Annotated in this window: 92 protein-coding genes (1 of these 92 running past the window's edge); 60 read left to right on the top strand and 32 right to left on the bottom strand. The window is 39.5% G+C overall.

Annotated features, from left to right (window positions below; genetic code table 11):
* From BM291_RS10905 to BM291_RS10890, 4 genes are all read right to left on the bottom strand, one after another.
* A protein-coding gene (locus BM291_RS10905) for an FAD-dependent oxidoreductase (protein WP_092897281.1) crosses the window boundary here: on the bottom strand, positions 1 to 894 show its 5' portion. The gene continues 45 nt to the left of window position 1, outside the view; 894 of the gene's 939 nt are visible here — the first part of the coding sequence; its start codon is at positions 892 to 894; its stop codon lies beyond the left edge, outside the window.
* A gap of 7 nt (positions 895 to 901) precedes the next feature.
* Positions 902 to 2,692, bottom strand: coding sequence for a serine hydrolase (locus BM291_RS10900; protein WP_092897279.1), 1,791 nt, complete (start codon positions 2,690 to 2,692; stop codon positions 902 to 904).
* Positions 2,693 to 3,068: 376 nt separating this feature from the next.
* Complete coding sequence (locus BM291_RS10895) at positions 3,069 to 3,749, bottom strand: response regulator transcription factor (RefSeq protein ID WP_092897277.1); 681 nt, start codon at positions 3,747 to 3,749, stop codon at positions 3,069 to 3,071.
* Complete coding sequence (locus BM291_RS10890) at positions 3,746 to 5,266, bottom strand: sensor histidine kinase (protein WP_092897275.1); 1,521 nt, start codon at positions 5,264 to 5,266, stop codon at positions 3,746 to 3,748. Before BM291_RS10890 ends, BM291_RS10895 begins: the two co-directional genes overlap by 4 nt.
* Positions 5,267 to 5,380: 114 nt before the next feature.
* Here BM291_RS10890 and BM291_RS10885 point away from each other — a divergent pair, with 114 nt between their 5' ends.
* Both BM291_RS10885 and BM291_RS10880 read left to right on the top strand, forming a co-directional pair.
* Positions 5,381 to 6,211: a GLPGLI family protein gene (locus BM291_RS10885; protein WP_092897273.1), complete on the top strand. Its 831-nt coding sequence runs from the start codon at positions 5,381 to 5,383 to the stop codon at positions 6,209 to 6,211.
* Positions 6,212 to 6,231: 20 nt separating this feature from the next.
* The gene (locus tag BM291_RS10880) at positions 6,232 to 8,913 is read left to right on the top strand and encodes a TonB-dependent receptor (RefSeq protein WP_092897271.1); all 2,682 of its coding nucleotides are present in this window, start codon (positions 6,232 to 6,234) and stop codon (positions 8,911 to 8,913) included.
* Between the two features lie 141 nt (positions 8,914 to 9,054).
* Here BM291_RS10880 and BM291_RS10875 read toward each other — a convergent pair whose 3' ends face one another.
* Both BM291_RS10875 and BM291_RS10870 read right to left on the bottom strand, forming a co-directional pair.
* Positions 9,055 to 9,633 carry a YceI family protein gene (locus BM291_RS10875; protein WP_092897269.1) on the bottom strand — a complete coding sequence of 193 codons (579 nt, stop codon included), beginning with the start codon at positions 9,631 to 9,633 and terminating at the stop codon, positions 9,055 to 9,057.
* A gap of 192 nt (positions 9,634 to 9,825) precedes the next feature.
* The gene (locus tag BM291_RS10870) at positions 9,826 to 10,284 is read right to left on the bottom strand and encodes a GlcG/HbpS family heme-binding protein (RefSeq protein ID WP_092897267.1); all 459 of its coding nucleotides are present in this window, start codon (positions 10,282 to 10,284) and stop codon (positions 9,826 to 9,828) included.
* Between the two features lie 121 nt (positions 10,285 to 10,405).
* On the opposite strand from BM291_RS10870, the gene BM291_RS10865 reads away from it, so the two are divergent.
* Positions 10,406 to 11,506, top strand: a complete 1,101-nt coding sequence (locus BM291_RS10865) for a Gfo/Idh/MocA family protein (protein ID WP_092897265.1) — start codon at positions 10,406 to 10,408, stop codon at positions 11,504 to 11,506.
* A 246-nt stretch (positions 11,507 to 11,752) separates the two neighbouring features.
* A complete protein-coding gene (locus BM291_RS10860) occupies positions 11,753 to 11,932 on the top strand; it encodes a histone H1 (protein ID WP_092897263.1) in 180 nt (59 codons plus the stop codon).
* A gap of 107 nt (positions 11,933 to 12,039) precedes the next feature.
* Here BM291_RS10860 and BM291_RS10855 read toward each other — a convergent pair whose 3' ends face one another.
* The 7 genes from BM291_RS10855 to tamL form a co-directional block, all read right to left on the bottom strand.
* Positions 12,040 to 13,236 (bottom strand): BamA/TamA family outer membrane protein, encoded by a 1,197-nt coding sequence (locus BM291_RS10855; RefSeq protein WP_092897261.1) that lies wholly within the window; start codon positions 13,234 to 13,236, stop codon positions 12,040 to 12,042.
* Positions 13,236 to 14,426, bottom strand: coding sequence for a porin (locus BM291_RS10850; protein ID WP_245786837.1), 1,191 nt, complete (start codon positions 14,424 to 14,426; stop codon positions 13,236 to 13,238). Before BM291_RS10850 ends, BM291_RS10855 begins: the two co-directional genes overlap by 1 nt.
* 279 nt (positions 14,427 to 14,705) lie before the next feature.
* Positions 14,706 to 17,027 carry an OmpA family protein gene (locus BM291_RS10845; protein ID WP_092897257.1) on the bottom strand — a complete coding sequence of 774 codons (2,322 nt, stop codon included), beginning with the start codon at positions 17,025 to 17,027 and terminating at the stop codon, positions 14,706 to 14,708.
* Between the two features lie 4 nt (positions 17,028 to 17,031).
* A complete protein-coding gene (locus BM291_RS10840) occupies positions 17,032 to 18,198 on the bottom strand; it encodes a hypothetical protein (protein ID WP_092897255.1) in 1,167 nt (388 codons plus the stop codon).
* A 448-nt stretch (positions 18,199 to 18,646) separates the two neighbouring features.
* Positions 18,647 to 19,225, bottom strand: a complete 579-nt coding sequence (locus BM291_RS10835; protein ID WP_092897253.1) for a phosphatase PAP2 family protein — start codon at positions 19,223 to 19,225, stop codon at positions 18,647 to 18,649.
* Complete coding sequence (hemF, locus tag BM291_RS10830) at positions 19,222 to 20,133, bottom strand: oxygen-dependent coproporphyrinogen oxidase (protein WP_092897251.1); 912 nt, start codon at positions 20,131 to 20,133, stop codon at positions 19,222 to 19,224. Before hemF ends, BM291_RS10835 begins: the two co-directional genes overlap by 4 nt.
* Before the next feature lie 19 nt (positions 20,134 to 20,152).
* Positions 20,153 to 22,573, bottom strand: coding sequence for a translocation and assembly module lipoprotein TamL (gene tamL, locus BM291_RS10825; protein ID WP_092897524.1), 2,421 nt, complete (start codon positions 22,571 to 22,573; stop codon positions 20,153 to 20,155).
* Between the two features lie 19 nt (positions 22,574 to 22,592).
* Here tamL and BM291_RS10820 point away from each other — a divergent pair, with 19 nt between their 5' ends.
* Positions 22,593 to 23,342 (top strand): TrmH family RNA methyltransferase, encoded by a 750-nt coding sequence (locus BM291_RS10820; protein ID WP_092897249.1) that lies wholly within the window; start codon positions 22,593 to 22,595, stop codon positions 23,340 to 23,342.
* Positions 23,339 to 24,325: a bile acid:sodium symporter family protein gene (locus tag BM291_RS10815; protein ID WP_092897247.1), complete on the top strand. Its 987-nt coding sequence runs from the start codon at positions 23,339 to 23,341 to the stop codon at positions 24,323 to 24,325. The genes BM291_RS10820 and BM291_RS10815 overlap by 4 nt, the downstream gene beginning before the upstream one ends.
* Before the next feature lie 78 nt (positions 24,326 to 24,403).
* On the opposite strand, the gene BM291_RS10810 is transcribed toward BM291_RS10815, so the two are convergent.
* The 10 genes from BM291_RS10810 to BM291_RS10765 all read right to left on the bottom strand — a co-directional run bounded on the left by BM291_RS10810 (position 24,404) and on the right by BM291_RS10765 (position 33,042).
* Complete coding sequence (locus tag BM291_RS10810) at positions 24,404 to 24,664, bottom strand: acyl-CoA-binding protein (RefSeq protein WP_092897245.1); 261 nt, start codon at positions 24,662 to 24,664, stop codon at positions 24,404 to 24,406.
* A 135-nt stretch (positions 24,665 to 24,799) separates the two neighbouring features.
* Positions 24,800 to 26,086 carry a citrate synthase gene (locus BM291_RS10805; RefSeq protein WP_092897243.1) on the bottom strand — a complete coding sequence of 429 codons (1,287 nt, stop codon included), beginning with the start codon at positions 26,084 to 26,086 and terminating at the stop codon, positions 24,800 to 24,802.
* 242 nt (positions 26,087 to 26,328) lie between these two features.
* Positions 26,329 to 26,751, bottom strand: coding sequence for a BrxA/BrxB family bacilliredoxin (locus BM291_RS10800; RefSeq protein ID WP_092897241.1), 423 nt, complete (start codon positions 26,749 to 26,751; stop codon positions 26,329 to 26,331).
* Between the two features lie 25 nt (positions 26,752 to 26,776).
* Positions 26,777 to 27,121 (bottom strand): DUF59 domain-containing protein, encoded by a 345-nt coding sequence (locus BM291_RS10795; protein ID WP_092897239.1) that lies wholly within the window; start codon positions 27,119 to 27,121, stop codon positions 26,777 to 26,779.
* Positions 27,122 to 27,125: 4 nt separating this feature from the next.
* Positions 27,126 to 27,557, bottom strand: a complete 432-nt coding sequence (locus BM291_RS10790; RefSeq protein ID WP_092897237.1) for a SufE family protein — start codon at positions 27,555 to 27,557, stop codon at positions 27,126 to 27,128.
* Positions 27,554 to 28,777 carry a cysteine desulfurase gene (locus BM291_RS10785; RefSeq protein ID WP_092897235.1) on the bottom strand — a complete coding sequence of 408 codons (1,224 nt, stop codon included), beginning with the start codon at positions 28,775 to 28,777 and terminating at the stop codon, positions 27,554 to 27,556. Before BM291_RS10785 ends, BM291_RS10790 begins: the two co-directional genes overlap by 4 nt.
* Before the next feature lie 8 nt (positions 28,778 to 28,785).
* On the bottom strand, positions 28,786 to 30,054 hold the full coding sequence (gene sufD / locus BM291_RS10780; RefSeq protein WP_092897233.1) for a Fe-S cluster assembly protein SufD: 1,269 nt from the start codon (positions 30,052 to 30,054) through the stop codon (positions 28,786 to 28,788).
* Between the two features lie 22 nt (positions 30,055 to 30,076).
* Positions 30,077 to 30,841: a Fe-S cluster assembly ATPase SufC gene (gene sufC / locus BM291_RS10775; RefSeq protein ID WP_092897231.1), complete on the bottom strand. Its 765-nt coding sequence runs from the start codon at positions 30,839 to 30,841 to the stop codon at positions 30,077 to 30,079.
* 49 nt (positions 30,842 to 30,890) lie between these two features.
* Entirely contained in the window at positions 30,891 to 32,336 is a 1,446-nt protein-coding gene (gene sufB, locus BM291_RS10770; protein ID WP_092897229.1) for a Fe-S cluster assembly protein SufB, read from the bottom strand.
* Positions 32,337 to 32,568: 232 nt separating this feature from the next.
* On the bottom strand, positions 32,569 to 33,042 hold the full coding sequence (locus tag BM291_RS10765) for an Lrp/AsnC ligand binding domain-containing protein (protein WP_057935770.1): 474 nt from the start codon (positions 33,040 to 33,042) through the stop codon (positions 32,569 to 32,571).
* Positions 33,043 to 33,420: 378 nt separating this feature from the next.
* Between BM291_RS10765 and BM291_RS10760 the strand changes: the two genes are divergently transcribed.
* Positions 33,421 to 33,945, top strand: coding sequence for a hypothetical protein (locus BM291_RS10760; protein ID WP_092897227.1), 525 nt, complete (start codon positions 33,421 to 33,423; stop codon positions 33,943 to 33,945).
* Positions 33,946 to 34,104: 159 nt separating this feature from the next.
* Positions 34,105 to 36,942, top strand: a complete 2,838-nt coding sequence (locus BM291_RS10755; protein WP_092897225.1) for a S9 family peptidase — start codon at positions 34,105 to 34,107, stop codon at positions 36,940 to 36,942.
* 72 nt (positions 36,943 to 37,014) lie between these two features.
* On the opposite strand, the gene BM291_RS10750 is transcribed toward BM291_RS10755, so the two are convergent.
* The gene (locus tag BM291_RS10750; protein ID WP_092897522.1) at positions 37,015 to 37,809 is read right to left on the bottom strand and encodes a thymidylate synthase; all 795 of its coding nucleotides are present in this window, start codon (positions 37,807 to 37,809) and stop codon (positions 37,015 to 37,017) included.
* 133 nt (positions 37,810 to 37,942) lie between these two features.
* On the opposite strand from BM291_RS10750, the gene BM291_RS10745 reads away from it, so the two are divergent.
* Positions 37,943 to 40,195 (top strand): efflux RND transporter permease subunit, encoded by a 2,253-nt coding sequence (locus tag BM291_RS10745; RefSeq protein WP_092897223.1) that lies wholly within the window; start codon positions 37,943 to 37,945, stop codon positions 40,193 to 40,195.
* 11 nt (positions 40,196 to 40,206) lie between these two features.
* On the opposite strand, the gene BM291_RS10740 is transcribed toward BM291_RS10745, so the two are convergent.
* Positions 40,207 to 41,250, bottom strand: coding sequence for an endonuclease/exonuclease/phosphatase family protein (locus tag BM291_RS10740; RefSeq protein ID WP_092897221.1), 1,044 nt, complete (start codon positions 41,248 to 41,250; stop codon positions 40,207 to 40,209).
* Positions 41,251 to 41,494: 244 nt separating this feature from the next.
* On the opposite strand from BM291_RS10740, the gene BM291_RS10735 reads away from it, so the two are divergent.
* The 39 genes from BM291_RS10735 (at position 41,495) to BM291_RS10545 (ending at position 89,964) form a co-directional block, all read left to right on the top strand.
* Positions 41,495 to 42,070 (top strand): DUF2911 domain-containing protein, encoded by a 576-nt coding sequence (locus BM291_RS10735; RefSeq protein ID WP_092897219.1) that lies wholly within the window; start codon positions 41,495 to 41,497, stop codon positions 42,068 to 42,070.
* A 137-nt stretch (positions 42,071 to 42,207) separates the two neighbouring features.
* The gene (locus tag BM291_RS10730) at positions 42,208 to 44,622 is read left to right on the top strand and encodes a penicillin acylase family protein (RefSeq protein WP_092897217.1); all 2,415 of its coding nucleotides are present in this window, start codon (positions 42,208 to 42,210) and stop codon (positions 44,620 to 44,622) included.
* A 5-nt stretch (positions 44,623 to 44,627) separates the two neighbouring features.
* A complete protein-coding gene (locus BM291_RS10725; protein ID WP_092897215.1) occupies positions 44,628 to 45,002 on the top strand; it encodes a hypothetical protein in 375 nt (124 codons plus the stop codon).
* A gap of 144 nt (positions 45,003 to 45,146) precedes the next feature.
* A complete protein-coding gene (locus tag BM291_RS10720) occupies positions 45,147 to 45,632 on the top strand; it encodes a protein kinase family protein (protein ID WP_317045656.1) in 486 nt (161 codons plus the stop codon).
* Between the two features lie 195 nt (positions 45,633 to 45,827).
* The gene (locus BM291_RS10715) at positions 45,828 to 48,419 is read left to right on the top strand and encodes an SLBB domain-containing protein (protein WP_092897520.1); all 2,592 of its coding nucleotides are present in this window, start codon (positions 45,828 to 45,830) and stop codon (positions 48,417 to 48,419) included.
* 43 nt (positions 48,420 to 48,462) lie between these two features.
* Positions 48,463 to 49,782 carry a UDP-glucose dehydrogenase family protein gene (locus BM291_RS10710; protein ID WP_092897211.1) on the top strand — a complete coding sequence of 440 codons (1,320 nt, stop codon included), beginning with the start codon at positions 48,463 to 48,465 and terminating at the stop codon, positions 49,780 to 49,782.
* A 59-nt stretch (positions 49,783 to 49,841) separates the two neighbouring features.
* Positions 49,842 to 50,459, top strand: coding sequence for a DapH/DapD/GlmU-related protein (locus tag BM291_RS10705; protein WP_092897209.1), 618 nt, complete (start codon positions 49,842 to 49,844; stop codon positions 50,457 to 50,459).
* A 35-nt stretch (positions 50,460 to 50,494) separates the two neighbouring features.
* Positions 50,495 to 51,586 (top strand): GNVR domain-containing protein, encoded by a 1,092-nt coding sequence (locus tag BM291_RS10700; RefSeq protein ID WP_092897207.1) that lies wholly within the window; start codon positions 50,495 to 50,497, stop codon positions 51,584 to 51,586.
* A 7-nt stretch (positions 51,587 to 51,593) separates the two neighbouring features.
* The gene (locus BM291_RS10695) at positions 51,594 to 52,721 is read left to right on the top strand and encodes a DegT/DnrJ/EryC1/StrS family aminotransferase (protein WP_092897205.1); all 1,128 of its coding nucleotides are present in this window, start codon (positions 51,594 to 51,596) and stop codon (positions 52,719 to 52,721) included.
* A 108-nt stretch (positions 52,722 to 52,829) separates the two neighbouring features.
* Positions 52,830 to 53,402 (top strand): acyltransferase, encoded by a 573-nt coding sequence (locus tag BM291_RS10690; protein WP_092897203.1) that lies wholly within the window; start codon positions 52,830 to 52,832, stop codon positions 53,400 to 53,402.
* A gap of 2 nt (positions 53,403 to 53,404) precedes the next feature.
* A complete protein-coding gene (locus BM291_RS10685) occupies positions 53,405 to 54,373 on the top strand; it encodes a Gfo/Idh/MocA family protein (RefSeq protein WP_092897201.1) in 969 nt (322 codons plus the stop codon).
* 93 nt (positions 54,374 to 54,466) lie between these two features.
* Complete coding sequence (gene rffA, locus BM291_RS10680) at positions 54,467 to 55,609, top strand: dTDP-4-amino-4,6-dideoxygalactose transaminase (RefSeq protein WP_092897199.1); 1,143 nt, start codon at positions 54,467 to 54,469, stop codon at positions 55,607 to 55,609.
* Positions 55,606 to 56,742, top strand: a complete 1,137-nt coding sequence (locus tag BM291_RS10675) for a TDP-N-acetylfucosamine:lipid II N-acetylfucosaminyltransferase family protein (protein WP_092897197.1) — start codon at positions 55,606 to 55,608, stop codon at positions 56,740 to 56,742. Before rffA ends, BM291_RS10675 begins: the two co-directional genes overlap by 4 nt.
* Positions 56,739 to 58,202, top strand: coding sequence for a lipopolysaccharide biosynthesis protein (locus BM291_RS10670; RefSeq protein WP_092897195.1), 1,464 nt, complete (start codon positions 56,739 to 56,741; stop codon positions 58,200 to 58,202). The genes BM291_RS10675 and BM291_RS10670 overlap by 4 nt, the downstream gene beginning before the upstream one ends.
* Positions 58,203 to 58,205: 3 nt before the next feature.
* A complete protein-coding gene (locus BM291_RS10665; RefSeq protein WP_092897193.1) occupies positions 58,206 to 59,336 on the top strand; it encodes a glycosyltransferase family protein in 1,131 nt (376 codons plus the stop codon).
* 7 nt (positions 59,337 to 59,343) lie between these two features.
* The gene (asnB, locus tag BM291_RS10660; RefSeq protein WP_092897191.1) at positions 59,344 to 61,218 is read left to right on the top strand and encodes an asparagine synthase (glutamine-hydrolyzing); all 1,875 of its coding nucleotides are present in this window, start codon (positions 59,344 to 59,346) and stop codon (positions 61,216 to 61,218) included.
* 35 nt (positions 61,219 to 61,253) lie between these two features.
* Positions 61,254 to 62,375, top strand: coding sequence for a glycosyltransferase family protein (locus tag BM291_RS10655; protein WP_092897189.1), 1,122 nt, complete (start codon positions 61,254 to 61,256; stop codon positions 62,373 to 62,375).
* Positions 62,376 to 63,659, top strand: coding sequence for a glycosyltransferase family protein (locus BM291_RS10650; RefSeq protein ID WP_092897187.1), 1,284 nt, complete (start codon positions 62,376 to 62,378; stop codon positions 63,657 to 63,659).
* Positions 63,652 to 64,812, top strand: coding sequence for a hypothetical protein (locus BM291_RS10645; RefSeq protein ID WP_139229077.1), 1,161 nt, complete (start codon positions 63,652 to 63,654; stop codon positions 64,810 to 64,812). The genes BM291_RS10650 and BM291_RS10645 overlap by 8 nt, the downstream gene beginning before the upstream one ends.
* Positions 64,775 to 65,842, top strand: coding sequence for a glycosyltransferase family 4 protein (locus tag BM291_RS10640; protein WP_092897183.1), 1,068 nt, complete (start codon positions 64,775 to 64,777; stop codon positions 65,840 to 65,842). Before BM291_RS10645 ends, BM291_RS10640 begins: the two co-directional genes overlap by 38 nt.
* The gene (locus BM291_RS10635) at positions 65,839 to 67,434 is read left to right on the top strand and encodes a glycoside hydrolase domain-containing protein (protein WP_092897181.1); all 1,596 of its coding nucleotides are present in this window, start codon (positions 65,839 to 65,841) and stop codon (positions 67,432 to 67,434) included. The genes BM291_RS10640 and BM291_RS10635 overlap by 4 nt, the downstream gene beginning before the upstream one ends.
* Complete coding sequence (locus tag BM291_RS10630) at positions 67,427 to 68,515, top strand: DUF1972 domain-containing protein (protein WP_092897179.1); 1,089 nt, start codon at positions 67,427 to 67,429, stop codon at positions 68,513 to 68,515. The genes BM291_RS10635 and BM291_RS10630 overlap by 8 nt, the downstream gene beginning before the upstream one ends.
* A gap of 2 nt (positions 68,516 to 68,517) precedes the next feature.
* A complete protein-coding gene (locus BM291_RS10625; protein ID WP_245786836.1) occupies positions 68,518 to 70,203 on the top strand; it encodes a capsule assembly Wzi family protein in 1,686 nt (561 codons plus the stop codon).
* A gap of 252 nt (positions 70,204 to 70,455) precedes the next feature.
* Complete coding sequence (locus BM291_RS10620; RefSeq protein ID WP_092897175.1) at positions 70,456 to 71,760, top strand: nucleotide sugar dehydrogenase; 1,305 nt, start codon at positions 70,456 to 70,458, stop codon at positions 71,758 to 71,760.
* Between the two features lie 146 nt (positions 71,761 to 71,906).
* Complete coding sequence (locus BM291_RS10615; RefSeq protein ID WP_092897518.1) at positions 71,907 to 72,635, top strand: polysaccharide biosynthesis/export family protein; 729 nt, start codon at positions 71,907 to 71,909, stop codon at positions 72,633 to 72,635.
* Between the two features lie 12 nt (positions 72,636 to 72,647).
* On the top strand, positions 72,648 to 75,017 hold the full coding sequence (locus BM291_RS10610; protein WP_092897173.1) for a GumC family protein: 2,370 nt from the start codon (positions 72,648 to 72,650) through the stop codon (positions 75,015 to 75,017).
* Between the two features lie 60 nt (positions 75,018 to 75,077).
* Positions 75,078 to 76,877, top strand: a complete 1,800-nt coding sequence (locus BM291_RS10605; RefSeq protein ID WP_092897171.1) for an ABC transporter ATP-binding protein — start codon at positions 75,078 to 75,080, stop codon at positions 76,875 to 76,877.
* The gene (locus BM291_RS10600; RefSeq protein WP_092897169.1) at positions 76,874 to 77,971 is read left to right on the top strand and encodes a glycosyltransferase family 4 protein; all 1,098 of its coding nucleotides are present in this window, start codon (positions 76,874 to 76,876) and stop codon (positions 77,969 to 77,971) included. The genes BM291_RS10605 and BM291_RS10600 overlap by 4 nt, the downstream gene beginning before the upstream one ends.
* A gap of 7 nt (positions 77,972 to 77,978) precedes the next feature.
* The gene (locus tag BM291_RS10595) at positions 77,979 to 78,986 is read left to right on the top strand and encodes a glycosyltransferase family A protein (RefSeq protein ID WP_092897167.1); all 1,008 of its coding nucleotides are present in this window, start codon (positions 77,979 to 77,981) and stop codon (positions 78,984 to 78,986) included.
* Positions 78,987 to 78,989: 3 nt separating this feature from the next.
* Positions 78,990 to 79,655, top strand: a complete 666-nt coding sequence (locus BM291_RS10590) for a CatB-related O-acetyltransferase (protein ID WP_092897165.1) — start codon at positions 78,990 to 78,992, stop codon at positions 79,653 to 79,655.
* Positions 79,656 to 79,668: 13 nt separating this feature from the next.
* Complete coding sequence (locus BM291_RS10585; RefSeq protein WP_092897163.1) at positions 79,669 to 81,051, top strand: hypothetical protein; 1,383 nt, start codon at positions 79,669 to 79,671, stop codon at positions 81,049 to 81,051.
* A gap of 5 nt (positions 81,052 to 81,056) precedes the next feature.
* Positions 81,057 to 82,199 carry a glycosyltransferase family 4 protein gene (locus tag BM291_RS10580; protein WP_092897161.1) on the top strand — a complete coding sequence of 381 codons (1,143 nt, stop codon included), beginning with the start codon at positions 81,057 to 81,059 and terminating at the stop codon, positions 82,197 to 82,199.
* Entirely contained in the window at positions 82,192 to 83,313 is a 1,122-nt protein-coding gene (locus BM291_RS10575) for a glycosyltransferase family 4 protein (RefSeq protein WP_092897159.1), read from the top strand. Before BM291_RS10580 ends, BM291_RS10575 begins: the two co-directional genes overlap by 8 nt.
* On the top strand, positions 83,310 to 84,374 hold the full coding sequence (locus tag BM291_RS10570; protein ID WP_092897157.1) for a glycosyltransferase: 1,065 nt from the start codon (positions 83,310 to 83,312) through the stop codon (positions 84,372 to 84,374). The genes BM291_RS10575 and BM291_RS10570 overlap by 4 nt, the downstream gene beginning before the upstream one ends.
* 103 nt (positions 84,375 to 84,477) lie before the next feature.
* A complete protein-coding gene (locus BM291_RS10565; protein ID WP_175499683.1) occupies positions 84,478 to 85,857 on the top strand; it encodes an O-antigen ligase family protein in 1,380 nt (459 codons plus the stop codon).
* A 127-nt stretch (positions 85,858 to 85,984) separates the two neighbouring features.
* A complete protein-coding gene (locus BM291_RS10560) occupies positions 85,985 to 87,148 on the top strand; it encodes a glycosyltransferase family 4 protein (protein WP_092897153.1) in 1,164 nt (387 codons plus the stop codon).
* A 3-nt stretch (positions 87,149 to 87,151) separates the two neighbouring features.
* Positions 87,152 to 87,955, top strand: a complete 804-nt coding sequence (locus tag BM291_RS10555) for a glycosyltransferase family 2 protein (RefSeq protein WP_092897151.1) — start codon at positions 87,152 to 87,154, stop codon at positions 87,953 to 87,955.
* Positions 87,956 to 87,958: 3 nt separating this feature from the next.
* Entirely contained in the window at positions 87,959 to 89,038 is a 1,080-nt protein-coding gene (locus BM291_RS10550; RefSeq protein ID WP_092897149.1) for a hypothetical protein, read from the top strand.
* On the top strand, positions 89,038 to 89,964 hold the full coding sequence (locus tag BM291_RS10545) for a glycosyltransferase family 8 protein (RefSeq protein ID WP_175499682.1): 927 nt from the start codon (positions 89,038 to 89,040) through the stop codon (positions 89,962 to 89,964). The genes BM291_RS10550 and BM291_RS10545 overlap by 1 nt, the downstream gene beginning before the upstream one ends.
* Here the strand turns inward: BM291_RS10545 and BM291_RS21910 are convergent.
* Positions 89,950 to 90,714 carry a hypothetical protein gene (locus tag BM291_RS21910; protein WP_139229076.1) on the bottom strand — a complete coding sequence of 255 codons (765 nt, stop codon included), beginning with the start codon at positions 90,712 to 90,714 and terminating at the stop codon, positions 89,950 to 89,952. The genes BM291_RS10545 and BM291_RS21910 overlap by 15 nt on opposite strands.
* A 571-nt stretch (positions 90,715 to 91,285) precedes the next feature.
* Here BM291_RS21910 and BM291_RS10535 point away from each other — a divergent pair.
* From BM291_RS10535 to BM291_RS10500, 8 genes are all read left to right on the top strand, one after another.
* A complete protein-coding gene (locus BM291_RS10535) occupies positions 91,286 to 92,284 on the top strand; it encodes a Gfo/Idh/MocA family protein (protein ID WP_092897143.1) in 999 nt (332 codons plus the stop codon).
* Entirely contained in the window at positions 92,281 to 92,976 is a 696-nt protein-coding gene (locus tag BM291_RS10530) for an acylneuraminate cytidylyltransferase family protein (RefSeq protein ID WP_092897141.1), read from the top strand. The genes BM291_RS10535 and BM291_RS10530 overlap by 4 nt, the downstream gene beginning before the upstream one ends.
* Before the next feature lie 186 nt (positions 92,977 to 93,162).
* Positions 93,163 to 93,957: an SDR family oxidoreductase gene (locus BM291_RS10525; RefSeq protein ID WP_175499681.1), complete on the top strand. Its 795-nt coding sequence runs from the start codon at positions 93,163 to 93,165 to the stop codon at positions 93,955 to 93,957.
* Positions 93,958 to 93,970: 13 nt separating this feature from the next.
* Positions 93,971 to 95,014 carry an N-acetylneuraminate synthase family protein gene (locus BM291_RS10520; RefSeq protein WP_092897137.1) on the top strand — a complete coding sequence of 348 codons (1,044 nt, stop codon included), beginning with the start codon at positions 93,971 to 93,973 and terminating at the stop codon, positions 95,012 to 95,014.
* A 24-nt stretch (positions 95,015 to 95,038) separates the two neighbouring features.
* Positions 95,039 to 96,181 (top strand): UDP-N-acetylglucosamine 2-epimerase, encoded by a 1,143-nt coding sequence (gene neuC, locus BM291_RS10515; RefSeq protein ID WP_092897135.1) that lies wholly within the window; start codon positions 95,039 to 95,041, stop codon positions 96,179 to 96,181.
* Entirely contained in the window at positions 96,144 to 97,013 is an 870-nt protein-coding gene (locus BM291_RS10510) for an NAD-dependent epimerase/dehydratase family protein (protein WP_092897133.1), read from the top strand. Before neuC ends, BM291_RS10510 begins: the two co-directional genes overlap by 38 nt.
* Position 97,014: 1 nt before the next feature.
* Positions 97,015 to 98,088: a nucleotidyltransferase family protein gene (locus BM291_RS10505; RefSeq protein WP_092897131.1), complete on the top strand. Its 1,074-nt coding sequence runs from the start codon at positions 97,015 to 97,017 to the stop codon at positions 98,086 to 98,088.
* Positions 98,085 to 99,077, top strand: a complete 993-nt coding sequence (locus BM291_RS10500; protein ID WP_092897129.1) for a GDP-mannose 4,6-dehydratase — start codon at positions 98,085 to 98,087, stop codon at positions 99,075 to 99,077. The genes BM291_RS10505 and BM291_RS10500 overlap by 4 nt, the downstream gene beginning before the upstream one ends.
* Before the next feature lie 1,376 nt (positions 99,078 to 100,453).
* Here the strand turns inward: BM291_RS10500 and BM291_RS10490 are convergent.
* Genes BM291_RS10490 through BM291_RS10470 form a run of 6 tightly spaced genes read right to left on the bottom strand, consistent with a single transcriptional unit; the run spans position 100,454 to position 105,674 of the window.
* Positions 100,454 to 100,822 carry a hypothetical protein gene (locus BM291_RS10490; protein WP_092897125.1) on the bottom strand — a complete coding sequence of 123 codons (369 nt, stop codon included), beginning with the start codon at positions 100,820 to 100,822 and terminating at the stop codon, positions 100,454 to 100,456.
* Between the two features lie 12 nt (positions 100,823 to 100,834).
* Positions 100,835 to 100,984 carry a DUF5989 family protein gene (locus tag BM291_RS22260; RefSeq protein WP_262481216.1) on the bottom strand — a complete coding sequence of 50 codons (150 nt, stop codon included), beginning with the start codon at positions 100,982 to 100,984 and terminating at the stop codon, positions 100,835 to 100,837.
* Between the two features lies 1 nt (position 100,985).
* Positions 100,986 to 102,143 carry an SGNH/GDSL hydrolase family protein gene (locus tag BM291_RS10485; protein ID WP_092897123.1) on the bottom strand — a complete coding sequence of 386 codons (1,158 nt, stop codon included), beginning with the start codon at positions 102,141 to 102,143 and terminating at the stop codon, positions 100,986 to 100,988.
* Positions 102,144 to 102,145: 2 nt separating this feature from the next.
* Positions 102,146 to 104,023 (bottom strand): carbamoyltransferase family protein, encoded by a 1,878-nt coding sequence (locus BM291_RS10480; RefSeq protein ID WP_245786835.1) that lies wholly within the window; start codon positions 104,021 to 104,023, stop codon positions 102,146 to 102,148.
* A gap of 22 nt (positions 104,024 to 104,045) precedes the next feature.
* Positions 104,046 to 104,720: a nucleotidyltransferase family protein gene (locus BM291_RS10475; RefSeq protein WP_092897121.1), complete on the bottom strand. Its 675-nt coding sequence runs from the start codon at positions 104,718 to 104,720 to the stop codon at positions 104,046 to 104,048.
* A gap of 3 nt (positions 104,721 to 104,723) precedes the next feature.
* Positions 104,724 to 105,674: a polysaccharide biosynthesis protein gene (locus BM291_RS10470; RefSeq protein WP_092897119.1), complete on the bottom strand. Its 951-nt coding sequence runs from the start codon at positions 105,672 to 105,674 to the stop codon at positions 104,724 to 104,726.
* Between the two features lie 119 nt (positions 105,675 to 105,793).
* Here BM291_RS10470 and BM291_RS10465 point away from each other — a divergent pair, with 119 nt between their 5' ends.
* The 4 genes from BM291_RS10465 to BM291_RS10450 all read left to right on the top strand — a co-directional run.
* Positions 105,794 to 106,654, top strand: a complete 861-nt coding sequence (locus tag BM291_RS10465) for a class I SAM-dependent methyltransferase (RefSeq protein ID WP_092897117.1) — start codon at positions 105,794 to 105,796, stop codon at positions 106,652 to 106,654.
* Positions 106,655 to 106,832: 178 nt separating this feature from the next.
* Complete coding sequence (locus BM291_RS22465; RefSeq protein WP_217647303.1) at positions 106,833 to 113,927, top strand: PKD domain-containing protein; 7,095 nt, start codon at positions 106,833 to 106,835, stop codon at positions 113,925 to 113,927.
* A gap of 100 nt (positions 113,928 to 114,027) precedes the next feature.
* Entirely contained in the window at positions 114,028 to 114,930 is a 903-nt protein-coding gene (locus BM291_RS10455) for an MraY family glycosyltransferase (protein WP_175499680.1), read from the top strand.
* 106 nt (positions 114,931 to 115,036) lie between these two features.
* Positions 115,037 to 115,343 (top strand): helix-turn-helix domain-containing protein (locus BM291_RS10450; protein ID WP_092897111.1); only part of this gene is annotated, 307 nt, incomplete at its 3' end.

Genomic DNA, 115,343 nt, shown 5'->3' with positions numbered 1-115,343 from the left:
AGCAACCGTAAATCCTGCTCCTCCATGTCCATAATTATGGAATACATTTGAGTATCTTGAATCAAATTCAAAGCGAACAGCGCTTCTTCTAGGCCTCAATCCTACGATGACTTCTAGCACTTCAGGTTCTTGGGATACTCCAGATGATTTAAGTCTGTTTAGGATTAACTCGGTGTCAGCAGGATCGATGGATTCATTCCAATCATTCTCGTAGTCAGTTCCACCGATTACACAGTCGTTACTTCTGTTGATAATATAGCTCAAACCTCCTTTTTGAGTGGCGTTTGCAAAAGAAGCTACATTCATTTTCTCGCAACGAAGAATTTGCCCTCTCATAGGGTGCAAGTCGTCATCATTACAGAGTGATTTCGCTCCCAGTCCAGTACAGTTGATCACTGTACTATCCAATGCCGCTAGTTCTTCCAGTGTCAAAAGCTCTTGTTGTTGAAATTCCCCTCCAGCTGCTATAAATCGCTCGAAAAGGTGTGGCAGGTACAAAAGAGGTTCCGCCAATGGGACTTCAGATACAAAAGCCATTTGCATCCCTTTTGGAATCTCTTCCGAAGTTGCTTTCCTGACTTTTCCGGCTGGAAGTTGACTCGTCCAATCTATATTACTGTCAGCTGTGTAGGCAGTGATGAAAGGAATGAATTTTACTCCAGTTCCGTCCATGACCTCAGTTTCGTAGCGTCGATAAGCCAAAGTCGCCCAAGTATTGGTTTTAATTTTTGGGTGGATTTCAAAAGGAAACCAAATAGCGCCAACCTTCGATGATAAAGTCTTATCATAAGCAGATCTTGCAATCAGTTTCACATCAAAACCAGACTCCTGAAGAAGTATGGCTGATGTCAGGCCTACTATTCCTGAACCTACGACCGTAACTGAAGAATTCATGAGCGAATTATTTCTTGATTGCGGTAAAGGTCCCGTTTGGCTGAATTAGCAGCATGTTTAAGACACTTTCCTTTTCTTCAAATCGCACTTTGTAGCCTGACAACCCTTTGATGATAAACTCATTTTCCTGCGTAGCGGTAAGCATATATTCAGGCTGTCCTGGGACGAATAGCATCAACGATTCGTTCTTCATGCTAACTTTCAGCTCAGTTCCTGACAAAGTATAAGTACCCACGTAGGACGCTAGCGTTGCGGTAGAAACTTTAGCTTCTTCTGGACTACGTTTGAAAGTGATAGGATCTAATGTTGGTTCCACTTTCAAATTTGCCGACTCTATATCTCCTAGATCATTGGAGCGGAAATTAAAATTGATACCTAATCCTGATAAGGTGTCAACCTTGTTTTCTTTTACCATAAATGGCTCAAATACATCGTAATGTGTATGTTTCAAATACATACGTTCTCTAGGAAACTGAGCCCAGAGTGAGTCATTTGTAGATACAATGTTGAATGTGCCGTAGCCTGGATGGTTGTATTTACCAGTGTATTCTGCTAATCCGTGTGAAGGCGAGGTATTTGGAACGGTGTTGGATTTCTTTTCTGTTTTAGATTCCTTTTGTTGCTCCTTGGCTTTATCCAGTTTTTCGGTGTAGTAGCCCACCCAATCTGTTTTTTCCAAACCCAAAATTTCATCTGAAATCATATTTCTTGCTAGCGTAGGCAAGGAAGAACCATCTTGATTACTTAAGATGACAATACCGATTTTATCTGCTGGGAATAATGATACGTTGGCGGAGAAGCCATCGATATTTCCACCATGCTCCAGTCTATAATGTCCTTTGTAGGATGAAGTAAACCAGGCGTATCCATAACTGTTAAGATGTTGATCAGGGAATTGTTTGTCTGCGATACCACCACCAACGAGCATCAGCGGGTTGATTGCTTTCTCCACATATGCTTTAGGTAGGACTTGAATGTTATTCAGCGCCCCTTCGTTTAGCCAGATCTTCAACCAATTCGTCATTTCTTTTACGCTACTATTTATACTTCCCGCAGGACTGATTGCAGCGATATTGTAGTATGGTGTGATTTTGTTTGTTTCAAACTCTTCCAAAACATACCCCTTTGAGATATTACTATGATTCTGTAGTTCTTCGATAGTTACATTGGAAGTAGCCATATTCAGAGGTATGAAAAATCGCTCTTTAATGTTGTCTTCCCAGCTTTTTCCGGTCAGCTTTTCAGTGATGAGGCCCTGAGCCAAATACATAAAATTATTATAGTACCATTGCTCACGAACCCCCGTGAAAGGTTCCTGATATTTGACTCTACTTAACAAACTGTCTTTATCCTCTGTTGGAAACAAATACCAAGAAATATCATGTCTAGGCAAGCCTGTTCGGTGACTTATCATATCTAAAATAGTCACCTGATTATTCAACTCATCATTATAGAATTTTAGATCAGGTAGGTATTTCTTTGGGCTATCGTTGAATTTCAAGCCCCTTTCCTCTTCCATAATCCCCAAAAGTGCTACTGTAAATGCCTTAGAGGAGGATCCAATTGCGTAGAGTGTATTCTCATCGGCTTTCAACTTATTGTCCAAATCCCGATATCCAAACCCTTTAGCGTATAGAATTTCATCACCCTTCACGATAGCGACCGAAAAACCAACTGTTTTGGTCGCTTCTTGTAAGGCTTGTAGTTTACTATCAAGCTGTTTAGTATCTAGTTTACTTTGAGCAAAAATTAGTGAACAGCTAAATAGAAAAAGGAAAGAGAGGATGGTAGTTCGCATTATGATTTGGGTATGGTGCTTTAGGCCATCAAACTCCCAATTTTTTCTGTTAAATTCTAAGTAAATGCTAGATTTTTGAGGAATTTGAAAATTGGTTCGAGTGAATTAGGTATTCCAATTCATTGCCAAAAAGTAAGCTCTTCCTATTTTCACTGTGGTAGTGCTTTGAATGGGGCGCAGAAAACCTGCGTGGTGCAGAGGTGACTGCTTGGTTTTTTTTCCTTAAAATCCAAGCAGCCTTGCCTCCGACTTCTCTCCACACAAAATCTTGTTAGGGTTAAGATTTTCTTCGCTTTTATAACGTAGCAATCGGAGGGTTAATTTTCCGGGTTTGTATTAAAATGCTTTAAAAGATGTTAAGCCTAAACCCAATTGCCTAGCACACCAACTTGTACCCAAATCCTCTCACATTTAAGATCTGGATTTGAGTATCTTCTTGGAGTTTTTTACGAAGCTTGGTGATAAAGACATCCATACTTCGGGCATTGAAAAAGTCATCAGATCCCCAGATCTGTGTTAGAATTAAACTTCGATCCGTGATTTGATTGGCATTTTCCAAGAGGATTTTTAGTAGCTGGGATTCACGGGCAGTGAGATGGCACTCTTCATTTTCTAGCTTTAAAAGCTGTTTTGTAGCGTGAAACTTATACTTTCCCAAATTCATCCAATCAGACTGATTTTTACGGAGTTGTAATCGGTTAAGTTGAGCTTTGATTCGGACGATAAGTTCCTCCATGCTGAAGGGTTTTCGTACGTAATCATTGGCTCCTAACCCAAAGCCTTTGAGTACATCCTCTGTTTGAGATTTGGAAGTCAGAAAAATGATTGGAGTGTAAGGGTCAGTTTTCCGAATTTGCTCAGCGAGGGTAAAACCATCTTTTTTAGGCATCATCACATCCAAGACCAGCACGTCAGGTTTGGACTTCTGATAGCTGTCCCAAGCTTGTAATCCATCAGCACAAAGCGTCACCTGAAACTCTCGGCTTTCAAGACTTTCTTGAATGATCATACCTAAGGCCATTTCATCTTCAGCTAATAAAATCTTGATTTTGCTCATGCCCAAGTCGTGATAAAAGATGTGCTTTTTGTAGATGATTCCAGTTCTATTTTGCCATTGTGTTTTTCGATGATCTTCTTCACGTAATACAGCCCTATACCAAATCCTTTTACGTCATGGAGATTTCCTTTTGGGATTCTATAGAATTGTTCGAAAACTCTTTCTTCTTGATCGCTACTAATATTTCCCCCATTGTCCCAAATGCGAATTCGAGTATTTGCACCTTGATCAACAGTAATCCGAACCTCATCACCGCCATACTTGAGGGCGTTGTCGAGAAGATTAGATAAGGCATTTTCAAAGTGGAAAGGATCTACGTTGATAGCTGAGATTTTGGAAGGAACGACTAGTTCTATTTCTTGCTCGGGTGATAAGGTTTGGAACTTCTGCACCAAAGACCTAAGCACAGGAATAGGATTAATTTCCTCTTTCTGTAAAATAAACTGCTCTGAATCCAGCGTGGCAGTTTCCAAAAGCTTCTCCACCATCAAGTTCAATTTGAGCATCTGACTTTTGGATATTCCGAGGTACTTCTTAGTCTTTTCCGGATTGTTTTCCGGATTGAATAATTCTATTCCTTCTATGGCCGAAAGAGTCGTGGCTATAGGAGTTTTGAATTCATGAGTAATATTCCCGATCAGATCCTCTTTGATCTCAGCGATTTCCTTTTGGTTTTTGATTGTTTGGTAGAGGTAATAGAACGCCCCTGCAATAATTAGTAGGAAAATGACTGACATAAGGATGTCCAAAATCCCTCGCTTTAGAACGGTCAATGCTGTGTTTTCAAAGTACATTTCCAGCTTTTGACCACGAGGCAAGAAAGTGGACTTTGAAACTGTAGAAAATGGCATTTCTGTCAAAGCCGGATAATTGAACGATCCTGAAATGGTGTCGTGCTCGTAGTGTAGCAGTCCATAGTTTATCGCGATTTCCTTTCTATCCAGTTCATCCTTTACCAGCGTGCTTATTTTCTCGAAATTCAGAGAATCACGTGTAATGGATATGATGATACGATTAGTGAGGAGTTTGAGATTACTTATGCTGTCCGCCGCGTTCAAGCCGCGAAATATATTGATGCTTTGAATTTGGTCAGGATTGATGTTTTTCAGTGTGTCTGAATGGGCTTCAAAGCGAAAGTTTTTTTTGTCGTCCAGATTCCCAAACCAATTAGCATTCGAAGTGTCTCCAGCTTCCATTTTTTCTAGAGTCTTCATTAGTATTTTACTTTCTCCAATATTTTTGAAAAAGTCATTTTCTAAAGAATCTGAATCAGCTGATCTTTCTGACTTGAGCATAAAGCCGGAAGTTCTATTTTCAGTAAGCGTGATCACATCAGTTTTAGCCAAATCAGCGAAGTAAACCTCCAACGCATTATCCAAACTCTGCTGTATATCAGCCACAAGCTGAGCTTCATTTTGCTTGAACTGGGTGTAGTTTCTATAAATCTGCACCCCAATACTTACCAGCAAAGTGAGGGCAATCAGAAGACCTATTCGCTTAAATTGTAGCTTTTTCACGGGGCTAAAGTAGAGGCTTAGAAATATATAAAACTGAATGTTAACACACGTTAACACTGGTTAACTCAGTTGTAGGGGCAGTTTGCATTGGTTTGTAGCAACTAATTTACTGCTATGAACTTACGATTACTATTTCTCGCTTTCGCACTGATGGGCTCTATTATCACTGCCATTGCTCAAGGACTTACGGGCAGAGCCTTTTATAAATCTTCTTCCAAGATTTCATTTTCTATGGATAGCACCAAAATGGCTCCTGATGTCATGGCCGATCTTCAGAAGCAATTGAAGAAGCAGATGGAGCGTGAATATATACTTACTTTTTCTCAGACAGAATCAAACTGGAAGCAGGTAGAAAGTCTAGGAGGTGGTCCAGCTACAGCATCTTCCGGCGGGGCAACTATCATGATCAGTGCGGGAAATCAGGATAAACTACTCTATAAGAATGTTGCTGAGCAAAATTACATAGAGGAAGAGGATCTGATGGGTAAAGGTTTTCTGGTGAAAGATAGCCTGAGGAATTACGATTGGGAATTGACCGGAGAAAGTAAAAAAATAGGAGACTACACTTGCCAAAAAGCCATCTATTCGAGGATTGTTGATAGCAAAGTTTTTTCTATGGGTAAGGAGGAAATGGAAGCTAGCAAGGACACGGTGAATGTCACTGCTTGGTTTACCATGCAAATTCCTGTGAGCCATGGACCCAGTGATTTTTGGGGATTGCCGGGACTGATACTGGAATTGCAAAACAACGGAATGACTTACATCGCCGAGAGAATCGTATTGAATCCAACTGATCCAGTCAAAATAGAAATCCCTAAAAAGGGAGAAATGATCAACAGAGAAGATTATCAGGCCCTTTCTGAAGAGAAGATGAATGAGATGATGAAGCGATATTCGGGCAAGCCAGGAGATGGAAATCGCATGACTATCAAAATCGGGAATTGATCCTTTTGCAAACTATACTCATGTTATTTCTAAAGCGTTTTATTGCAATCGGATTTTTCCTACTGATAGCCCTTCCTTCTTTTTCCCAAAATAAAAACCTGATAGGACAGGTGCTGGATAGCCTAAATCAGCCCATTGCCTATGCTAATGTGGTAGCCGTGAACCAGACTACGCAAAAGATCGGCGGATTTAGCATCAGCGATGGGGAAGGCCGATTTAAGTTAGGGTTGGCTCCAGGGTCTGAATATTTGCTTCGTGTTTCTTTTGTTGGGTACAAGCAGTTTGAAGTGAAAATCGCGGACTGGTCTGACGAGGAGCAGATAAAAGTCATCCTGAGTCAGGACGAAACCATGCTTGATCAGGTGGAGGTAGTTACGGAGCTACCGATTACCATGAAAGGCGATACACTGACTTACAAAACCGATGCATTCACTACGGGCACGGAGCGGAAGCTTAAAGATGTGCTGGAAAAGCTTCCTGGATTCGAAGTAGATGACAATGGTGAAGTGAAAGTGCAGGGCAAAAAAGTGGATAAGGTAATGGTGGATGGCAAGAATTTCTTCGATGGTGACACCAAACTTGCTACTAAAAACCTTCCTGCAAATGCAGTGGATCGGGTACAAGTCTTGAAGAATTTCAATGAAGTAGGTCCTGTACGTGGACTGGATAATGACGAGAGTCTAGCACTAAATATTCAGCTCAAGGACGGTAAGAAGAATCTTGTGTTTGGAGATTTGACGGCAGGTGCTGGACCCAAAGAACGGTATTTGGGGCATGCGAATGCATTTTACTATTCTCCAAAAGTGAATCTCAACCTGATCGCCGATGCCAATAACGTGGGAGAACTGGCTTTTACTCTTCAGGATTATTTCAGGTTCAGCGGGGGGTTGGCTGGTTTGGCAGGTAAGTCCGGTTCTTCGCTGAGTGTAAGTTCAGATGATCTAGGTATTCCCATGGCGCAACGCAATAATGCCCGTGACTTGAGAACGGAGCTAGCGGCAGTGAATTTGAATTATAACCCTAGCTCCAAATGGAGGCATTCAGGTTTTGTGATAGGTTCAGCTTCCAAAAACAAACTGGGTTCAACTTCTCAAAGAACCTATTTGAGATCAGATGAAAACAATCAGGAAACGCTGACTTCAGCCAGTACTGTCGAGAATAAATCTGGCCTGATGAAGTATTCAGTGACCTTTACTCCTAAGGAGGAAACGTACGTGAAGTATAGTGTTTTTGGGAAGTTGGCCGATATCGCTAATCAGAACTTTCAAGATTCAGACTTTGGGCAAACACGTCAACAAATTGCCAGTTATCAAAGTCGACAGCCGTATGCACTTCAGCAGAAGGGGGAGTGGTTTCATGCTCCTTCGGATAAAAGAGTCTTTTCCATGGAAGTGAACTGGGAGAAAAAATACCAGAATCCACTCTATGATTTGACTACAAACCAAAAGCCTTTTGGAGGTATTGTGCCGATTTTGGACAGAGATACCTATCGTTTTTTACAAGCTCAGGATATTAAAACCCGCACGATTGAAGGTGCTTTCAACTATTACCTGATACTTAATCCTACCAATCATATCAATTGGAGTTTGGGTTATACGGATACACGTCAGGAGCTAGTTGGAGATGTGAAACAGGCGGACACTTCTGAGGAGGTAGATTTAGGTGCTTTTACAAATGACTCCCGTTTTAACTTTCAGGATTTGTATCTGGGTATGACTTACAGGACCAAATGGAAGTCAGTGGTGATCAGTCCTTCGCTTTATCTCCACAGATATGCTTGGAATGATGTGCAAATGGAGGATGAGTTGAGGAATGATAAGCTTGTGCTGCTTCCAGGCATGTATGCCAAGTGGAGCATCAAATCCAATCGCTCGCTTACCTATCGCTTCAGCAGTCAGGCGAACTTTATGGATATCCAGAAGCTTGCCCAAGGCCTGGTGGTATCGGATTACAATTCAATTTTCCAGGGAAATAGACAATTGGACAACGGCTTGTTTTACACCCAGTCACTAGGATACAATCATTTTGATTTCTTCTCTGCACTCAATCTTTTTGGAAATCTGACTTGGTCTAGAAAGCATCAAGATCTGGTGAATACGACTAATTTTGAGGGTATCAATCGAATCATGAGTATTCAAAACATTGATCCTATCAATGAGACCCTGACTGCAAGCTTGCAGGCAGATAAGCGATTTCAATCATTCAAATTAAGTGGGGGAGGAAATTGGAATACGTACTCTACCAATAGTCTTGTCGATCAAAATCTGATTAACAACAGTCAGTTTGCGCACTCATACTTCTTCAAGTTCACCAGTACATTTATGAAAAAGGTGGAGGTTGATTTGGGCTATACTTGGGATCAAAACTTCTATAAGTCCACGAATGCTAAGAATACCTTTAGTACCCACAGTCCGAAAATAGAAATTGACTGGGATATCTGGAAGGGGCTGAAGCTAAATGCGGATTATACGTATAATGCCTATTTGAACAAGGCTTCACAAACAAAAAGTGAATTTGATTTCTTCAATGCTTTCATCAGCTATCAGGGTAAGTCTAGTCCTTGGGAATTTAGATTTACGGTTTGGAATATACTTGACACCAGATCCATCCGAAGAGATAGTTTTACAGAGAATTTGATCAGCACCTATTCTTATTTGGTTCAGCCGAGGTATGGCTTGTTTACGGTGAAGTGGGATATTTAGGGAAGCTGGATGTTGAGTGGCCGATGACCGATGTAACAATAGTTCTATTGTAGGCCTTAATTGGTAATCAATAGTTGGCTTGAAAGCCTATAAACAAGAAAGGCCGGGATTTCCCGGCCTTACTGTTGGTTCTACTAGTGATTACTCACTTGCTACTAACTTCACGTCAAGCTCTACGTCGTCATAGATTAGCTTATCAGCTAAGTTTTCGAAGTATGATCCTGAGCGGAACTTGATGTCATAGTGTGTACGATCAAATGTCAACTTCCCTGTTGCGGTTATTTTACCTGCATTTACTGCTACTGTAGCTGGAAAACTAACAGGCTTAGTGATTCCTTTGATTGTAAGATCTCCAGTGAGCACGTAGTCTTTTCCATTACTTGTTTTTGCTTCCGTGATTTTGAAGTTTGATGTGTTATGCTTTTCTACGGAAAAGAAATCATCCGACTTCAGGTGATCTGTCAGCTTTTTGTTCATACCTGCATCTGTAAGATCTTCGACAGTTAAGCTGGTCATGTCCATCTCGAAAGTTCCGCCGAGGATTTTTCCGTTTTGATAATCAAGCGTAGCAGCCGTGATAGGCACTTTTCCATGATGCTGACCGGTTACTTTTTTAGCAGTCCAGGTGATTGTGCTTTCAGCGGTATTCACCGTTGCTATTTCTGGAGCAAATGAGAAAGCTGTAAAAGCTAAGGTGAATAGTAAAGTAAAGATTTTCATACGTGTTGAGTTTGGTTGATTAGGGGATTGAATGAAATTTGGTTTGAGTAAAGTAAGACGGAGTTAAATGGCATAAGGTTCTGTAGCCTAGTGACTTTTAAGTCGAGATTTTAAGATTCTATGGTTTGTCCGGGCATACCTGCGCTATCGATCCTTTTGAGAAAGTGCTTTTCCTGAGCTAAGTGATTGGAGTCAATAAACAGCTAAGGCAGCTACAGCCACTATGCCATCTTGAGCGGAACTAGCACCGGAGATCCCGATGGAACCTACAATGATTCCATCTTTAAAAATAGGTAAACCACCTTCTATCGCTACAGCATTTGGTACTGTGGCTATTCTAGCCCCTCCTTCCACTTTCATCGCATCTTCAAAAACCTTTGTTGGACGCTTGAAATAGACTTCCGTCCTTGCTTTTCCTATGGCTACATCGATACTGCCTATCTGTACTCCATCCATTTTACGAAGAGAAATCATATGTCCTCCAGCATCCATTACTACAATCACCATGTTCCATCCCTCTGCTTTGGATTTGGCCTCTGCGGCATCCGATATTCGGAGTGCGTCTGCCAAGCTTAGATAGGGTTGCATCTGAGTTTGTGCTTGGATCAAAAATGGAGTAATGAACAGAATGAGAATTAAGAACTTTTTCATGTTGATTTAAGGTTGAAGTGAATTTTTTTAAACGTCATTCAATTTAATAATTATTTGGAGGTAAAATTGAAAGCATTATCTTGATAAGTGTATTAGTTTTCAAACCCTTAACCTTAATCCTATGAATTTTATCTCGAGAAGAACTACGTTGAAATCCCTTGCCCTTGGTGCAGGAGTTAGCATGGTTTCACCTCTCAGCGTTATGTCTTCCACCAAGTCCAGAAAGGACAAACTCGGAGTAGCCCTAGTTGGACTGGGATATTATAGCACAGATTTGCTAGCTCCGGCATTAGAAAAAACAGAAAAGTGTTACCTAGCTGGCATTGTCACTGGCACACCGTCCAAAGCCGCGGTGTGGAAGACTAAGTATAAGATTCCTGAGAAAAATATTTATGATTACGAATCCTTCGATTCCATCGCTGATAATCCAGCTATCGATGTGATTTATATTGTATTGCCACCTTCTATGCATATGGAGTATGTAGTGCGTGCAGCAAAAGCCGGTAAGCACGTCTGGTGTGAGAAACCTATGGCTGTGACAGTAGACGAGTGTCAGACTATGATAGATGCCTGTAAGCAAGCCAATGTTTCTTTGTCGATTGGCTATCGATGCCAGCACGAACCTAATACAAAGGCGTTTCAGAAAATTGTAAAGGAACAGAGCTTAGGGAAGGTTTTAGGCTTGGATTGCGCAGCAGGATATAGAGAAAACAGAACAGATCACTGGAAGCAGAAGCGAGAGATGGGTGGAGGAGTTATTTATGATATGGGAGTATATTCCATACAGGGTGCTAGACTAGGAGCTGGAATGGAACCTATAGCTGTAAACTCTGCAAAAGTTTGGACTGAGAGACCTGATATCTATAAGGACGGATTGGGTGAGATTGTAGAAGCGGAGTTGGAATTTCCAGGAGGTGTAATAGGTACAATAAAAACTTCTTTTGGAGACAATATGAATTTTCTAAATATCAACTGTGAAAAGGGTATGATAGAGATGGAGCCGTTTTCAGCCTATGCAGGAATCAAAGGAAAAAGTCCGCTTGGTGAAATTAATTTCCCATTTCAGCAGCCTATGGAACAAGTGTGGCAGATGGATGATGATGCCCAGACAATTATGGATGGAAAACCGCAAGCTGTGCCTGGAGAGGAGGGACTTCGGGATATTCGTATAGTTCAGGCTATCCTTAAATCTGCCGAAACTGGCAAAAAAGTGATGATTTAAGACTCTTCTAAACCCTTTTGGGCATAGAACAAGCCAATGTGGGGAGTAACGAAGCATTTTTGACATAGTTTTAAATTCAATTTTTAGTAGGAAAAATTGCTGAAAATTGAAAAAAATGAAGGTTTTAATGAAAACATCATTTTTATGCACTAAAAATTAAAAATAAACGCCAAAAGACTTCTAATGGCACTATAAATGATGTTTATTGTATCGAAGTATAATTTATAACCAACCAATAAAATAATTATGAGCAGACACCAAGAAGTTAAAGATTTGGTCGATTCTTTAGAAGGAGACTTTGCGAAATTTTACGAAAACGGTAACAAAGCAGCCGGAACTAGAGTAAGAACTGGTATGCAAGCGATCAAAAATCTTGCACAAGAAATCAGAGCTGAAGTTACAGCGAAGAAAAACGAGGCTAAGTAATCTACTTAAGTCACTTATTATAAAAGCCCCGAAAAACTAGTTTTTCGGGGCTTTTTGCGTTAATAAGATTTACTTTTTTATGAAGATCTAACTTCAGTTTTTCAAGGTTAAAAGGACTCGTTGATATTGAGGTAAAAACCTGAATTGCCTTTTTGGCCAAAGCCATAATCGGCAGAAATCGTAGTTCGGTTTTCTTTATTGATCATCACCCTAAGCCCTAAACCATAGCCAGGATTGAGCTTTGTAAAAAGGTTTTCCTGAGTCAGTTTACTTCCAAAGCTCGCTGCATTCACAAATACAGTTCCTCCAAAAGTCTCTTTGCTTTTCTGAAGTGGGAATCTATATTCTGCCTCTGAGTAGACCATGCTTTCCCCTCTGAATCGACCCTGAGAATATCCTCTACCTGAGCGGCCAAACATATCATAACCAATGGATGGTAAAGCCATATAGGGAAGATTTCCTGAAACTAGGAAATTGGCATAACTCCATACTGCTACTAAATGGCGCTTTCGATGTTCACTTAATGGGAAATAATGACGATAGTCAAGTAGAAGAGTAGAGGAGGATTGATTAGATCCTAAAAATTGCGGGTTGATTTTATAAGAGATCAAAGCAAAGTTGGTCTCATAAGGGGATACTGCCATGTCACGATTTTCCATTACAGCATTTAAAGTGATTCCGGAAAGTGTGTTTTTATCTAGGTCAAACCCTTTCGTCTGATTGTAGAAATCATTAGAAAAAGTTAGTTCCTGCGCCATTTCTTCATCTATAAAGTTTTCTATTTTAGAATAGACATCTAGATGATAGCCCACGCCTAGATAAAACTTTGATGTTGAAATTCGCTTAAGTACAGTCTCGTAAAAACGGACCCAATTGTAATCCATTTGTTGTTCACCCTGCCAGACGCCTAATTGGTTTGGGTTTTCTTCCGGCAAATTTGGAGTAGAACTTCCTAATCCGAAAGTGGGCTGTGAAGTGATGAAAAAACGCCAGTCACCTACTAAAATCCAACTATCATCTGCAAGGAAAATATTGCTTCTGGAGCTAATTAACCATTGTTTTTTGGTGGTGTAAAGTAAGTTGCCAACTAAGTTGGATAGGTGAGTGCTTTCTGGATTTCCCATCCTCCAAGTAGCTGATGGTGCGATACCAAATAACCAGCCGTTCGCAGGGTTGGAGGCAATAGCTGGTAAAGGAATTAATTTAAAATCTCGAATCTGATTAGGTTTATATACTACTGAATCCTGTGCTAGTATTGGAAAACTAATCCCAAGAAACAGTAGTAAGATCGAGATACGAGTCATTAAAAGGATATGTCTAGTTGTAGGCGAAAACGCAATTCATTGTCTTGGGGAAGTTCCTTATCTTCAAAGGTAAACCTGGTCAATTCTGTTGTTAGTTTACTTTTATGCTCCGCAAAGAACCAATTGAAAGCTAAAGCTAATTCTCGTTGTTTGTTGCTTTCTATATTTAAATCTGGACTAATGACCGCATATCTGCTGGCTATCTCCAATGGTTTAGGCCAGAAGTTTAATATTTGCGAGGGAAAGTATCCCGCCATCACGTAGAAACCACCCAAGTCAGTGCTGATTTCATCGAAGTTGTCGTAGATATTTTTGCGGTGAAATTCACTTGCCCAAGAAAAACCTTTGTAATTGAATGCAGTCTCTACTTGGTATTGTTTTACAGTGTATTGTGCATCGTTAGTGCCTTCAAATCCAGATAGATTTCCTCCTCCTGAAGTAGAAAAACGTGTATATGGACTGGTGTTCGTTACCGCAGCAATCGCAATAAGGCCTAATGGCTTTTGGGAGATTTTCAAGTCTCCTCCAGAAAAAGGAACTTCTCTGCCAAGGAAATTCCATTGGAATCTTCCAAAATACATCATCTTGGAATCATCATTCTGAGTAGCTCCTCGTCCCATTCCAGTAAGCACAGCTGCCCAATAGTTGAAATTTGCTATTCCACCTCCATCAAGATTTCCGTAAACTTCCACGCCTTGCTGTCTGTCTAAAGTAAATTTTCTGTTCAATAGCGATCGATCGACCATCTGCTGCTCTCCACTGCTGATGAATCGCTCTCTAGTAAACTCTACTTTCCATTGGCCAGCCTTGAATTTCAGCCAAGGCCACTTTTCGATCATTACTCTGTAATCCAGTAATAAGCTTCTGGAAAGTTCATACTCGAAATAGTATTTTATCCAAGGCTGATAAGCATGCCCACCTACTTTTAGCCTAGCTCTATTGATCTTGAAAACGCGCTGATCTTGATTACGGAAATCTGCGAAAGTAAGGGGGTCCTGATCATCTGGTAGTGCAAACCTAAGCTGCAATCGAGCGGCAATCTGCATTTCATATTTACCATCTTCGGTTTTCAGGATAAATCCTTTTGATGTGTGGTTGAGGTAGGATTCCTTGTTTTCTACTTTGCTGACCGTGCTGTCAGCTTCTTGTCCAAATGAAAAAGTAGCTCCTGAAAAAAGAGTAACAAACAAGAAAGAAACGATTAGATTTTTTTTGTAAAGAACTTGTAACAAAGACATTTGGCTGTGTAATTGGAATTTTCGAAGCGCAAATAACGCAAAAGCACCGAGAATCTTTTGACTTTCTCGGTGCTTTTTGATTATTCAACTTTTAGGTTTTGACGGGTTGTCTTAGGTAGTCTACATACCTTTATTCGCTTTAGTCTTACTATATACTCATTGGAATGCTACAAAGACTTGTTTTTTGACCATCAATTTCTAAATCGAAGCTTTCATGACCTGACTTGTAGTTTATTTTTTAAGTAGTCTGATCTCTACTTTTCGATCTGTTTCTACAGACTCTTTTGATCTTCCTCTTACGATTAATCCTCCATTACTTACTGATATTCTTTCGGTAGCAATACTATAATGATCCGCTAGAACTTTGGTCACTGCCGCCACACGCTTCTCGGTGAGTGTGAGGTTGTAAGCGACAGAACCTGTATTGTCTGCAAATCCTACTAATTCTACAATCACTTCTGGATTTTTCTTTAAATATTCAGCAATAGGGGCAAGTTTATCCCGCTCCTGATCAGTCAAGGATGATTCATTTATAGCGAAATAAACTTCCACCTTGCTTTCACTCATCAAAGTCTCAATAGTCTTTTCCACTACTTGTGTTACCCTTACCGTGTCTACCACGTGAGGGATACTCGATAAACTGTCTATAATCAAGGAGTCTTGTATGATTCTAGCTCTCAGAGTAGAATCATTTGCAGCTACAGCATCAGCTTTTTTCTTATCGCCGCTAGTTGAAATTGCTGCGGTAGTAGCGGCTGTTCCACCTACCAGGAGTGCGTCCTTGAGAAGCTCATTGTTCTTCTTATCCAACTTTTCTTCTCTTTTGGCTGATTTAATAGTTGCTTCCTGAGGCGCATAGGTCGCTGCTTCCATGTCTTCCGTTGTTTGTGATCTGCGTGAAAATGCCATCACCAAAGCTGAATCCCTTGTCGCTTGCGCCTTAAGTAGTTCTTTCTTAAACTTATTAAGTTCCTCGTCAAACTGCTCTTGAGTGAATGTATTAGTCGGTTCTGTCATTCTCGTAGACTGACCAGAAGAAACTACAGGTGATTCTTGTTTGACCGCTGAGTCTAAAGTAGCCAGATTTACCTTGTTGGCTGAATATAGAATTTTGCTTACTTGACCTGGGTAAATAATCAATTGATTAATCAAACTTGCAGTATCTAATCCGCTAACTGTTGGTGTATTTATACCTTTTACAGTTTGAATAGAATCCAATTTGAATTGATATACTTTCTTATGTGCATTTAACACACTCAATTTATCCGTAGTCTCAGTTTTCTCACGTTGAAGTTTGCTGATTCTAGCCTCTCTGATATCTGCCGATAAAGTAGAATCTGCCGCCATTAAATCGAATATATGATCAATTTCAACTAATGTTTTTTCCTGTGCGGCTACATTGGCTTGTATATTTACTTTCTCAGTCCAAAGTGAATCAACGAGTACATCAAGTTGTGCTAATTCAGTGGAATCACTAATCCCCCCTTTAATAGTAGATGTCGAAACACCATTTGCAGGAAGTTGTATCACAGTGAAGTAATTATTGGTCACTTGTTTTGGAGCTTCTTCAGCCTTTTCCGCTGATTCATTTTTAGCCATTTGAGCATTGGATAGCTCAGTTGGAACATAGGTGTATCGCTGTGTAATCACAGGAGGATTGAAGGATTTCTTATTGGCGCCTAGGCTAAATTTGATTCCCATCCCATGATAGATATACCAGTCTGGATTACCGTTTTCCATTCCTCTATAGGGATCGTCACTTGTCACTTGGTTTGTACCTGGCTTAGCTGCGTATTCCTGAAATGCATTATCATAGCTGTTTCTATAAGTGCCAGATACGTCATCTAAGTAATCTGTATTCGTTCTTTTAAAATCAGATTGGGCAAATAGCTCTATGCTTTTTGTGATCCTGAAACGCACGCCCAATCCCAGATTCGCATAAAAGGTAGTGGTTTTATATCCATCAGATCTTTCGGTTCCAAGACTGCTGAGATCAGTTTCGAATACTCCATCGGGAATAAGCGAGGTATTGGTGTAATCATACTGATTGCCATTTGAGTCTAGCAAATCACCATGAATTTTGAAACTTTGAACCCCAGCGCCAACAGTTATGTATGGAGCAAAAAAGGATTTGCCAGATAGTAACCAGTTGTTATCTGGCTTGATTACAAATGATAATCCAGCATCGTATACGTCTGTTTGGAAATTCAGCGCACGGTCAAATGTTGGACTTTCTGTAAGGAGTGTTCCGTCATTTTGTATAAAACGATCAGCGGATCCGAATTGATAACTGCCTCCTGTCAACATTAAGCCAACCGAGTTTCCTAAAGCATATTCTATAGAAACTTGATAGGATAATTGATCAGAGTAGGTTTTATACCGCTTATAGTATTTAGTGAAGTTTTGGAAATTATCCACCTTGAAGGGACGCACATCACCCAGATAGTTGGTGGTACCTGCACTGGCTCCAAATCTCCATTTGTAACCGTGAAGTTGTGCCTGAGCAGATAGGGCCAAGGCAAAAGCGAGAATTAATAAACTTAGCTTTTTCATGTCCTTATCTTTTTTTGCTCCCTATTCCCAACCAAATATTAAACTCTGCACTTAATCCCACAAAAGGCTGGAAGCTGTTTTGATTCGTTCCGTTAAGCTGCTCTGTAGTGATAAAAGTTCCTCCGGCATTTAGCCTAATAAATCTGAAGAAATTATATCCTAAACCTACATAAACTGGTCTGTCCAAAACTGGTCCTGAGATCTTCTCATCCAGTTGATTTTTCATGTCTCCAGACAGGAAGAAGCCGGTGGAAATTGACATGTTGTTCATGAATTTGGCGAATGTGCGATTGCCAAGGGGAAAAGAAAAGCCTGCATACGGACTCATGACAAACTCTTGATTCGATAAGTCTTTGCTCAAGGAAATAGCTCCATATCCTACATTTATAGGAAGGGAGTTAGCGAGCTTTTCTGTAGGGTAATTCTGAAAAACTTTTTCATCTACTCTCACTAGCATATTTGGACTTAGGAATTGATCTACTTCTGAAATAAGTATGTCCTCTAAGTCAGATATGTACTCATCAGCATACGCAGCTCTGGCATTGTCATTTTTAGTCAACCCTATCACATTGAATTTGGCTTTGCCCATCTTCAACTTACTTCTTTGCTCCAGCTTAGCTCGGGTGATGTCGCTAAAACCAGGGAATGATTGGCCATTGGGTAACTCAAAGTAAAAAGCCCCTTTATTTACTATTAGAGAAAGGTTATTGATGAGGACTTCATCAGATTCTGAAAATTTAATGCCACCTCTTTTAATAGTCGTAACAGTACTAAGGTAAGTTTTGATGTTCTGATGAATGAGATTTCGGACCTCAAGTATCTGGTCAGCTCCAGCTTTTTGGTAGTAGCTAAATTCCATATGATAATCCGAATTCGACCTTAAGGGATCAGTCATAAAGACCTGATAGGATAAATCCTTATAGCCAAATGGAGCTTTCCAAAAATATGTATGGCCTGCCTTTTCTGTTCTTTTTGAAGGATATATAATCAATTTGACCATTTCAATTTTTTCAGGAATGGCTCCTCTGATATAAAATTCATCCTCTGCAGGTAATGGCAATCCGCCATTGATTTGCCCTGTGATTAGATCAAGGTTTATGGTAGTGACTTGGGCTCTAAGCCCGGTCACGCCAAATCCAAAGACCATAACGAGTAGTAAAATTTTTTTCATAGTATTTTAATTAATTTTTGAAGCTAAAGAGATAACCTATAGATGGGTGAAATTGATTTAAGATTTAACTGCTTGGTTCTTCTAGACACCCTGAGATGAAAAGTAGATTCAATTATAGCTTGATCAATCTGGTAGGTCCCTAGATTTTATTTTCAATCGAAGGATATTCTTTAATGGATTATTGCCTGACTTTTACTGTGGTGATAGTGTCAGGGGTTAAGGGATTGAGTGGATAATGAAGAACACCAGCGAATCGGAATCCTTCATTAACTAATGTGAACTTGGCGGAACCAAGGCCAGCCCGATGCTCTAGCTCGAGGTGGGAATTTTGAATGTTAGTGCAGTTCTGATAGTTTAACTAGTGATCCTGTTGTTTTAGCTCTAATTATCAAGTAGACTATCTATAAGATACAAATAATTAAATAGAGTCGTTTATTCTGCTTGAGATCTAGTCCTTAAGGATCATTTTTAAAAGTTCTCTCCTTACAAACACTATCACAAACCAGCTTATTAATCCAGCCGCAACCCCAACCAATGCTCCCACAATGATATCTCCAGGATAATGAACTCCTAAATAGATCCTTGTATAGGATATGACGGCTGCCCATAGGAAGAGCCAGGGAAGGAATCGGAGTTTGCCTTTCATTTTGAGATTCAAAAAAACGGCTAAGCCGAAGGTGTTTGCAGCATGGGAGGAAGCGAATCCAAACAAACCGCCACATCTGCGATAGTTATGGACCATATCATCCCAACGCTCATCATGACAGGGGCGAAGTCTTTCAAAAAATGGCTTCATAATGCCTGATGTAACTTGATCCGAAATAAGTATGGTTAGCGCTACACCCCCAAATACCCACCAGCTATTTTTAGGATCTACCTTATAGATAAAAAAGATAAGTATCGCATAAAATGGTAACCATGTGTAAGTCTGAGATAATTGGAAGTTTATAACATCCAGCCAGTCAGTATGAAAGGAATTTAGCCAGAGGAATAGATCCTCATCCCAAATCTTAAGTTGTTCGATCATTTCGTAAAAGCTAACCAGTCGATCCCTTTGTTAAGGTTGTTTTGGGTGTATTCTTCCTTTGATCCAGTTTGAGGTTCATGCATGTATTCCCATTCTGCCATTGGAGGCATACTCATCAGAATACTCTCTGTGCGGCCATTGGTGTCCAGACCGAATTTGGTTCCTGCATCCCATACCAAATTGAATTCCACATACCTTCCTCTTCTTAAGCTCTGCCATGATTTCTCATTTTCGCCAAATGGGAGTTTGGAATTCTTTTTCATAAAATGCCCGTATACCTCAGGAAATAAACGCCCCAGGGAAAGACTGAATTGAAGCAGATGCTCGAACTCATGATCGTCTTTGGCTGACATTCTATCATAGAAAATTCCCCCAATTCCACGAGTTTCATTTCTATGCTTGATGTAAAAATAATCGTCTGCCCAATTTTTAAATTTAGGATAGTAAGTAGCATCGTACTGATCACAAACATTTTTCACTTCCTGATGGAAGTATTTAGCGTCATCTCCATCTATATAATGAGGAGTGAGATCGATGCCGCCACCGAACCAATGCACACCATTATCCATCTCAAAGTAGCGGATGTTCATGTGAATAATGGGAACCATAGGGCTTTTAGGATGTAGCACGATAGATACTCCTGTGGCAAAAAACTCAGACTTGTCTAGATTTAGCTTCTTAAGGATCTTGTCTGGAGTAGGACCGTATACGGCAGAAAATGCAACTCCACCTTTCTCGATGATGCTACCATTTTTGAATATCCTAGTCCTGCCTCCACCTCCGGCAGGTCTTTCCCATACATCTTCTTCAAATTTCCCAGTACCATCAGCCAACTCTAATTCTTTGCAGATATGATCCTGCATTTTCTTATAGATCTCAGCTATTTCTTCCTTACTCCTTCTTGACATTATTGAGTTATTTATCGCTTTAGAATGGATATCCAATCCCAAAGTTAAGAACAGTTTGCCCTTTCACACCAAATAGATTTCTGAATGAAATGTTATCCAGTACCCATCTCTGCCCTTCAGGCATGGAAGGATCTACAGCTTTCGTAGCCAGATCAAGTCGGACTACTAGGAAATTAAAATCCATGCGTAAACCTAATCCTGCTCCAATAGCTATTTCTTTATAAAATCTATCAAATCGAAAATCTGCTCCTGGTCGAGAGTTATCTATACCAATCACCCAGGCGTTTCCAGCGTCAATAAATGCCGCCATATCGAAATACCCAAATAAGGCACGGCGATATTCCAGCATCGTTTCAAAAATCATCTCCGCTGGCTGCTCAAAGCTATAATCATATCTACCCTTGTCACCGATAGGAGGAGTGTAACTTCCCGGTCCCAATCTTCGGGCTTGCCAAGCTCTAATGCTTGTACCTCCTCCAGCGAAGAAGTATTTCTCGTATGGTAAAATTCCTGCACTTATGCCATAAGGTTGGGCTACTCCAAAGTTTACTCGGTATGCAATGGTCTGTTTTGGGGTAATTGGCTCATATCTTCTGAAATCAGCCTGCAGTTTCAGCCATTGAAAGTTGGCATAAGTTGTTGTCTCTGTGATGTCTTTTACATTGAAAAGATTAAGTGTTGTCCCTCCGCTTTCTACGAATAAGCGAAGCAGGGAAGCTTTGCTGGAGGAAAAGTCTCCGTATTCATTAAAATTAATGATGGACTGTGCAGATACAGAACTCACCAATGAGGGAAGAAATGACCATATCAAATTGTTCCCCTGATCTTGAAGATCAGTTAATACAGCTAAAAACTCAGGAGTAATATTTGGCGTCCTGATGTAGTTAATATCGGCGAGATTCAGCGTGTATTGCTGTCGCTTGTTTCGGGTAGCCCAAGTATAGGCCAATAATCCGTTAAGTCCTGATCGTGTGTATTCAGGTCTATTGGTGAAATTATAGCCAAGCTGAGTTCTAGTATTTGGGTTGTAGCGTCCATATTTCTGAAGGCTTTTTCCGTAAAATGGTATCAGGAATCTAGGGAAAATCACAGATGCAGAAGCTCCAAATTCCTTGCTTTGGTAGACTCCCTGATCTGTAGCCGAGGCCACACCCTCATAACCAACCCTTGCATTGAATTCCAGTATTTCCCCCGCTCGGAAGAAATTTCGGTTTCTTAAAACAGTACTAAAGAATGGTCCCGGTAATTGCTCTGTGATGCTAAGCCCTAGCTGATTAGTAAGCTGATACTTTTGATTAGGCTGCGTTAAAATCTTTGCTGTGAGACTAGTGCCAACAGTGTCAAAAGAAATATTTATGTATCGGAATAGATCTAGGTTACTGAGCTGTTTTTGAGTTTCTACAATGTTTAATCTATTGTAAGGTTCACCTTCATCAAATAGAATCCTGGAGCTAAGTAATTTGGAGGAGAATCGATCTCTATAAAATGTAAAATCAATGTCTCGGTAATTTCGAAGGACTTTTTCATCTACAAATTCATCATTTGGCGGACTGACTTTGAAGGTGATAGAATCTATGCTATAGATCTCGTGTTTTTCGGAAAATGAAGGTTTTAGTATTCTTTGTTCTACATTGATCCTTTTGGAAGTAGTGTCATAGTAAAGATTGTAATCAATAAAGCTCTTGGTGAACATGAAATACCCATTGTTTTTGAATAGGTTTTCCAATCGCTCTCTTTCCTTAGTGAAATTACTCTGATCATAACTGTCTCCCTTTTTTATGAAAGACTCATCCTTATTGCCATTGACCAAGGATAGGATGCCCTCATTAGCAGAGTTGGTGTATATAGAGTCCAATAGGTAGGGTTCTTTCTCCTCTATAATATAAATTACGTTAGCCTTTTTTTTCTTCGTTTCTACCTCGAAAGAGACGTCTGAATCTAGAAATCCTTTATTGTACAGGTAATTATCTATTTCGATTACAGTCTTCTTTATTTGAGAGCTATCCAAAACTGCTACCGGATTTCCTGTTCTCATCAGGAAATTCCCATATTCCTGTAGCTTTTCTAAGTCTTGTATTTTGGATTGAAGCTTATCTCGTCTTTTAAGTAGTTTTCGATCATCGGATGCTTCGTCCAGTCGCTCTTTTACTAGCTGAAGCTCTAAATTCTTTGACTTGAGTTTACCATTGACTTGTGCGCTGTCATAAAAAAACCTGCCTATCCGGTAAATGCTAACACCAAGCGAGGAGTTTGTAAGTGGGATTTTCGTGTTTGGTTCTTGAAAATACAAACCTTCTATTTGAGCGTGATTCGCCTTTTCAACTCCCTCAAGGGTATTGCTATTCAATACATACTCACCTTCCGGTAAGTTTTTGCTCAAAGAGCAAGCCTGCATAGCCCACAGGACACAGATAAAAAGTATATATTTGGTGAATTTCAAAATGGCAGAGTCGATCCGAATGCTTAGCAAAAATACAGTTAAGTTTATTAAATCCTTACATCAAAAGAAATTCCGAAATCAGGAGCAACGATTTTTTGTTGAAGGTGAAAAGAGCGTTTTAGAAGTGCTCAATTCAAATTTCAAAGTGGAAATTCTAATTTGCACAGATGAGTTCTTGTCCAAATATGGCAAGCAATTAAATCACTTAGAAATCCAGATTATCACCGCCACCCAGAAGCAGCTGGAAGGTCTAGGTCAATATCAAAGCAATGATAGTGCCTTAGCTGTTGTGCATATGAAGCCGAATAGCGCTTTTGACTTTCCGGAGGGTAATTTTGTGATAGGACTGGATGATGTGCGTGATCCTGGGAATCTAGGAACCATCATTAGAATCGCTGATTGGTATGGCATCAAGAATTTGGTGTTTTCATCTCAAACGGCTGATTTTTACAATCCGAAGGTGATTCAATCTAGTATGGGTTCTTTCACCCGTGTGAATTTTTTCTATGCAGATCTTGATAAGGTTTTTCAGAAATGGAATGTTCCTATTTATGGGGCATTTTTGGATGGGGAAAATGTGCATGAAATGAAGCGAATTTCTCAAGGAGTAATACTGATGGGGAATGAGTCAAATGGTATTTCGGAAGACCTGGGTAACCTTGTAACCGATAAGGTAACTATTCCAGGATTTGGTCAGGCCGAATCGTTGAATGTGGCTATAGCAACTGCCATTCTTTGTGATAATTTTAAACGATTAACGATCGTATGATTAAAAAATTAGCCAGTACCCTGAATAGGGTTGGGATTAATGGATTTTTATTAGGCTTATTTGCTGCGATTTTATTGGCTTGGTTGTTTCCTTTTGCGGGTTCCAATCAGTCTCCAGTCCCTTGGAAACCAATAATCAATATAGGCATTGGATTAGTATTCTTTCTTTATGGAGTAAAACTAGATCCAGTTCAGCTGATGTCTGGTCTGAAAAACTGGAAATTACACGTGCTTATTCAGCTTACTACATTTGTTCTTTTCCCTATGATCGTGCTGGCGATTATGCCCTTGATGACTTGGATTGATAAGGATTTTCAACTGGGGATCACTTATTTGTCGGTGCTGCCTTCTACGGTTAGTGCTTCTGTGGTGATGGTTTCCATTGCTCAGGGCAATATCCCGGGAGCCATATTTAATGCGAGTATTTCCAGTTTGCTAGGCGTGATAATTACTCCTGCTTGGATGGGGATTTTAGCAGATTCAGCAGATATTAAGATGGACTTCTTGCCAACTTTGGGAGAACTATCCATCAAGGTACTCCTTCCTGTAATTGTAGGTATCATAGCCCATAGATGGCTTTATCCTAAAATCCAGAGACATTTATCAGCGTTGAAATACATAGATCAAACTGTGATTATGATTATCGTATTCACCTCTTTTGCTCAATCTTTTTCACAGGATGTTTTTTCACCTTACAAGATGAGTGTGTTGTTTGAAGTAGGGGCTACCATGCTTGGCTTGTTTTTCTTGGTATGGGTGGTTATTGAAGTTTTATGTCGCATGTTGGGCTTTAGCTGGGAGGATCGTGTGACGGCCTTGTTTTGTGGCTCAAAAAAATCTTTGGTACAAGGAGTCGTGATAGGGAAGGTGATTTTCCCTGATCCAGCTACACTCGGGTTGGTTTTGCTTCCACTGATGTTATATCACATTCAGCAGCTCATCGCGGGAAGTATAATTGCTTCCAGATTTTCAAAAAAGATTTGAAGTTGCTGAGCCTTTAGGAAGGTATCCACAAATGCGTTCTAACAGCAAAAAGCCTGAAATATTTCAGGCTTTTTGATGTTAGATATGCGTCTTTGAGAGCTGATCTACGAGTTGAATGTATTGTTCTGTAGCTTCTTCCTTGGACTTGCCTTTCATATTCAACCAGGCATTATATTTTGCGGCAGCTTTGAAATCAAAGCCTCCTGGTCTCTCAGTCTCATTATCACCTTCTGTAGCTTGCTTGTACAGGCCGTATAGCTTGAGTAGATCCTCATTGCTGGGCTTTTCAGTGAATTTCTTGGTTAATGCTATGGCATCTTCTAAAGTTTGGGCAGACATTTTTATTGGTATTTGATTAGGGGTAAAGGTTCAAAATTAGTACCATTTACGAATTCGCCTACATTTCCCTTATAAATAAAATAGCCAGCTGATTTCAGCTGGCTATTTATTCAAAGCGGGGAATTAGCGCTACACTTATCGTTTATTCATCGATACGTAGTCACGCTCATTTGCGCCTGTATATACTTGTCTTGGACGACCAATAGGCTCTCCATTTTCTCTCATTTCTTTCCACTGAGCGATCCAGCCTGGAAGTCTTCCTAGCGCAAACATCACGGTGAACATATCTGTAGGAATTCCTAAAGCTCTGTAGATAATACCAGAGTAGAAATCCACGTTTGGATACAATTGACGATCGATAAAGTATTGATCATTTAGTGCTGCATGCTCCAATTCTTTTGCAATTTCCAAAACTGGATCATTTACACCTAGTTTCTCAAGCACGTCGTCAGCTGCCTTTTTGATGATTTTTGCTCTTGGATCAAAGTTCTTGTAAACTCTATGACCAAAGCCCATCAATCTGAATGGATCGTTCTTGTCTTTAGCTTTATCCAAATACTTCTTAGCATCTCCGCCATCGGCTTTGATTGCTTCTAGCATTTCAATTACAGATTGGTTTGCTCCACCATGAAGTGGTCCCCAAAGTGCATTAATACCAGCAGAAATAGAAGCGTAAATGCTTGCTTGAGAAGAACCTACAATTCTCACGGTAGAAGTAGAACAGTTTTGCTCGTGATCTGCGTGAAGGATAAGTAATTTATCTAATGCCGCCGAAACAACAGGGTCTACATCATACTTCTCTGCAGGAAGCGCAAACATCATTTTCAAGAAGTTTGAGCAGTAATCCAAAGAGTTGTCTGGGTAGTTTACTGGATGACCCATTTCGTTTTTATAGGCCCAAGCAGCGAACGTCGGCATTTTCGCAATTAGACGAACTATGCTCAGATTTATCTCTTCTTCAGTTCTGTTTGGATTCAAAGAATCTGGATAAAATGCGGTAAGCGCACAGATCATAGAAGAAAGAACTCCCATAGGGTGAGCATTGGAAGGGAAACCTTCCAGAATTTTCTTGATGTCTTCATGAACCAATGTATGGTGAGTAATTTCTTTGGAGAAATCCTCGTATTGAGCTTGCGTAGGTAGCTCACCATAGATTAATAAATAAGAAACTTCAAGAAAGGTAGATTTCTCAGCCAAATCTTCAATTCTATAACCTCTGTAGCGAAGAATTCCTTCTTCACCATCTAAAAAAGTAATGGCGCTTTTAGTAGCTCCAGTGTTTTTGTATCCCGGGTCAAGGGTGATAAGGCCCGAGGATGCTCTAAGTTTTGCGATATCAATCGCTGATTCATTTTCTGTTCCGGTGATTACCGGGAATTCATAGTCTTGTCCTTTGAAAGAAAGCTTAGCTGATTCAGACATATATTTTTTGTTTGGATTGCTTATGTTAAAAAACCTCGAAATAGGCTCGTAAGATAATAAAATCAGGTTGCTTTTTGATGGCTGAATATGACCTATGGGTTATTATTCTTGTGAAAAGTAGAATAATTCGCAAGAAATTAACCTGATCCCTAAGTAAATCCTCAGAAATAGAGAACTCTGATTTTATTATTCCTTAGTAAAATTAGGTGGTGGAATAAAAAAAGCCCCGGAGGGCTAATTTTTTATGCGCAGAAATGCTCAAATACTTCAACCAAGTGGTCGCCAATCATTTTTGCATTTCTTCCTTCGATGTGATGACGCTCGATGAAATGAACCAATTCACCATCCTTAAATAGAGCCATTGCTGGAGAGGATGGAGGGTAAGGAAGTGTCAATTCTCTGAATTTATCAACAGCTTCTTTATCATTTCCTGCAAATACAGTAGCAAGAGTCGTTGGTTTAACTTTCGCATTTTCTACCGCGTAAGTTATTCCTGGTCTTGCAGCTCCTGCAGCGCAACCGCAAACTGAATTCACTACAACAAGGGTAGTACCTTTATGGTCTGGACCAAGATGCGTTGCAACTTGCTCAGCAGTTCTGAACTCTTCAAATCCTACGCTGGAAAGTTCTGCTCTCATTGGAGCAATCAATTCTTCTGGATACATATTATTACTAGTTTTAAAGTACTTTTTATAGAAAACCCAATTCAAGCTTTGCAGCTTCGGACATCATATCCTGAGAATAAGGAGGGTCAAAGGTTAACTCAACTTCAACATTGTTAACGCCTTGTATCTGCTGGATTTTATCCTTTACTTCTGAAGGGATAAACTCTGCTGACGGGCAGTTAGGAGAAGTCAAAGTCATCAAGATATACACATTGTTCACAGGGTAAACGGTGATTTCGTAAATCAAACCTAGATCATGAACATCCACAGGGATTTCAGGATCATAGACCAGCTTGATAGCCTGAACCACCTTTTCTTTAAGGCCTTCGATTTGAGTTGAAGCGGTTTCTGTGTTGTTATCTGTTGACATACTATCAGGCGTTTTGTTTGCTTTGAATAGCCAAAGCGTATAATTTGATTTGCTTGATCATGGAGGCAAATCCGTTGGAGCGTTGACTACCAATAATAGACCCCATTCCGATCCTCTCTACGAAATTAAGTTCCGCTTTGATAATCTCTTCTGGGCTACGATAGTTCAAAACTCTTAATAAAAGTGTGATCAATCCTTTGGTGACATCCGTATTGGAATCAGCCTTAAAGTGCACTTTTCCGTCCTTTTCATCAGCTATCAACCATACTTTGGATTGACATCCTTTAATCGTATTGGATTCGACTCTTTCATTATCAGGGAATTCTTCTAAGCTTCCGCCCAACTCCATGATGTAATAAATCGTCGATTCCTTATCGTCTCCTAGAATTTCAAATTCAGAAACTATTTCATCTTGAACTTCTTGAATACTGCTCATTTGTTTTTGATTCGTGCGATCCGGCTTACACCTTCCGCCAATTTTTCTATTTCAGATTTCGAATTGTAAACCGCGAATGAAGCTCTTACAGTTCCTTCCAACCCTAATCTTTTCATCAGTGGCTGCGTGCAGTGATGACCTGTCCGAACTGCAATACCGTTAGCATCAAGCATCATTCCCACGTCGTAAGGATGCATGGCATTGATGTTAAACGACAAAACACTTACTTTTTCGGCAGCTGTTCCTACAGGAATAAATCCCTTCACCTGAGACAAAAGCTCATTCGCATAGCGTAGAAGTTCATCTTCATGTGCTCTGATTAGATCTTTTCCTAAAGCATTGACAAAATCGAGGGCAGCCTTAAAAGCGATGACATCACCGATATTTGGAGTGCCTGCTTCGAATTTGAAAGGGATATCATTATAAGTGGTCTTTTCAAAAGTTACTTCTTTGATCATCTCACCGCCACCTTGATAGGGAGGCATAGCTTCCAGCACTTCTCTTTTTCCATAAAGAACGCCAAGGCCAGTAGGGCCATAAAGCTTGTGCGCAGAGAAAGCTAAGAAGTCACAGTCCAATTCCTGCACATCCACAGTCAAGTGACTGATACTTTGAGCCCCATCCAAAAGTACTTTGGCTCCCACAGCATGTGCAGCAGCTATTACTTTTTTGACTGGATTGATTGTACCAAGTGCATTGGAGGCATGGACTATGCTGACCAGTTTGGTCTTAGGAGAAAGTAACTTCTCGAATTTATCGAAAAGAACCTCACCAGCATCATTGATAGGGATCACTTTGAGTGTAGCTCCTTTTTCTTCACACAGCATTTGCCATGGGACGATGTTGGAATGGTGCTCTAGTGTGGAAATGATGATTTCATCTCCTGATCCTATGAATTTTCTACCAAAAGCGGAAGCTACTAAATTGATGCTTTCGGTAGTTCCCTTCGTGAAAAGAACCTCTGCAGATTCTCTCGCATTGATGAATAGCTGAATAGCTTCCCGAGTTTCCTCGAAATATCTCGTAGCTCTATCTGCCAAAGCATGAGCCCCACGGTGAATATTTGAGTTGTCGGTGGAGTAGTAATTATTCAACGCATCAAGCACGGCTTGCGGCTTTTGCGTCGTAGCGGCATTGTCAAAATAAACCAAAGGCTTGCCATGCACTTCCTGATGGAGTACCGGAAACAAGCCTCTGATTTTTTCGATTTCAATTCCCATGTTGTGTATTAGAATTTGCTTCCTAAGCGATCCTGCACCAAGTTTGTGCAGTACTCACGGAAGCTTTCGTCTCTGATGTGCTCTAGTACTTCGCCTGCAAAAGCGTAAAGCAGCAAGCCTTTGGCCTGATCCTTAGCGATTCCTCTTGCCTGAAGGTAGAATAAAGCTTCTTCGTCCATCTGACCAGTGGTACAGCCGTGAGAGCATTTCACATCATCAGCCCATATTTCCAACTGAGGCTTGGTGTTTACCACCGCATCTTCGGAAAGTAGGATATTGTTGTTTTGCTGGAAAGCATTGGTTTTCTGCGCATCCTGTCTTACAAAGATTTTCCCGTTGAAAACCCCACGTGACTGATCTGCAAGAATACCTTTATAGAGCTCGTTTGACTCAGCGTGAGGTACGGTATGATCCACGTTGGTGTGATTATCCACGTGGCTTTTGCTGTTCAGCAAATAGAGACCGTACATATTTCCTTCAGAATTGCTTCCTATGATATTCAAGCTCAAGTTATTTCTCACTAGTTCTCCTGAAAGAGAAATAGTCACAGAAGTAAATCTTCCATCCTTATGAATGTCAGTTTCAGTATTGTTAGCCTCAATCACATTTTTACCCTCATTCTGAAGTTTGTAAAAACGAATCTGAGAGTTAACTCCTCCTTTTACTTCTACTACCTTATTTGAGAAATAAGTGACATCGCTCAAATTAACTGTATGATTGATGAAAGTCACTTCTGCGAAATCACCTGCTTCAATCCATACACGAGGTTGGATCACTTGGCCGTTAACTGCTTTGTTGAAATTCAACAACAGAATTGGCTTTTCCACCACAGCTTTCTTAGGAACTGAAATGAATATACCGTCTGTGAAAACAGCTTGATTCAGCGCGCAGAAAGGATCTTTTGCTGGTTTTGCTATGCTACCTACTGGTGTGTCAGATTTCTCTGAAAGTAGAGCAACTTCGATTCCAGCGATTTCTGAAGAAAGGCTAGACTGAAAATGGCCATTGGTGAATACCAACACATCTCCAGTAAATCCTTCAAACAGATTATTTTTCACGTCTTCTGCTGTAACCTCAAATGACTCAGCCGCACCGAAATTCTGGATGCTTTGCTCGAGTTTTTTGCTGATTGCAGTGAACTTGTATTCTTCTGATTTATTGGTAGGAAAGCCTTGACTTTCGAATGCTTCTTTTCCTTCAGCTCGGGCTTGTTCGAAGCCTTTGCCGGTAGAATTCAACATCTCGCCAAGTATTTCATGCTTAATAAGCGTACTCATGAGTAGTTTTTTAGAATGAAAATCAGACTGTAGCTTTAGAATCGACTTCTTCTTTGATCCAATCGTATCCTTTTTCTTCAAGCTCCATTGCTAGTTCTTTGGTGCCTGATTTTACGATTCTTCCGTTGTACAATACGTGCACAAAATCCGGAACAATGTAATCCAACAATCTTTGGTAGTGAGTCACTACAATTGTTGCATTTTTATCTGATTTCAATTGATTTACACCGTTGGAAACGATACGAAGTGCATCGATATCAAGTCCTGAATCCGTCTCATCCAAAATAGATAGGGTAGGGTCAAGCATTGCCATCTGGAATATCTCGTTTCTTTTCTTTTCTCCTCCGGAAAAGCCTTCGTTCAATGATCTGCTCAAAAGCTTCTGATCAATTTCGACAAGCTTCATTTTTTCTTTCATCAAAGTCAAGAACTTCACGGCATCCAAAGGATCTAGACCACGGTATTCTCTTACTTGATTCACTGCCGTTCTTAGGAAGTTGGTAGAGCTAACACCAGGAATTTCTACTGGATATTGGAAAGCAAGAAATACACCTTCTCTAGCTCTCACTTCTGGAGAAAGTTCAAGTAGGTCTATTCCCTTGAAGATAACTTCACCTTCAGTCACTTCATATTCTTCTCTTCCTGCCAATACTGAAGCAAGAGTAGATTTACCTGAACCGTTTGGTCCCATGATCGCATGAACTTCTCCAGCTTTCACTTCAAGGTTGATGCCTCTTAGGATTGGAGTCCCTTCGATAGAGGCGTGCAAATTCTTTATACTTAGCATAATTCTTTCTAATCTTTCAATATTCTAATCTTTCAATCTTACAATCTGCTTACCCTACAGATCCTTCTAAGGTAAGTGCCAACAACTTCTGTGCTTCTACAGCGAATTCCATTGGCAATTGATTCAACACCTCTTTAGCATATCCATTTACAATCAAAGCCACCGCGTCTTCTGTAGCGATACCTCTTTGGTTGCAATAGAAAAGCTGATCCTCACCGATTTTCGAAGTAGTCGCTTCATGCTCCACTTTGGCGGTCGGGTTGTTGATGTCGATATAAGGGAAGGTATGAGCTCCGCAGCGATCACCCATCAACAGGGAGTCACACTGAGAGAAGTTACGTGCATTAGTTGCACGCTTCATCACTTGTACCTGACCTCTGTATGAGTTCTGAGATTTTCCTGCGGAAATGCCTTTGGAAACGATTCTCGACTTGGTGTTCTTACCAATGTGAATCATTTTCGTTCCAGTATCTGCTTGCTGATAGTTGTTGGTAACGGCCACAGAATAGAATTCTCCAATAGAATTGTCTCCTTTTAGGATACAAGATGGATACTTCCACGTGACAGCAGAACCTGTTTCTACCTGAGTCCAAGAGATCTTAGAGAAATCACCTGCGCAAATTCCACGCTTAGTTACGAAGTTGTAAATACCACCAACTCCTTCTTTGGATCCAGGGAACCAGTTTTGAACAGTGGAATATTTTACTTCAGCATGTGCTCCAGCGTAAATTTCTACTACTGCTGCGTGCAATTGATTTTCATCACGTTGCGGTGCAGTACATCCTTCTAGGTAAGATACATACGATTCATCCTCTGCTACGATTAGGGTTCTTTCGAACTGCCCTGTATTTGCAGCATTGATTCTGAAATAAGTAGAAAGCTCCATTGGGCAACGAACGCCTTTAGGAATATAGCAGAATGAACCGTCGGAGAATACAGCAGCATTTAGTGCTGCATAATAGTTATCCGTCATCGGAACTACTGATCCCAAATATTTCTTTACCAACTCTGGATGCTCTTTTACAGCTTCACTGAAAGAACAAAACACAATTCCAAGTTTGGAAAGCGTTCCTTTGAAAGTAGTTGCCACAGATACAGAGTCCAACACTGCATCTACTGCAATTCCTTGAAGTCTTTTCTGCTCGTTAAGGTTAATACCCAATCGCTTGTAGATATCAAGCAACTCAGGATCAACCTCGTCTAGATTTTTAGGCTTGTTGGCAAGCTTTGGTGCTGAATAATATTTTAGAGACTGCAGGTCAATTTTTGGATAATGGACATTAGCCCATTTTGGCTCCGACATGGCTTGCCATGTTTTGAAAGCTTTCAATCTCCAATCGAGTAACCACTGTGGTTCTTCCTTCTTCGCAGATATCCATCGAATAGTTTCTTCAGTTAATCCTACAGGAGCCTCATCGGCTTCATAGTTCACTGACCATCCGTGCTCGTATTCTTTTGACGTTAGTTCTTCTAAAATCTGATTGTCTTTGCTCATTTGTGTGAGTTATTTAGACTAATTACATTTTAACGGCGAAGGTACAACATATAATGAAAATATCATGTTTGAACCCATTGGATAATTCTATCGAGTATATAAATCTTCTATAGAAAACGCCCTTTTCATCTATTCTATAAGCTCTTTACAAAAAAAAAGTATTGAAGGTTCAATACTTTTGATTTTTAACTTATTTCGTTAAATCTTTTATTTAGATTTAATCTTAATTGTTTTATTTCTCCTTGTCGAAAAACTGGATAGGTCTATTTATAGACTCTTCCAATACAATCAAGGTTTCTGTTCTATCGATTCCCTCTACTTTTTGAATATTATCAAGCACAAATCTCAGGTGGTTCGTATCTCTACAGATGATTTTGGCAAAAATCGAATAATTACCTGTGGTATAATAAGCGCTGACCACCTCGGAAATTGTTTTAAGTTTTTCTATGACCGTATCGTAAAGTGAGCTCTTCTCAAGATAAATTCCCAGGAATGCTGATATGTCATAGCCAAGTTTTGAGAAATCAATATTTAATGTGGCACTTTTTACGATGCCCATATCCTCCAATTTCTTCATTCGAACGTGCACGGTCCCTGATGAAACGAAGACTTTTTTCGCTATTTCTGTATAGGGAGTCTTAGCATCTTCATTGAGGAGCGAAATTATCTTCAAGTCTATGTTGTCGATATCTAAAATTTTATCCATTTTTCTTGGCTGATTTTGGATGATTGTTAATGAATCTGCGTGTAAATTAGAGATTCTTCAAAATATTGCAAAATTATTTTTTCAATTTGTAATTAAAAGCAAAATCAACTTACTTTGGACTCGATATAAATGTTCAGATGAATATTTTGTTCGTAGAGTAAAAAGTCAAATTAAAATCTGAGATCATTTGTATTTTCAGATTTTAGTTTATTTCAATTGAAACTTTTAATCTCTAAAGTTATATTTGGGTTTATATTCTGAAAAGGGTCTTGCTTCTGGCGAGACTTTTTTGTTTTCTTTTTCATATTTATAATGCAAAAATTTGTATCTGAAAATTTAATTATTGTATTTTTGTTTTAATTCACCTGCTAGAATAAAATGCCTGCACCTCGGATTTTTAAATATTTCATAATTACCCTGTTTCTCTTCACACCCCTTGTCGGGAAATCTGTGGTAGCGCAGGTTTCGCCTGGGTATTCAATTACCGAAGAAAGTTTTGTGGAATATCATAAGTTAAGAATTAGAAGTGTGGATAATGTTTCTGATCTATCCAAAAGCTCTGTAGCGTCAGACTTGAATTTTACACCATTAACTACTATTGAAAATAATCTTGCCAAAAATCTTAATTCACATTGGGTTTGGTCTGAAAATACGCTTGATATACTTGATAGTTATTCACCATTTTTATTCAGAACAAAAAAATCTGCAAATGTGGAAGAAGTAAAAGTTCTACTTCAGGTGAATGCAATGGGTAGACTAAGTGGTTTCGAGGTAATGAGCGATGTAGACAAGGGCCTGAAAGAGCGAATAGATTATGTTCTAAGAAAATTGCCTGATTGCAAGCCTGTGCCTGGTTACGATAACTATGGGATAGAAACATTCGAATTAATAATCAAAAAATAGTTAGCCGGTTTATCCGGCTTTTTTTTTTAAGCGGTTAGGGCAGGGAAACATAGTGTTTTTATTTTTGAAGTGTTCCTAACTGCCAATTTCTACTCTAAACTATTAGAAGTGTCTTATTTTGGTTTGTGGAACAGGGTCTAACCTTTAATTCACCACAAGATGAAAATTACAAGATTTGGAGTTTTGCTGATTGTTCTGCTCCTCGGTTCACAATCACTTTTTGCACAACAAAAAAGGCCTCTTGCTCACACTGATTACGATGGATGGGAAAGAATGGCTTCAGAAAAGATCACCAAAAATGGAAAATGGCTAGGTTATCAAATATCGCCACAAGATGGAGATGGGCGCATCGAGATTTTCTCGTTCAAAGATCCCAATAAGCGTCAAATTATTTCTAGAGGATCTTCTTTTGTGTTTTCTGCTGATGATGCATTTGCTGTTGGTAAGATTGTACCTGAGAAAGATTCAGTCTATGTATTGAAACTGAAAAAGACCAAGAAGGATGATATGCCTGCAGACAGTCTTTTTATTTATAATATGGCAGCAGGGAAATTAGAGAAACTCCCGAGGGTAAAATCTTTTGCCACACCAGAGAAAGCAGGGAGTTGGATTGCTATTCATTTTGAAAAGGAGAAGAAAGAAAAAGAAAAGAAAGCTAAGGATAATGAAACTACCGAGGCAGACTCAACCGCGAAGGCTGATAAACCGAAGAAAACAGACGGAACCAAGCTTTCTGTTAGAAAATTAGATGGCTCAGTGAGTTATGATTTTGATCGAGTGAAGTCTTATGGTTTTTCTAAAAATGGAGAATTCCTTCATTATGTTCTAGCAGAGGAAGATACTTTGGACAATGCCGCCATTTATTTACTGAACCTCGGTAATGGAGAAAACAAACTGCTATCTGAAGGCATGACTTCTTACTCAGATATGACCTTTTCTCCTAAAGCTAAATACCTTGCTTATCTCACTACGGATGATTCTACCAAATCCAAAAAAATGTATCATTCACTCATTCTTGTTCAAACTCTGAATGGAAATGTAAAGGAAGTAGCGAATAAAGAATCTGATGGCATTCTTGCTAATGGGAGAATTAGCGAGAACGGTAACATCACATTCTCTGAAAATGAGGAACGTTTATTTTTTGGCGTAGTACCAGAATACGTGGATTACAGCTATGAAAGTGATACGACCCTATTGGATGATGAGAGAGTAAGTCTAGATATCTGGGGATGGCAGGATTCAGAGATTCAGCCTATGCAATTGAAAAATAAAGGGCGCGAAGAGAGATTCTCATATTTGGCAACCATTGATCTCAAAACCGATAAAATCACTCAGCTCGCAGACCTAGATGTGAAAAATGTAAGTCTGGAGTCAAAAATAGAACGTGATTTTGGTATAGCTTGGACTGATGCGCCCTACCGTATCAACTACAGTTGGGATATTCAGACTGGCCGAGATTTGTATTTGGTAGATTTTAAAGATGGATCCAAAACACTGATTGAGAAAGATGCTTCAGGTTTTCCTTCTATTTCTCCAGAAGGAAAGTATGTGTATTGGTACGATGGACGTGATAGTAGTTGGGTAGCCTACGATGTAGCTACTAAGGCTAAAATCAATCTCACCAAAAGTGTTTCCGAAGTGTTTTATGAAGAATTACACGATTCACCATCTCTTCCTGGTAGCTATGGAAATGCTGGTTGGTTAGAAGGTGATCAAGCATTTTTGGTTTACGATAGATTTGATATTTGGAAAATAGACCCAAAAAATCCTGCTGGAGCAGTTAACCTGACTCAAGGAGCAGGTAGAAAATCCAATACAGTATTTAGAAGACAAGACCTGGATAGAGAAGAAAGAAGTATTGATCCTAAAGGGCAATTATTACTTTCTGCTTTCAATGAAAAGAATAAAGATTCCGGATTTTTTACGGGCTCATTCGACGGCAAGTCTACTCCTAAGCAGTTAATCATGTCAGCAAATCGATATTCCGGTCTGACCAAAGCAAAAGAAAGCTCTGAAGTGTTTCTAACTAAGTCCACTTATCAGGAGAATCCAGATTTGTATTTGAGTGATCTTTCTTTTAAAAACCTCAAAAAAGTATCCAACCTAAACCCTCAGCAAGCCAATGTGAATTGGGGCTCTGTAGAGTTGGTGGACTATCTTACTAATGATGGCGAACCTCTCCAAGGTTTGTTATTCAAGCCGGAGAATTTCGATGCTTCTAAGAAATACCCGATGATGGTTTATTTCTATGAGCGCAACAGTGACGGTCTGCATAATTATAGAGCTCCTGCTCCAAGTGCTTCCACGATCAATATTCCATATTTTATAAGTAATGATTACCTGGTTTTTGTGCCAGATATTAAGTACGACTTAGGCCTTCCAGGGCCAAGTGCTTACAACTGTATTATTCCAGGTGTTCAATCTATTGTCGCCAGAGGATTTGTAGATGCAGATAATATGGCGATCCAAGGTCAAAGTTGGGGTGGATACCAAGTTGCATATTTGATCACTCAGACGAATATGTTCAAAGCTGCAGGAGCAGGAGCGCCTGTGGTAAATATGACTTCAGCATATGGAGGAATTCGATGGGGTACAGGCATGAGTCGTATGTTCCAATACGAGCAAACTCAATCAAGAATAGGAGGGACACTTTGGGAAAAGCCAGTTTACTATATAGAAAACTCTCCCTTGTTCTTCATGGATCGTGTGAAAACTCCCGTTTTGATTATGCACAATGACGAGGATGGTTCAGTGCCATGGTACCAAGGAATCGAAATGTTTATGGCATTGAAGCGTTTGAATCAACCAGCATGGCTACTCCAATACAATGGCGAAGACCACAATCTGGTGCAGCGGAAAAACCGAAAAGATCTCTCTGTCCGTCTCAGTCAGTTCTTTGACCATTACCTCAAAGGAGCACCAGCTCCACTATGGATGTCAGAAGGACTTCCCGCAGTGGAAAAGGGGAAAACACTTAAATATGAGCTAGAGAAATAAAGTCAAAAAGGCCTGAATCAAAATCGATTCAGGCCTTTTTTGTGATATAAGTGAATGAAAAAAGACACTTATTTACACCGCCACAGCAGCCTTGATATGTGGGTGCGGGTCGTAATTCATCAATTCGAAGTCCTCGTATTTGAATTCAAAAATATCCTTGATCTCAGGATTAATTTTCATTGTTGGCAATTCTTTCAGCTCTCGACTCAACTGAAGCTCAGCTTGCTCCAAATGATTGGAATATAAATGAGCATCGCCAAAAGTATGAACGAAGTCACCCGCTTCTAAACCACACACCTGAGCCACCATCATAGTGAACAAAGCATAGGAAGCAATATTGAAAGGCACTCCTAGAAAAACATCTGCGCTTCGCTGATAAAGTTGGCAACTTAATTTGCCATCAGCTACATAGAATTGGAAGATAGTATGGCAAGGAGGCAAGGCCATATTGTCCACATCAGCCACGTTCCAAGCACTAACAATATGCCTGCGACTTTCTGGTTTGGTTTTGATTTGATGGATAAGATTTTTGATTTGGTCGATTTCTCCACCTTTGCCATCTGGCCAATGTCTCCATTGATAGCCATAGACTGGCCCCAAATCTCCATTTTCGTCTGCCCATTCATTCCAAATGGACACCTTATTGTCGTTGAGGTATTTGATGTTCGAATCACCTTTGAGGAACCAAAGTAGCTCTATGATGATAGATCGTAAGTGAAGCTTCTTGGTAGTTACTACTGGGAAACCTTTAGATAGATCAAATCGCAATTGATGACCGAATATACTACGCGTTCCCGTCCCTGTTCTATCTCCTTTTACTGCTCCTTCGTCTAGGATTTTGCGCATCAAATCGTGGTATTGCTTCATCTCGTCTGTTTGATTTTCAAGTTTCGGCAAGTTAATCAGTTCAGAGAATAAATGGAATTGATTTAGCACAAAGCAGCCTCAATCTTGTTATACTTGAAAAAGTAATAGGATAAATATTCATGTAAACGAATAGATGTTTCGAAAGTCAACAGCTTACACATTCCTTGTTTCTGCAGTGTTACTCTGCGTTTTGCTAGCGGTTTTCCGTCCAATTCCACAATTCAATTATGATTTTGAAACTTTCTTCCCGCAGAATGACGAGGACTTAGACTTCTATCAAAATTTCAAAAGTCAGTTTGAAAATGATAATGACTACCTCCTAGTTGCGCTGGGAAATGAAACAGGTGAACTATTGTCTCCTGGTTTTTTGACAAAAGCTACTAGTATACAGGATGAAATCCAGCGATTTAATCAAGTTGATACGGTCATTTCCATTCTTAATTTGGAGCAACCCATCATTGGGATTTTTGGATTGAGATCTAGAAAAGTATTGGATTGGTCAGATGACAATTCCCTTGGTAAAACTTCTTCTAATCTGGATCAATATAGCTCTCAGCTGATTTCAAAGGATGGAAATGCACTTTTGCTCTGGATCAAAAACGAGCAAAATATTTCCAAGTCGGATGGAGACAGCTTATACAGTTCTATAAAAAGTGTCTTCAAAAAGCATGGTATTCAACCTCTGGCAGTAGCAGGGAAAATCCAGACTCAGGGTGATTTTATCAAGTTGATGCAGAATGAATTCGGGCTGTTTTTCGGGGGCTCCATCTTACTGATGCTGCTTTTGCTCGTACTGATTTTCAGATCTTGGTGGGGAGTAATTATTCCGCTATTGGTTCTAATCATAGGCGTCGCATGGGCTTTTGGCTTACTTATTTTGTTGGGAAAACCTCTGGATGTGATGTCAATCATGCAGCCCACTATTTTTATGATTGTCGGTTTAAGTGCTTTGATTCATTTTTTCACTCATTTTATTAAAAAACTTAAAGAAGGCGATGAGAAGGGCGCTGCAATACGGGCTGTTTTCAAGGAATTAGTTGTTCCAGTTTGGTTAACCGTGCTGACAACAGCATTAGGTTTTATTTCACTCTATTTCACAACCATCCCAGCTCTTCAGGATTTCGGATGGACCACTGGGTTAGGAGTGTTGGTGATGTTTTTTGCTGTGATTTCACTTGCTCCAGGTTTACTTTATCTTATTCCCATTAGAATCCCTAAATCACTTCAGGAGGCAGAAAAGCTAACTTTGCTATTGAAGATTTTTTCCTGGCAATTGAAACATAAAAAGTCCATCCGCCTATCATTTCTTGGGATTACTCTTCTCTGTATCGCCTTAGGCTCTACACTTAAGATTAATGGATACCTATTAGATAATCTTCCTATTGATCATCCTATTAGACATGACTTTGAATATTTTGACATGCAATTTGGAGGTTCAAATCCATTGGAGATTTATATTTCAGTTGGTGAAAAAGCAAATTCTTTGCTGGACTATAATGTGCTGGTAGAATTGGGTAAAGTAGAAGCGAAAATCCATGAGTTGTTTGGCGAAGGCCAGGCTATTTCTCCTTTGACATTGGTGAAATCTATCAATCAAGCACAAAACCAAGGTGACGTAAAAGCTTTCCAACTTCCCTCCAGAGGACAAAGGCAGCGAATGGATAAATGGATCGATAAAGTAATAGAGGAAAGTGATGCAAAAGTGCTATCTGCTGATCAAAAATCAGGGAGAATCAGCGCCAGAGCTCCAGATTTGGGTTCTCTGAAAATGACTACGCTTCGGGCAGAGTTGACTGAGTTTGCTCGTCAGGAAATTAATCCTGATCTACTACAAGTTCGATGGACTGGGACTGCCTATTTGATTGATAAGGGGCACAAATCTGTGACTTTACAGATGGCTAAAGGCCTCGGGGTCGCATTCCTCTTAGTTGGTGTAATCGTAGGTTTTCTGTTTAGGTCTTGGCGAATTTCATTTCTGGTGCTGATACCGAATTTCATTCCACTCATATGGATGCTTGGACTGATGTACTTCTTGGGAATTGAATTTAAGCTGACCACCGCGATCTTGTTTACAGTAGCCTTTGGGATAGCAGTGGATGATAGTATACACTTTATGAGTAGACTGAAGCACGAATTGGTTTTAGGTAAAAACCTGATATATGCATTGAAACGCACTTTTTTAGAAACTGGTAAGGCTATTGTTCTCACTACAATAGTTTTGACTGCTGGATTCGGCTTGTTGATCTTTAGCCAGTTTGGAGTTACCCATTTTACGGGTTTGTTGATTTCTGCGTCTATGATTTTTGCTCTATTGGCAGATCTGATGTTATTACCACTACTTCTTTTACCCTTAAAAAAGATGTGGGAGAAAAAATTCAAGAAATGATAATTGTATAATTATTCCGCAAATCCCTCCCAAGTAAATGTAGCTGATACAGGGTAATGATCGGAATAATCAACCTCTCTGTGAGTTTTGAATTGTACTGCCTTCAGCTTTTGACTGGAGAAAATATGGTCAATTCTTAAGAAGAAAAGAATACGGTTATAAGTAAAGCCGAAACCTCTTCCTGCATTCTCAAAAGCATTTTCATAATTCTCACCTAGTTTGAAATAGGTGTATGAGTAGGGGATTTCATTTAAGTCACCCATTAGAATTAAAGGATGGGGACTATTATTCATGTGCTCCAATAGTACTTTAAGTTGTTTGCTCCGAGCTAGACTACCTCGCTGAAGCTTGCCTAATGTTTGCCTGTAATTTTCCTTGACCCCTTCCAGATTTTCCAGTCCATCTGAGTTAATCCGCATTGATTCCAAATGAGTGTTATAAATACGAATGGTATCATTTTTCACTAGAATATCAGCGAATATGGCGCCATTAGTCCCCTGGGCATCGAAGACCTTACCGTCATTGATGATGGGGTATTTGGAGAAAATAGCTAAACCATTTGATTTTTTACTTGGGTTACCATCGGTGATATGATAGGAAACTTTGTAGTTAGAGTTTTTTCCAAGAATCTTGATTGCATCACGTGAAGGAGTCGTGTTGTCCTGATAAAATTCTTGAAAAACCTTCACGTCGGCTGGTTGGTTTTGAAGCCAAGAGAGCACATTTGAACCGGGAGCTACCTCACTTTTTGGGTTGTCAAAGAACATATGCGCGTTGTAGGTGAGGACTTTCAAACCTACGGCTTCCTCATTTTTTGGATGGATCTGGAATGTGGCAAGAAAAAATTTGTAGCCGATGAGTAAAGCAAAAAGAGGTAGAAACGATAATTTCCTCCAGGATAAAATCAAGATTATCAGGAGTAATACATTTAGTACTAAAATCAATGGGATGAAAAAAGGCAATAATCCCACGTATTGAAAATACTCCGGTGAGATATAAACGCTAGCAAACAACAATAGAGATGCGACAAAAATGAGCCAAGTAATAATTTTCATGAATTGAAATTGATCTGGTAATATATTATGCAATAAATCATGATCCTATTGAGGAATGTGCGCGTATTACCTTCAGAGCAATCTTCGATCCAAGTGAAAATTGATTGGTAGAAATCATTTTACTATTCTGTAAAGTTAAAATTTTTGGAATTGAAGCAAATGATTGCATCGCAAATGATGAAAGAGAGGCTTGAATTTTGCTCATTTACTAAATATTAGTTATTTCGATAGAAATTTACCCACTATGAAAACGTACCAAACTATTTTAGCGACAGCAGTTATTGCAATGGCTTTTGCTTCATGCGGTGAATCAAAGACCTCTGAATCTTCAGAGTCTGAAGTAGCTGCAGAAACCAAAGAAGCCGCTGAGGCATCAGAATCCAGACCGAGCCCATTGATGGTGAAAGAAGGTCAGATTTCCGGTAAGGCATTTAAAGTACAATATGGTTCTCCTGCGGTGAAAGGCCGAGAATTATGGGGAGATTTGGTGCCATACAATGTAGTATGGAGAACTGGCGCAAATGAAGCATCATACGTGGTTCTATCCGAGGATATGACAGTAGAAGGCAAAAAACTTCCTGCTGGTAAATATTCTCTTTTCACTATCCCAAAGGAAACTGGTCCGTGGACCGTGATTTTCAATTCTGAGTGGGATCTAGAGCATGGCCATTTCCAATACGATGAGAAAAATGACGTTTTGAGGGTGGATGTAAACCCTGTTTGGGAAGAAAGTAATCAAGAAGGGCTAATGATGGATATTAAGAGCCCTGGGTTAGTGATTCGCTGGGAAAAACTTAAGTTGCCGATCACGATTAACTAGTACTATATATTCACATAGAAGCCCTCAAAATCATTTTTTGAGGGCTTTTTTTATTTTTAGATCCTAAAAGGATACCACTAATTGACTAATAGTTCGCAGATTCGGCTAAATTCGTCACATTACCTGAAATCGATTCAATGAAGTATATAGGTTTTTTAGTCGTTTTGACTTTGACAGTAGCTTTAGCCCTGTCAGTATCTAAGCAGTTTGGAGCCATTCCACCCTTAGCTCCTCTACTTGATCCTTACCATGGATTTTGGCAAAATTCATTCTCTGAAGATGAATTGGCCGAAGATATATTGGAACTCAGCAATTTGAGCAGCGAGGTGAAAGTGGTATATGATGAAAATCTTATCCCTCACATTTTTGCAACTAGTCAGGCTGACCTGTACCGGGCTCAAGGATACATCACTGCAAAGCACAGACTTTGGCAAATGGAATTTCAAACCATGGCAGCAGCGGGGAGAATTTCTGAAATCGTCGGCCCCTTGGCTTTGGATCTGGACAGAATGACGCGAAGAAAGGGCTTGGCCTACGGTGCTGAGAAGGGAGTGGTATTTATTCAAGAAAATGATCCAGAATCCTACCTTTTGTTAGAAGCCTATGCAGATGGAGTGAATCAGTACATAGATCAATTGAAAGACGCTCAGTTACCTGTGGAATATAAAATCCTCAATTATAGACCTGAGCACTGGACAGCTTTCAAATCTATTCTTTTGTTGAAATACATGACTGACATGCTGGTAGGCGACCGTGATTTGGAGTATTCCAATCTGCGTAAAATCTTGGGAGATGTCATGTTGGATAAGCTTTATCCAGAATATCCTGCGGGTGTAGACCCAATCATTGAATCTGGTCATAAATGGAATTTCAATCCACTTGCAGTTACTCGCCCCGACAGCATTAATTATCCTGATGATCAATTAGTACTTGACCCTTTGCCACAGCCAGAGGAAGGTACAGGCTCAAATAACTGGGCAGTATCTGGATCGAAAACTAAGAGCGGAAATCCGATTTTGGCAAATGATCCTCACTTGAGTTTGAACCTTCCGTCACTTTGGTATTCCATGCAGTTGACTACACCTGAGCACTCTGTGAAAGGTGCGACACTTCCAGGTGCCCTAGGAGTGATTTCCGGTTTCAATGAAAATATTGCTTGGGGTGTTACAAATGCTACCCGAGATACTAGGGATTGGTACAAAATAACTTTTCAGGATGAGTCGAGACAAGCTTACAGATATGGTGAAAAGTGGGAACAGACCACTTTTAGAGTAGAAGAAATAAAAGTGAAAGGTGAAGAGGCATACCTTGATACCGTTGCCTATACACATTATGGGCCAGTGGTCTATGATAAAACCTTCAATTCTAATCGTCAGGATGTGAATTTTGCATTGAAATGGAATGTGCATGAAGGTTCAAATGAGCAGAAAACTTTCCTTTTGCTGAATACTGCAACGAACTATGAGGACTATAATACTGCCTTAGATAATTTCACGGCTCCAGCTCAGAACTTTGTTTTTGCTTCTAAAAGCGGAGATATCGCCATGCGTATTCAAGGTAAATTCCCACTCAAATGGAAAGGACAAGGAAAGTTCTTTATGGATGGGGCTGACCCTAGAATGGAATGGCAAGGATATATTCCAAATGCACAAAATGCCAGTACCTTAAATCCTGGTCGTGGTTTTGTGAGTTCAGCCAATCAGCATCCTACAGACTCAACTTATCCTTATTATGTGTTTGACAACAGTTTTGAATTCTATAGAAATCGTAGGTTGAATAGTCGACTTAGCGAAATGAAAGAAATCACTGTTGAAGATATTCAGGCACTACAATTCGACGATTACTATTTACATGCTGCTGAAGCATTGCCTATCATGCTGGGCTTGCTCGGAAGTGAGTTTGAAGACGATGACCAAGCAAAAAAGTATATCACCTTATTGAAAGAGTGGGATTTTTATGCGGATCCTAATCAAAAGGGTCCATCCTTATTTTATATCTGGTGGCGAAAAACATATAGTCAAGTATGGAAGGAATTGTCTGGCAATGTTGCTCCCATTGTTTTACCTAGCTACTATCAGACAGTCTTGTTTATGAAAAATGAGCCCGAAGGAATAGTGTTCGATTTGAAAAATACCGCGCAAACAGAAATGGCCTCGGCCCATGTAAAGCAGGGCTTCAAAGAAATGCTTGAGGATATGAAGAAATGGGAATTGGAGGAGGGGGATTTTTCCTGGGCCAATTATAAGAATACAACAATTAAGCACCTTGTTCCACAGTTTAAATCATTTTCTGTGGAGAATGTCTACACTGGTGGAGGTTCAGGGATTATTAACGCCACCAGCGAAAGGCATGGGGCAAGTTGGAGAATGGTTGTAGAATTAGGCTCAGAAGTGAATGCATATGGCATTTATCCTGGAGGGCAATCAGGCAATCCAGGTAGCAAGTTTTACAGTAATTTCATTCAGAAATGGGCAAATGGAGAATACTTGGATTTTAAGCAAAGGACTACAGACCAAACTGAGGGTGTATTATTCCAAACTATTTTAAACTAAGAGTTATGAAATTTATACTATTCACCTTTCTCACGGCCTTACTTGTCGTCGTATTTAATCCTTTTCTACATTACTGGTCAGTTATGCTGCTGATCGCAATTTTTGCAGCCTTGGTGGGAAATAGGGGAGCCGGAGCTTTTTTTGCTGGAGGGCTAGGAATGGGGTTAGCGTGGCTAGGCCAAAGTCTCTACATCAGTACAGTTTCAGGTAGTCCTCTGCCTCAAAAAATGGGAGAATTAATGGGCTTTGGGTCTGATATTGCCTTGTTTGCAGTGACTGCAGTATTAGGTTTTTTTCTAGGAGCCTTTAGCGCGTTGACTGGAAGTGTTTTTAGAAGACTTCTGAAAAGAAAGCCAGATAATATCTACAAAGGATATTGACAATAAAAAGAAAGTAGTTTTCAGCTGTCATTCTATTCAAAAACACAAAGTTTTATTTTTCCTATCCAAACCAATGAGTACCTTTGTTACTCACTATTGGGGTGAATTTTTATGCTTGAATCCTTGATTACATCAAAGACAAGGTTGAGATTACTTGTTAAGTTTTTCGTTAATTCCAAAACGCAGAGCCACTTAAGAGGATTGGCGGATGAATTTGGGGAATCAACCAATGCTATACGTAAGGAGTTGAACAATTTGACAAAGGCAGGAATCCTTGTAAAAGAATCTGATAAAAATAAAATTGCCTACATGGCAAATGTTAAGCATCCCTTTTTTACTAACATTCAAGATATCATTCGAAAGTATTTGGGACTGGATAAACTCTTGGAGCAAATTCTTGAACGAATGGGAGAAGTAGATCAAGTAGTACTAGTTGGAGATATTTCTAAGGGTATCGATTCAGGTAAGATTGACGTAGTGGTAACGGGAGATAATCTGAATGAGGATTACATTTTAAGTCTATCTAATAGAATCGAGCAAATAATATCGAGAAAAGTGGTATTGACATTGCTAGACGAGAGGATGGTTTCTACCGGTCTGATTTTGTTTGACAAGGAAGTCGGGGCATAAGTAAGCCCTTTTTTACAAGTGAATTTTATGATAGGCGCTCCTGTGACTGAAAGGGCGAAGCTGTGATAAATTGTTTGAGAATTAATGAAAAATCAGAAATTTGCAGTTGATACAGAGTTGGAAATTGAATTGAACACGAAAATTATAGAATTGAAAAAATACACTTGGTTGATTAATGCAAAGAATTGCCTGCTTATGGCGATTTTTTTATTGGTAGCCTTTGCAGCGCAAAGTCAAAGCCTCTCAGATATCCAAAACCTAAAGGTTGATGATTTGTCAGATGCTCAAATCGAGCAACTAGTAAAACGAGCTGAATCAAATGGCCTTACCACAAATCAGTTAACTGCTTTGGCACGCGAGAGAGGAATGCCTGCGTTAGAAGCAGCTAAACTGAGTAGGCGAATCTCTGAACTTCAGATGACAGCTATGCCACAGAGTGGTTCTCAAGATGGATCTGGTGGTAGAACGATCAATGGCTTTCAGGAAACTGATATGTTTGATTCCATCCGTCGATCGGACCCATATTACGATTTGACTTTAAAGCAGAAGAAAATTTTTGGATTCAAGCTGTTTCACAACCGTGATCTTAACTTCAATCCGAGCTTAAATATTCCAACTCCAATGTCTTATGTGATTGGATCAGGAGATCAATTGTTGCTTGACGTTTACGGTGCTTCTCAGCAATCCTACGATTTGAATGTTTCTCCCGAGGGAAGAGTTTTTATTCCTAATGTCGGTCCTATACAAGTAGGAGGGTCGAGTATAGAAGCAGCTTCTTCTAGGATTAAAACTGCTCTTGGTAGAATATACTCAGGGATGAATGGCTCCAACCCAAATACCTTTATCCAATTAAGGTTAGGTAATATTCGTTCGATTAAGGTTTCTATGGTGGGTGAATTGACCAAACCTGGAACCTACACTTTGCCATCCTTTGCAACAGTTTTTAATGGACTTTTTGCTGCTGGAGGACCAAATGAAAATGGTGCATTTAGAAATGTCCAAGTCTATCGGGACAATAGATTAGTTGCCACTGTTGATATTTATGAATTTCTTTCTCGTGGTATTCAAAGTTCAAACATTACGCTTCAGGACAATGATGTAGTAATAGTACCTCCAGTTTCTACCCGAATTGAAATTGTAGGACCTGTCCGCAGAGAAGGTCTTTTTGAAGTGAAACCTAGCGAGTCTTTGGATGATATATTAGTATATACTGGCGGTTTTACTAGTATGGCCTATAAAGACAGAATCACTGTCCGCAGAATTGAAAACAACCAACGGAAAGTGGTAGATGTACCATCTGGTGAGTTTGGTACATTTTCTCCCAAAGATGGGGATGAGATATTAATAGGAGAGGCATTAGATAGATTCTCAAATAGAGTTCAAGTAACAGGATCAGTGACACGACCTGGAGAATATTCCTTAGACGAAAGTGGATTGACTGTAAAAGGTCTGGTTGAAAAAGCTCAGGGCTTAAAACCAGAGGCATTTTCTACTCGAGCTACACTATACAGAACTAGTTCTGATTTAACTTTGGCTGCAGAGTCTCTTAATCTAAAAGGAATATTGAATGGAACATCTCCGGATGTGCCCTTGAAAAACGAAGATCTTCTATTTGTACCGAGCAGGTATGATATTCAAGAGGAGTATTATGTGAAGATTTCTGGTGAGATTAATTATCCCGGCACTTATCCTTTCGCTTCAGACATGACTGTCGGAGACCTTATTTTGAGATCAGGAGGTTTGCTGAAATCAGCTACTAATTCATCAATTGAGATAGCTAGGAGGGTGCGTGATGCTTCTTCTGGGAAGATCGCAGAGATAGAGACCTTATCGATTGATCCAAATTTAGAGTTGACTGATGAAGAAAGAAATCAACCACTTCAGCCATTTGACCATGTTTTTATAAGAAGAAGTCCAGGGTTTGAAAGAGAACAGTTGATTTCAATTCAAGGGGAGGTTACCTATCCAGGGGACTTTGCGATCGCCGCTGCTAATGAGCGAATCTCAGATGTGATTAAACGAGCGGGAGGGGTAACTCAATATGCCTATCCAAAAGGAGCAAGCCTGATCAGAAGAACAGTTTATTTCAAAGGGCCAACGGATGAAGAGTTGAGGAATCAAGCGCTTAAAGATATTCGATCAAATTTGGATCCTGAAACAAATAGAAACTCGAATGAAGCCGAAGAGTTGTTGTTTGACAGGATAGATAAAAAGCTTGCTCAAAATGAATTGGTGCGGTTGGAAAGAGAGCAGGCTGAGCAAAAACGTAAGCTTTTTGCTATTGCTCCTGCTTTTGATACACTGAGACAAGACTCAACGATCACTTCTATGAGATTAAAAGAACAGGATTTTGTAGGGATTAACTTAGAGTATATATTGACCCATCCAGGCTCAGAAGAAGATTTAATCTTACTTGAAGGAGATATAATACAGATACCAAAAGAATTGCAAACTGTACGTATGGTGGGTGAAGTGTTATTGCCTACTACTGCCAGATATAGCAAGAAAAATAATTTGAGAAATTACATATCAAAAGCTGGGGGCTTCACTGAAGAAGCTCGACGTGGGAAGACTTACGTAGTTTATGCCAATGGTGATGCTAAGAGAACGCATCATTTTTTAGGGTTGAGATTCTATCCTGAATTGGAGCCAGGTGCTGAAATTGTAGTCCCAAAGAAGCCTGTAAGAAGTCGTATGAGCCCAGCCACTTGGATAGGAATTGCATCTAGTATGGCCACTGTGGCCATTTTGGTCCAAACGATAGTGAATAATAGTAAGAATCCATAGTAAACAAAATCAAATATTAGTTATTAATCCTAGTTAGAATTATATGAAAATAGCAGTAGTAGGTACCGGATATGTAGGATTAGTATCAGGAGCATGTTTTGCTGATGTAGGAATCGAAGTTACTTGTGTTGACATTGATCAAAAAAAAATAGACAACCTTAAAAATGGCATTATGCCTATTTATGAGCCAGGTCTAGAAGAAGTTGTAATTCGGAATTTTAAGAGCGGTAGACTCAAATTCAGTACAGATTTGGGTGAAGCCATTCAGGGAGCTTCGGTAGCTTTTATAGCTGTAGGGACGCCTCCAGGTGAAGATGGATCAGCGGATTTGAAGTATGTGTTGGGAGTGGCAGATGAGATCGGTACGAAAATGACAGATTACATCGTGGTAGCTACCAAAAGTACTGTGCCAGTTACCACTGGTGAGAAAGTTCGTGCAGCGATCAAAGCTGCACTCAGCAAAAGAGGTTCTGAATTGCCATTTGCTGTAGCATCAAATCCTGAATTCCTAAAGGAAGGTGCAGCAGTAGAAGATTTTTTGAAGCCAGATAGAATTGTAATCGGCGTAGATGATGAACGTGCTGAAGAGATCATGAAGCGTTTGTATAAGCCATTTCAGCTAAGTGGAGAGCGAATTATCTATATGGATATTCCTTCTGCTGAAATGACTAAGTATGCAGCGAATGCCATGCTGGCCACTAAGATTTCTTTCATGAATGATATTGCAAATCTATGTGAACTCGTAGGTGCAGATGCAAATATGGTAAGAAGAGGAATTGGTTCTGATCCAAGGATTGGTAATAAATTCATATATCCAGGTGTAGGTTATGGAGGTTCTTGCTTTCCAAAAGATGTAAAAGCTATCATCAAAACTGCCAAGCAATATGGCTACGACTTGAGAGTGCTTCAAGCTGTGGAAGAAGTAAATGATGATCAGAAATACGTGCTTTCAAAGAAAGTTAAAGAGCATTTTGGAGAAGACTTAACAGGCATGACCTTCGCGATGTGGGGTTTGAGTTTCAAACCAAACACTGATGATATGCGTGAGGCACCCGCAGGAGTGATCATTGATGAATTGAGAGCCGCTGGAGCTACTGTGAAAGCATACGATCCAGTCGCTATGGATGAAGCCAGAGAGCATTACATTTTTGATAAAGTGACCTATTGCAAAGATGCTTACGAAGCCTTAGTAGACGCTGATGCTTTACTTCTCGTGACTGAGTGGTCGGAATTTAGAATTCCTAGCTGGGATGTAGTAGGCAGACTTTTGAAAAACAAAGTCATCTTCGATGGTAGAAATATTTATGATAGAAAATACCTAAAAACTCTGGGTTTTGAAGCTCACGGAATCGGATCTAAGTAATGTTTATTGCCCTTGTTAATGATACAAGGGCTTTACTATGTTTTGACGAATAGTAAGTAATGATAATTGCTGGTGCTGGCGGACATTCTCTTGAGATCAAAGCTGAGCTGATAACATTAGGTTTTGATGCGCTTGATCTTTTGGTATATGATGATGAAATAGGGAGATCTGACTTTGATGAAAACTTGCTTTTAAAGTTTAAGTTAGAAGCTTCCATTGTCTCCCTTTTTGATAAAGACTCAAGATTTGTATTAGGAGTTGGTAATCCATTTTTTAGAGAAAAATTATATCAAAAACTAACTTCTCTCGGGGGAAAGTTATTTTCTATAAAAGCTATTTCAGCTCGGGTAGAAACCAAAGATGAGCTTCAATATGACGCATTATCCTTCAGTTTTGTAGGTTCAAATGTGAAAATTGGAAAAGGAACATTGATCAATGTGAGAGCTGGCGTACATCATGAAAGTGAAATAGGGGAGTTCTGCGAGATCAGTCCCGGAGCTATTTTGCTTGGAGGAGTTAAGATTGGAGATAAATGCCGTATTGGTGCTGGGGCAGTCCTCCTACCTGGAGTCACATTAGGCGAGAAAGTAGTAGTTGGCGCTGGGGCTGTTGTGACTAAGGATTTTAGTTCAGGAAGTAAGGTGAAAGGGATTCCAGCTTCACCAGTTTCAATATGATTTTGAGTAATTTAAATTTTTGTTAAGTGGTGTCAATGAATGATCAGTCAAGTATGGAGATGAATTACCTGGATTTGATCCGAAAAATTTTCCTAAATAAAAGAAGGCTATTGCTATTCACTTTGTCAGGCCTAATTATCGGGATTTTGATTGCTTTCACTAGTCCAAAGGAATATACCTCATCTTCTCTGGTTATACTTGAAGAAAACAATAGTGGCGGACAACTAGGGCAAATGGGAGCACTTGTAGGTCTTGCGGGTATTTCCCTCCCTCAAATGCAGGGAGATCAAGCAGTATTAAGCTCGGAATTATTTCCAGATGTGATTCATAGCAGGGATTTTTTGCTCGGGATCATGAAAGAATCCTTTTACTTTCAAACCAAAGGTAAGGAGATGACCTTGGAGGAATATTATATGGAGGAAAAGCCAGGTAATATTGTTAAGAAGAGTATTGATTTTATTTTTAGTATTCCGGCAAGAATTATTGGAATATTCTCCTCTCAAGAATTAGTCATTTCTGAGGATGAAGTTGGAACAGGAGAAGCGGTTATTACTCCCTATGTATTTGTATCATCTTCAGAGATTTTTGCCATGGGTCAATTAAAAGCTAGAATTTTGATTGAAGATAAAATGAAATTGATTGAGCTTAAGGTATCCATGCCGGAAGCTTTAATAGCCGCCAAAGTCAATGCGATAGTTTATGAAAAACTAATCGACTATGTCACTAATTACAAAACGGCCAAGCAACAGGTGAATTTGGATTTTATTGAGGAGAGAGTGAAGGAGGCAGAAAATAAGTTTCTACAATCTCAAATGAAACTTGCTTCTTTTAGAGATTCCAATCAGGGCATGGTCTCTAGAAGAGCAATGACCAAGGAAGAACAGTTACAATTTGAATTTAACATTGCTTTTAATATCTACAACTCTATGGAGCAGGAATTGGAGCAAGCAATGATTCAGCTAAAAAAAGAAACTCCAATTTTTACAATAATGGAAAAAGCCAGTATTCCATTAGGGCCTAGTAAGCCTAATAAACCTCTCATTATTATTTTTAGCTTATTTCTAGGGTTTTTTGTTGGTATTTTGTTTTCAATTTACAGGATTTTGCTCTCCCTATATTCTAAGTAATTTAATTATGCGTGCTATTCAAATGGTGGACTTAAGGTCCCAATATGATTTAATTAAACCTGAGGTAGATCAGGCGATTCAAGAAGTTATTGATACCACTGCTTTTATCAATGGCCCTCAGGTTAAGAGTTTCTCTAGTTCCTTGGCGGCGTATACCGGAGCCAAGTATGTGATTACTTGCGGTAATGGTACAGATGCATTGCAGATAGCCATGATGGGCTTAGATTTCCAGCCTGGACAAGAGGTAATCGTTCCAGCTTTTACTTACGTGGCAACTGCAGAAGTGATTGCTTTGCTGGGCCTAGTCCCTGTATTTATAGATGTGATAGGTACTACCTATGAACTCGATATCACTCAATTAGAATCAAAAATAACATCAAAAACTGCCGGAATAGTGCCGGTTCATCTATACGGGCAATGTTCGAACATGGAAGCTATTTTGGCTGTAGCCAAAAAGCATAACATCAAGGTCATTGAAGATACTGCTCAGGCAATAGGAGCCAAATATACCTTCTCAGACGGAAGAGTAAGGCAAGCAGGTACCATGGGAGATGTGGGAACTACCTCCTTTTTCCCTTCCAAGAACTTAGGTTGTTATGGAGATGGAGGGGCCATGTTTACCAACAGTGCTGAGCTGGCCGAGAAACTACACATGATCGCTAATCATGGTCAAATGAAGAAGTATCATCATCACATCGTTGGAGTAAATTCAAGGTTGGATACGTTGCAAGCCGCTATTTTGAATGTAAAACTTCAGCACTTGGATCGCTACTCTACTTCCAGAAATGAAGTGGCTGACGCTTACGATAAGGCATTTGCTGGACATACCCATATTAAGATTCCAATAAGAGCAACTAATTCTACCCATGCCTTTCACCAGTATACGATACAAGTCGAAGGAGTCAGTAGAGATGAATTGAAAAGCTATCTGGCTGAAAAAGGAGTCCCTTCCATGGTTTATTATCCGCTTCCACTTCATCAGCAGGAAGCCTATAAGAATTTGGGATTCAAAAAAGGTGATTTCCCTGTAGCGGAATCCCTTTGTGAGAAAGTGCTTTCTCTTCCTATCCATACCGAGATGAAAGCTGAAGATCAAGAATATATTATTGAAGCGATAAACCGATTTTTTGAATGAAATCGAGCGAGCTCCTAGCAGATGGTAGTACACAGTAGCTACCGCGAAAGAAGTATCACGCAAGATTCTTTACGATAGCCATTGGGTCATTAAAACACTTATAAACAGATGAAAGAATACTTCGCGCATGAAAGTGCCTACATAGATGAAGGTTGTGAAATCGGGACCGGAACTAAAATCTGGCATTTTTCACATGTGATGCCTAATTGTAAAATTGGAGAGAGATGTAACATTGGCCAGAATGTGGTAGTATCGCCAGGTGTGATTCTTGGCAACAATGTTAAAATCCAAAATAATGTATCTGTCTACACAGGAGTAACCTGCGATGATGATGTGTTCTTAGGGCCTTCTATGGTTTTTACCAATGTGATAAATCCTAGAAGTGCTGTGAACCGAAAGTCCGAATATGCAAAGACTCATGTAGGAAAAGGAGCCAGCATAGGGGCTAATGCTACAATTGTCTGTGGCCATGATATTGGGTCATTTGCATTTATAGGAGCAGGAGCAGTAATTACCAAAAATGTACCGGATTTTGCATTAATGGTTGGTAATCCAGCCCGGCAAATGGGATGGATGAGTGAATTTGGATCCAAATTAGTATTTAACGCGCAGGGCGAAGCTGAATGTGCGGAGACAGGCGATCGCTATATGCTCCAAAATAACCAAGTAACAAAACTTTAAGAATGAAGAATTTTGCTTTGATAGGTGCCGCAGGATATATAGCTCCTCGACATATGAAAGCTGTAAAGGATACAGGTAATGTATTACTCGCAGCCTATGATAAATTTGACAGTGTGGGTGTAATGGATAGCCATTTCCCAGATGCTGATTTTTTCACTGAGTTCGAACGATTCGATAGACATATCGAAAAACTTAAGCGAACAGATAAGAAGATAGACTATGTGAGTATTTGCTCGCCTAACTACCTGCACGATTCCCATATCCGTTTTGGATTGCGAGTAGGTGCTAATGTGATTTGTGAGAAGCCACTGGTGCTTAACCCTTGGAATATTGATGCCTTATCAGAGGTGGAGAAGGAGCATGGAACACGCGTGTACAATATTCTTCAACTGAGATTGCATTCTTCTATAATCGCATTGAAGAAAAAGATTGAAGAAGGCCCAGCTGACAAAATATACGATGTTGACCTAGCCTATATTACTTCCAGAGGTCACTGGTACTATACTTCTTGGAAAGGTGATGTGAGCAAATCAGGTGGAATTGCTACCAATATTGGCGTTCACTTCTACGATATGCTCACCTGGGTATTCGGAGCAGTGAAGAAAAATGTGGTTCATGTGCATACCCATGACAGAGCATCGGGATATTTCGAATTGGAAAGAGCGAGAGTACGATGGTTTTTAAGTATCAATGCGGATACCTTACCGGATGCTGTCAAAGCAAAAGGTGGACGAACCTATCGCTCCCTGACTATGGAAGGAACGGAAATAGAATTCTCTGATGGATTCACGGAACTGCACACGCATAGCTACCAGCATGTATTAGATGGGAAAGGGTTCGGGTTGGAAGAAGCACGACCAAGTATAGAGATTGTACAACACATTAGGCATGCAGAACCTATCGGACTGAAGGGGGATTATCATCCGCTGGCGAAAAGCCCATTAGCAAAACATCCTTTTACAACTACTTGAATATTATAAGTTTAAAATTTTGATTAGATTTCTTATCTCAGCCATTTCTCAAGTAGTATTCCTAAATAATTGTTTTAAAGCCTCAATTAATTTATGATTCCATTCAATAAACCATTTAAAACGGGAAAAGAGCTCGAGTATATAGCAGATGCTATAGCATCAGGAAAAATTTCCGGAAATGGTAAATACACTAAGTTGTGTCAAACATTTTTTGAAGAGAAGTATGGATTCAAAAAGTGCCTGCTAACTAATTCCTGCACGGATGCCTTGGAGATGGCAGCTATTTTATTGAATATTAAGCCAGGAGACGAGGTGATTATGCCTTCGTACACATTTGTATCTACAGCAAATGCTTTTGTACTTAGAGGAGCGAAAATAAGGTTTGTCGATAGTTTTCCTGATCATCCGACGATGGATGTATCTTTGATTGAGGGGTTAATCACTCCAAAGACAAAAGCCATAGTAGTAGTTCACTATGCCGGAGTAGCATGTAAGATGGATGAGCTCATGGAGATTGCTAATCGCCATCAATTGTACGTGGTGGAAGATGCGGCACAGGCTATTGATAATTATTTTATTGATGATAATGAACAAAAGATACCACTAGGATCAATAGGTCATTTGGCAACATTTTCTTTTCATGACACTAAAAATATAATCTCTGGAGAAGGAGGTATGCTCGTAGTGTCCGATTCTGAATTATCAGGCCGAGCAGAGATAATTTGGGAAAAAGGGACCAACCGAACAGCATTTTTCAGGGGAGAGGTGGCAAAATACAGTTGGGTCGACATAGGCTCTTCATTTTTGCCATCAGAGATAACTGCCGCTTTTCTATGGGCTCAGCTGGAGCACATGGATATGATCCAACAGAAGCGAATTAAAATCTGGGAGAATTATAAAGAAGGGTTAAATGAACTCGCGCAGACTGAGAAGATCAAGACCTGCTCTATTCCCGCATACTCAACCAACAATGCCCATTTATTCTATATAGATTGCTTGACTTTAGATAGGAGGGATTTTATCATTCGAGAACTCAAATCGAAAGGAATATGGGCAGTGTTTCATTACCTCAGCCTTCATACAAGTGAATTCTATAAGGATCTCCATGAGGGGGGACCGCTTGTGAATTCAGATCATTTTTCAAACTGTCTCTTAAGATTGCCTTTATTTGTAGAACTCGAAGCTGTTGATCAAGATCTCATCATCAACCTCTTAAAGGATATCCTATCAGAATGAAGGAAGTGTTAGTGTTACTACCAGATTCCCCATATTCAGATTGGATTATACAAAAAGTGCAGCTACTTCAGGGTACTAACTATGACTTTGCATGCTTCGGTGTGGAAAGAAACTATATAAAATCTCCTGTCTGCACTTTCATGATGCCTGGCTCAAGTGCGTATCAGGAATTTATAAAAAAAAAAAATAAGTATGATCGAGTTGTCATCCATTACCATACCCAGGAAACTGGGTTTTTTGTGGAGAAATCTCAGATACCTTCGGAGAAATTGGTGTGGGTACTTTGGAGTGGCGATCTATATAATTCTAAATTCTACAAAAAGCCTCTTTATCTCCGCCAAACTCTGCTTTGGAAAGAAGCCAATACTACTGAACTAAAGCGAAATAGCAAGTTAAAGGAATATGTGAAAAGCCTATTAGGAAAGATTAATTCCTATGATTACCAAAAGTCTTTTCAACGAATAAAATACATTGGTACCTGTTTTCCCACTGATGTAAATGAGGCAGATGATACATTTGGGAAATGTTATATTATTATTCCACATAATATATTGTCCATCAATGAATTATTTGAGGTAAACTCATTTGCCACTATTCAATCCACAGGTACTAAGATTTTACTTGGACATTCGGGCGCAGTGGAAAATAATCATCTCGATGGGATCGATTTATTACAAAAATTAAGGATTTCACATCAAATCCTTTGCCCTCTTTCCTACGGAGGAGAGGAATATATAAAAGCAGTAATCTCAGCTGGAAACAATGCTTTTGGAGATAAATTCCAACCCCTAACAGCCTTCTTACCTAAGATTGAATATTACCAACTACTGACGGAAGTTGGATTTGCAGTTTTTTTTCTTAGAATCCAGCAGGCATTTGGGAATATTTTAGGATTACTGTTTTTGGGTGTGAAGATTTTTCTACCCAAGGAAAATTCTATTTTTATAGATTTGAGAAAAAAGGGATTTTTACTTTTTTCAATTGAAGAGCTTTCTAAAAAGGCTATTTCTAATGGATTAAATGAACAAGATAGATTACAAAACAGAAGTTTGATTCTCAAATTATACAATGAAGAAAAGATTGCAGAGAGCTATGAAAGAATGTATTTAGGATCAATGAATAATGTAGAATGAGTGTCCTGAAGAATTTGAAGAATCTTGCTTCTGACAGCATGATTTACGGACTTTCAGGTATTCTAACGCGTTTTATTGGTGTCTTTTTGACACCAATTTATACCAGAGTATATTCACCTGATGATTACGGTATCATAGGAATCCTTACCAATGGCTATTTCCTGATTTCCATAGTACTGGTTTTAGCATTAGACAACTCGACGGCACGTTGGTTTTACGATACCGAGGATCATTCTGAGCGAAAGCAAATTATTAATACCTGGTTATACTTTTATCTGTTAGCTTCTGTATTGGCGGCTATCTTTTTTGTTTTTACAGCTGATTACTGGTCAAGATTACTTCTTGATGAGTATTCCCAGGGGCCATACTTGATTAAACTTCTTGCAATTACGCTTCCACTACTTGTCTGGCCTGCAGTGGGTGTCAATATCTTGCGATTTGAGCGAAAAGCAAAACAGGCAGTTTTTCTTTCCATATTTCAAAGTTTAGTTCTAATAGGATTAAATGTCCTCTTTGTGGTAATCCTTCGTAAAGGAGTTGAGGGAGTTTATTATGCTCAACTTTTAGGGGCTATCGTCACCTTGCCATTGGCAGCATATTTTTTGCGTAACTGGATGGGAACGCCTAGGTGGTTCAGCTTTTCGAAGTTCTCTGAAATGTTTAAATATGCACTTCCCTTCATTCCTGCAAGTCTGGGGTATTGGGTAGTTAATTTGTCAGGCGTTTTTTTTGTAAATGAGTACCTAGAGAAGAGTGATGTTGGCCTGTACCAGATAGGCATAAGTATAGCCGCGGTGGCAGGATTGGCAACTACCGCCTTTCAGCAAGCTTGGTCTCCCTTTGCATTCTCAATAATCAATCAATCTAACTCTAAAGAGGTATATGCTGCATCTCTTCAATTCTATGTTTTGGTAGTAGGATTGATGTGTACAATTATCTCTGTATTTGCACATGAGGCCTTAGTTATTTTGACTACTCCTGATTATTACAACGCAGCCATAGTAGCGAGTATCCTTACCTTCAATTATTTGCTAATTGGTCTTTCAAATATCGCAGGATTAGGAGCTGCCATTGCTAAAAAGACAGCACCATTAGGTCTTATTAGTCTGTTGTCAGCAGCTATTTTGATTGGGCTTAATTTCCTGCTTATACCTTTTTTTGGAAAAGAGGGTGCTGCAATATCAATTTGTATAGCACAGCTAATTATCCCAGTTTATATGTTCTGGAAGTCCCAAAAGCTGTTTTATATACCATATAACTTTTTGAAGAACCTGACAGTTTTTGTCGCGTTTATAATTTGTTCCATTTCATCATATTACCTTCCAGATGGTGGTTTCTTTTACACTTTAGCTCTAAAAGCACTGCTACTAGGTGTCACTTTCGCTATAATTGCGTGGGTAAATAAGGAAGAACTTCTCAAAATCAGAGGAGTAATAATGACTCGATTTACCGCATCCTAATTCATGAGAATATTAATCTTTACTGTTAATCCACTGCACAATGCTCCTCGAGTGATAAGAGAAATTGAAGCGTTGAAAGAGGATTTTGAGATTGTAGCAACAGGTATCACGCCTCCTCATGATGATAGTATAAAGTATATCAATGCTGAAAAGTTTTTACTCACTCACTTTGAATATACTCTGGGGAAAATCTTTCAAGTGATTTCATTTGGTAAGGTGTTTAAAAGAAGATATTTCACAATTCAACGTAAAATTGATAAGCTTCTCAAGGATGTAAACCCAGATTTAGTAATAGTCCATCCTGGAACATTTTTGCCCTATTTTTTCAGTAAGAACAAATCTTTTAAAGTAATTTTTAATGCACACGAATTTCATCCTAGAGAATTCGAAAGTGACCTACGATGGAGAAATACATGGGGGAAAATTCACCATCATATCTATCAAACCTATCTCCCTAGGCTGGATTTAATGATTAATGTGTGTGAAGGAATTGCAAAGGAGTGTTTGGAGAATTACCATACTCATAGTATAGTAATTCCTAATGCTGGGACCTACCATGATGAGCTCTTTCCAAAGCATAAATCCGAAGGTAAAATAAGGATGATTCATCACGGAGTCGCTATCAAAAGTAGGCAGTTAGAAATGATGATTGATGTGGCAGCACAGTTGGAGGGCAAGTTTGAATTGGATATGATGTTAGTTTTTAATGATGAGACTTATCATCAAAAGCTTAAAAGACTTGCTGATAAGTATAATAATGTAAGAATTATTCCGCCTGTGAAGTTTGACGAAATAGTTCCAATTCTTCATGACTATGATTTAGGGATATTCCTTTTGCCTCCGGATAATTTTAATTATTTGCACGCTTTGCCAAATAAGTTTTTTGAATTTATACAGGCCAGATTGGCCATAGCTGTAGGACCTTCTCCAGAGATGGCCTCTTTGGTGAAAAAACACAATTTCGGGGTAGTGTCTTCTGATTTCCAGGTACATACAATGGTTCAGAACTTGAGACATCTTTCTCATGATGAAGTCAATAGTTTTAAAGATTCTTCTCACTTAGCTGCAGAGTTATTAAATTCTGATAACTATAAAAATATCCTTTTGAGTACGATAATCAACTTATTGAAATAGAACTTTTATGTGCGGAATAGCAGGAATACTTTCTGAAAACCCAAATCAAGTAACCAAAGAGAAGTTGGTCAAGATGACTAACGCTATAATTCACCGTGGGCCAGATGGTTCAGGTCATTGGGTCAGTGAGGATGGTTTTGTAGGCTTTGGCCATCGGAGACTCTCTATCCTCGATCTTAGCGAATCAGGTGCGCAGCCTATGCATTATCTTGATCGTTACACCTTGACTTTTAATGGGGAGATTTACAATTACCTTGAAATAAAGGAGCAGCTGATCCAGAAGGGTTATCAGTTTCGAAGCCACTCAGATACGGAGGTTTTACTTGCTCTTTTCGATTTGAAGCGGGAGAGATGCCTCCAACAGTTGGATGGGATGTTTGCTTTTGCACTACATGACAAGCAAACTGGAGAAGTGTTTTGCGCAAGAGACAGATTCGGGGAAAAACCTTTTTTCTATACGCAGTTTGATGGCGCTTTCTACTTTGGTTCTGAAATGAAGGAATTTTGGGCTGCAGGAATAGCCAAAACGCCAAATCCTGAAATGGTTTTCAATTACCTTCATTTTGATCTATTGGAAAACCACTCCGATTTAGGTCAGACTTTTTTCAAAGGAGTGAGAAAATTGGCGCCTGGACATTTTCTTATATGGGAAAAAGGAGAGTATCGCGTAGAAAAATATTGGCAAATCGATCCGTACTTTCAAAATCGTTCGATAAGTCTGGAAGAAGCTAAGGAGAAATTCAGAACTCTTTTTATGGAATCTGTGAGCAGAAGACTAAGATCTGATGTATTGGTGGGATCCAGCTTGTCAGGTGGGATAGACAGTTCTTTGGTAGTCTGCGCCATGGATCAACTGCTCCATGATCATCCTGAATCTATCCAAAACACCTTTTCTGCCCGCTTCAAGAACTTTTATAAAGACGAAGGGTATTTTATTGATAAAGTAAGAGCTCAAACCAAAATCACGTCACATGAGGTGTACAGTGAGATGGATGAAATGGAGGATGTTTTTGATAAAATCTGCTATCACCAAGAGGAGCCGTTTGGTTCGGCAAGCATATTAGTTCAATACCAAGTATATGAGCTAGCAAAGAAAAAAGGAGTGACGGTACTACTAGATGGTCAAGGAGCGGATGAGATTCTAGCCGGCTATCACCCGTATTTCACCACATTTTTCAACGAAATCAAGAAAAAATCAGGCGCAAAATTTGAAAAGGAATTCGCTGCCTACCAAAGCCTTCATTTAGAAAACCAAATCAATGCAAAGATTGGAAAGCCGGGCTTGAAGCAATCAGTTGCTTCCCGCTTTCCTACCTTGATAAATAAGCTAGGAAGAAAAGTCGTCAACTATAAAAAGGAAAACTCGACATTGATGTCGGATGACTTCTTTAAAGATTATAGAAAAAAGGCCTACAATGATTTCAATTTCGATTTAGGTAATCTTAATAGCCACCTTTACTTTTCAACCTTTGAAGTAGGATTGCCCACCTTGCTTAGATATGCTGACCGTAATTCTATGGCACATAGCAGAGAAGTTCGACTTCCTTTTCTTTCTCATGAATTAGTAGAGTTTGTATTCTCTATGCCTGCCGAGTTTAAGATTCACAATGGCTGGACCAAATATTTGATGAGAGAAGCATTTCAAGGGCTTCTTCCAGAGGAAATTACTTGGAGAAAGGATAAAATTGGATTTGAACCACCACAGAAATCCTGGATGGAAAGTTTAAAAAGCCAAGAAAAAATTAGAGCGGCACGAGAAGTATTGAGTAAAGAAGGGATCCTTAAAAATGGAGCTGCAGATCTCCCTATAGTTTCTCAAGCAGCCAATACTCAAGGTGACGGAAGTTGGAGTCATCTTATGGTCGCAAAAATGTATGAGTAGTGAGTAAACAAGTACTTATATTATCCTATTCGGCTATGAACTCCGATCCACGGGTACTTCGCCAGATAGCTTTTTTCAGAAAGTATAATTTTGAAATTGTCCTGAGCGGATTGACCTATCAGGGTTCTGACGCTTTTTATCCCTTAGTCAAGGAAAAGTCTCGACTATCTAGAGCTGTAAAGCTTGGTGTCATGGTAGCTAGACTTTGTCGACCTAGAGTAAAAGAATTTCTCCATAATAGTAGTTTTGGTGAGCTCAGTAGTCACCCAGTGGAATTTGATTTAATTATTGCTAATGATGCGGAAACTTGGCCTTTAGCGATAGCTCTAAAGGATTCACATGCCAATGCTAAAATTGTCTTTGATGCGCATGAGTTCTATCCTCGACAGTTTACAGATGATTTAAAATGGAATTGGTTTCACAAGCGATTTGCTAATTTTCTTTGCAAAAAATTTATTCGTCAGGCAGATGTATTAATTACAGTATGTGATGGACTAGCCGACGCATATTCTACTTACACCAGCAAGGAGATTCCTGTTGTACTCAATGCGCCCAAATATCAATCTAAATTGAAGCCAAACGCCACCACTGGAACTATCCGACTTGTACACCATGGGATAGCAAATAGAAGTAGAAAAATTGAGAAGATGATAGAATTGATGGATTCTCTTGATTCTAGATTTGAACTGAATTTTATGCTAATGCCAACTGACGAGGCATATTTCCAAGAATTGAAAATTATGTCAGAAGGAAAAGCTATCAATTTTCTTGATACGGTAGAAACTGAAGCTATTCCAAGCTATCTCAATCAATTTGATATAGGATTGTTTTATTTGGAGCCAGTTAACTTCAATTACACCTTTGCGCTCCCTAATAAGTTTTTTGAATTCATTCAGGCCAGACTAGCAATCGCGATAGGACCCTCTACTGAGATGAAAAGAATTGTAGAGAAAGAATCATTAGGAGTGGTTGCTGAAGAATTTGATGTATTAAAGTTGGCTTACTCCCTAAATTCCCTTACCAGTAAAGATATTGATCAATTAAAGGCAAACACAGACCGAGTAGCTAGAAAATACTCTGCAGATCAACATGATAACTTTTACTTGGAATTGATACAGAAATGGAAGCTCCATTCTGAAATCGTAGATTTTTCTTGATTGAAAAAAATTCTTATCCTTACATACTACTTTGCTCCCTGTACGCTGACACCCTCTCAGCGTATCACTTTTTGGGCTCGGAACCTGAATCGACTTGGCTATTTCCCCACAGTGATTACACGTGAATGGACTGCTGAGACCCGTTCACATCAGGACACCAAGAGACGAATGGGAAACAATGTCAGACAAGAAATATTTGACACGCATGAAGTTTACTATCTGCCTTTTCAACCAGGGATACTAGACCGAGCCTACCTGACTTTTGGTGAATCAGCATTAAGACCAATTTTTTTACTCACCAAGTTGTTTGATGTGTTTATGGCTCGATTTACCCTAAAATTCACTTCCTACGCAAATTTTCTTTCACTTGCCAAAACCCTGTATAAAAAAAGTGAATTTAAAGCAACAATCATATCTGGTGAGCCCTTTTACTTATTCAGGATTGGCTATTCTCTCCATCGAGAATTGAATGTCAGATGGATTGCCGATTATAGAGATGATTGGAGTACCAATGAACTTCAGATGGAAAACTCAGGTGGAGCAATACGTAAATGCATTGCCAATATTGAATCCAAGTATGAGAAAAAATGGGTAGGCACCGCAGAATCTATTATTTCAGTGTCTTCAATTTACACCGATCGTTTGAGTAAGTTTTTAGGGAAAAAGGGCTTTACCATAGAAAATGGTTTTGAAGAGGAACTGTTAGAGTTAAAACCTGAGGAGTTATTTCCGGTTTTTACCCTCACCTACAGTGGGGTACTTTATCCGTCCCAAGATCTATCTGTGATCTTAGGAGCCTTGCAAATAGCATTAAATAACGGGCAACCTTTCCACCTATTATTTCTGGGAGCTGGTTTTGATGTGAAGCAAGGAAGAAGAATTGCAGATAGTATTCCTATTGACTTGAGACCATTCGTGAAAATAACCGATAGGCTTCCTAGAGCACTGGCCTTGACTGAATTGCATAAGTCTCATGCTTTTCTTGCCATGGCCTATGGAAGTATGAAAGGAATCCCAAGCAGTAAACTATATGAATACTTAGCACTGGGTAAACCTGTTTTATTATGTCCCTCAGACGCTGATGTGATGGAGCAAATGATAGCTGAGTCAGGACTTGGTTTTGTTGCAAACTCTGCCGAAGGCTGCTACCAGCAAATATTAAAGATCAAAGCTCACTATGAGCAAGGAGAAATACATGAGCTGAGAAAAAATTCTTTGTCAGAAATCATGAAATATTCTAGGTTCAATCAGTTGCAACATATTAAGGAGGTACTTGGTGACTAGTTCAGTTTTCGCAATTCAATCGACACGAGCAATAGGTAAAACTGGTTTGATACTGTTGGTTTTTCTGGTCTCCTCTTCCACTCTGATTAGTTTGCCTTTGGACAAAGTTGCGATGTTGGGTGTGTTGGGATTGCTGTTATTTCATCAGATTATTCTAAATAAATCACTTTCCCCTTCCTTACTTTTGCCTCTGATTGGTTTGGTGTCTTATTTCTTACTGCCTTACTTGTTGAACCTACCGCACTCTTCATTAATCATATTTTTCCCTGTGCTTGGATTGTTTTTTGCAGGTTTAGCCTCTCAGGAGGAGGGATTTCTAGAAATCATTTACTGGGCACTTTTTATTCATATTATAGCCGGAATTTTATTGGTTTTTAGTAGTTATCTAGTTGGGCATAATCCCCATGTACATCCCATGTACGACAAAGGATTACCTTTTCTTCATGCTGCTAAAGGCTTCACTACCACAGTACAATCCTATGGTTCTTTACTGATATCTTGGTTTCTGATCTTTTATTGGAAAAAAGAAACGGGAAGCCTGAGTAAAGTAGATCGCGTTGTCTATTGGATTGTTATACTTGGACTCATTCTTACTTTCAATAGAAATACACTGCTTGTATTCTATATCATACTTTTCTTCAAACATAGAAGAATCTTTATGGCTACAGTTCTGCTAGCAGTTTTATTCTATCTCTATTATTTCGAGTTTATCAATAAGTTGATTTTTAATGTAAGCACCTTGGATTCTAGGGCTGATTTACTTCAGGCTTTTAGAATTTCTTTTTTCGAAAACTCCTCTTGGAAAGAGTATCTCTTTGGCCATGGCAATAATATAGTAGAAGAAGTGATTGCCCGCACCACAAAATACCGTACAGGTTATATTGAAAATGGGACATCAGTCCTGCTTTACACCTATGGCTTTTTAGGCTATGTAGCCTATTTATGCGCTGTTTTTGTGATGTCAACCTTACTTTTTCTTAGAAAAAAGATATTTTATGCGGCCATGTTCTTCTATATTTTTTTAATAGCACAGCAATTTACCCATGAATTTTATGCTACTACGCTCTATTTAATGATCACAGTGTTTCTGATAATTCTAAATTCTAACTCTAAGAATGCAACCAAAAGTGGTGTTTTTTCACCTACTGAATAACTTCACTGGTAGTCCTCAGATTTTATCATCTGTGATAAATACGGCACTTAAGGAAGGTTTTCAGGTGAAACTTTATACGAGCACTTCCGAAGGATTTTTGTCGGAATTTGAGAGAAAAAATAATTTCTATAAAAGATCTGAACATAGAATCCTTACTCTTTTTTCGTTCTTTTTAAGTCAATTTTTACTTGCGATTAGGCTTGTATTTGAAAACAAAAAGTTTGAAAAAGTATATTACGTGAACACAATTCTTCCATTTGGTGCGATTCTCATGGGGAGATTGTTAGGGAAACGTGTGATCACACATGTGCATGAAAACGAAATTAATCCCAAACTTTTGAGTCAATTTCTCTTTTGGGTGGTACGCAATTTTTCTTCTGATGTAGTGGTAGTTTCTAACTATCTGAAAAACAACTCAAATCTGCAAGGGATAGATGCTCAAGTGATCTATAATTGTGTGACCAAGGATTTTGAAGAAAAATCGAAAGTGCAGAATAGTAAGCACGATTCATTTGAAGTTTTGATGCTTGCTTCCTTACGGCCATATAAGGGAGTAAGTGAATTTGTCAGCCTAGCGAAAAGACTTCCAGAAGTCAGTTTTACTTTGGTGCTAAGTGACGATATCAGAGACGTTAGCAAGTTTGAATTGTCAGATACTTTACCTTCCAATCTACAGGTGTATTCTGTGCAGAAAGATGTTCACCCATTTTTCAAAAAGGCTTCGCTGATTTTGAATCTGACTCATCCAGATCAATGTATTGAGACTTTTGGGATGACTATTTTAGAAGGGATGTATTATGGTTTGCCAGCTATTGTGCCTACGGCAGGTGGAGTGACAGAATTAGTAGAAAACGGAATTAATGGTTTTCAAATCAATTACCAAGAGTTAGATCAAATAGCTTTAGAAATTAAAAAAATGGCTCAAAATTCGTCACATTGGGCATTGTTATGCGAAGGAACAGTTGTGAAAAGAGCAGATTTTTCTCGAGAAAACTTCGTTGAGAGAATTTCTAATCTACTTAGATCATGAAAAAATCTCTTCTCATACTGGTTTTCTGGTTTATAAAAGTCATTACTATTGAAGCTCAGGTAACAGGTTTCTTCACCAGTTTTGAGGATTTCGGAGTAAAACTTTCAAATAATACTGAATTTAAAGCATGGCAGAATGAAACGTTGATTTTGCCTTTTGTAATCAATGCTGATACAATTAATTCTCTGAATTTTAAGGTGTCTGTTGATGCCAAAAATGTCAAAACTGAATTTGTACAACTACATTTAGTAGAAGGAGATTTATCTGCTGGCAATTGTGGGCAAGCGATCTCAGATGGTGTGTTTGAGAAGAAAATGTTTCCAGATCGTGCAGAAGTTTTAACCAACAACTCTTTTAAAGTAATCACTACAACCAGCTATGGTTTAGTGAAATTGGTTCTTCCAGATAAACTAAAGTCCGGAAAATATCCCCTGAAATTGACTTTGTCTCAAAATGGAGATGTTCAAATACTGAACGCTGTAATCCATGTGATTGACAGAAAGTTGCCGGAATTTTCGTCATTAAAGTATGAAATTGACTTTTGGCAATTCCCTCTTTCTATTTCCACATATTATAATATTGCGCCCTATTCTACAAAACATTGGGACAAAATCGCTTTGATGTTTGACGAGTTGAAGACGATAAATCAAGGAGTGGTTACTACTTCCATTTTCTATGACCTGTACAATACTTCTGTCAAACCACTAGACCAGATGATGATTCAGGTTTGTAAGAAGGAAGATGGATCTTTCACTTATAATTACTCCTTGTTTGAAAAGTATGTTGAATTGGCAGCCTCAAAAGGTATTTCCAAAGAAATTGCTGTGCATAATCTTTTTCCATGGAATTTGACTTACTTTTATTTTGATGAAGTAGATGGAGAAATAAAGTCTTTTGAATCAGAACCAGGAAGTCAGGTTTATAATGATTATTGGGCACCCTTTCTCCTTGACTTCGCATCATTTTTAAAGTCCAAAAACTGGATGGATAAAACAGTATTTTGGATTGATGAGCGAGATTTCACCCTATCAGAGAAGCTGATTAAGTACGTAAAGGATATTGATCCCTCATTTAAATTTGGATACTCAGGAAGATTTTCTCAAACACTTTCGGAGCATATATATGATTATTCACTTTCTAGCAATATTATTTTGGAGCCAGAGCAATTATTAGCTAGGAAATCAAAAGGATACAAAACAACCCTTTATACCTCTTGCTATGAAGTTCAGCCCAATATGTTATTGTCATCGAATTATAATGATGTTTACTTTTTAGTGATGCTTTCCAAAGCACAAGGCTATGATGGAATGTTGAGATGGGCTTTCAATCTCTGGTCTCCACAAATTATGAAATCAGCGTTATTTTCTGATTTACCATCTGGAGATAGCCATATTATATATCCTGAAGAACAAGTTTCTTTGCGCTATTTACTCTTAGTAGATGCATTGGAAGAAGTATTGAAAACTCAGGTAAAGTTTAAACATGAGGAAACACAACAACTATTGACTGCACATACCCGTTACTTTTTGCGGAATAATGAGAATGAACGAAATAGTATGGTAAGAGCAATGAAGAACTATTTAAATGATTAAGAAAAAACTTGCCATTGTAGGTATTGTCGGCGTTCCAGCCAACTACGGAGGATTTGAGACTTTAGTGGAATATCTGCTGGATCTACTTCCCAAATTTTATGATATCACCATCTATTGCCAAAGTCAAAGCTATCCGGAAAAAGTGGAAAGCTATAAAGGTGCAAAACTGAAATACTTGAAATTGAAAGCCAATGGGGTTCAAAGCGTAATTTATGATTCCGTTTCACTTTGGAAATCCATAAATGGTTTTGATTATATTTTGATCCTGGGTGTTTCGGGAGCCATTGCTATACCATTTGTCAAGCCTTTTACGCGCGCCAAGGTGATTACACACATTGACGGTCTGGAATGGAAGCGTGACAAATGGGGCGCTTTTGCCAAACGGTTTTTGAAATTTTCGGAATCTGTGGCGGTGAAGTATTCGGATGCCATTATTTCTGACAACAAGCACATCTTTGATTATGTGAAGAAAGAATACGGTAAAGATTCTCATTTGATAGCCTATGGTGCCAATCATGTCGCTCATGTAGATCATGCCTTATATCAGAAGAAATACTCTTTTATACATAAGCCTTATATTTTCACTGTTTGTAGAATAGAACCTGAAAATAATATAGAAATGCAACTCAGAGTTTTTTCGGAAAATGAACTGAACATTCCTTATGTAATTGTGGGCAACTGGAATTCAAGTGATTATGGAATGCGTCTGTACCAAGAATATTCTACCAAGAAGAATGTAATTCTGTACAATCCCATCTATGCCAATGAAGAGCTGAACGTATTAAGATCAAATTGTCACTATTACCTACATGGGCATAGTGCCGGCGGGACCAATCCATCTCTGGTGGAAGCAATGTACCTAGGTCTGCCAATCATTGCTTTTGGTGTGAATTATAACAGAGAGACTACTTTCAATCAAGCTATATATTTCAACGATTCAATCGAATTGCTTCATAAATTAGCTCATTTAGAAGAATTTGATAGAGAAGCAATATCTCAGACCATGTATAAACTTGCTCGAAAAAATTACTCTTGGAAAGCTATCAATAAGAAGTACGTAAACATGCTTAAATCCCTTTGAAATTGAGGTATTATTTCTTGTTTACTTGCTATGCTTTGGGACTGCTTATTTCGAATGCCACCATGTCTCAGACTATTCCTGCAGGTTTTCCTGTACTAGAAGAAAGTCTAAGAAGGCAACAGCTAGTAGGAGCTGAAGAGTTAAAGGATTTCTCTTTTGGACTAAGACCTATAGTGAGTCTAAAACAAAATCGCTTTAATGCATTAGATGATACGTTGCCTCTTCAAAAAAGTAATTTTCAACTAGAGCTCTTACCAATTTTGAGTACTACAGTTTTCAACTCCAATAGACCATATGGCTGGGGGAATTCTAGTATGATGAATAGCAAAGGAATTCAATCGCTTCTTTCTCCTGGGGTATATGGTAAAGTACTCTTCTTGAAATTCCAGTTCAGACCAGAGTTTGTAGCCAGCCAAAATAAAGCCTATCAAGGTTTTGGGGAGAATTACTCTGACAATACCCTTTTCGCCAGATTCAGGTATTGGAATTTTGGAGATCACCCCGAGCGTTTCACCAAAGAATATAATTCCTTTGCTTGGTGGGGCCAATCCTACGTCAGTTTAAATGCAGGACCAGTTGAACTTGGAGCTTCCACACAGAATATTTGGTGGGGTCCCGGCCAGTTTAATTCCCTGATTTTTAGTAATAATGCTAGGGGAATGAAGCACTTATACCTTCGCACTAGTCGTCCTGCTAATATCTTCATAGGAACACTAGAAGCTGAATTGATTATGGGTAGGGCAGAAGATTCTGGAATACTCCCATCCCAAAATGAACGCCTCAATGATATTTTTGCCAGACCTTTTAGAGGAGATTGGCGATATGTCAGCGGAATCACCATTACCTATCAGCCTGTGTTCCTGCCTAATTTTTTTGCAGGATTTAGCAGGACTTTCCAGCAATACAATGAAGATGTACCCAATACCTTCCGAGGCCGAATTCCAGTGCTTGAACCCTTCCAGAAAGTTAGACTATTCAGTAATGATAATTCTGTAGTTTACGATTCTCAGGGACAAGACCAACAGATAGCATTTTTCTTACGGTATTACAATTCAAAAGGTAATTTCGAAGCCTACGCAGAATTTGGTAAGCAGGATCACAGCTATGATTGGAGAGATTTTATTTTGAGTCCAGAGCATGCTAGAGCCTATCTTTTAGGTTTTTCCAAACTATTCAAAACAGGCAAGAAAGACCAGTATTATCAAGTACGGGGAGAAATCGTGCAACAAGCTGAGTCTGTCAATAGATACATTCGCTACCCAGATCTCAATTCAGGAAATACCAGTTGGCATACGCACTATCAAGTACGGGGATTCACCAATGAAGGACAATCTATGGGCGTAGGAATAGGTGTGGGCGGAAATGCACAGATTTTGGAAGTTGCCCAAGTTTCAGATATAAATAAGGTCGGAATTCTACTTCAGCGAATAGAAAACCATCAAGATTTTTACTACAGATCCTTTGGAGATAATCCCAACAAGAGACCTTGGATAGATTTCAGTATGGGAGTTCTATGGGATCATCAGTGGGATAAATTTATACTGAGTAGCAAAGCGCAAGTTATTCAGGGAGTTAACTATCAATGGGAGAATTTAGCGGGGTCTACTTCAGATTTTCCTAAGGGACAGAAGCTTTGGACTTTCTCCGGAACTTTAAATTTAATCTATCAGATTCACCACAAGAATTAGAAGTAAAGTTTAAAATCGCCTAAAACCTGTTAGTTTTGCTCCTTATTTGGAACGAGTAACTTTAGTACTCGTTTTAGCGAAAAATTAAGGTAACAATATGGCGGAGATCTTTTTAGAACTGAGTTGTATCAGTGAGGAAGTAAAGGTTGTCCTGCCAAACATGCTAAGTTCTGGGACTGAAAGAGCGAAGCTTTAGCAAATCAAAAAAGAGAGATCAGATTTTTAAATGGTTATTTTCAATAATAATTAGTAATGAGAGAAGATTTAAAAGACGTAAAAATTGCTATTATCGGCTTAGGGTATGTAGGACTGCCTTTGGCGGTAGAATTTGCTAAGAAATACCCTACAGTAGGATTTGATATAGATACTAAAAGAGTAGGAGAGCTTAATGGTGGTGTAGATAATACACGTGAAGTGGAGAATGATATGCTTCAAAAGGTATTGGTAAAGGGTTTTTCTTCTAGTGAGGAAAATGGACTTCTACCAACCAATCAATCTGAAGCACTTGCTGATTGCAATGTTTATATAGTGACAGTACCTACTCCTACGGATAAACATAACCGTCCAGTACTTACACCGATGCTTAAAGCATCTGAAAATATTGGTCAGTACCTGAAAAAAGGAGATGTGGTAATCTACGAATCCACTGTATACCCAGGAGTCACTGAAGACGAATGTGTGCCAGTATTGGAAAAGGTATCTGGACTGAAATATAATGTAGACTTTTTTGCTGGCTATTCCCCAGAGCGAATCAACCCGGGTGATAAGGAGCATACAGTTGCCAAAATACTTAAAGTTACTTCTGGTTCTACTCCAGAAATAGCTGAGTTTGTTGATCAATTGTACCTTACTGTAATCACTGCCGGCACGCATAAAGCTACTTCTATCAAAGTAGCTGAAGCTGCCAAAGTAATCGAGAACTCCCAGCGTGATATCAATATTGCTTTTGTAAATGAGCTTTCTAAGATCTTCAATTTGCTGGGAATAGATACTAATGAGGTGCTCGAAGCAGCAGGTACTAAATGGAATTTCTTGAAGTTCAAGCCCGGATTAGTTGGTGGCCATTGCATAGGTGTTGATCCGTTTTATTTAGCTCAAAAGGCACAAGAAATGGGATATCACCCTGAAATAATCCTAGCAGGTCGTCGATTGAATGATAGCATGGGAAAACACGTAGCTACAGAAGTGATCAAGTTAATGATGCGTAAGGACCTAAAAGTGATCGATGCTAAAGTGATGATTTTAGGCTTTACATTCAAAGAAGATTGTCCAGACGTGCGTAACACACGAGTGATTGATATCTACAATGAATTGAGAACTTACGATATCAACGTGGATGTATATGATCCTTGGGCTAACCCTATAGAAGTGAGCCATGAATACGGTGTGGACATCATGTCTGGCGCTGAAGCTCCAGATTTGTCTCCTTATTCTGCTATCATTCTTGCAGTTTCTCACAAGGAATTTGCAGGTCTTTCTTTAGAAAAATCAAAAACGCAAGTAATCTACGATGTGAAAGGTTATCTTGATAAAAGTCTGATTGATGCAAGATTATAATTGCTCAAAAATATATTGATAAAAATTTATACTAATTTAGCCGAAATTTTAAACAACCCATGTTCATGAATTCAATGAGAATCCTTCAATTTTTTGTTATAATATTCATGTTTTCTTCATGTGTGTCAAACAAAAAACTTGTTTACATGCAAGAGCTAGAAAATAGTACTGTCAACGTTTATTCAAGCGAGAAGTACGCGTATAATGAACAGAAATATAGATTTCAGAGCTATGATATAGTTGAAATTAATATCAAAACTACTAGCCCAGAGCTTAATGAGATCTTTAGCATTATATCTGGTGAAGCTGGAAGCACATCCATGAATATGAGTCAGAATGGGGGAGATGTATTCTTCATGAATGGCTACACATTGAATGAAGAAGGTATAGTTGAACTCCCTTTATTGGGCGAGATGAAACTTTTAGGATTGACTACAGAAGAGGCTAAGACTTTGATTGAAAAGAAGGTACAGGTCTATGTACCTGATGACGGGTTTTTTGTCAGAATAAGATTGGGTGGTATTAGATTTAGTGCTCTTGGCGAATTTAATGCGCCAGGCAAGCAAACAATTTTACAAAGTAGAGTTACAATTTTCGAAGCCCTTGCTGCTGCAGGTGACTTGACTACCATTGCAAAGCGTGATGAGATCATTTTACTTCGTCAGTACCCAGACGGTAGTCAGATCCACAAAATCAACCTGAACGATAGAAATCTATTAGGCTCAGAATTTTACTTTTTAAAGACTAATGATGTCTTGTATGCAGAACCACTTAAAGTTAGAGAGTTGGGAGCTGGTACAAACTTCATCCAGACTTTAGCCTTAATTACCTCAACAGTATCCACGATCGCCCTTATTTTGACTATTGTCAGATAATTTCTACTCATTATGAATTTTGAAAGTAACGAAAATGACTTTGTAGTCGAAGATTCAGGCTTTGAACTGAATGCTATTTTTAACAAGCTCAAGCAGAGGTGGTTAATTATCTTAATTTCCATTATTGTTTGTTTAGCCTTAGGGTTTTTATATACCAAAATGTCTCCTCCGCTTTTTAAGGTGGAGTCCATGTTTTTCATTAAAGAAAAGGAAAGCCCTCTTGCCTTCTTTGGTTCCCCTTCTATTATAGAAAGCTCAAGTATGGGGCTTCAAAATGAAACCATCATCCTGAAATCAAAGCCGGTGGCACTTGAAGTGCTTAAGGAACTCGATTTTCAGGTGGAGTATTTCAATGAAGGAACCTTTGTGGATTCAGAAATCTACCAAAGCAAGCCTGTCATTATTGAAGTCAATTGGAAAAGTCCACAAACGATCGATGGGTATTTGAAAATTGAATGGGAAAATGAAACCGACTATACTCTTTCCTATGTGGATGAAGCTTATAATAAATTACTTCCAGATGGAAGTAAGGTTGCTTTTGAGTTTAATCCACAGCCAGTAAAATTCAAATTTAACGAGCAACTCAAAAACAATGAGTTAGACATAAAAGTATTAAAGGTTTCCTCTGAAAAGTCCGGAAGTATTCTAATCAAACTGAGAGATCTTAATTCTTTAGCAAGCACTTACTCTGGATCATTAAGTATCGAACCGGTTGAGAGAGGCGCATCCATCATGTTGATGTCTGTCACTAGCCCCAACTTGCAGAAAGGTGAGGTATATCTCAATACCTTGATGAAGATATTCCTGGAAATGGAGTTGGATCAAAAGAATCAATCTGCAAGTAAAACCGTCAATTTCATTGATTCACAAGTTGCTGGTGTTGCAGATTCATTGAGATACTTTGAAAATCAATTAGAGAATTTCAAGTCATCCAATAAAATATATAGCCTAAGTTCTGAGAGCTCTTCTGTATATGAACGATTGATCGAATATGAAAATCAGTTGGCTCAAGAGGAATTTAAAAGAACATATTATCAAAGCCTAAAAGACTACCTGGCAAACGAAAATTACCAGGATGTAATTGTGCCTTCTGGTCTAGGTATAGAAGATCCTTTTTTGAATGGTTTGATCAAAAACTTACTAGAATTTCAATCTGAAAAATCTAGAATGCTTGCTAGCCAGACCGAAGCTTCACCAGCAGTAATAGAAGCCAACAGAAAAATAGCTGATCTTAATAAGTCCATACGTGAGAATCTTTCCAATGTAGATCTTAACTCTATAGCGCTTATTCGTGACTTGAAAGCTAGAATTGCTGAAATTGATAAGTCATTTGCAAATCTTCCTAAAACTGAGCAGAATTTAATTAGAATTCAGCGTGAGTTTACCCTAAGTGAGAATATCTATAATTACTTAATGGAGAGAAGAGCTGAAGCAGCTATATCAAAAGCTTCAAATGAGGCCAACAATAAAATTGTTGAACCTGCAAAAGGTGGATACCAAATTAGTCCTACTCCTCTTAAAAATTATTTGATTGCTTTCTTAATAGGTCTATTCTTACCTGTAGCATTCGTAGTAATAAGAGAGCTCTTCAGAACCAAAATTGAAGACGTTCACTTCCTGGAGAATAAGCTTAAAATTCCTCTTTTGGGTACAGTTCTTTTGAACAAGAAAAACCTAAGTAATCTGGTAGTATTCGATCAGAAAAAATCCGGTATTTCCGAATCCTTCAGATCATTGAGAGCGAACATGAAATTTATCCTACCTAAGGATAAACAACTTACATTTTTGGTAACCTCTACAATTTCAGGTGAAGGTAAAACCTTCTGTGCAATGAACTTGGCTGCTGCTTATAGCCTTACTGGTAAAAAGACAGTACTAGTAGGTTGTGATATGAGAAAACCTAAAATCTTCAGCAATTTTGACCTGACAAACGATGTAGGTCTTTCCACATTCTTGAGTGGTCAATTGGAAGATTATAGCAAAATCATCTCCAATACCAAATACAATAATCTCGATGTGATAGTAGCTGGACCTACTCCTCCAAACCCTGCTGAATTATTGTTTGATTCAAGGTTTGAGGTACTACTAAATCACTTGAAGGCAACTTATGATGTAGTCGTTCTGGATACTCCTCCAGTAGGCTTGGTGAGTGAAACCTTGGATTTACTTACCCTAGTAGATTGTAGCTTGTTTGTATTTAGACAGAATTACAGTCAGAGAACATTTATTGATGCTGTTAACGGACTCAAGACCAATAAAGGAGTTAAGAATATATTTGGCATATTCAATGGCGTGGCCGATTCTAAGAAAGTTGCCTATGGCTATGGTTACTCGTATGGCTATGGATATGGCTACTACGAAGATGATAAAAAGTCAAAATAAAATTATTGAAAGAAGGGTTGGGATTTCAAACCCTTCTTTTTTTATAGCTCAACCTTATTAATGAATATCAAAGGTATTATTCAAAAGAATTTTAAATACTTCTTTTTCTTTTTCTCGTATTTAAGATTTAAAATATTCGTTTTAATTCTTCTTAGCTTGCTGGTAGGCCTACTCGATGGGTTTGGTCTTGCTTTATTTATCCCACTATTTCAAGTGGCGGTAGATGATTCATCATCTCAGTCAAATCCTGAATTAGGGCAAATGGATTTCCTATTGGATTTTATGAATTCAATAGGCTTCAGTCTGTCCATAAGTAATATTCTACTATTTATGACCATTTTGTTTATTTCAAAAGGGGTTTTCAAATTTTGGGATAGTTACTATAAGGTCTCTCTCCAGATATTCTTTGTCAAAAAACTGCGTTTTCAGATGCTGCGTGGTTTGGAAAATGTAAGCTATCAGAATTTTGTGGGCATGGATGCCGGTCGTATCCAAAATACCCTGTCTGCGGAAGTGTACAAGGTTACTGCATCCTTCATCAGCTACTTCAATACCCTACAATATGCCGTTCTCTTGGTAGTATATATGGGGCTAGCTTTCTTCTCCAATTGGCAATTTGCGATCTTGGTGAGTATAGGTGGATTTATTTCAAATCTCTTTTTCAAAATGCTGTTTCGGAGAACTGAAGCTGCCTCTATCAGTATTTCTAATAAAGGACACCATTTCCAATCCTTCTTAATTCAGGCAGTTCAGCATTTTAAATACCTGAAAGCAACTTCTTACTTCAGGAGATACAAGAGAAAACTAATAGATCAAATAGATGAAATTGAAAATCTTCAACAAAGAATTGGCTTATACAATTCTCTGTTAAATGGTCTGAGAGAGCCTATTGTGCTAGTCATTGTAATCTTGGTAATACTAATCCAAGTTAATTTGCTCGGTGGTGCTTTGGCAAGTATACTTTTGAGTTTAATGTTCTTTTATCGTGCATTGAACTACGTGATCAGCGTGCAATCCAGTTGGCAGACTTTTATATCACAATTTGGAGGTATAGTGTCTTCCACAGAAATTATAGAGCTGTTTGAAAAAGGTGAAGAAGAAATCAAAGGTTCATCTGATTTCGGGAAACTTGATTCTATAGTATTGACAGACGTAGCCTTTGGATTTCAAGATGGAGCCGAAATCTTATCAAATATAGATCTTACTATCAATAAGAATGAAACCATCGCATTTGTAGGCCCTAGTGGTAGTGGTAAAACTACCTTAGTGAACCTTATAGTAGGCCTGTTTGATCAGGTAGGTGGAGAAATACATGTTAATGGCTTGTCTAGATCTAGTGTCAATATGCTAGAGTTGCGTTCTAGGGTAGGGTATATCACACAGGAGCCTGTCATCTTTAATGATTCCATCTTTAATAATGTGACTTTTTGGGCAGAAAAGTCTCCGACAAACTTAGCCCAATTCTGGAAAGCCATAGAAATGGCAAATCTGGTGGAATTTGTAAATGAACTTCCAGAAGGGGAGGAGATGATTCTAGGAGATAATGGCGTTAAGGCAAGTGGTGGTCAAAAGCAAAGAATTTCTATCGCAAGAGAGCTATATAAAGAAGTGGAAATCATCGTCTTTGATGAGGCAACCTCTGCTTTGGACAGTGACTCTGAGAAAATTATACAAGAAAATATCAACTCCCTTCAGGGAAAATATACGATCATACTTATTGCTCACAGATTGAGTACGATCAAAAATGTAGACAAAATATACCTTATAGATAAAGGTAGAATCAAATCTTCAGGTGACTTCGAACAGTTATTTAGTTCTGATGTCAACTTTAGAAGAATGGTTCAGTTGCAGGAATTTTGATAAAGGCTAAGAAAATTCTTCTTGTAGGTCCATTGAATGCCGCTGGTGTAGGTGGGCGCTTGGAAGAAATGAAGGTTTGGGCCAACGCACTTAAACGTGCAGGCTGTGAGGTAAGTGTTTTTAGTATGTTTAATGCTAACTCATATTTCGGTACTAGTCCTGTTTATGAGTCTATAGATATTCTTACTTCAATTTCCTCTTCATCACCTGTTAGAAAGTTAGCTCTGCGGATTTGGGGTTCAAAACCTTTCAAAAAGCAAAGAGATAATTTTTACCTCTCTAAGAAGTGGGAATCTTTTTCAAATACATTTGATCACATCATACTTTTTATCACCGATAGCTCCAGGGAAAGGTTGATTTTTGAATCCCCCTCAGACACTAGCGTATTACTAAGATTTACTGGTACTATATTCGACTTTACCAATCTTAAGCGAGATGCAGGACTGAGTTCCTTACCCTTTAGGAAATATGTTTTTCATGATCCTGCTTTGCTATTTGGCTATTCGCCTGCTATCCCAACCCATTTTGTAGACCAAACAGCTATTGAAGAAGAGAAATTGCTACAAATCCCAATTACTTCTTCCGTAATTACTTTTGCTATGATCGGCTTATTTATGGAGGTCAAGCAGGTAGAAGAGGTGATTTTAAAATTCTCCCAATTTCCAGAGCTTAGGCTATTGGTTTTTGGTAAAGGGGAATTAGAATCAGACTATAAAAAACTCATTGCAGAGCATAAGTTGTGCAACGTAGAAATCAGAGGTTTTTACCCTTCTTCGCAAATGCATCAAATGTATGCGCAGTTTGATGCGCTTATCATAAACTCTACTGAAGAAACTGGTCCTATGACCGGTGTAGAAGCTATGGCTGCAGGGAAAATTATCCTTTCAAAGCGCATAGGTGCCATGGCTGGAAGATTGGCTGATGAACGGCTGCTTGTAGATACTACTAATACGCTCGAAATTGCCATCGAATCACTAGTCAATACAGAGAAGGAAACAATTTCAGAAATAAGGACAAAATTGAGGAATCGATACATTGAAAGTTATTCCAATGAATCAATTTCTCATAAAATCGCAGAGGTAACTCTTAATTAGGAATTTAATGAGAAAAGGGACCAATCCTTCTAAGGCCGATCATAAAATGGAGATCTCTTCTACGCATAGAGTTATTCTTTCAGTTTATATACCAGAACTTAAGTCGGACTATTTTAAGGATGCTAAGACAATATTCAAGTATTGCATAGAGTCTTTATTAAATACTGTCCATGCTGACACTCGAATTTCAATTATTATCAATGGTTGCTGTGAAGAGGTTACTCAGTTGATTTATGACTACCAGAAATCAAATCAGCTTATTGATCAGGTCTTTTATACCCGTGAAAACCTAGGTAAGATCAATGCGATATATTCTATAGTTAAGAGCAATTTAGAGCCTCTCATTACCATTTCTGATGCTGACGTCATGTTCTTGCCTGATTGGCAGAATCAGGTGGAGCAAGTATTTGTTGATTTCCCTGAAGCAGGTATGGTTTCCCCTGTGCCTAGCAGTAAAGGGTTTTTGTACAGTACAGCATCTACGATGTACTATGGGCTTTTCAAGGGTAAGATCAAATTTCGGAATGTACAGGATCCTGAAGGTTTGATAAACTTTCAAAAGAGTGTTGGTTCAAATTTGTATCAGAAAATACATTTAGAAAAATACCTCGTTGTCTCCAATGGGATAAATGAGGCGGTGGTAGGCTGTGGACACTTTGTTGCGACATTAAGAAAGGAGGCTTTCGAGGCAGCTCCTACTAAAGTCTGTGAATTTCGAATTCTAGGTAATAGCGATGAAGATTATGTGGATGAGCCTAATGACTTAGCTGGCTTCTTGAGGTTGGCTACACTGGGCAACTATGCATACCACCTAGGCAATAGTCCTCAGCCATGGATGGAAGAAAAGTTGCAGCAAATTATCAATAGTTCACCAGCATCTGCCTCTTTGGAGATTCCTGAAGCCCAAGCATTTTCTAAAACTCAGTATAAAATAGGTAAGTTTTTAACCAGGTTATTGTTCAACAAATTCAGAAAGCAATATTTTAGCTATTTGGGTGTCAATGAACCGTATTAGAACATGAGTTTTAAAAGTAGACTTTTTCAGAAAGTACAATATTGGATTAGACCATACCTCACCTATAAGGATGGGGTTAAAGTGTCTTTGTGGGCCACTGGAGTGCACCACGTAAACTTCGGAGGAAACAATACAGTGCCTGAAAATTGTGCTTTTTCAGATACTACATTCATCGGTTACAGAACTACGCTAGGGACAAATAATTTTTTTGGAGGGAAAGTGACTATTGGTAAGTATTGCCAACTCGGACGTGAATTGGCATTTCACCCTACCAATCACCCCATAAGTTACTTAACCACTTATATCAATAATCAGCTGTTTAACGGTGAACTCAAATCACTCAAAACCGAAAAGCCAATAGAAATAGGCAATGATGTCTGGATAGGACACGGAGTTGTGGTATTGGCAGGTGTCACTGTTGGCGACGGAGCCATCTTAGCCGCTGGATCTATCGTGACCAAAGACGTAGCTGCCTACTCCATAGTCGCTGGTAACCCCGCTAAACTTATCCGAAAGCGTTTTTCGGATTCCCTTATTGAAGAATTACAAAACCTAAAATGGTGGGATAAATCAGACGAAGAACTTGCCTTGTTGAAGCCTCTATTTTTTGTTGATCTTGAAGAACACAAAACTCTTCACCCTATTTTATCTCAAATTCAAAAACATTAATTCTCTCCGACCAATGAAAGTCTGTTTATTGATTCCTGATGGTATAGGTATCAGGAATTATTTATATTCTGATATTATCCCTTTACTTCAGGAGTCCAATGTTGATGTTGCTGTTTGGCATTCTTTGGACCCTGCAGTTATGAAGGAAGCAGAGCGCCTAAACCCTCAAGTGAATTTTGAGAATTACGTGTTCCAATTTTATAAGGAAGATCCCTTACCGAGGTTCTTAAGAGACTGCATCGGCTACGCCCGATTAAAAGTGAATGCCAAAATGGAGGGAAACCCTACTATTTTGGACAACTGGTTGCCTAAGAAGAATTTTAAGGGAAAAGTGTCTAATTATTTCGCGGAAATATTTGGTAGCACTTTTACAGATTTGGATAAAATCACAAAGGTTGATACCATTATTCAACATCAGCAACGTAAATCAGCTGCTTACCGTAAATATAGGGATGATCTGAAAAGAATAAATCCTGATGTGTTGTTATGTACGCATCAGCGAGAACCCAATGCGGGTGTTGCCATGCTGGCAGCTCAGGATTTGGGCATCAGAACAGTCGCAGTGATTTTTTCTTGGGATAATCTTCCTAAAGGACGGCTACCAATGAGAGCAACCAATTATTTGGTTTGGTCCGAATACATGGAGAAGGAGTTGTTGAAGTATTTTCCAGACATTAAAAAAGAGGATATTCAAATCGTTGGTACTCCCCAGTTTGATTTTTATTCGAATCAAGAGCTGATCAAATCAAGAATTGAATTTGCGGAAGAAAATGGCCTTGATCCCCTAAAACGATGGATTTGCTATTCGGGCGATGATTCTTTAACCTCCCCTCACGACCCTATTTACCTGAATGATATAGGGGAGGCTTTGCAAAATCAACAAGACATTGAAGTTCTATTTAGACCTGTACCCGTAGAAGGCTTTGAGCGATATCAGTCAGTTTTAGATAAATTTCCATTTATAAAAACGCTTGTTCCAAAGTGGAAAAAGGGTGAATTCTGGAATAAGTTTTTCCCTTATCCTGAAGATATCGCCGTCTTGGTTAATCTTGCCTATCATGCAGATGTAGTATTGAATGTAGGCTCCACCATGGCACTTGATTTCTCTCAATTTGATAAACCAGGCGTGTATGTCAACTATGAAGTAGCCCCTGATCATCCCTGGTCTATCAAAAGGGTTTATCAGTTCCAACACTTCCGTACCTTCGCAGACTTGGATGCGGTAGGCTGGATAAATTCACCTGCGGAGATTTTATCAACCATTAGAAAAGCTATCGATACACCATCGGAAATAGCAAAAGATCGATTAGTATGGAGAGATAGAATTGTTTACCAAGATCAACAAAGCTCTTCTTCCAGTCGAATAGTCGATTTCCTGATTTCTACCAGTAAGTAATTAAAATGCACATTTGTTTTCTTTCACATGAATACCCAAAGGCTGGACTTAATCCAGGTGGGGTAGGAGTGTTTTTATACACTTTCTGTAATGTACTTACCGAAGCGGGGCATCGAGTAACTGTGCTTGGGGCAAATGATTCCAATAGAACTGAGGATGAAACCCAGGGAAATTTGAGAGTTATTAGATTTGCCAAACCTTCCCTGCCCGGAGTGAATTGGTGGCTTATCGCAAGGAAATTGAATGCTTACCTTAAGGATATCAATTCTTCTCATCCCTTGGATATTGTGGAGAGTTCGGAATTAGGGTTGGCATTTCTTCAAAAGCTGCCTAATGTCAAGTATGTGGTACGTCTGCATGGGGGGCATCACTTTTTCTCTGAATCCGAAAATCGCGGTATCAACCGCTGGAAAGGTTTTCAAGAGAAAAGATCATTTAAAAAAGCAGATGCCTTTATAGCGGTTTCTGATTATGTAAGAGAACATACCGCGAAGTACCTTTCCTATCATGGAAAACCGCTCGCGACAATCCGATACATGATTGATCAAAAACGCTTTGCCTACAAAGAATCATATCCTGAAGCAAAGGACTTTTCACTTGTTTTTGCAGGTACTATCTGTGAGAAAAAAGGAGTAGGGAATTTGATAGACGCTATGGCTAAAGTTTCCCTGAAATTCCCAGAAGCTACCTTAGATATTTTTGGCAAGGAATGGTTCTTCCCAAACGGAGATTCTTATACAGACTATATCCAAGCTAGAATTCCTTCCAATCTTAAAAATCAAATAAAAATACACCCACCTGTTACCCATGATCAAATTCCTCAGGTTTATGGAAAAGCAGCTATCTGTATTTTTCCATCCTTTATGGAAACTCAAGGGCTAGTCGCTCCTGAAGCTATGGCCATGGGCAAGGTGGTGATCTTCACAGACAAGGGGCCAGGACCTGAAACAATCACACATGGATTGAATGGTTTTCTGTGCAATCCTCTGGATGTTTCAAGTATTGAGAATTCGATAATTACTGCATTTGAGGCGAAAGACCAGTTTCAAGAAATTGGGGTAAAAGCCTACGAAAAAGTGAACTCTGTTTTCAATGTTTCCAATGTATCGAGAAACGTCACCTTTTATAAATCCTTGTTAAATGGATGATTTTTTAATAATCACCTGTGTACATCACACAAGTGAAAATGGAGACTATTATGCCTATGGTCCCTATGTCAGGGAAATGAACCTGTGGATAGAAAAGGAAAACTCCGTTTCAGTAGTAGCGCCCTTAATGAGTGAAACAAAACCGGGGAAAATTGACCTAAAATATAAGCACAAGCAACTGCGCTTTGTCACTGTTCCTGCGTACCATGTACAAAGCGTTCAGGCTATTTTTAAGACAATATTCGATTTGCCAGGCATCATTTTTCAAATTGCAAAAGCCATGCGCAACGCCAAGCATATTCACATCAGAATCCCAGGCAATATGGGCCTATTGGCGATGTTTGTTCAGATATTTTTCCCTTCAAAACCAAAGACAATCAAGTATGCGGGAAACTGGGATGGTCTATCCCAACAGCCACGTACCTATAAAATCCAAAGATTCATCGCAAACAGCCCCTTTTTAACCAAAAACGCTAAAGTTTTAGTGTACGGTGATTGGCCAGATAGCAGTACTAATGTGCTTCCATTTTTTACAGCCAGCTATACGGATTCGGAAAAGGAACCTGTTTCCAAAAGTCCAGTTAGCCAAAAAATAAAGCTAGTATTTGTGGGAGCCTTGTATGATGGCAAAAATCCAGAAATTGGTCTCCAGCTGTCCAACTTGATGAAGCAGGCTGGGCTTAATTTTGAATTTGTCTATTGTGGTGATGGCGTCATGCGACAAGAATTGGAAGCTCAATCTCTTGCGTTGGGATTACAGGATAACGTCATTTTCAAGGGAAATGTAGATGCAGACACAGTAAAACAAATCCTCCAAGAGTCACACTTCCTTATTTTTGTTTCCAAAACAGAAGGCTGGCCTAAAGCAGTTGCAGAAGCAATGTTTTGGGGCTGTATCCCCTTTACTTCTAGAGTAAGTTGTGTGCCTCAAATGATTGGAGAAAATAGAGAAAAAGGAGTTTTGGTAAGTAAAGATCCCCAGCAAATTTTTGAGCAATTAGTGACATTGCTAGAAGATACTAAGGAATTCGAACGCATGGGGAAAGCAGCTATGGATTGGGCAAGGAACTACACCTTGGAGACATTTCAGTCAGAAATCGAAAGACTAAAATGAGAATCCTACAACTGATAGATTCCATGGCAGTCGGTGGCGCAGAACGGATGGCTGTAAATATTGCAAACCTGTTTTCTAAAGAAAACATTCCCAATATCCTCGTTGCTAGCAGGTCAAACGGCCCTATGAATGACTTTCTACTGGACAAGGAGAGCTTTCTTTGTCTCCATAAGAAGTCATTTTCTGATTTCAAGGCTTTTAGACAACTTATTTCCACAGCCCGAAACTTCAAACCCACTCACATTCATGTCCACGATTCATCCGTATTTTGGGGCGTAATGCTAAAGCAATTTCTCCCTTCTAGCAAGTTGGTTTGGCATGCACATTACGGAGGTTTCTCAGGAAATGATCAACGCTTTGGCAATAAGATTAAATTCATCGCAGGTTCTATAGATGCGGTCATTACAGTGAATGAGGAGCTTAAAGATTGGATCGAAAAGGAATTGCCTAAAATCCATCACGTAGCCTATATTCAGAATTTCCCTGATTTGCCAGAAGCAGTATCAAGACAACATACTGCTGAGGTGATCCTTTGTTTGGCAAATTTAAAACCACCAAAAAACCATCACTTACTAGTCAATGCTTTTTTGGAGTTTGTCGCAGCATACCCTGGGTACAAATTAAAACTGGTGGGCTCTACAGACAACCCCGTTTACCTCTCCGAGATCCAGGAGATGATCAGTAGAAATGGGATGGAGGATAGTATTCACATAGAAGGAACCCAACTTAATTTGACACCTTATATGGAAGAGGCTCAATTTGCTGTATTGAGTTCTGATGTGGAAGGATTACCTGTCTCCTTGCTGGAGTTGGGGTTGGGTAAAGTGCCCATAATAACCACTGCAGTTGGGCAATGTGAAGCTTTATTCGAGAAAGGTAAATTCGGGTATTTGGTGGAACCAGGCAAAAAAGAGGAACTACTTGGTGCAATGTTGCATGTAGCAGCAAATATTTCGGAGGCAAAGAACAAAGCAGAGTTGTTTGCCAGTCATGTCTCTGCTAAATTTGGCAATATGAATTTCTTGGGAAAATATACTAATCTATTAAACGGGCTAAGCTAGGATGTTCATATTTTTCAATTCTTTAAAGCAACAGAATAAATCCTTTTTTTGGTTTATAGTGCATGTACTTTTGGGTGCATCCGCCACTATTTCTGCTTTTCCAATGATCATATTTTTCTATGTGGCTCTTGGATACAGTTTCATTAATTTATTCACTATCAATGCTGCAGAAAGACCTCGTTTGATTGCGGAGATTATCATTTATTTCGCATCATTCGAAGCGCTGGGAAGATTGGCCGAGTCTGATCCATTTATACCATATGAATTAGGTAAATATATCCTGCTATTTCTATGTCCTCTAGGTATTCTTCTCAGTAGAAATCAGACGGCCAAAGGCATGATCGGACTGGTGATCCTTATTCTGTCCATTCCCGCCGTCATGTTTGACGAAAGTAACCAGGTTTCCTTTAATGATATTAAATTCAACCTATTGGGGTTGTTGAATATTGGTGTTGCAATTTGGTTTTTCTCCACACTGAATTTAAAGCTTAAGACTTTGATTAGCTGGTCTAAGCCCCTGGTTTACCCTATTATTTCTGTTTTGATTTTCACCATTATCCGTACCCCTAATTTAGATGAGGTAGAGTTCACGCTCGGTGCTAATTTTGCAACAGCGGGTGGCTTTGGGTCCAACCAGGTGTCCACCATCTTAGGTTTGGGAGTTTTTGTTATAGCTGTAGCTATTCTGTTGAATTATAGGATCTCAGGTTACAAGTGGTTGGATGGAATATTACTTGGGCTTTTCACAATCCAAGGACTTCTGACCTTTTCTCGTGGAGGAATGATAGGAGGGTTTATCGCTATTTTCGTAGTGATGTTTTACCTCACCAAGCTGAGTGTAAAAGAACGCATGGCACTGAGGATTCCCAATTTTAAGAAATTCATCCTCCCTGTAGGTATACTGCTGTTTATTGTGATGATGGCCGCAAACCTGATTACAGGAGGAATGCTACTACTTCGCTACATGGGAGAGACCCAAGGAACGCTTACGGGAAGTGCAGAAAAAAATCTGAATAAAATAACTACCAATAGGTCCGATATTTTCATGGAGGATGTGGATCTGTTTTTAGATCACAGCATGCTGGGTGTAGGCGTAGGAGCTTCCACCTACATGCGCGATGAATACAAAGGATATGCGCCACACGTAGAATTATCAAGGTTAATAGCAGAGCATGGATTGTTGGGCTTAATAATTTTCAGCTTGTTCATTGTCGTCTACTTTCTCAATAAAGGCTATGCCCCAGAATCTATAAGTAAAGGGATATTGATTGCGCTGTTTTTATTGGGATTTCTGGCTACTTTCCACTCAGCCACACGAACCTACATTACCCCCTTACTCATGGGGATCTCCTGTGTTAATATTGGAACCATGGCTAAGAGGAAAAAAACGAATCGAAAAAAAGGTAATGCCAAAGGGAATTCAATAGCAGTAAATAGATTTAAACTGCAGACCGCAGATACAGAGGAGAACTTGCCTGCCTAATTCATTTTCCTAGTTGATTCCATTTGTACTTGTAGAGCCTTATTCTCCTCTCATTTTTTCAAAAAATAGTTTCAATTAATTAAGCCTTTCCAGAACCACATACTTTCAAAAAAAAGCTATTTATCCATTGAAGATATTTGCCTACAACGACTTTATTTTAAAAAAGAACAAGGATAAAATATATGCAGACGATTCGCATATTTTGTTCATCAAGGCTACCTGTGAAACCTATTTTGATGAATTTCAATTGGGTTCCAGATGCATAGAAACGGATGAGCCAGGGCATTATTTTTTCACTGACAACAAGGAAGAGGTTTTGGTCTTTCCTTTTTATTCAAGTGTCTCGCAGTTTTTCAAAAAGCCAAGTTTACTCAGCAGATCTAAGGCATTGCTGAAGTCTGCAGTTGGACACTATGACGTGTTTTGGCTTACTTGGCCTCATCCTATCAGTTTTCTTGTTTTAATGCTGGTAGGTAGAAAAAAGCCTGTTGTCTTATTCGTACGACAAAATTTGGAGGCATTAATCCATGTAAGATATTCTGGTATTAATCGCTTTGTCGGTAAAAAATTTACACAATTCCTGTATACCTATGCTAGGCTGTTTCATAAAAATGCGCTCATCGTCTCTGTAGGAGATGAGATGTATAATTACTTTAAACCGGTATATAAGAATAATTTTTATGTCAGTGATTCAATTGTATCTGAAAAACTACAGTTACCAGCAAGGAAGGAATTCAACAAAGATGTAAAGCTTCTCTTTGTGGGAAGACTGGAACCCGAAAAAGGGCTATTCGACCTGGTGAATGCCGTCAAACTTGTCAATGAGAGCATTCCTGTCTCCCTAACTATTGTAGGAGAAGGTGGGGTAGGAGAAGAATTAAGAGCTTTTGTTGAAGAGTTGAATGTATCCCACTGTGTGAAATTTGCAGGGTATCAAGCTTTTGGGGAATCTTTATTTGAGTTATATAGATCTCACGACATTATGGTGATTTCATCTTATAGTGAAGGACTACCAAAGATCATCAATGAAGCCAGAGCATTCGCCATGCCTATCGTCTCCACGAAAGTAGGAGGCATTGCCAAAGAACTCCAAGAAGGTGAAACCTGCCTTTTTGTTCCTCCAGGAAAACCTGAGTTACTTGCTGCAGCAGTCGTATTTTTATTCCATAATCCAAAGGTCTATCAAAGAATCAGTCAAAATCTTCATGATCAATTTTCTTCCAATTCATTAGAGTATTGGAGTGGTAGATTTGCTGCCTTAGTGAAAGACTATGCGTCCAAGAATTTTTAGCATATGAAAGACATAACTTTACCCCTAGTTTCAATCGTAGTTCCAGTGTACAATACCGAAAGGTTTGTACAGGCTTGTATAGACTCTGTCATTTGTCAGAGCTATACCAATTGGGAACTTATCCTGGTCGATGACCAGTCCTCTGATAAATCCTTTAAGATCTGCCAAGATGCAGCGGATAAGGATCCCAGAATAAAGGCAATCAGGCAAGAGAAAAATGCTGGAGCTTTGGAGGCTAGAAATAGAGGTATCAAAGAATCCAGCGGGAAATTTCTATGTTTTTTGGATTCAGATGATACCTACGAACCTGCAAAGCTTGAGATCCAAGTGGCATTTATGCTAAAGGAAAAGCATGCAGTGTCCTTTACCATGTTTCAGAGAATTACCGAAGCAGGTGAATTTATGGGGAAAAGCAATGTTCCTTTCGCTCCTGAAATCTCCTACAAGCAGCTTTTAGGAAATCCCCAGTTCTCTATCATCACCATAATGCTTGACACCACTCAGGTTTCCCTTCCACAATTGAAATTGGATCTAGTCAAAGCTGAGGATTATGTATTCCATTTGGCAATATTAAAGCAGGGCTTTAAAGCCTACGGCATAAATATGGCCCTATCCAATTATCGATATCGCCTAGGTTCTCAGAGTACATCCTTTATGGGCAATGCCGCAGATCTATGGAAGGTCCTATATTCCATCGAAAAACTAGGTTTCCTCTCTTCTACCTTCTACTTTTCTAGGTATATAAGTAAGGGACTAAAGAAAAAAATGATCTTAATGAGTCAGATTAAACAAGTTCAGGGAAACTGATATATGACTATTCTCCAAAAAATCAGCAATAAATTAGAAACCTATACAGGTAGGGGCAGAACGTATTTTTTCAGGGCAATTGACAAATTGTATCCTCAATATTATGACCTGAAAAAGGTAGATGAACGCATCTTTCCTTTAGGGTATTGCATCCCGGATGAATTGATTTTGGATAAGGTTACAGATAAAACTTCCCTATGGGCTGAGGTGGTTCCCGGCTTGAGAGAAACCTACAGATTCTCAAATGAAAAGGACTTCTACACCATGTATGCTCAAGCCCAGTTTGCTTTTACATGGAAAAAAGGAGGTTGGGATTGCCTTAGACATTATGAGATCCTTGCCAACGGGACTATCCCTGCATTCCCAGACTTAGCAGCCTGTCCTAAGGATACACTTACTCATCTCCCAAAAGAACTTATACTTCAAGCAAACAAGGAGTTGCTGCCCTGGAAAGACAATCCTGATTACCATAGCAAATACCAAAATTACGCAACAGCTATTCTTGACCACTGCAAAGAGAATATCTCTTGCTCTGCAGTAGCAAAGGGATTCCTGAAAAATTTAGGCGTTAAGTCTAACCAAAAAATCCTCTTCCTGAATTGCGATGCAAATGTCAATTATTCTAGAGAACTGCTTTTTATTGGATTAAGCAGAGTTCAGGAGTCTGGCAAAGGGCTATGCTATGGCTATCCCAAACTTGATTTTCTTTACGATAGCTTCCCCTTGGAAAAGGCTGACAAGTGCTATGGGAAAGGATTTGGCTATACTAGGCGGCTAAGCTCCACTCCAAATTCAGAAACGCTTCCTACTACAGATGAAGAGGTAGAAAACTCCATTAAGCAAGGACAGTGGGACTTTATAGTCTACGGGAAAATGGGGACAGATGAGGGTGTTCTTGGAATAGCTCCTACATGTCCATTTTGGAAAACTGTCTCTGAAGTATATACTAAAGATCAGATTGCTTTTGTGTATGGTGGTGATCATATCCAAAACTTAAAAGATATGGGAAGTGAACATTCCCGGCATTTGATAGCCCATGCAAAACTGGGTAAATGCTTTGTACGCGAACTAAAATTGAGTTAATGCTGTCCAAAATTTCATTTGAAATCCCTATAGTATTCTGCGCTGACGGAAAGTTTATTCCTCACGCAATGACCACCATGCTATCCGTCCTGAAAACTAATCAGGATTACAATTTCCAATTTTACCTGTTAGGAAATGCGCTAGGCGAAAGCCAAAAAAATGCAATTACAAAGACGGTGGAATCCTTTGGTTCTTCCTTCGAATTTATTAAACTCGATGATGAGGTATTTGAAAATTTCCCCATCCCTCATCACTTTTCAAAAGCTAATTATTACAGACTTCTTATCCCGGAACTGATTCCTTTTGCTAAAAAAGCAATCTACATGGATGCTGATATTATTGCGGTTTCCTCACTCCGTGAATTCCTCAAATTTGATCTCAAAGACAAGGTTCTTGCGGCTGTAGTTGACCCTATATACAAATGGAAAACGGAGCTAGGAATGAAAGACTCCGCTACATATTTTAATTCTGGAGTGATGTTGATCAATCTTGATCTTTGGAAAAAAATGGATATCACCAATAGGTCATTTGAATTTGTACATAATCATCCTGACAAAATCAGGTTTGTAGATCAGTGTGCTTTGAATGGAGTTATAGACGGAGATTACTTGGAGTTGACTCCCAAATTCAACCAACAGGCGATTTTGTATAGAGAAGGGTTTGATTTTGACGAAACTACCTGGACCAGCGAACAATTAAAGGAAGCAGTGGATTCTCCTATACTTATCCATTTTACAGGCCCAAGCAAACCTTGGGAGTATAACAGCAATCACCCTCGGAAGGCCGAGTATTGGAAGGTCCAAAAGGATTCACCTTTTAAAATGAACTTTCCTGAAGGAATGACCCGCGCAGACCATATCAAACGCCTCTTCCCGGTTAGCCTGAAAAAAAACCTGAAGAACTGGTTTTCTTTAAACCGAGGATAAAAAGGTTTGCTTCTCCAAGATCAAATTGATGTATCTCCAGGAGCCATACACTCCTAATACAAACAGGATAAGTTGATTGCTGAAATCCAAAAAGGTTGAAGCTTTCCCAGATCGATTAACGCTTTCAATTCCAATGATTCCCATAATAAAGACAGGAGCTAGCCAGCGAATTTCTATATAGGATATAATCATAAGGGCGATAACTAACATGGTGAATAATTGCGCTCCTCCTAAATAACCTAGTTCTCGATTTCCGAACTTTAAAAAATACCATATTCCTAAAATTGGAAAAAACACTCCAAGCCCACATTGCCTGAATCCCGAGTAAACCATATAAGCTAAATCTTTAATAAATTCCTCGATAGTGAGTACAGGGTCAAATAAAATAGATTCCATGTTGGTTTTAGGAAGGCTTGTTTCACCATTTTCCTGAACATAATTAAAAGTGTCTTGCCAGGTGACATGAGTGAATTCCGTTAGTTTTCCAGCATTGAAATCGAGTTGAGAAAGATACTGACGTTGAGCCCAAGTCATTCCCATTTGCTGATTGGTATCTTTGTTGTCAAAACTTATAAACCCATTTGCCTGAATAGACGGAATATTCAATACAAACCAAACTAGTGCAGTAGACAGGGTAGCAAGGTATTCCTTCCTCAAAATACCTTTCTGCTGATAGACCAAAATTAATCCTGCCAGGATTATTGGTAGATATATAATGGCCATCTGCCTAGTAAATAGTGAAGTAATCATACAGATTAACGCATATAGAGGAATTCTCTCCTGTTGTTTTATTAGCACCAGATAAACTTCAGTAAAGAAGATAGTTAAAAGGCAAAAAAGCAGGTTGTCATTGGTGCCTAGGAGGAAAGAACCCGAGAATAAGTAGAATAGTATATGATTTTTGAAATTTTGAGTCTTAAAATCTAATCTTCGTATCAGATAAAAATATAAAAATAGTATACCAGCTAGACTCAAAATTCTTAGGGCAAAATAACTTGGGAAAATAAAGCTCAGTGGATAAACTAGTAGGGAATAAGGAAGAGAGAAGTTACCCTTTTGTATAAGCCAATAATAGCCTTCCTTATTTCCTTCACTGAGATATAATGACATCAAGCCTTCATCCCCAATACCCGGCGCCAGAATAAATAACCAGTATACTATACTTAATGCGGCGTAAAAAAATACTAAGGGTTGTAATACCTGAGTAGGGGCAGGAAGTTTTATCATGTGTGCCTTAAACTAAGCGTTTGTACAATATTATTAGATTGAAAAATAAATTCTAAATAATCAGCAATAAATTGGACTATAAAAAATTCAAGATTTGTTAAATATACAAGATAATATTTTAGTTGTTGGGATTGGCTCCATAGGTTCTAGGCACGTTTCTAATTTATTGTCATTAGGATATGACAGGATTACTTTGGTCACAAAAAGGAAAGAATTTCCATCACACTGGCCTGACTTTCCTGTTTTTCCAGACTTTAAAAGCATTCCAAATATTTCAGAATTCACCCATGCCTTTGTCTGTTCACCCACTGCCAGTCATGTAGGGCATTTGCAGGAACTTCTCAAGACAAATGTTTCTAAAATCTATTTGGAGAAGCCTATCAGCCATAATTTGGATGATTTGGAGCAATTTAAAACTGCTGCGCATAAGGGAGTCCAGATACTGGTAGGCTTTGACCTTCACTTTGATCCAGGCTTGACCAGAGTCAGAAAATTACTCAATGATAAAGTAATTGGTAAAGTATATTCCGCTAATGCTTTTGTAGGTCAGTATTTGCCAGATTGGAGGCCTCACGAAGATCATAGAAAAGGTATGAGCGCTTCTCTCCAGCGCGGGGGAGGTGTGATGCTGGATTTAATACATGAGTTTGATTACCTGATTTGGTTGCTTGGAAGCGTGCAAAGTGTATCTGCCATATATCAAGAAAATCCAGAGTTAGAAATTGAAACTGAGGATGTTGCAGATGTATTGATTAAGTTTAAGTCCGGTGCTACAGGAACTATTCACTTGGATTATCATCAGCGTGTACTCATCCGGAACTGTGTTTTTACCGGAGCATTGGGAACCATTAAATGGGACTTAGCTGCTCGCACGGTGACCCTTACCCAAGCAGATAAAACGGAAGAAGTCTTTGATTTTTCTAATTTCGAACGAAATGACAGGTATTTGGAGATAGCAAAAGCTTTCATGAACGCAGATTCAGATGATAGAATTTGTACCTTTGAGCATGGGTTAGAAAGCCTACAACTTGTAATGGCATCCAAAATTTCCAGTCAATCAAATACCATATTAAAATCCCCATTATTTAAATGATTTTAGCTACAATATGCTGCCGCGGAGGATCCAAAGGTGTTCCGAATAAAAACCTACGGCTTATGCATGGAATTCCTTTAATTGGCCATACGATTGTTCAGGCTCAGCAAAGCGAATTGATTGCAGATTTGATTATCTCCACAGATTCCCAGCAAATTGCTGACACTGCCAAAGAATTTGGAGCAAAAGTGCCTTTCATGAGACCTGATGATTTAGCCTCTGATTCTGCTAGCAAGTGGCCTGTATTCATACATGCACTTGAGTTTTACGAAAAAGAGTATGGTGTAGAAGTTGAATACTTGGTAGATCTGGACGTGACTGTTCCCTTGAAAACCCCGCTGGATATAGACGGCGCAATTCAACTTGCCTTGGATAACCCATCCACAGAAGTAGTGATTACAGGCTATGAGCCAGAAAGAAACCCTTACTTCAACATGATGGAAATCAGGGAAGATGGATTAGCTGAAATCGTAAAAAAATCTGAGAAACCTATCGTAAGAAGACAAGATGCACCTGATGTCTATAGTCTCTCACCTGCTGCTTTTGTGATCAAAAAGTCAGCACTTTATAACTATCCTCATTGGAGCAAAGCGCCCTGTAGAATATTTCCCATTCCTAGAGAAAGAGCTATCGATATAGACTCACTTTTGGATTTTGAACTGGTGGAGTTTTTAATGAGTAAAAAACAATAATTATATCTGGAATTGCACTAGTAAAAACGACCTATTATAGATTGAAAACTAGCCTTGAGGCTACTTCGGTCTTCGGTCTTCCGTCTTCGGTCTTCGGTCTTCCGTCTCCCCACTCCTCAAGCAAAGGGAATAAGACAACTTACTAGATTGAGGATGAGGATGATAATGAAAAACTTTGATAAACATATGAACGATATTTTTAACCTAAGTGATAAAACTGTTTTAATCACCGGTGGAGCAGGATTATTAGGTCCTGAAATGGCTTCAGCATTACTTGAAAAAGGTGCTACCGTAGTCATGGCCGATTTGGATAAAAGCAAGTGCGATGCAATCATTGCTGAGAAATCCTGGCATGATCTCCCTGTAATTGGAATTGGTCTGGATGTGGCTTCTTCCCAGTCTTGGAAAGATGCCTTAAAACTCATCTTGGACAAATACGGCAAAATCGATGTCTTAATTAATGGTGCCGCTAGTACCAATCAATCTAAGACTGCTAATTTTGAAGCTGGATTTGAGGACTTTCCTGAGGAAGATTGGGATAGGATTATGGACATCAATCTAAAAGGAGTTTTCTTAGGTTGTCAGGTAATCGGAAAGCAAATGCTCACGCAGGGTAAGGGTAATATTATTAATATTGCGAGTCTTTACGGAGTGGTAAGTCCTAATCATAGAATTTACCCAGGTACTGGTATTTTCCAGCCTGTTGCCTATAGCGTTAGCAAGCAAGGTGTTATTGCCCTGACGAAGTACTTGGCCACCTTATGGGCCGACAAGCAAATCCGGGTAAATTCCCTTACTCCAGGTGGTGTATGGAATGGGCACGAAGGCTTGTTTTATGAAAGATATAAGCAACTTAACCCTTCTGGGGATATGGCTCACAAGTCTGATATGAATGGGGGTATAGTGTTTTTGGCATCAGAGGCTTCCAAACATATAGTGGGACACAACTTAATTATTGACGGAGGTTACTCCGTATGGTAAAATCTACAAGCAAATGAATAAACCTTATATAGAAATAGCTGGACGCAAAATAGGCTATGATTTTCCTCCTTTAGTGATAGCCGAAATTGGGATCAACCATGGTGGCTCACTTGAAGTAGCAAAGGAAATGGTAGATTCTGCTAAGCGCGCAGGAGTAGAAATGGTGAAGCATCAGACGCATATTGTAGATGATGAGATGAGCCGGGAAGCTAAGAATACTATTCCTTCGCACACCAAAGAAAGTATTTACGAAATCATGCAAACCTGCGCGCTATCTGAGCAGGAAGAGCTGGAATTCAAAGAATATGTGGAGGCACAAGGGATGATTTTCGTTTCAACTCCCTTTTCTCGCGCAGCTGCTGATAGATTGATTTCCTGGGATGTAGAAGGATTTAAAATAGGTTCTGGCGAGTGCAATAATCATCCTTTGCTGGAACACATAGCATCCTTTGGGAAGCCTATGATTCTAAGTACTGGAATGAATGATCTCGCGAGCGTTGCAAAGTCTGTTGCTATACTCGAAAAACACAAGGTGCCCTTTGCCTTGCTTCATACGACCAATTTATACCCTACACCAAACCACCTGGTTAGATTAGGAGCTATGGCTCAGCTTCAGGAAGCTTTTCCTCAGGCTGTAATTGGACTGAGTGATCATACGATTACCAATCACGCCTGCTTTGGCGCAGTGGCTTTGGGAGCTTCCATTTTGGAGAGACACTATACCGATCACATGCAAAGACAAGGTCCAGACATCGTATGCTCTATGGACGAGCAAGCCTGTGCTGAATTGATCGAAGGTTCGCAGATCATCCAATTACAAAGAGGCGGAGACAAGAAGGCAGTGGCGGAAGAGCAAGCAACAATTGACTTCGCTTTTGCTACCGTATGTACTATCCAACCTATTCAGGCTGGAGAACAATTTACAAAAGAAAATATCTGGGTGAAAAGACCTGGTAAAGGCGGTATTTTAGCCGAGCACTTTGAGTCTATTCTGGGCAAAACAGCCACAGAAGATCTAGAAGTGGATATTCAGGTGCAGTGGAAAAGTATTAAATAAAACACATCAATAAGTAGTTAACTAATGAAAGTATTTGTACTCATAGAAAGAAGAGCTGATTATAGTAGATATAAGCCAATCTTAGAAAGAATGACAGCTGATTCATTCTTTGAAATTTACCTGGTAGTGACGGGCATATGCCTGTTGGATTTACATGGTAAAGACGTCAACTATATAGAAGATGACGGATTTACTATCAACGCCAAAATCCCAATGTTTGACTCCAATGCACCTGATTCAGGAGCTGAAATGGTTCGTTCCATGGCTAGAGTCTTGACAGGAGTAACCTATGAGCTGGAGAAATCTAAACCTGATTTGGTTCTATCTGGCTTTGATATCGGAGGAAACTTTGCTGTCACTGTAGCAGCTGCACACATGAACATCCCTGTGGCACACATTCAAGGTGGAGAAGTAACGGGAAGCATCGATGAATCTATCAGACATGCGATGACTAAGTTCTCCCACATTCACTTTCCTGCCACGGAAGATGCAGAAAAGAGATTGATTAGACTTGGCGAAAACCCAAAGGATATTCACGTAGTTGGCTGCCCATCTATCGATGTATTGGTCAATACGCCTACCATGGATGCTTCCGAATTGGAAAAAGAGTTTGGCCTGGATTTCTCAAAACCTTTTGTGTTGGTGATTCAGCATCCCGTGACTACCGAGGCTATGTCTTCTATTGATCAAATCAGAGAGACTCTCAAGGCATTAAGAAATATAGATGCTCAGGTGGTTTTCCTTCTGCCTAATAACGATGCAGGACATGCTAAAATCATTGAGGAAATCAAATCCTCAGGCTTCAAGTGGATACCTTCTCTTCCTACGCTGAAATTTGTCAACCTGTACAGAAACGCATGGGCTTTGGTAGGTAACTCCAGCTCTGGAATTCATGAAACTCCTACCTTGAAGATTCCTGCTATCAATATTGGCAATAGACAAATGGGTAGAGAACGTGCTTCCAATGTCCTAGATGTACCTAATGATGCAGCTCAGATTGAGAAAGCAATTCAGAAAGCATTATTTGACGATGAGTTTAGAAAAGAAGTCTCTGAAATTAAGAACCCATACGGAGAAGGAAATTCTGCTAAACAAATCGTGGACATTCTCAAAAACATAGACCTATCAAGTGTCAGCATTCAAAAAATCTTTTACGAAGGAAAGTAAAATCTTACTACTCGGTGGAAATGGCTATTTAGGTAGCCATTTCTCCGCCGTTTTAGAACAGATTGGCTTTTCGAATATCTTCATTGGCTCCAGAAAAGGAGAAGGTGCACGTCACCTGAAGTTGGATATATGCTCACCCGAATCCGTACAGTTGATTAGGGAAGAGAAGTTTGACTTTATCTTCAATTTCACTGGCCAAATCAGCAGGCCCATACAAGCTTGCCTACTTCAGAATACCGTTGGTATCCAACACTTGATTCAGGCCTGTGCTGAGCACACCAAACTGATTCAATTGTCCAGTGTAGGCGTATATGGATCAGGGGATTTTGTAGATGAAACTCACGCCTGTCAACCCGAAACTCCTTACTCCACACTGAAGTTGGTTGCTGAAGAGTTGATCATGGCAGGGATGAAACCTGAAAACAGATTGATCCTTAGGCTATCCAACATATATGGATCTACTCAGCCTAAAGGTGTTTTTGCCTATTTGCTGAGATCGGGACTCTCTGATCAGGTATTGGACTTCAATAATGACGGAAGTCTATTCCGCTTTTTTCTCCATGTCGAGGATTTGTCGCAGGCAATGTTATCGGTGATGGAGACTATAGAATGGGGGGAAACACCGATTTTAAATATGGTGGGCAGCGACCATTTCAATGTGCATCAATTGATTGACTTGTTCGAGAAAAACCTAGGCTTCCACTACCAAAGGAACTTTGAGCCTATCAAGCCTTATGATAATATGATGAAAATATCAGATAATGTCTTCAGAGACTTAACTGGTTTTCAAGAAAGCTTTACCTTAGAAACATACATCAAGGAATTAGTTTAATATGTTTATTGATAAAGATAAAATCAACCTTTTCACAGCAGCCCAGGATATATCAATTCGTGAAGCAATGCGTCTGATTGAGGCAAATAAGAGGGGACTCATTTTTGTATTAAATGCCGATGATAAGTTAGTTGGTTCTGTAAGTGATGGAGATATCCGTAGAGGAATATTAAATGGCTGTCAGCTAGATGATCAACTCTCTGCAGTCATGAATTCCAATCCCTTTACTGTTTCCATTCAGGAGCAGAAAACCTTGGATATGAAGCAGATTACCGAGCAGGGTATTAAACTGGTTCCTGTGATAGATGCGCAGGGGAAAATACATCATTTTCTTTCCTCAGAACCTGAAAAAGCCAGCCCAACGATTGAAAACCCAGTAGTGCTGATGGTAGGAGGGAGAGGAATTCGATTAGAACCACTTACTCAAAACATTCCTAAACCTCTGCTCAAGGTTGGCAACAAGCCTATTTTGCAAACCATACTAGAGAGGCTTCATCTTTTCGGATTTCGTAATGTATACCTGTGCACCAATTATTTGTCAGAACATATTGAAGAGTTTTGCGGTGATGGTTCTTCCTTCGGGCTTAATATTCGCTATTTCAAAGAAGACAAAAAGCTAGGGACCATAGGAGCAGTAAAATACCTTGAAGATCAACTTAAGCTTCCTTTCTTAGTAATGAATGGAGACCTGTTGACTTCCTTGAATTATAAATCTGTACTTGATTTTCATATAGAAAATAACGCCAAACTGACTATTGGTAGTGCTTCTTATGAAGCCAAAGTGCCTTATGGAGTATTGCAGACGGAAGGTTGTCAAGTGACCTCCATTTTAGAAAAACCGACCTATTCATTCCGAATTAGTGGTGGCATCTATGCGCTAAGTCCAGAAGTACTTAGTCACATACCAAAGGGTAATTTTTATGACATTACAGATCTGATGGATGTGCTACTACGAGAGAAGCAATCTGTCGTCGCATTCCCTATAGAAGAATACTGGCTGGATATAGGCCAACATCAAGATTACGAAAAAGCCAATCTTGATTATAAAAATCTATTTAATAAATCAAATCCATGAATTACACCGGAAAAAAAGTCCTTGTTACTGGAGCAGGTGGCTTTATAGGAAGCCATTTAACTGAAGAATTGGTTAAAGCTGGCGCTGAAGTTACAGCCTTGGTTCATTACAACTCCAATTCTAACATCAACAATCTTCGCTTTCTTCCTAAGGAGATACTAAGTCAGATTGAAATCATTTTTGGAGATATCCAGGATGGGTTTTTAATGAATACCCTGTCTAAAGGGAAAGAGATAGTATTTCACCTTGCTGCACTGATCGGTATACCTTATTCCTATGTAGCTCCGGCTGCTTATGTCTCCACCAATATCAATGGTACCTTGAACATGCTGGAAGCTGCAAGAAGTCAAGGAGTGCAGAAACTCTTGGTTACTTCCACATCGGAGACTTACGGCACTGCATTGTATGCGCCTATCGACGAAAAGCACCCTATGCAGGGGCAATCTCCTTATTCAGCCACGAAAATCGGAGCAGATAAGATTGCTGAGAGTTACTTCTTGTCCTTCAATTTACCAGTATGTGTTTTTAGACCCTTCAATACTTTTGGTCCAAGACAATCTACCCGTGCAGTCATACCGACTATAGTATCTCAAGTCCTTTCAGATTCCAATGAAATCCGACTAGGTTCTCTGGATCCAGTGAGAGATATGCTTTATGTAAAAGACACAGCAAGAGGCTTTATGATGGCTGCTTTGGCCGATTCTACAATTGGCGAGGTAGTGAGCGTGGGTACAGGTAGGGGAGATACAATTGGGGAAATAGTAGATATGGTACAAAAGATTTGTGGTACTGAGAAGGAAGTTATCGCTGAAAATCAACGCATCAGACCTGAGAAAAGTGAGGTTATGAAGTTGATTTGCGATTACTCTAAAGCTAAAACCCTATTTGATTGGGATCCTCAGTATTCTTTGGAACAAGGATTAACCGAAGTCGTTGAGTTTATGAAAAGCAACAAGCCAGATATAGATCCATCCAAATACGCGATCTAAAATTCTGAAAGTAAGTAATACAAAAGCACTCCCTCGGGAGTGCTTTTTTTTTGATTTTAATTGCCACAGTGTCTAGCTCCTTTATAAATAAACCGAGCTCTCTGCGGTTAAAAAAAGAAATATTTACCACAGAGTTGCGCAGAGAATAACACATAGATTCACTAAGAATGGAGTGCCGCTCAGCGATACTGGTTAATCTTTTAATCTTTAATTATTTATATGTGTATTCGCTTAGCTGTACGTATGCACTTTATATTAATTCTAGAAGTTCAAATTTGGCAATTCCCCCTTTCCAAGAGGGGGCAAGGGGGATTTCTCACTACTAATACTATGTATTATTCTAGAATGTGCATTCATGCTGATACACTTAAATATTTAAGCAATTGCCATTACTCAATACCTCTCGATGTTGTCTTGAATCTCACCCACTTAAAATACACCGCGTCCTCTACATTCCCTCCGAGTCCTCTGCGGTTAAAAGCTATGTGTATTGAAAAGGGCTGAAAGCCCAAAATACCCTAGCCCAGCTCGCTAGGGCTGGGTTTCAAGTCAGCCTAATCCCAATTGAAGCTCTGAAGGAGCGCAATAGAACTATCAACAACTTGAGTTCTACTTATCAAAATACACCGCGCCCTCTACATTCCCTCCGCGTTCTCTGCGGCGGTTTAAAACGATACTTACTTTGTGCTTTACCGATCGTGCCTTCGGCACTCTGTATAACTCACTCATAATACTACCCCAGAATTTCATTCTGGGCATTTACAGGCCTTGCCTTTGGCAAGAGAATTAAAACATGCAACTGAATAGTTGTGCCAAAGGCACAAATAGTAATAACCCTGAATCCAGCGAAGCGAAATTCAGGGTTAACAAGTTGTCTCAGGTAAATGAGAGTGCCAACGGCACGATCGGTATCTCACTCAATCATAAAAGACCCCTTAATCCTTTGCGGTGTTCTTCGCATCCTTCGCGACTCCTAGCGGTAAAAATAAAATTCGTTCTCATCCTCCCGTATAGGCCAACATTTCCAGAAGATGATTTTGCGCGGGAGGGTAATTGAAAGGTAGGACCACTTCGTGGTCATTTTCTGTCTTCAGTTATATCGTTTAAGCTATAAAACTGTCGCTGCCAAGAAACTCCGACAATAATCCCCTCTGCGGAATTCTTCGTGCCCTCTGTGGCTTTGCGGTAAAAATGAAAACCGCGGCTAATTAAAAACTTATATGTATATCCGCTTTTCTACCAGTAAAGAGGGAAAAGCAATCTAGAATTTGTTCAAATTTATAATTGAGGTCACTTCGGTCTTCGGTCATCGGTCTTCCGACCAGATAAGCAAAGAATCTAAGGCAACTGGCATCATTGCGGATAATCACAAAAACTTACCAAGGATTCTTCAAATCCTCAGCTTTGAATTGCTTATTCACTTCCTTATACGCCGTACTCACCGGTCTTTTGATTAGTAAAGGATCTGATTTTGTGAAAATATTCGCCAAAAAGGCAATAGGAGTAAGGAACAAATAGAAAATAGCTCCAAGCAGGATATTAGGTACTATCATGCTCAACAGCTTAGTCAACTGAAACCAAACCCACTCGATCTTTTTACTGATCCACTCCGATAGAATACTTAAGATACCTATTCCAAATGCTACGAATAGTATCCACTTTAAAGAGAAGATAAAGTATACTAAAATTAACCCAGTACAAATCACCAAAACCGTTTTGCTGGGATCACTTTTTAATGCTTTCATTAAGCTATTGAATTAAAATAAGGTGTAGATAAAAGGTGCTAGTGCACTACCTCCACCAAAAATGATTAGAACGCCCAACAATAAAAGAATGAAAATTACCGGCGCTAGCCAGAACTTCTTCCTTTCTCTCATAAAGGCCCAAATGTCTTTTAGGAAATCCATCTTAATTAGTAAAATATGTTTGTTGAATTGTCTTAGAAATTAAATCAGTACTATAGGCAACTCCACCTTTATTAAAGTGGCAATCATCGTAGAAGTACGCATTGGTTTTTGGAATTAAACTCTCCAGATCTAATAAGTTCACCGAATCTTTTGCCGCAAGTTCAATAATAGACTGGTTCATTTCAGTCAATCTGCCTGCTAACTCATCCTCTGGATATCTCTTATCACCTATACCTACCATCCAGTGGGAATTGGAAAGGTTGTTTTCCTCCTCACTATCCCAGGTAAATGTCTGGGTCAAAAGTAATAAGTCTATGTTTTGACTTTTACATATTCCTATAAAACTTTGAGTATTTCTTTCGTAAATGGAAATATCAAACTCAGGTAAGGAGGATTCCAGAGGCAAACTCTGAACTTCCTTTACTTTGTCCTTGTAGTTGGTAGACAGGAAGATAGCTTTCCTTGCACTTTCCTCTTCAGGATTCATCACATTGATTAATCTTCTAACCAACTGAAAATTGCTGAGGAAAAACTTCAAATCCACTTTCCAATTTCGTTCTACCTCTGTTGACTTCACAGGGAAATGCAGATAATCATATCCTGCAGCTAGCCTGTTCAAATCATTTATTCCTGGGAAAAGAACAATCAAATCAGGCTTTAAATGTACCAATCGCTGACCTAGCATAGCCAAGTGATCTGGACTGGCATCACCCGATTTGCCAGCATTATAGACCTTGATCGATTTGCTCGGATTCTCTGCCTGCAGTTTCTCTTGAATCTGCCTCTCAAAACCAAGTTTATCGTCAATAAATAGATTTTCTGTAGTACTTCCGCCTACCAAAAAGATCCTGTATTCATCACTAGGCTTCGGGGAAATCAAAGAGTCTCCTCTAAAGCCCATGTTATTTGTAGTGAACGTAGTGGAGGAATCCATCAAAGGTAAATCGGACTCAATTTCAAACGTATAAGATACTTTTTTTGAAAATTGAGATTCAATAAACTGATTGTTGAGGGGAGCCGAGTTCTTATACTTTGCAAAAGGATCTGCCACTGGAGCTACTTTCCAAAGGATAATTTCCACCACCACCAACATGATCAATATCATGGGTACCGTGATCGTAAAGAAAGATTTGATATCGTTTTTGGAAATCAAGCCCATGTTTAGTCCTTTTTAAACTCTACCATCCACTTATCCTTATTTTCCCAATCAGGCTGATCCTGCTTGAAAAACACATACTCATTGATCACCAACACATCCATTTCCGTACTCATAAAGCAACGGTAAGCATCATGCGGTGTACAAACTATAGGCTCACCTCTCACATTGAAACTTGTATTGACTACAAGCCCATAAGAAGTCTGACGTTGGAATTCCTTGATTAAATGATAGTACCTAGGATTGGTGTTCTCATGTACCGTTTGGATTCTTGCAGAGAAATCCAAGTGGGTTACTGATTGTATATCACTACGCTCCTTGTACAGTCTCTCCCAAAGCCCCATGCTGTTGTAGTCAGCAGGAAGTTCTTTTCTCCTGGATTCTTTCACTGGTGCTACAAGTAGCATATAAGGAGAAGGCTCATCTAAGTCAAAATAAGTGGACACTTCTTCTGCAAGCACAGAAGGAGCAAAAGGCCTAAAGCCTTCTCTATATTTGATTTTAAGATTCAGCTTCTTTTGCATCTCAGGGTTTCTTGCGTCTCCCAAAATACTTCTATTTCCAAGGGCTCTAGGTCCAAACTCCATTCTACCTTGAAACCAACCCACTACCTTGCCCTCAGATAGCTCCTTAGCTACCACAGGATACATGTTTGCAAGATCCTCGTACTTCGTGTAGTTGCCTTTCACCTTGCGGCTCATCAACTCTATTTCCTTACTTGAATAGGATGGACCTAAGTAGGAACCAAACATGGAGTCTGGCTGATCTGCCTTCAACCTTTCCTGTCCAAAGGAGATATAATTTGCTGCCAATGCAGCTCCTAAAGCTCCACCTGCATCACCCGCTGCGGGCTGTATATAGATGTTTTTGAAAATTCCGGATTTTTGAAGTTTTCCATTTGCCACACAGTTAAGCGCAACACCACCAGCCATCACCAAATTCTCCGAATTGGTAAGTCTTTTGGCTTCCATTGCCATCTTTAGGACAATATCTTCAGTTACTCGTTGGATAGCCAAGGCTAGGTTACAGTGAATTTGTTCCAATTCACCTTCCTCACCTCTACGCTCAATTCCAAACAGTTCCTTCCACTTATTGTCATGAACCATTCTCAGGCCAGTGGCATAGTTGAAGTAACTTTGATCTAACCAAATAGAACCATCCGGGTATATTTCGATTAGATTTTCCTTGATTAGTTTTTCGAATCGGGCAGTTTCTTCAGATTCAGGATTCCCGTAAGGAGCCAAACCCATCAACTTATATTCTCCGGAGTTTACAGTGAAACCTAAGAAATAGGTAAATGCACTGTAAAGCAGACCTACAGAATGAGGGAAGTTCAACTCTCTCAGCACTTCAATCGAAGCACCCTTTCCATGTCCTATTATAGCTGTACTCCATTCACCTACACCATCGATAGTCAAGATAGCCGCATCTTCAAAAGGAGATGGGTAATACGCACTAGCCGCGTGAGATAAGTGATGCTCTGGGAAAAGCATGTTCAAGTCCTTTGACTTATAATCCTCTACCTCAGCTAGACCTTCTCGAATCAATTTTTTCAAGAACATCTTTTCGTTCAACCACACAGGCATAGCCTTAGCGAAAGAAACAAAGCCCTTTGGTGAAAACTTATAATAAGTCTCAAGAAGCCTCTCGAATTTTAAAAGTGGCTTATCGTAAAATACTACAGCATCTAGTTCATCAATAGAAAAACCTGCCTCCTCTAAGCAATATTTAATTGCATTTACAGGAAAATCAGGAGTGTGTTTATCTCTGGTGAAGCGTTCTTCCTGGGCTGCAGCAATGATTTTTCCATTTTCGCAAATGGCTGCTGCAGAATCATGGTAAAACGCAGCTATGCCAAGGATTTTTATAGACTTATTTTGCATGTAGTATTCTAGGTGATAGTAATCAGGATTGTTGACTATTCATTTGAGTCAATTGCTCTATAGTGTCTATAGTAAACCATTTGTCAGGGAAAATTGAAGAACAAAATAATTCATTCTTCTGAATTAAGTTTTCCCATACTTCTCCGAAATCCTCCACTGAGGACATCATTTGGTTTATTTTATAAGGGTTCAAAATTTGAATCCCTGAGCAATACGATTCTGCAGGATCATTTCTATCCAGTTTGATTACACAATTTTCTTGATGGTGGATAAAATCTCCCACAAGTCCATTCACTGGCAGAACGGGAACTACCATACAGGCAGGACTCCCAAGTCTTTTATATTCTTCTAAAATTAAATCAATTTTAAGATCAGTCACGTTGTCTGAGGTCAATACCAAGACAGGCTCATTGATGCTAGCTAACAGGGTGTTGAATATCCACCAGGAATTGCCTTTGCCTTCCGTATTGAATACAGAGTGAACCCCTAATTCAATAACGTGTTTGGCAAGTTCCGCTCCTTTATAACCTACAGTTATATGAAGGTTTGGTACATGTGGAACTAGTTTTTTGATCCCATTAGCAATCAGGGTAGAACCCCATAACGGAGCCATAGGCTTTGGGATGATGTTGGTAAGAGGTGCCATTCTGGTACCTCTACCCGCAGCCATGATTAATGCGTGATTAATCTTATTCATGGTTTATTGCTCCTCAATAGGTGGATTGTTGATGATAGCCAAAATCTCCTCACGAGTCAGTTTATCCGTATTTGCAGACGAAAGTCCAAATGATACAGGATTCTCTACTTTGTCATTGAAGGAAATAAGGTAATGCTTAATGCCATCAAATTCTAATTCTTCAGTATAGGCTAACTCTAGGTCACCAATTAGGAACTCATCGTCTCTTTCTCCTGGTCTTCCTTCTATCTTCTCCCATTTACCACCTTTTTCCTCAATCCAAGTTTGAAGAATGTCCTGCATTTGAGCAGCTTTCATATATCGGGAAAGGACTTTCCCTTTTGCTATATCAATGTTGTCCATCGCTGTAATAACAAGATTCACAGCCTCATCTACAGAAAAGAAGAATCTTCTCATCTCTGGACCAGTTGTGCCTATCATGCCGGTTTCTTCCAACATTTTTTTCCAGATAGTCAACACAGAACCTGTAGACCAAGCTACGTTTCCGTATCGTACTGCTGTGAATTTAGTAGATGATTTCCCGTCCATTGCACAGAAAATACGCTCCATCACACTCTTAGACATTCCGTAAATGTTCCTTACTGGAGGAGCAGCCTTATCAGTGGAGATACCAATGACTACAGGGATCTCTCTTTCTACGGCAACTCTAGCTACGTTTTGTGAACCTAGAATATTCACATCCACGCACTCCATAGGATATTTCTCTGCCAAATCCACAAACTTAGTGGCTGCAGCATGTATCACCACATCGGGTTTGAACTCGACGAATACATCTCTTACAGATTCTATGTTACTGATATCCAGCGGTGCTACCTGGCATCCTGTATACTTTGAAGCAAAAAGATTTTGTTTGTTGTTTCTACCGGTTAAAATAATTCGGTACTCATTTTTAAGCTTTAAAGCTAGGTTTCTGCCCAAAAATCCGGTTCCACCGGTTATCAAAATTGTCTTCATTCTGTGAATTAAATTGAATTTTACGTCCGCAAATCTAAGTAATGATTATTTGTTTCCATTTTTTTTCTTACAAATAATGCCAATTGTAGTTAATGATTTTTTGATCTATATTCTATTCTATGAAAAATACCATTAAAAATTTTCTTAGAAATTTCCTTACTACAATAATGAGTCCCAATTGGATTTGGAATCTTTATAAGCCTATTGCTGAACTGAATGCTGATATATATCTTAAGAAAAAGCAAAAAGAAAAAGCTGAAAATGATATAAAGTTTTTTGAAAAATTCAGGTATTTGATTTCAGATACCGTACAGTCAGGTCCCTTTAAAGGATTAAAATATCCCTTCCTAAGCTCTTTACATTCCACCTTGTTCCCTAAATTATTGGGATGCTATGAAGCAGAGCTACACGAGGTTCTCAACAAGGTGTTTCATAAAAAATATTACTCTATTCTGGACATAGGCTGTGCCGAAGGTTATTATGCAGTAGGGCTTGCCAAGAGATTCCCAGACTCCATAGTATATGCTGCTGATATTAATCCTGAGGCCCGAGAAAAAACCAAAATCATGGCTCATGCCAACGGATTTACAAGAACTGATACGTTTCAGGTGATAGAGGAAATTACCCCCGGTTTTCTTTTAGGGATGGACCCATCGCAAAGACACTTGATATTCTCGGACTGTGAAGCATATGAGTCTATTCTTTTCTCAGATGAAGTGATTTCCCATTTGAGTAATTCCGATATTATCGTGGAACTGCATGATTTCATTTGTCCAGGTGTTTCGGATATGTTGCAGAAGCGCTTTGAACTCACTCATTCTGTGCAACTAATAACAAGCATAGATGATTTGTTTCGTTACAGGATGACTTCAAATCCTGATATCAAGAAATTACCTATTTCGGATCAAAATAATATTCTTGCAGAGAAAAGACCAACTCAAATGGAATGGATCTTTTGTGAGGCCAGAAATATGGAATGAGTGTAAATTATAAGAGATATTTTCAGGTTTCATGGCAAACTGGTTCTATTTTTGACCTAAATTGAATTATTGAACAGTAGATTGATTACCCATCAATACTGCAGGTATTTAACTAATACCACAAGAATCACTTATGAGCAAAAATTCGTACTCAAGACTTTTGATTTTTTTGCTAATAATGCTTTCCAGTTTGGGAGCAATTTTCGCTATCTCACCATTTAGAAATAATGATGATAGGCTAAGCCAACTCTCAGACAGGCTTGAAGCCTTGTCGCTGGTTTCTTCAGATACTATTCCAGGAGCTGGCAATGCACGTACACTGGCTGATATAGAGATCCCTATTCGAACAGGATTTCCTTTTTGTGAGACTTTTATCGGTACTGATCTTAGAGAGAATATTGAATTTGGAGGTAATGCTGCTGCTGACGTTCGCCTTACCGGTAATTCCCTACAGCTTACTGGAGTATCTAATGACGAAAGTGGATACATGTTCGTTGATATCCCATTCTCCTCTTTATTCGGTCTTAAAGTCTCCTTCGAGTTTTCCAATTATGGGGGATCAGGTGCCGATGGGGTAAGTTTCTTTATGTTTGATGGTTCCATTCCAGTTGCTGATTTTTCTATTGGAGGTACCGGGGGTGCCTTAGGCTATACTTCTGTTCGTGCCACTGCCAATGAGGCGATCTTAATTAGCCCTGGCCTAAAAGGAGCATACCTGGGAATTGGATTTGATGAATTGGGTAATTTCGGAAATTCCAGAACAGGGAAATATGGAGGCTTTGAAGATCCTACTAACCTAGACGCACTTAGCAATACCCCCTTATTTCCCCATTCAGTAGTGGTAAGAGGTCCTGTAGATGGGCCTCCTCCTTCAGCACCAGCCACGCCTTTTCGAGATTGGGATAGAGTAAATTCCAATAAGTTTATTGCAGGTACAGTGGGGCTTCCTAGATTTGATTCTTACAAATTTATTGACGGACGGATCTTTGACCCAGCTAGCACTGGAATCGCCGCTACCAATCCTCCTGTTTCTGTCGCCTCGTATCTGCACTCTGAGAAATTTGAAATAGATACCGATGCATTCTCTGCATCATGTCCAGATGAAGGCTTTAGAAAAGTTTTCCTTGATCTAACGCCAGTAGATGTCAATGATCCTACACAAGGGTATACCATAGAGATCCTGATGCTTATTAATGTAGGAGGGGTTGTTAAGATGGTCAATGTATTCAACGGTCCTATCAATTATCCTTACGCAGCACCAGAATTACTAAAAGTTGGATTTGCAGCTTCCACCGGACTTCAAACGAATTTCCACGAAATCAGAAATGTGACCGTCCAGGTTTCCAGTGAAGATAAATTGGAAAAACCATTGGTAGGTGAATTAGATGAAGAAGTCTGTGAGGGAGAAACAAATACCTTTGACCTAGATGTGGAATTACGAAATGACGTCACCAATGCCTTCATTAGATGTCTTCAATTATATTATACCGTAGCAGAGGCAGAAGCAGTAGTTGCCGCTGATGCGATCAGTATCCCTTTCCCAACTCCTCCCTTAGCAGCTCCTTCTTCTTACTGCCCAACTGGAAATTGCGTCGATCTTCTTTGCCGTCCAGAAAGAACGTCCAGAACTGCTTACGATAATGTAACAGGTGAGGTAGCTGGTCAATTCGAAGTTTTGCTGGTTCAACAGGCCGGCCTAGAAGTTCCTAAAGTGAGGTTTACACCTCAACCAGGTTACTCTGGAGTAACTACCATCTATTACACAGCTACAGACAACTTTGGACAGGTTTCAGATGCTAAGCCAATTACCATCACCATCAATCCTCAGCCTGATCCTATTCTAACCACCCTTGATCCTCTGGTTTGGGAGCAGCAAGAGACTGCCGCCATCAAAGTGCTATTTAATATAGAGCCAGTAGAATCAGGTGATACATACAAGTGGTTCAAAAACGGAGTTCAAATCCCAGCACAAAGTGGTACTAGCTACACTGCAACCACTGCTGGTGATTATACGGTAGAAGTTACCACGGCCTTTGGTTGTATAGGTACTTCTGCACAAGCAGTGAAACTACTCATTGTACCTGATTTAAATCCCGATTTCAACAATACACCTATCCGTGAAACCTGTCAGGAATTAGGCAAAATAACAGTAAGTATTAATGGCGTAGCCGTGACTGGAGTCGATTCCGGTGGTAATCCTGGAAATGAAAAGTGGAGAATACTTTCTTCTACGGGTGCCATAATTGAAGACTGGACATTTTTAACCACTGGACAAAGTGCTATCAATTACTCTGATCTTCCTGCAGGGGATTATATATTCCAACTTGGAGATGAGTTTCGATCCGGGCAAGCTGGATCTGATGGTCTGCCGCTCTATCGACACGTAATTCCTTTTACCATTTTACCTATAGAGAATCCTCTTCAGATTGCTTCTATAGTAGTGGTGGATGAACTCTGTTTTGGAGAGGGTGGAAGCATTTCCGTGGAAGGTGTCGGTGGCGATGGGCCCTCTTCTTACGTTTTTTCCATTACTAATACTGCTACTTCTGTATCCTACACCCCGACCTCCGTTTCAGGAACAACGGCACTATTTAATGATTTGCCTCAGGGAAATTATAACGTTGACCTAAGTAGCGGAACCCGTTGTCAGGTAACTGATACGGGAGCTGTCTCTGGACCTACTGCCCCTCTGGCTATTAGTCTGATAGATTCAGATGGGACCTCATGTGGCGTCGCTACCAGTGCTTATGCTACCTGGGAAGTTGTAGGAGGCACACCAGCTTACTCTTTGGTGAGCCTCACCAAAAATGGTTCTGCAGTTTCTAGCCCAAGCCTAAATCAAAATGCAGGAGTATTTGCATTCACCAACCTGACTATAGGGGAATATATCCTGACTGTTAAGGATGCAAATGGCTGTGAAATTTCTTCTCAGCCTCTCCAATTAAATGATATTCCAGCTCCAGTCTTCGAAGTTTCTGATGCTGTGGCCTGCGAAGGGCAGGTAGTAAACTTATTGCCAACTATTGTAGATATCAGCAATTCCTCTCCCGTCTTTACTTGGAAAACGCCAACAGGAGCAGTGATCACCAATGGTTCTACCATAGCAGGAGTGACCTATACGCTTTCAGATCATGATTCTGATGCTTCTACACCAGATCAATTAAGTATTTCCGGTTTATCCGCTGGAGTATTTCCTTACATACTTTCCGTTTCCGGAGAAAATACCTGTAGCGTCCCGGATTTGACCGCTACAGTTTCTGTATCTGAATATCCACCGGTGAAGGAGGTTTTGACCAAAAACCTCGATTGCTTTGAAGATAATTCAGGAGAATTGGAAGTTGTAATGGATGCAGGAGTGGACCCAACCTCTTTTTCCTATGAGATTGTTGGTGTAAGAGCACTTCAGGATAGCCCTAGCTTCACAGCCTTGCCTGCCGGCATTTACCAAATAAGAGTAATTAACAAGGTTACTTTCTGCGAAACGATCATTGACAACGTAGAAATCACCCAACCGGATTTATTGGAAATTCTTGCCTTGGATTTCACTAACCCAAGTTGTTCTGATCCTAACGGAACAATCACATTTACAATAAATGGAGGTACTCCCGCTTACGAAGTTGAAGTAAACGGAAATCCTCTTTCAGACTACACCAATACAATTTCAGGTAATACTTACCTGATTGAAGATTTAGTACCAGGTGACTATAGTATTGTAGTAAATGACGGATTGCTGTGTCAGACTACATCACCTACACTTAGCCTGGTAAATGATGACTTGGATCCCTTGTCCACAGTGGATATTGATGCGGAAATCTGCTTCGGCACGGATGCTACTTTGACTCCTCAGATTACCACTCCGGGAGCCTACACTGTTACTTGGTTCAAGGACGCAGCTGCCACTGTACCAGTTACAACCAGCACAACTCCAGATGCTGATGGGTTGACTTACCAGATAAATACGACCGATTTCAGCCTGACTATCTCTGGCTTGACAGAAGGAGCTTTTGCTTATTACTATAGAGTAGAAGGGCCTCAATTATGTCCTGATTACATATTTGAAGCTACCGTCACAGTTTTTCCGGAATTGGAAGCTATACTTTCCCTCACAAATGAAACATGTTTTGAAGTTTCGGATGGGTCTATCACAGTAGACGCAACAGGTGCTAATGGTACCTATGAGTACAGCCTCAATGGAGGTCCATTTGTGAGCACAAATCTGTTTGAAAACCTTAGCCCAGGGGATTATTCTGTGGAAATAAGAAGTACAAATGGTTGTTCAATTATTGAAACTGCCACTATTGAAGGACCTGCAGGGCCAATCGCAATTAATACCCCAGATATACTTAGAGCAAATTGTGGTTTGCCAAATGGTATAATCCAGAATCTTGTGATTTCTGGAGGCTGGGGCACATACCAAGTAGAATGGAGAAAGGGATCTGCTACAGGGACTATAGTTCCTGGAGATATCACAGGCACAGCAGATTTATTTCCAGACACCTATTTCCTACTTGTAACAGACTTAAATGGTTGTACTGAGGTTTTTGATTTTGTGGTTGAAGAATCTTCGGATCCAGTTTATCAGCTTACCCAGCCTCAAGAAAGTTGTGAAGGAGATGATGTGACCATATCACCGATTCACTTAGCTCCAAATCCTTCCCTACCACCTGCAGCACCAACTGAAGTCCGATGGTATAAGAATTCAGGCCAAGTAGATCAGATAGCTACAGGTCCTGATCCGCTCAACTCTGATGTTACTTACCTGATAGATGACGCCGACTGGCTTAATCCTAAGATTACCATTTCAGGCTTAGAAGAGGGTGTATACACCTACTATTTCTATGTAGTGTGTACGGGCGCGGAATTGTCAGTAGATATCACCGTTTACCCTACACCTGTAGTGACCTTTGATGTACTTTCTATTAGTTGTATAGATGCCACAGATGGAAGAATCTCATTAGCTACCGGCGCAGATCCAAACTTTACCTATTCCGTCAATGGCGGATCGCCTATAGATCAAGCTGCTTTAGAAGCTACATTATTTGCTCCGGGACTCTATACAGTTTTGGTGGAGCAAAATGGCGTGGGCTGTCCATCTGAACTCTACTCCATAGAAGTATTGAGCCCTAATGCTGGGTTAGCATTCGAGAAAATTGTCCCTATTGATCCAAGTTGTGGATCACCTACGGGGATAGTATCTGGAAAAGTTATAGGAGGATGGCTTCCTTATACGATTACCCTGTCTGAAGGAAGTACTGTTGTGGGTACCCAAACATCCTCAGATGGCCTGTTTAAATTCGAAAATCTATTAGAAGGTAATTTTGATGTTGAAGTCACTGATAACAGAGGTTGTATTATCTCCTCTCAGGTGGTGACACTTACATTTGGACCTACGCGAGTAGATGTAGAGGATGTGACTATTTGCGAAGGTGAAATAGCAGTCCTTACTCCTTCCATGGCACCTTTCAATTCAGCAGGTGTATTTAAATGGTATTTCGATAGCAATAAATCAACAGAAATTATCTCCTCACCAAGTCCTGCTGCTGACGGTAAAATTTACCAGATTTCAGCTCAGGGAGTGCTGACTATAGCAGGTGCCACTCCTGCTGACACGCCAGTAAATTACTATGTGGAAGTAGTAGGTACCGGTATTTGCGAAGGGTTCCTCGCTTCTCCTGAATTAGTCATGGTCAACAAGCCACTGATTACTCCTCAGGTACAAGACGAAGTTTGCTTTGGAGATAAGGGTACAATCACCCTTTCCGCCACCTTGGGCAATGGTACCTATACCTATAGTATAGATGGAGTGAATTACCAGTCAAGCAATTCTTTTGAAGTGATACCGGGAACCTATTCAGCCTTTGTAGAAAGTGCTGGTTGTATTTCCCAACTCGATGGCATAGAAGTTCTAGGACCAGATTCAGCTTTAGCTATTGATGCTGTCACTCCTGCAGATCCTACTTGTAATACTGCCTCAGGTACTATTACGGTAGACTTCTCTGGTGGATATACCAGTGGATATACAGTGACTTTGAAAAAGCAAAATCAAGTCATTGCCACTCAAAACGCCTCTTCTCCAGTAGTATTTGTTGACTTGCCTGAAGGTACTTATACCGTTGAGGTTTCCGATGGATCCTGCCTTGTCTCTAGCGATGCAATAGAATTAGTCTCTCAGGATACTCCTATACTGGCAGATGATAAGGTGATTTGTGAAGGCGAAGTGGCTACTCTTGTGCCATCCACAACTCAGGTAGCTGGATCTCCGGAATTTGTCTGGTTCTTTGATTCTGCAGGAAATCAAGCGATTACCAATGGCGCTTCCAACAACGGAGTGAGTTATCAGATTACCCCTTCCGGTGAATTGAGCATTGCTGGCTTATTAGCCAACACTAATGCATATACTTATTATGTGACGGTGATAGGAGCAGGTATTTGTTCGCCTCCTTTATTACCTGTCAAAGTTACTGTAAATGGTATTCCGAACTTAAGAGTATCGAACCCTTCCATTGTCTGTGATCCTGATGAGACAGTAGATCTACGGAAATACATAGAAGGATTTAACAATGCGAATTACGATTACCTGGTAGTAGGTCCTTCTGGAAAGGCGCTACGAATTGAAGATATTGACGAGGTAGATCAAACTGGAGATTACATCGTTCAAACAAGTTTCAAGGGTACTAGCTGTTGGTCTCCTTTACAGAGAATTCGCGTGATCATATCAGACGAATTACTGGTTCCTGATTTTGAATACGAAGCCGATCTAGGTGGTGGTATTTTAGTGTCAAATGGAGAAGTTCAAATACAGGAGGATGTGGTGTTTGAAGACCTATCAGAAGGCAAAGTGATCTTATGGAATTGGGATTTCGGTGATGGCTCAAGCAGCGCAGAGCAAAATCCTACGCATCAATACCAGTCTAAAGGAACTTATACGATTACCTTAACTACCATTGATCAGTTTGGCTGCGTAGCGGAAGTTCAAAAGGTGATTCAGGCATTCGATGATTACTTGGTGATTGTTCCGAATGCATTTACCCCTACAGGAGCGAAAAACATATACTTCAAGCCTGTTTATAGAGGGATTGTCAAAATGGAATTCTATATTTTCAGTACCTGGGGTGAGCTCATCTTCCAAACTGAACAACTTGAGACATTAGGATGGGATGGAACTGTTAATGGAAAAGCGGCTCCAAACGGGAACTATGTATACAAAGGAATATTTAGATCAAAATCAGGTGAGGAAGTTCAAAAAGCTGGTACTTTTGTGCTTATCAGGTGATCTAAAGCAACAGCCCTCAAGTTAGAATTTTATGTTCCTTAATTATTTTATTGTTTTTTTATCTCTGCTGCTAATAGCCTTAATTTACCACAGGCTTGCATTGAGGTTTAACATCATTGACAAGCCTAATCATCGCAGCTCTCATATCCACTCTACCGTAAGGGGAGGAGGTATTTTATTTCCTCTTGCCGTGATCTTTTGGTGGATGGCGTTTGATTTCCATCATACCTGGATGGTTCTGGGGATTATTTGGATTGCAGCGATTAGCCTCTTAGATGATATATACACTATATCTAGTAAAATACGCTTCATCATTCAGTTCATCGCCCTAACCATGGCGTTTTACGATTTGGATGTCTTCTTACATGTGAATTGGCTGGCCCTGCCTGTCCTGTATTTTATTTCATTGGGAATCATCAATGCCATCAATTTCATGGATGGAATCAATGGAATCACAGGTCTGTATGGATTGGTGTTCCTGGGATCTATGCTTGCAGTGAATATTTACACAGGGGTATTTGATCAGTATTTGCTGCGCTATGAGATCTTAGCGATTTGCGTTTTTCTGCTCTTCAACCTCCGCAAGAAAGCACTGATGTTTGCTGGCGATATAGGAAGTATCTCACTCGCTTATTTAATGATCTACATACTGATACAATGGTATCTGACCTCAGGGTCTTGGACCGTCGTATTATTTCTGCTGGTATATGGTGCTGATGCCGTTCTTACCATGGCAGACCGACTGCGGAAGGGAGAGAAAATATCTGAACCCCACCGCTCTCATCTGTACCAAATACTGGCCAATCAAGGTAAAAATTCCCATGTGAATATTGCGATAGCTTATGCCGCTCTTCAGCTTGGAGTCAATTTTGTATTCTTTATCTATCCAAAATCTACCCCAAGTTCTTACCTAGGTATAGGGATGATAGTAGGGGCAGGTCTGCTCTATGTGGGTATAAAAGCAATGCTGCTCAGAAAGTATTCAAACGTTCCCGCTCAGTAAGAAATTACCACAGCACAAACAATAAAAAGGCCCAGAGAAACCCTGGGCCTTTTTTTTTATGGACATGTGTCCCGTCCTGAAATAGCGTTACACAAAATGTAATGTTATGAAAGAAGAACAAGAGAGTAAGTATGTTAAGCGAACCCAACGAGATTACAGTTATGCTTTTAAACTATCGGTTGTTTCAGAGATAGAGCGTGGGGAATTGGGAATAAAAGCCGCCGCGCGCAAGTATGGAATTCAGTCTCATTCTACAGTGACAGGCTGGTTAAGGAAATATGGTAACTTTGATTGGGTGAACAAATCCACTTTAAAGATGCCTAAATCAAAGGATCAAAAACTGTTAGAGCTCGAGCAGAAAGTGCTTCTTTTGGAGAAGCAGAAGAAAGAACTTCAAAAGCAAGTACAGACAG

The organism is Algoriphagus aquimarinus, assembly GCF_900112005.1.
Classification (GTDB): Bacteria; Bacteroidota; Bacteroidia; order Cytophagales; family Cyclobacteriaceae; genus Algoriphagus; species Algoriphagus aquimarinus.
Note: the sequence above shows the minus strand (reverse complement) of the source record. Positions and strands in the feature narration are given on the sequence as shown.

Coding starts and splice junctions, on each gene's coding strand:
- BM291_RS10585 (WP_092897163.1), top strand. CDS start 79,669: ATGAAAGTCTGTTTATTGATTCCTGATGGTATAGGTATCAGGAATTAT.
- BM291_RS10880 (WP_092897271.1), top strand. CDS start 6,232: ATGTTATTTCTAAAGCGTTTTATTGCAATCGGATTTTTCCTACTGATA.
- BM291_RS10590 (WP_092897165.1), top strand. CDS start 78,990: ATGAGTTTTAAAAGTAGACTTTTTCAGAAAGTACAATATTGGATTAGA.
- asnB (WP_092897191.1), top strand. CDS start 59,344: ATGTGCGGAATAGCAGGAATACTTTCTGAAAACCCAAATCAAGTAACC.
- BM291_RS10530 (WP_092897141.1), top strand. CDS start 92,281: ATGATTTTAGCTACAATATGCTGCCGCGGAGGATCCAAAGGTGTTCCG.
- BM291_RS10840 (WP_092897255.1), bottom strand. CDS start 18,198: ATGAAAAAAATTTTACTACTCGTTATGGTCTTTGGATTTGGCGTGACC.
- BM291_RS10805 (WP_092897243.1), bottom strand. CDS start 26,086: ATGTCTGAATCAGCTAAGCTTTCTTTCAAAGGACAAGACTATGAATTC.
- hemF (WP_092897251.1), bottom strand. CDS start 20,133: ATGTCAAGAAGGAGTAAGGAAGAAATAGCTGAGATCTATAAGAAAATG.
- BM291_RS10875 (WP_092897269.1), bottom strand. CDS start 9,633: ATGAAAATCTTTACTTTACTATTCACCTTAGCTTTTACAGCTTTCTCA.
- BM291_RS10640 (WP_092897183.1), top strand. CDS start 64,775: ATGCAACCAAAAGTGGTGTTTTTTCACCTACTGAATAACTTCACTGGT.
- BM291_RS10710 (WP_092897211.1), top strand. CDS start 48,463: ATGAAAATAGCAGTAGTAGGTACCGGATATGTAGGATTAGTATCAGGA.
- BM291_RS10695 (WP_092897205.1), top strand. CDS start 51,594: ATGCGTGCTATTCAAATGGTGGACTTAAGGTCCCAATATGATTTAATT.
- neuC (WP_092897135.1), top strand. CDS start 95,039: ATGAAAGTATTTGTACTCATAGAAAGAAGAGCTGATTATAGTAGATAT.
- BM291_RS10525 (WP_175499681.1), top strand. CDS start 93,163: ATGAACGATATTTTTAACCTAAGTGATAAAACTGTTTTAATCACCGGT.
- BM291_RS10855 (WP_092897261.1), bottom strand. CDS start 13,236: ATGACTCGTATCTCGATCTTACTACTGTTTCTTGGGATTAGTTTTCCA.
- BM291_RS10845 (WP_092897257.1), bottom strand. CDS start 17,027: ATGAAAAAGCTAAGTTTATTAATTCTCGCTTTTGCCTTGGCCCTATCT.
- BM291_RS22260 (WP_262481216.1), bottom strand. CDS start 100,984: ATGGATTTCCTAAAAGACATTTGGGCCTTTATGAGAGAAAGGAAGAAG.
- BM291_RS10555 (WP_092897151.1), top strand. CDS start 87,152: ATGAAAGACATAACTTTACCCCTAGTTTCAATCGTAGTTCCAGTGTAC.
- BM291_RS10700 (WP_092897207.1), top strand. CDS start 50,495: ATGAATGATCAGTCAAGTATGGAGATGAATTACCTGGATTTGATCCGA.
- BM291_RS10740 (WP_092897221.1), bottom strand. CDS start 41,250: ATGAAAATTATTACTTGGCTCATTTTTGTCGCATCTCTATTGTTGTTT.
- BM291_RS10725 (WP_092897215.1), top strand. CDS start 44,628: ATGAAATTTATACTATTCACCTTTCTCACGGCCTTACTTGTCGTCGTA.
- BM291_RS21910 (WP_139229076.1), bottom strand. CDS start 90,714: ATGATTACTTCACTATTTACTAGGCAGATGGCCATTATATATCTACCA.
- BM291_RS10730 (WP_092897217.1), top strand. CDS start 42,208: ATGAAGTATATAGGTTTTTTAGTCGTTTTGACTTTGACAGTAGCTTTA.
- BM291_RS10690 (WP_092897203.1), top strand. CDS start 52,830: ATGAAAGAATACTTCGCGCATGAAAGTGCCTACATAGATGAAGGTTGT.
- BM291_RS10580 (WP_092897161.1), top strand. CDS start 81,057: ATGCACATTTGTTTTCTTTCACATGAATACCCAAAGGCTGGACTTAAT.
- BM291_RS10755 (WP_092897225.1), top strand. CDS start 34,105: ATGAAAATTACAAGATTTGGAGTTTTGCTGATTGTTCTGCTCCTCGGT.
- BM291_RS10575 (WP_092897159.1), top strand. CDS start 82,192: ATGGATGATTTTTTAATAATCACCTGTGTACATCACACAAGTGAAAAT.
- BM291_RS10745 (WP_092897223.1), top strand. CDS start 37,943: ATGTTTCGAAAGTCAACAGCTTACACATTCCTTGTTTCTGCAGTGTTA.
- BM291_RS10820 (WP_092897249.1), top strand. CDS start 22,593: ATGCTTAGCAAAAATACAGTTAAGTTTATTAAATCCTTACATCAAAAG.
- BM291_RS10675 (WP_092897197.1), top strand. CDS start 55,606: ATGAAGGAAGTGTTAGTGTTACTACCAGATTCCCCATATTCAGATTGG.
- BM291_RS10635 (WP_092897181.1), top strand. CDS start 65,839: ATGAAAAAATCTCTTCTCATACTGGTTTTCTGGTTTATAAAAGTCATT.
- BM291_RS10705 (WP_092897209.1), top strand. CDS start 49,842: ATGATAATTGCTGGTGCTGGCGGACATTCTCTTGAGATCAAAGCTGAG.
- BM291_RS10785 (WP_092897235.1), bottom strand. CDS start 28,777: ATGGGAATTGAAATCGAAAAAATCAGAGGCTTGTTTCCGGTACTCCAT.
- BM291_RS10815 (WP_092897247.1), top strand. CDS start 23,339: ATGATTAAAAAATTAGCCAGTACCCTGAATAGGGTTGGGATTAATGGA.
- BM291_RS10715 (WP_092897520.1), top strand. CDS start 45,828: ATGGCGATTTTTTTATTGGTAGCCTTTGCAGCGCAAAGTCAAAGCCTC.
- BM291_RS10630 (WP_092897179.1), top strand. CDS start 67,427: ATGATTAAGAAAAAACTTGCCATTGTAGGTATTGTCGGCGTTCCAGCC.
- BM291_RS10895 (WP_092897277.1), bottom strand. CDS start 3,749: ATGAGCAAAATCAAGATTTTATTAGCTGAAGATGAAATGGCCTTAGGT.
- BM291_RS10545 (WP_175499682.1), top strand. CDS start 89,038: ATGCTGTCCAAAATTTCATTTGAAATCCCTATAGTATTCTGCGCTGAC.
- BM291_RS10835 (WP_092897253.1), bottom strand. CDS start 19,225: ATGATCGAACAACTTAAGATTTGGGATGAGGATCTATTCCTCTGGCTA.
- BM291_RS10620 (WP_092897175.1), top strand. CDS start 70,456: ATGAGAGAAGATTTAAAAGACGTAAAAATTGCTATTATCGGCTTAGGG.
- BM291_RS10570 (WP_092897157.1), top strand. CDS start 83,310: ATGAGAATCCTACAACTGATAGATTCCATGGCAGTCGGTGGCGCAGAA.
- BM291_RS10885 (WP_092897273.1), top strand. CDS start 5,381: ATGAACTTACGATTACTATTTCTCGCTTTCGCACTGATGGGCTCTATT.
- BM291_RS10870 (WP_092897267.1), bottom strand. CDS start 10,284: ATGAAAAAGTTCTTAATTCTCATTCTGTTCATTACTCCATTTTTGATC.
- BM291_RS10470 (WP_092897119.1), bottom strand. CDS start 105,674: ATGAAGACAATTTTGATAACCGGTGGAACCGGATTTTTGGGCAGAAAC.
- BM291_RS10520 (WP_092897137.1), top strand. CDS start 93,971: ATGAATAAACCTTATATAGAAATAGCTGGACGCAAAATAGGCTATGAT.
- BM291_RS10760 (WP_092897227.1), top strand. CDS start 33,421: ATGCCTGCACCTCGGATTTTTAAATATTTCATAATTACCCTGTTTCTC.
- sufB (WP_092897229.1), bottom strand. CDS start 32,336: ATGAGCAAAGACAATCAGATTTTAGAAGAACTAACGTCAAAAGAATAC.
- BM291_RS10800 (WP_092897241.1), bottom strand. CDS start 26,751: ATGTATCCAGAAGAATTGATTGCTCCAATGAGAGCAGAACTTTCCAGC.
- sufD (WP_092897233.1), bottom strand. CDS start 30,054: ATGAGTACGCTTATTAAGCATGAAATACTTGGCGAGATGTTGAATTCT.
- BM291_RS10865 (WP_092897265.1), top strand. CDS start 10,406: ATGAATTTTATCTCGAGAAGAACTACGTTGAAATCCCTTGCCCTTGGT.
- BM291_RS10565 (WP_175499683.1), top strand. CDS start 84,478: ATGATCATATTTTTCTATGTGGCTCTTGGATACAGTTTCATTAATTTA.
- BM291_RS10480 (WP_245786835.1), bottom strand. CDS start 104,023: ATGCAAAATAAGTCTATAAAAATCCTTGGCATAGCTGCGTTTTACCAT.
- BM291_RS10750 (WP_092897522.1), bottom strand. CDS start 37,809: ATGAAGCAATACCACGATTTGATGCGCAAAATCCTAGACGAAGGAGCA.
- BM291_RS10655 (WP_092897189.1), top strand. CDS start 61,254: ATGAACTCCGATCCACGGGTACTTCGCCAGATAGCTTTTTTCAGAAAG.
- BM291_RS10900 (WP_092897279.1), bottom strand. CDS start 2,692: ATGCGAACTACCATCCTCTCTTTCCTTTTTCTATTTAGCTGTTCACTA.
- BM291_RS10465 (WP_092897117.1), top strand. CDS start 105,794: ATGAAAAATACCATTAAAAATTTTCTTAGAAATTTCCTTACTACAATA.
- BM291_RS10685 (WP_092897201.1), top strand. CDS start 53,405: ATGAAGAATTTTGCTTTGATAGGTGCCGCAGGATATATAGCTCCTCGA.
- BM291_RS10500 (WP_092897129.1), top strand. CDS start 98,085: ATGAATTACACCGGAAAAAAAGTCCTTGTTACTGGAGCAGGTGGCTTT.
- BM291_RS10550 (WP_092897149.1), top strand. CDS start 87,959: ATGACTATTCTCCAAAAAATCAGCAATAAATTAGAAACCTATACAGGT.
- sufC (WP_092897231.1), bottom strand. CDS start 30,841: ATGCTAAGTATAAAGAATTTGCACGCCTCTATCGAAGGGACTCCAATC.
- BM291_RS10490 (WP_092897125.1), bottom strand. CDS start 100,822: ATGAAAGCATTAAAAAGTGATCCCAGCAAAACGGTTTTGGTGATTTGT.
- BM291_RS10615 (WP_092897518.1), top strand. CDS start 71,907: ATGCAAGAGCTAGAAAATAGTACTGTCAACGTTTATTCAAGCGAGAAG.
- BM291_RS10485 (WP_092897123.1), bottom strand. CDS start 102,143: ATGGGCTTGATTTCCAAAAACGATATCAAATCTTTCTTTACGATCACG.
- BM291_RS10795 (WP_092897239.1), bottom strand. CDS start 27,121: ATGTCAACAGATAACAACACAGAAACCGCTTCAACTCAAATCGAAGGC.
- BM291_RS10670 (WP_092897195.1), top strand. CDS start 56,739: ATGAGTGTCCTGAAGAATTTGAAGAATCTTGCTTCTGACAGCATGATT.
- BM291_RS22465 (WP_217647303.1), top strand. CDS start 106,833: ATGCTTTCCAGTTTGGGAGCAATTTTCGCTATCTCACCATTTAGAAAT.
- BM291_RS10810 (WP_092897245.1), bottom strand. CDS start 24,664: ATGTCTGCCCAAACTTTAGAAGATGCCATAGCATTAACCAAGAAATTC.
- BM291_RS10505 (WP_092897131.1), top strand. CDS start 97,015: ATGTTTATTGATAAAGATAAAATCAACCTTTTCACAGCAGCCCAGGAT.
- BM291_RS10735 (WP_092897219.1), top strand. CDS start 41,495: ATGAAAACGTACCAAACTATTTTAGCGACAGCAGTTATTGCAATGGCT.
- BM291_RS10605 (WP_092897171.1), top strand. CDS start 75,078: ATGAATATCAAAGGTATTATTCAAAAGAATTTTAAATACTTCTTTTTC.
- BM291_RS10765 (WP_057935770.1), bottom strand. CDS start 33,042: ATGGATAAAATTTTAGATATCGACAACATAGACTTGAAGATAATTTCG.
- BM291_RS10595 (WP_092897167.1), top strand. CDS start 77,979: ATGAGAAAAGGGACCAATCCTTCTAAGGCCGATCATAAAATGGAGATC.
- BM291_RS10665 (WP_092897193.1), top strand. CDS start 58,206: ATGAGAATATTAATCTTTACTGTTAATCCACTGCACAATGCTCCTCGA.
- BM291_RS10610 (WP_092897173.1), top strand. CDS start 72,648: ATGAATTTTGAAAGTAACGAAAATGACTTTGTAGTCGAAGATTCAGGC.
- BM291_RS10475 (WP_092897121.1), bottom strand. CDS start 104,720: ATGAATAAGATTAATCACGCATTAATCATGGCTGCGGGTAGAGGTACC.
- BM291_RS10860 (WP_092897263.1), top strand. CDS start 11,753: ATGAGCAGACACCAAGAAGTTAAAGATTTGGTCGATTCTTTAGAAGGA.
- BM291_RS10790 (WP_092897237.1), bottom strand. CDS start 27,557: ATGAGCAGTATTCAAGAAGTTCAAGATGAAATAGTTTCTGAATTTGAA.
- rffA (WP_092897199.1), top strand. CDS start 54,467: ATGATTCCATTCAATAAACCATTTAAAACGGGAAAAGAGCTCGAGTAT.